At 61.8% G+C, this 113,872-nt stretch carries 102 protein-coding genes, 5 pseudogenes and 1 riboswitch (2 of these 108 cut by a window edge); of the genes and pseudogenes, 51 read left to right on the plus strand and 56 right to left on the minus strand.

The window, feature by feature from the left end:
- On the minus strand, window positions 1–378 hold the 5' portion of the coding sequence (locus ACS4RS_RS17310; RefSeq protein ID WP_439009987.1) for an ABC transporter transmembrane domain-containing protein. Its footprint begins 1,458 nt before the window's first position; the window shows 378 of its 1,836 coding nt (coding positions 1–378); it begins with the start codon at window positions 376–378; the stop codon falls past the left edge of the window.
- A gap of 297 nt (window positions 379–675) precedes the next feature.
- Here ACS4RS_RS17310 and ACS4RS_RS17315 point away from each other — a divergent pair, with 297 nt between their 5' ends.
- Complete coding sequence (locus ACS4RS_RS17315; protein WP_449313751.1) at window positions 676–1,074, plus strand: GFA family protein; 399 nt, start codon at window positions 676–678, stop codon at window positions 1,072–1,074.
- 102 nt (window positions 1,075–1,176) lie between these two features.
- On the opposite strand, the gene ACS4RS_RS17320 is transcribed toward ACS4RS_RS17315, so the two are convergent.
- Complete coding sequence (locus ACS4RS_RS17320) at window positions 1,177–1,707, minus strand: DUF1003 domain-containing protein (RefSeq protein WP_439009985.1); 531 nt, start codon at window positions 1,705–1,707, stop codon at window positions 1,177–1,179.
- Window positions 1,708–1,897: 190 nt separating this feature from the next.
- Between ACS4RS_RS17320 and ACS4RS_RS17325 the strand changes: the two genes are divergently transcribed.
- The 4 genes from ACS4RS_RS17325 to ACS4RS_RS17340 all read left to right on the plus strand — a co-directional run bounded on the left by ACS4RS_RS17325 (window position 1,898) and on the right by ACS4RS_RS17340 (window position 5,389).
- Window positions 1,898–3,577 (plus strand): NAD+ synthase, encoded by a 1,680-nt coding sequence (locus ACS4RS_RS17325; RefSeq protein ID WP_439009984.1) that lies wholly within the window; start codon window positions 1,898–1,900, stop codon window positions 3,575–3,577.
- A 26-nt stretch (window positions 3,578–3,603) separates the two neighbouring features.
- The gene (locus tag ACS4RS_RS17330) at window positions 3,604–4,434 is read left to right on the plus strand and encodes a TolB family protein (protein WP_439009983.1); all 831 of its coding nucleotides are present in this window, start codon (window positions 3,604–3,606) and stop codon (window positions 4,432–4,434) included.
- 238 nt (window positions 4,435–4,672) lie between these two features.
- The gene (locus ACS4RS_RS17335) at window positions 4,673–5,074 is read left to right on the plus strand and encodes a hypothetical protein (RefSeq protein WP_439009982.1); all 402 of its coding nucleotides are present in this window, start codon (window positions 4,673–4,675) and stop codon (window positions 5,072–5,074) included.
- A gap of 108 nt (window positions 5,075–5,182) precedes the next feature.
- Complete coding sequence (locus ACS4RS_RS17340; protein ID WP_449313752.1) at window positions 5,183–5,389, plus strand: hypothetical protein; 207 nt, start codon at window positions 5,183–5,185, stop codon at window positions 5,387–5,389.
- 49 nt (window positions 5,390–5,438) lie between these two features.
- On the opposite strand, the gene ACS4RS_RS17345 is transcribed toward ACS4RS_RS17340, so the two are convergent.
- The 4 genes and pseudogenes from ACS4RS_RS17345 to ACS4RS_RS17360 all read right to left on the minus strand — a co-directional run.
- Entirely contained in the window at window positions 5,439–6,506 is a 1,068-nt protein-coding gene (locus tag ACS4RS_RS17345) for a 3-deoxy-7-phosphoheptulonate synthase (RefSeq protein ID WP_449313753.1), read from the minus strand.
- Window positions 6,507–6,818: 312 nt separating this feature from the next.
- A complete protein-coding gene (locus ACS4RS_RS17350) occupies window positions 6,819–7,400 on the minus strand; it encodes a hypothetical protein (RefSeq protein WP_439009979.1) in 582 nt (193 codons plus the stop codon).
- 62 nt (window positions 7,401–7,462) lie between these two features.
- Window positions 7,463–9,337: a methyl-accepting chemotaxis protein gene (locus tag ACS4RS_RS17355; protein WP_439009978.1), complete on the minus strand. Its 1,875-nt coding sequence runs from the start codon at window positions 9,335–9,337 to the stop codon at window positions 7,463–7,465.
- A gap of 229 nt (window positions 9,338–9,566) precedes the next feature.
- A pseudogene (locus ACS4RS_RS17360) lies at window positions 9,567–9,971 on the minus strand (MFS transporter); the annotation flags it as partial.
- A 120-nt stretch (window positions 9,972–10,091) separates the two neighbouring features.
- A riboswitch (cobalamin riboswitch) is annotated at window positions 10,092–10,278 on the plus strand.
- A gap of 42 nt (window positions 10,279–10,320) precedes the next feature.
- On the opposite strand from ACS4RS_RS17360, the gene bluB reads away from it, so the two are divergent.
- The gene (gene bluB / locus ACS4RS_RS17365; RefSeq protein ID WP_439009977.1) at window positions 10,321–11,010 is read left to right on the plus strand and encodes a 5,6-dimethylbenzimidazole synthase; all 690 of its coding nucleotides are present in this window, start codon (window positions 10,321–10,323) and stop codon (window positions 11,008–11,010) included.
- Between the two features lie 3 nt (window positions 11,011–11,013).
- On the opposite strand, the gene ACS4RS_RS17370 is transcribed toward bluB, so the two are convergent.
- The gene (locus ACS4RS_RS17370; protein WP_439009976.1) at window positions 11,014–12,108 is read right to left on the minus strand and encodes a DUF2865 domain-containing protein; all 1,095 of its coding nucleotides are present in this window, start codon (window positions 12,106–12,108) and stop codon (window positions 11,014–11,016) included.
- Window positions 12,109–12,262: 154 nt separating this feature from the next.
- On the opposite strand from ACS4RS_RS17370, the gene ACS4RS_RS17375 reads away from it, so the two are divergent.
- Window positions 12,263–12,796, plus strand: coding sequence for an RNase H family protein (locus ACS4RS_RS17375; RefSeq protein WP_439011813.1), 534 nt, complete (start codon window positions 12,263–12,265; stop codon window positions 12,794–12,796).
- A 101-nt stretch (window positions 12,797–12,897) separates the two neighbouring features.
- Here the strand turns inward: ACS4RS_RS17375 and ACS4RS_RS17380 are convergent, their stop codons facing one another.
- The gene (locus ACS4RS_RS17380) at window positions 12,898–15,210 is read right to left on the minus strand and encodes an NADP-dependent malic enzyme (protein WP_449313754.1); all 2,313 of its coding nucleotides are present in this window, start codon (window positions 15,208–15,210) and stop codon (window positions 12,898–12,900) included.
- Window positions 15,211–15,426: 216 nt separating this feature from the next.
- On the opposite strand from ACS4RS_RS17380, the gene ACS4RS_RS17385 reads away from it, so the two are divergent.
- The gene (locus ACS4RS_RS17385; RefSeq protein WP_439009974.1) at window positions 15,427–16,866 is read left to right on the plus strand and encodes an FAD-binding protein; all 1,440 of its coding nucleotides are present in this window, start codon (window positions 15,427–15,429) and stop codon (window positions 16,864–16,866) included.
- 155 nt (window positions 16,867–17,021) lie between these two features.
- Here the strand turns inward: ACS4RS_RS17385 and ACS4RS_RS17390 are convergent, their stop codons facing one another.
- A complete protein-coding gene (locus tag ACS4RS_RS17390; protein ID WP_439009973.1) occupies window positions 17,022–17,771 on the minus strand; it encodes a histidine phosphatase family protein in 750 nt (249 codons plus the stop codon).
- A gap of 188 nt (window positions 17,772–17,959) precedes the next feature.
- On the opposite strand from ACS4RS_RS17390, the gene ACS4RS_RS17395 reads away from it, so the two are divergent.
- Both ACS4RS_RS17395 and ACS4RS_RS17400 read left to right on the plus strand, forming a co-directional pair.
- Window positions 17,960–18,802 (plus strand): metallophosphoesterase, encoded by an 843-nt coding sequence (locus ACS4RS_RS17395; RefSeq protein WP_439009972.1) that lies wholly within the window; start codon window positions 17,960–17,962, stop codon window positions 18,800–18,802.
- 241 nt (window positions 18,803–19,043) lie between these two features.
- On the plus strand, window positions 19,044–20,261 hold the full coding sequence (locus ACS4RS_RS17400; RefSeq protein ID WP_439009971.1) for an MFS transporter: 1,218 nt from the start codon (window positions 19,044–19,046) through the stop codon (window positions 20,259–20,261).
- On the opposite strand, the gene dgcA is transcribed toward ACS4RS_RS17400, so the two are convergent.
- Window positions 20,213–21,196, minus strand: coding sequence for an N-acetyl-D-Glu racemase DgcA (dgcA, locus tag ACS4RS_RS17405; protein WP_439009970.1), 984 nt, complete (start codon window positions 21,194–21,196; stop codon window positions 20,213–20,215). The genes ACS4RS_RS17400 and dgcA overlap by 49 nt on opposite strands.
- Before the next feature lie 99 nt (window positions 21,197–21,295).
- Here dgcA and ACS4RS_RS17410 point away from each other — a divergent pair, with 99 nt between their 5' ends.
- From ACS4RS_RS17410 to ACS4RS_RS17430, 5 genes are all read left to right on the plus strand, one after another.
- On the plus strand, window positions 21,296–22,465 hold the full coding sequence (locus ACS4RS_RS17410; RefSeq protein WP_439009969.1) for an MlaE family lipid ABC transporter permease subunit: 1,170 nt from the start codon (window positions 21,296–21,298) through the stop codon (window positions 22,463–22,465).
- Window position 22,466: 1 nt separating this feature from the next.
- On the plus strand, window positions 22,467–23,315 hold the full coding sequence (locus ACS4RS_RS17415; protein ID WP_439009968.1) for an ATP-binding cassette domain-containing protein: 849 nt from the start codon (window positions 22,467–22,469) through the stop codon (window positions 23,313–23,315).
- A gap of 8 nt (window positions 23,316–23,323) precedes the next feature.
- Window positions 23,324–24,694 carry an MlaD family protein gene (locus ACS4RS_RS17420; protein ID WP_439009967.1) on the plus strand — a complete coding sequence of 457 codons (1,371 nt, stop codon included), beginning with the start codon at window positions 23,324–23,326 and terminating at the stop codon, window positions 24,692–24,694.
- Window positions 24,695–24,718: 24 nt separating this feature from the next.
- Window positions 24,719–25,330 carry an ABC-type transport auxiliary lipoprotein family protein gene (locus tag ACS4RS_RS17425; protein ID WP_439009966.1) on the plus strand — a complete coding sequence of 204 codons (612 nt, stop codon included), beginning with the start codon at window positions 24,719–24,721 and terminating at the stop codon, window positions 25,328–25,330.
- Window positions 25,331–25,477: 147 nt separating this feature from the next.
- Window positions 25,478–26,731: a diguanylate cyclase gene (locus tag ACS4RS_RS17430; RefSeq protein ID WP_439009965.1), complete on the plus strand. Its 1,254-nt coding sequence runs from the start codon at window positions 25,478–25,480 to the stop codon at window positions 26,729–26,731.
- Window positions 26,732–26,740: 9 nt separating this feature from the next.
- On the opposite strand, the gene ACS4RS_RS17435 is transcribed toward ACS4RS_RS17430, so the two are convergent.
- Window positions 26,741–27,616 (minus strand): serine hydrolase, encoded by an 876-nt coding sequence (locus ACS4RS_RS17435; RefSeq protein WP_439009964.1) that lies wholly within the window; start codon window positions 27,614–27,616, stop codon window positions 26,741–26,743.
- A gap of 384 nt (window positions 27,617–28,000) precedes the next feature.
- On the opposite strand from ACS4RS_RS17435, the gene ACS4RS_RS17440 reads away from it, so the two are divergent.
- Together ACS4RS_RS17440 and ACS4RS_RS17445 are read left to right on the plus strand one after the other, a co-directional pair.
- Complete coding sequence (locus ACS4RS_RS17440; protein WP_439009963.1) at window positions 28,001–28,750, plus strand: aminoacyl--tRNA ligase-related protein; 750 nt, start codon at window positions 28,001–28,003, stop codon at window positions 28,748–28,750.
- Between the two features lie 193 nt (window positions 28,751–28,943).
- Entirely contained in the window at window positions 28,944–29,465 is a 522-nt protein-coding gene (locus tag ACS4RS_RS17445; protein WP_439009962.1) for an AAA family ATPase, read from the plus strand.
- A gap of 23 nt (window positions 29,466–29,488) precedes the next feature.
- Here ACS4RS_RS17445 and ACS4RS_RS17450 read toward each other — a convergent pair whose 3' ends face one another.
- Together ACS4RS_RS17450 and ACS4RS_RS17455 are read right to left on the minus strand one after the other, a co-directional pair.
- Window positions 29,489–30,049: an isochorismatase family protein gene (locus ACS4RS_RS17450; RefSeq protein WP_439009961.1), complete on the minus strand. Its 561-nt coding sequence runs from the start codon at window positions 30,047–30,049 to the stop codon at window positions 29,489–29,491.
- A gap of 155 nt (window positions 30,050–30,204) precedes the next feature.
- Entirely contained in the window at window positions 30,205–37,227 is a 7,023-nt protein-coding gene (locus ACS4RS_RS17455) for an apolipoprotein A-IV repeat region-like domain-containing protein (protein WP_439009960.1), read from the minus strand.
- Between the two features lie 464 nt (window positions 37,228–37,691).
- On the opposite strand from ACS4RS_RS17455, the gene ACS4RS_RS17460 reads away from it, so the two are divergent.
- Together ACS4RS_RS17460 and ACS4RS_RS17465 are read left to right on the plus strand one after the other, a co-directional pair.
- A complete protein-coding gene (locus ACS4RS_RS17460; RefSeq protein ID WP_003569019.1) occupies window positions 37,692–38,075 on the plus strand; it encodes an Hpt domain-containing protein in 384 nt (127 codons plus the stop codon).
- 200 nt (window positions 38,076–38,275) lie between these two features.
- On the plus strand, window positions 38,276–38,596 hold the full coding sequence (locus ACS4RS_RS17465; RefSeq protein WP_085737415.1) for a 2Fe-2S iron-sulfur cluster-binding protein: 321 nt from the start codon (window positions 38,276–38,278) through the stop codon (window positions 38,594–38,596).
- A 441-nt stretch (window positions 38,597–39,037) separates the two neighbouring features.
- Here ACS4RS_RS17465 and ACS4RS_RS17470 read toward each other — a convergent pair whose 3' ends face one another.
- Window positions 39,038–39,664, minus strand: coding sequence for a DUF922 domain-containing Zn-dependent protease (locus ACS4RS_RS17470; protein WP_449313755.1), 627 nt, complete (start codon window positions 39,662–39,664; stop codon window positions 39,038–39,040).
- 101 nt (window positions 39,665–39,765) lie between these two features.
- Between ACS4RS_RS17470 and folP the strand changes: the two genes are divergently transcribed.
- Genes folP through folK form a run of 3 tightly spaced genes read left to right on the plus strand, consistent with a single transcriptional unit; the run spans window position 39,766 to window position 41,508 of the window.
- Window positions 39,766–40,635 (plus strand): dihydropteroate synthase, encoded by an 870-nt coding sequence (gene folP, locus ACS4RS_RS17475; RefSeq protein WP_439009958.1) that lies wholly within the window; start codon window positions 39,766–39,768, stop codon window positions 40,633–40,635.
- Complete coding sequence (gene folB / locus ACS4RS_RS17480) at window positions 40,632–40,997, plus strand: dihydroneopterin aldolase (RefSeq protein WP_003586182.1); 366 nt, start codon at window positions 40,632–40,634, stop codon at window positions 40,995–40,997. The genes folP and folB overlap by 4 nt, the downstream gene beginning before the upstream one ends.
- On the plus strand, window positions 40,990–41,508 hold the full coding sequence (folK, locus tag ACS4RS_RS17485) for a 2-amino-4-hydroxy-6-hydroxymethyldihydropteridine diphosphokinase (protein ID WP_439011812.1): 519 nt from the start codon (window positions 40,990–40,992) through the stop codon (window positions 41,506–41,508). Before folB ends, folK begins: the two co-directional genes overlap by 8 nt.
- 68 nt (window positions 41,509–41,576) lie before the next feature.
- On the opposite strand, the gene ACS4RS_RS17490 is transcribed toward folK, so the two are convergent.
- The 4 genes from ACS4RS_RS17490 to ACS4RS_RS17505 form a co-directional block, all read right to left on the minus strand.
- Window positions 41,577–42,128 carry a hypothetical protein gene (locus tag ACS4RS_RS17490; RefSeq protein WP_439009957.1) on the minus strand — a complete coding sequence of 184 codons (552 nt, stop codon included), beginning with the start codon at window positions 42,126–42,128 and terminating at the stop codon, window positions 41,577–41,579.
- A 210-nt stretch (window positions 42,129–42,338) separates the two neighbouring features.
- Window positions 42,339–43,418 (minus strand): YcjF family protein, encoded by a 1,080-nt coding sequence (locus tag ACS4RS_RS17495; RefSeq protein ID WP_449313756.1) that lies wholly within the window; start codon window positions 43,416–43,418, stop codon window positions 42,339–42,341.
- Window positions 43,415–44,890, minus strand: coding sequence for a YcjX family protein (locus tag ACS4RS_RS17500; RefSeq protein ID WP_449313757.1), 1,476 nt, complete (start codon window positions 44,888–44,890; stop codon window positions 43,415–43,417). Before ACS4RS_RS17500 ends, ACS4RS_RS17495 begins: the two co-directional genes overlap by 4 nt.
- Window positions 44,891–44,965: 75 nt before the next feature.
- Window positions 44,966–45,460: a histidine phosphatase family protein gene (locus ACS4RS_RS17505; protein WP_439009955.1), complete on the minus strand. Its 495-nt coding sequence runs from the start codon at window positions 45,458–45,460 to the stop codon at window positions 44,966–44,968.
- A 276-nt stretch (window positions 45,461–45,736) separates the two neighbouring features.
- Here ACS4RS_RS17505 and dksA point away from each other — a divergent pair, with 276 nt between their 5' ends.
- The gene (dksA, locus tag ACS4RS_RS17510; protein WP_003569003.1) at window positions 45,737–46,156 is read left to right on the plus strand and encodes an RNA polymerase-binding protein DksA; all 420 of its coding nucleotides are present in this window, start codon (window positions 45,737–45,739) and stop codon (window positions 46,154–46,156) included.
- Window positions 46,157–46,219: 63 nt separating this feature from the next.
- Here the strand turns inward: dksA and ACS4RS_RS17515 are convergent, their stop codons facing one another.
- Both ACS4RS_RS17515 and ACS4RS_RS17520 read right to left on the minus strand, forming a co-directional pair.
- Entirely contained in the window at window positions 46,220–46,984 is a 765-nt protein-coding gene (locus ACS4RS_RS17515) for a DUF1062 domain-containing protein (protein WP_439009954.1), read from the minus strand.
- Window positions 46,985–47,278: 294 nt separating this feature from the next.
- Entirely contained in the window at window positions 47,279–48,346 is a 1,068-nt protein-coding gene (locus ACS4RS_RS17520) for a flagellar biosynthetic protein FliO (protein WP_449313758.1), read from the minus strand.
- 304 nt (window positions 48,347–48,650) lie between these two features.
- Between ACS4RS_RS17520 and cckA the strand changes: the two genes are divergently transcribed.
- Both cckA and ACS4RS_RS17530 read left to right on the plus strand, forming a co-directional pair.
- On the plus strand, window positions 48,651–51,254 hold the full coding sequence (gene cckA / locus ACS4RS_RS17525; protein ID WP_439009952.1) for a cell cycle histidine kinase CckA: 2,604 nt from the start codon (window positions 48,651–48,653) through the stop codon (window positions 51,252–51,254).
- 153 nt (window positions 51,255–51,407) lie between these two features.
- Complete coding sequence (locus ACS4RS_RS17530; protein WP_439009951.1) at window positions 51,408–51,791, plus strand: DUF3592 domain-containing protein; 384 nt, start codon at window positions 51,408–51,410, stop codon at window positions 51,789–51,791.
- Between the two features lie 45 nt (window positions 51,792–51,836).
- On the opposite strand, the gene ACS4RS_RS17535 is transcribed toward ACS4RS_RS17530, so the two are convergent.
- Both ACS4RS_RS17535 and ACS4RS_RS17540 read right to left on the minus strand, forming a co-directional pair.
- Complete coding sequence (locus ACS4RS_RS17535; RefSeq protein WP_439009950.1) at window positions 51,837–52,763, minus strand: pseudouridine-5'-phosphate glycosidase; 927 nt, start codon at window positions 52,761–52,763, stop codon at window positions 51,837–51,839.
- 86 nt (window positions 52,764–52,849) lie between these two features.
- Window positions 52,850–53,794 (minus strand): PfkB family carbohydrate kinase, encoded by a 945-nt coding sequence (locus ACS4RS_RS17540; RefSeq protein WP_439009949.1) that lies wholly within the window; start codon window positions 53,792–53,794, stop codon window positions 52,850–52,852.
- Window positions 53,795–54,023: 229 nt separating this feature from the next.
- Between ACS4RS_RS17540 and recA the strand changes: the two genes are divergently transcribed.
- The 3 genes from recA (at window position 54,024) to ACS4RS_RS17555 (ending at window position 58,926) form a co-directional block, all read left to right on the plus strand.
- Window positions 54,024–55,112, plus strand: a complete 1,089-nt coding sequence (gene recA / locus ACS4RS_RS17545) for a recombinase RecA (protein WP_003586201.1) — start codon at window positions 54,024–54,026, stop codon at window positions 55,110–55,112.
- Between the two features lie 164 nt (window positions 55,113–55,276).
- On the plus strand, window positions 55,277–57,931 hold the full coding sequence (gene alaS, locus ACS4RS_RS17550; RefSeq protein WP_439009948.1) for an alanine--tRNA ligase: 2,655 nt from the start codon (window positions 55,277–55,279) through the stop codon (window positions 57,929–57,931).
- Between the two features lie 143 nt (window positions 57,932–58,074).
- Window positions 58,075–58,926 carry a GyrI-like domain-containing protein gene (locus tag ACS4RS_RS17555; protein WP_439009947.1) on the plus strand — a complete coding sequence of 284 codons (852 nt, stop codon included), beginning with the start codon at window positions 58,075–58,077 and terminating at the stop codon, window positions 58,924–58,926.
- A 46-nt stretch (window positions 58,927–58,972) separates the two neighbouring features.
- On the opposite strand, the gene ACS4RS_RS17560 is transcribed toward ACS4RS_RS17555, so the two are convergent.
- From ACS4RS_RS17560 to ACS4RS_RS17570, 3 genes are all read right to left on the minus strand, one after another.
- Window positions 58,973–59,599, minus strand: a complete 627-nt coding sequence (locus tag ACS4RS_RS17560) for a glutathione S-transferase N-terminal domain-containing protein (RefSeq protein WP_439009946.1) — start codon at window positions 59,597–59,599, stop codon at window positions 58,973–58,975.
- 68 nt (window positions 59,600–59,667) lie between these two features.
- Entirely contained in the window at window positions 59,668–60,114 is a 447-nt protein-coding gene (locus ACS4RS_RS17565) for an N-acetyltransferase family protein (protein ID WP_449313759.1), read from the minus strand.
- A 68-nt stretch (window positions 60,115–60,182) separates the two neighbouring features.
- On the minus strand, window positions 60,183–61,394 hold the full coding sequence (locus tag ACS4RS_RS17570) for an NADP-dependent isocitrate dehydrogenase (RefSeq protein WP_003586206.1): 1,212 nt from the start codon (window positions 61,392–61,394) through the stop codon (window positions 60,183–60,185).
- A 186-nt stretch (window positions 61,395–61,580) separates the two neighbouring features.
- Between ACS4RS_RS17570 and ACS4RS_RS17575 the strand changes: the two genes are divergently transcribed.
- The 10 genes from ACS4RS_RS17575 (at window position 61,581) to ACS4RS_RS17620 (ending at window position 72,553) form a co-directional block, all read left to right on the plus strand.
- Window positions 61,581–62,123 carry a hypothetical protein gene (locus tag ACS4RS_RS17575; RefSeq protein WP_439009945.1) on the plus strand — a complete coding sequence of 181 codons (543 nt, stop codon included), beginning with the start codon at window positions 61,581–61,583 and terminating at the stop codon, window positions 62,121–62,123.
- A 498-nt stretch (window positions 62,124–62,621) separates the two neighbouring features.
- Window positions 62,622–64,658, plus strand: coding sequence for an FUSC family protein (locus tag ACS4RS_RS17580; protein WP_439009944.1), 2,037 nt, complete (start codon window positions 62,622–62,624; stop codon window positions 64,656–64,658).
- A gap of 16 nt (window positions 64,659–64,674) precedes the next feature.
- A complete protein-coding gene (locus tag ACS4RS_RS17585; RefSeq protein WP_439009943.1) occupies window positions 64,675–65,505 on the plus strand; it encodes a TrmJ/YjtD family RNA methyltransferase in 831 nt (276 codons plus the stop codon).
- Window positions 65,486–66,286, plus strand: a complete 801-nt coding sequence (gene murI, locus ACS4RS_RS17590; protein WP_439009942.1) for a glutamate racemase — start codon at window positions 65,486–65,488, stop codon at window positions 66,284–66,286. Before ACS4RS_RS17585 ends, murI begins: the two co-directional genes overlap by 20 nt.
- Window positions 66,287–66,414: 128 nt before the next feature.
- Window positions 66,415–67,926 carry a helicase HerA domain-containing protein gene (locus ACS4RS_RS17595; RefSeq protein ID WP_439009941.1) on the plus strand — a complete coding sequence of 504 codons (1,512 nt, stop codon included), beginning with the start codon at window positions 66,415–66,417 and terminating at the stop codon, window positions 67,924–67,926.
- Between the two features lie 338 nt (window positions 67,927–68,264).
- Complete coding sequence (gene rpsD, locus ACS4RS_RS17600; RefSeq protein WP_004676212.1) at window positions 68,265–68,882, plus strand: 30S ribosomal protein S4; 618 nt, start codon at window positions 68,265–68,267, stop codon at window positions 68,880–68,882.
- A gap of 72 nt (window positions 68,883–68,954) precedes the next feature.
- Window positions 68,955–69,884 (plus strand): glutaminase, encoded by a 930-nt coding sequence (locus ACS4RS_RS17605; RefSeq protein ID WP_439009939.1) that lies wholly within the window; start codon window positions 68,955–68,957, stop codon window positions 69,882–69,884.
- Between the two features lie 57 nt (window positions 69,885–69,941).
- Entirely contained in the window at window positions 69,942–70,814 is an 873-nt protein-coding gene (gene ttcA, locus ACS4RS_RS17610) for a tRNA 2-thiocytidine(32) synthetase TtcA (RefSeq protein ID WP_439009938.1), read from the plus strand.
- A 46-nt stretch (window positions 70,815–70,860) separates the two neighbouring features.
- A complete protein-coding gene (locus tag ACS4RS_RS17615; RefSeq protein ID WP_439009937.1) occupies window positions 70,861–71,688 on the plus strand; it encodes an inositol monophosphatase family protein in 828 nt (275 codons plus the stop codon).
- A gap of 40 nt (window positions 71,689–71,728) precedes the next feature.
- The gene (locus tag ACS4RS_RS17620) at window positions 71,729–72,553 is read left to right on the plus strand and encodes an inositol monophosphatase family protein (protein WP_439009936.1); all 825 of its coding nucleotides are present in this window, start codon (window positions 71,729–71,731) and stop codon (window positions 72,551–72,553) included.
- Between the two features lie 93 nt (window positions 72,554–72,646).
- On the opposite strand, the gene ACS4RS_RS17625 is transcribed toward ACS4RS_RS17620, so the two are convergent.
- From ACS4RS_RS17625 to ACS4RS_RS17655, 7 genes and pseudogenes are all read right to left on the minus strand, one after another.
- Window positions 72,647–73,123, minus strand: a complete 477-nt coding sequence (locus ACS4RS_RS17625) for a GNAT family N-acetyltransferase (RefSeq protein ID WP_439009935.1) — start codon at window positions 73,121–73,123, stop codon at window positions 72,647–72,649.
- 32 nt (window positions 73,124–73,155) lie between these two features.
- The gene (locus tag ACS4RS_RS17630; RefSeq protein WP_439009934.1) at window positions 73,156–73,995 is read right to left on the minus strand and encodes an acyl-CoA thioester hydrolase/BAAT C-terminal domain-containing protein; all 840 of its coding nucleotides are present in this window, start codon (window positions 73,993–73,995) and stop codon (window positions 73,156–73,158) included.
- A 24-nt stretch (window positions 73,996–74,019) separates the two neighbouring features.
- Window positions 74,020–75,300, minus strand: a complete 1,281-nt coding sequence (locus tag ACS4RS_RS17635) for an MFS transporter (RefSeq protein ID WP_439009933.1) — start codon at window positions 75,298–75,300, stop codon at window positions 74,020–74,022.
- 35 nt (window positions 75,301–75,335) lie between these two features.
- Complete coding sequence (locus ACS4RS_RS17640; protein ID WP_439009932.1) at window positions 75,336–76,541, minus strand: Bcr/CflA family efflux MFS transporter; 1,206 nt, start codon at window positions 76,539–76,541, stop codon at window positions 75,336–75,338.
- Between the two features lie 138 nt (window positions 76,542–76,679).
- Window positions 76,680–77,015: a Grx4 family monothiol glutaredoxin gene (gene grxD, locus ACS4RS_RS17645; RefSeq protein ID WP_003586231.1), complete on the minus strand. Its 336-nt coding sequence runs from the start codon at window positions 77,013–77,015 to the stop codon at window positions 76,680–76,682.
- A gap of 143 nt (window positions 77,016–77,158) precedes the next feature.
- The gene (locus ACS4RS_RS17650) at window positions 77,159–77,980 is read right to left on the minus strand and encodes a c-type cytochrome (protein WP_439009931.1); all 822 of its coding nucleotides are present in this window, start codon (window positions 77,978–77,980) and stop codon (window positions 77,159–77,161) included.
- A gap of 156 nt (window positions 77,981–78,136) precedes the next feature.
- A pseudogene (locus ACS4RS_RS17655) lies at window positions 78,137–78,386 on the minus strand (hypothetical protein).
- A 164-nt stretch (window positions 78,387–78,550) separates the two neighbouring features.
- Between ACS4RS_RS17655 and ACS4RS_RS17660 the strand changes: the two are divergent.
- The 3 genes from ACS4RS_RS17660 (at window position 78,551) to ACS4RS_RS17670 (ending at window position 80,808) form a co-directional block, all read left to right on the plus strand.
- A complete protein-coding gene (locus ACS4RS_RS17660; RefSeq protein WP_439009929.1) occupies window positions 78,551–79,732 on the plus strand; it encodes a hypothetical protein in 1,182 nt (393 codons plus the stop codon).
- Window positions 79,733–79,958: 226 nt separating this feature from the next.
- Complete coding sequence (locus ACS4RS_RS17665; protein ID WP_439009928.1) at window positions 79,959–80,321, plus strand: metalloregulator ArsR/SmtB family transcription factor; 363 nt, start codon at window positions 79,959–79,961, stop codon at window positions 80,319–80,321.
- A gap of 1 nt (window position 80,322) precedes the next feature.
- Complete coding sequence (locus ACS4RS_RS17670; protein ID WP_439009927.1) at window positions 80,323–80,808, plus strand: SRPBCC domain-containing protein; 486 nt, start codon at window positions 80,323–80,325, stop codon at window positions 80,806–80,808.
- Window positions 80,809–80,918: 110 nt separating this feature from the next.
- Here the strand turns inward: ACS4RS_RS17670 and ACS4RS_RS17675 are convergent, their stop codons facing one another.
- From ACS4RS_RS17675 to ACS4RS_RS17690, 4 genes are all read right to left on the minus strand, one after another.
- Window positions 80,919–81,152 carry a BolA/IbaG family iron-sulfur metabolism protein gene (locus ACS4RS_RS17675; protein ID WP_003540079.1) on the minus strand — a complete coding sequence of 78 codons (234 nt, stop codon included), beginning with the start codon at window positions 81,150–81,152 and terminating at the stop codon, window positions 80,919–80,921.
- 19 nt (window positions 81,153–81,171) lie between these two features.
- A complete protein-coding gene (gene purL, locus ACS4RS_RS17680) occupies window positions 81,172–83,403 on the minus strand; it encodes a phosphoribosylformylglycinamidine synthase subunit PurL (protein WP_439009926.1) in 2,232 nt (743 codons plus the stop codon).
- A 120-nt stretch (window positions 83,404–83,523) separates the two neighbouring features.
- Complete coding sequence (locus ACS4RS_RS17685) at window positions 83,524–84,102, minus strand: acyloxyacyl hydrolase (RefSeq protein WP_439009925.1); 579 nt, start codon at window positions 84,100–84,102, stop codon at window positions 83,524–83,526.
- Window positions 84,103–84,224: 122 nt separating this feature from the next.
- The gene (locus ACS4RS_RS17690; protein ID WP_449313760.1) at window positions 84,225–85,643 is read right to left on the minus strand and encodes an aminotransferase-like domain-containing protein; all 1,419 of its coding nucleotides are present in this window, start codon (window positions 85,641–85,643) and stop codon (window positions 84,225–84,227) included.
- 81 nt (window positions 85,644–85,724) lie between these two features.
- Between ACS4RS_RS17690 and ACS4RS_RS17695 the strand changes: the two genes are divergently transcribed.
- Complete coding sequence (locus ACS4RS_RS17695) at window positions 85,725–85,982, plus strand: DUF1127 domain-containing protein (RefSeq protein WP_439009923.1); 258 nt, start codon at window positions 85,725–85,727, stop codon at window positions 85,980–85,982.
- A gap of 24 nt (window positions 85,983–86,006) precedes the next feature.
- Here the strand turns inward: ACS4RS_RS17695 and ACS4RS_RS17700 are convergent, their stop codons facing one another.
- The 7 genes and pseudogenes from ACS4RS_RS17700 to ACS4RS_RS17730 all read right to left on the minus strand — a co-directional run bounded on the left by ACS4RS_RS17700 (window position 86,007) and on the right by ACS4RS_RS17730 (window position 91,890).
- A complete protein-coding gene (locus tag ACS4RS_RS17700; RefSeq protein WP_439009922.1) occupies window positions 86,007–86,405 on the minus strand; it encodes a hypothetical protein in 399 nt (132 codons plus the stop codon).
- A 31-nt stretch (window positions 86,406–86,436) separates the two neighbouring features.
- Window positions 86,437–87,108: a phosphoribosylformylglycinamidine synthase subunit PurQ gene (gene purQ, locus ACS4RS_RS17705; protein WP_439009921.1), complete on the minus strand. Its 672-nt coding sequence runs from the start codon at window positions 87,106–87,108 to the stop codon at window positions 86,437–86,439.
- Window positions 87,105–87,659: an RNA 2'-phosphotransferase gene (locus ACS4RS_RS17710; RefSeq protein WP_439009920.1), complete on the minus strand. Its 555-nt coding sequence runs from the start codon at window positions 87,657–87,659 to the stop codon at window positions 87,105–87,107. Before ACS4RS_RS17710 ends, purQ begins: the two co-directional genes overlap by 4 nt.
- Window positions 87,660–87,703: 44 nt before the next feature.
- On the minus strand, window positions 87,704–87,946 hold the full coding sequence (gene purS / locus ACS4RS_RS17715; protein WP_003568928.1) for a phosphoribosylformylglycinamidine synthase subunit PurS: 243 nt from the start codon (window positions 87,944–87,946) through the stop codon (window positions 87,704–87,706).
- 15 nt (window positions 87,947–87,961) lie between these two features.
- On the minus strand, window positions 87,962–88,726 hold the full coding sequence (purC, locus tag ACS4RS_RS17720; RefSeq protein WP_003568927.1) for a phosphoribosylaminoimidazolesuccinocarboxamide synthase: 765 nt from the start codon (window positions 88,724–88,726) through the stop codon (window positions 87,962–87,964).
- 229 nt (window positions 88,727–88,955) lie between these two features.
- A pseudogene (locus tag ACS4RS_RS17725) lies at window positions 88,956–91,239 on the minus strand (putative bifunctional diguanylate cyclase/phosphodiesterase).
- Window positions 91,240–91,335: 96 nt separating this feature from the next.
- Window positions 91,336–91,890, minus strand: a complete 555-nt coding sequence (locus ACS4RS_RS17730) for an alpha/beta hydrolase (RefSeq protein ID WP_439009918.1) — start codon at window positions 91,888–91,890, stop codon at window positions 91,336–91,338.
- 177 nt (window positions 91,891–92,067) lie between these two features.
- Here ACS4RS_RS17730 and ACS4RS_RS17735 point away from each other — a divergent pair, with 177 nt between their 5' ends.
- The 3 genes from ACS4RS_RS17735 to ACS4RS_RS17745 all read left to right on the plus strand — a co-directional run bounded on the left by ACS4RS_RS17735 (window position 92,068) and on the right by ACS4RS_RS17745 (window position 93,994).
- Window positions 92,068–92,871, plus strand: a complete 804-nt coding sequence (locus tag ACS4RS_RS17735; RefSeq protein WP_003586249.1) for a DUF2189 domain-containing protein — start codon at window positions 92,068–92,070, stop codon at window positions 92,869–92,871.
- Between the two features lie 118 nt (window positions 92,872–92,989).
- The gene (locus tag ACS4RS_RS17740) at window positions 92,990–93,469 is read left to right on the plus strand and encodes a low affinity iron permease family protein (RefSeq protein ID WP_439009917.1); all 480 of its coding nucleotides are present in this window, start codon (window positions 92,990–92,992) and stop codon (window positions 93,467–93,469) included.
- Window positions 93,470–93,580: 111 nt separating this feature from the next.
- Window positions 93,581–93,994, plus strand: a complete 414-nt coding sequence (locus ACS4RS_RS17745) for a hypothetical protein (RefSeq protein ID WP_439009916.1) — start codon at window positions 93,581–93,583, stop codon at window positions 93,992–93,994.
- Window positions 93,995–94,242: 248 nt separating this feature from the next.
- On the opposite strand, the gene purB is transcribed toward ACS4RS_RS17745, so the two are convergent.
- The 5 genes from purB to ACS4RS_RS17770 form a co-directional block, all read right to left on the minus strand.
- Entirely contained in the window at window positions 94,243–95,550 is a 1,308-nt protein-coding gene (gene purB / locus ACS4RS_RS17750) for an adenylosuccinate lyase (protein WP_439009915.1), read from the minus strand.
- A 124-nt stretch (window positions 95,551–95,674) separates the two neighbouring features.
- Window positions 95,675–96,160 (minus strand): hypothetical protein, encoded by a 486-nt coding sequence (locus tag ACS4RS_RS17755; protein ID WP_439009914.1) that lies wholly within the window; start codon window positions 96,158–96,160, stop codon window positions 95,675–95,677.
- A 77-nt stretch (window positions 96,161–96,237) separates the two neighbouring features.
- Entirely contained in the window at window positions 96,238–96,954 is a 717-nt protein-coding gene (locus ACS4RS_RS17760; protein WP_439009913.1) for a DUF2259 domain-containing protein, read from the minus strand.
- Window positions 96,951–97,628: a ribulose-phosphate 3-epimerase gene (gene rpe / locus ACS4RS_RS17765; protein ID WP_439009912.1), complete on the minus strand. Its 678-nt coding sequence runs from the start codon at window positions 97,626–97,628 to the stop codon at window positions 96,951–96,953. Before rpe ends, ACS4RS_RS17760 begins: the two co-directional genes overlap by 4 nt.
- Before the next feature lie 66 nt (window positions 97,629–97,694).
- On the minus strand, window positions 97,695–98,777 hold the full coding sequence (locus ACS4RS_RS17770) for an ABC transporter substrate-binding protein (protein WP_449313761.1): 1,083 nt from the start codon (window positions 98,775–98,777) through the stop codon (window positions 97,695–97,697).
- A gap of 183 nt (window positions 98,778–98,960) precedes the next feature.
- Between ACS4RS_RS17770 and ACS4RS_RS17775 the strand changes: the two genes are divergently transcribed.
- Entirely contained in the window at window positions 98,961–99,455 is a 495-nt protein-coding gene (locus tag ACS4RS_RS17775) for a flavin reductase (RefSeq protein WP_439009911.1), read from the plus strand.
- 21 nt (window positions 99,456–99,476) lie between these two features.
- A complete protein-coding gene (locus ACS4RS_RS17780) occupies window positions 99,477–99,797 on the plus strand; it encodes a TfoX/Sxy family protein (RefSeq protein WP_439009910.1) in 321 nt (106 codons plus the stop codon).
- Here ACS4RS_RS17780 and ACS4RS_RS17785 read toward each other — a convergent pair.
- The 5 genes and pseudogenes from ACS4RS_RS17785 to ACS4RS_RS17805 all read right to left on the minus strand — a co-directional run.
- Window positions 99,767–100,216: an NUDIX domain-containing protein gene (locus ACS4RS_RS17785; protein WP_439009909.1), complete on the minus strand. Its 450-nt coding sequence runs from the start codon at window positions 100,214–100,216 to the stop codon at window positions 99,767–99,769. The genes ACS4RS_RS17780 and ACS4RS_RS17785 overlap by 31 nt on opposite strands.
- Window positions 100,217–100,223: 7 nt before the next feature.
- Window positions 100,224–101,741: a DEAD/DEAH box helicase gene (locus tag ACS4RS_RS17790; protein ID WP_439009908.1), complete on the minus strand. Its 1,518-nt coding sequence runs from the start codon at window positions 101,739–101,741 to the stop codon at window positions 100,224–100,226.
- 157 nt (window positions 101,742–101,898) lie between these two features.
- On the minus strand, window positions 101,899–103,218 hold the full coding sequence (locus ACS4RS_RS17795) for a peptidoglycan DD-metalloendopeptidase family protein (protein WP_439009907.1): 1,320 nt from the start codon (window positions 103,216–103,218) through the stop codon (window positions 101,899–101,901).
- A gap of 106 nt (window positions 103,219–103,324) precedes the next feature.
- Entirely contained in the window at window positions 103,325–104,152 is an 828-nt protein-coding gene (locus ACS4RS_RS17800; protein WP_439009906.1) for a ferritin-like domain-containing protein, read from the minus strand.
- Window position 104,153: 1 nt separating this feature from the next.
- Window positions 104,154–104,621 (minus strand): annotated as a pseudogene (locus ACS4RS_RS17805) (peroxiredoxin); the annotation flags it as partial.
- A 125-nt stretch (window positions 104,622–104,746) separates the two neighbouring features.
- Here ACS4RS_RS17805 and ACS4RS_RS17810 point away from each other — a divergent pair.
- The gene (locus tag ACS4RS_RS17810; protein WP_439009904.1) at window positions 104,747–108,148 is read left to right on the plus strand and encodes a hypothetical protein; all 3,402 of its coding nucleotides are present in this window, start codon (window positions 104,747–104,749) and stop codon (window positions 108,146–108,148) included.
- A 13-nt stretch (window positions 108,149–108,161) separates the two neighbouring features.
- On the opposite strand, the gene ACS4RS_RS17815 is transcribed toward ACS4RS_RS17810, so the two are convergent.
- Window positions 108,162–109,823, minus strand: a complete 1,662-nt coding sequence (locus ACS4RS_RS17815) for an alpha-amylase family protein (RefSeq protein ID WP_439009903.1) — start codon at window positions 109,821–109,823, stop codon at window positions 108,162–108,164.
- Window positions 109,824–109,986: 163 nt separating this feature from the next.
- On the opposite strand from ACS4RS_RS17815, the gene ACS4RS_RS17820 reads away from it, so the two are divergent.
- The gene (locus ACS4RS_RS17820; RefSeq protein WP_439009902.1) at window positions 109,987–110,268 is read left to right on the plus strand and encodes a hypothetical protein; all 282 of its coding nucleotides are present in this window, start codon (window positions 109,987–109,989) and stop codon (window positions 110,266–110,268) included.
- An 82-nt stretch (window positions 110,269–110,350) separates the two neighbouring features.
- Here the strand turns inward: ACS4RS_RS17820 and tyrS are convergent, their stop codons facing one another.
- The gene (tyrS, locus tag ACS4RS_RS17825; protein WP_439009901.1) at window positions 110,351–111,607 is read right to left on the minus strand and encodes a tyrosine--tRNA ligase; all 1,257 of its coding nucleotides are present in this window, start codon (window positions 111,605–111,607) and stop codon (window positions 110,351–110,353) included.
- 127 nt (window positions 111,608–111,734) lie between these two features.
- Between tyrS and ACS4RS_RS17830 the strand changes: the two genes are divergently transcribed.
- Window positions 111,735–112,853: an anhydro-N-acetylmuramic acid kinase gene (locus ACS4RS_RS17830; RefSeq protein WP_439009900.1), complete on the plus strand. Its 1,119-nt coding sequence runs from the start codon at window positions 111,735–111,737 to the stop codon at window positions 112,851–112,853.
- Window positions 112,850–113,374 (plus strand): annotated as a pseudogene (locus ACS4RS_RS17835) (GNAT family N-acetyltransferase). Before ACS4RS_RS17830 ends, ACS4RS_RS17835 begins: the two are co-directional and overlap by 4 nt.
- A 99-nt stretch (window positions 113,375–113,473) precedes the next feature.
- On the opposite strand, the gene ACS4RS_RS17840 reads toward ACS4RS_RS17835, so the two are convergent.
- Window positions 113,474–113,872 carry the 3' portion of an acyltransferase family protein gene (locus tag ACS4RS_RS17840; protein ID WP_439009899.1) on the minus strand. Its footprint extends 777 nt past the window's final position, so 399 of the gene's 1,176 nt are visible here — the last part of the coding sequence; its start codon lies off the right edge, out of view; the stop codon is at window positions 113,474–113,476.

Here is a 113,872-nt window from a genome sequence, read left to right on the forward strand (position 1 = left end):
CGCTTCGATACGGGCACCCATGACGTGGCCGCGATAATCGACGAAGAAGATGGCGGCGATCTGGACTGCCAGGACGGCCAGCATGACACCGCCCATCCCGAGGATCTGGGCGAAGGCCTCCGGAGCGTTATGCAGAGCCAGAAGACGGCTGGTGACGATATTGGCGCAGAGCGGCAAGGCGAGCGCCGTACCGGCGACGAGGATGGCGCACAGCAGATCCGCCAGCAGCAAAGGCAGATGGGGGCGATAATAGGATAGAAATTTCATCATGCGCGACCAACGTCGGCCGTGGTCGACGGTGGAATCGTCCAGGAAGAATTTCAGGAAGGCGTTATGGCGTCGCGAGCTTTTCCTCGCGCGGGAGAACCGAATATTCATGAGGCAGAATGTCCCTGTGGGCGATGTTTCCTTTCTGTTTAGACAGGGTCGCTCTCATGTCAGTCTCCCAGAGGTTGAATGAAATTGGAGCTGCAGTATCGCCGACTACAGCGAGTAATTCAATGCCGGGATGGGACGGGATGGGCGGTGTTGTCGACAAGCAACAGCGGCGACGCAGCAGCCGAGCGGCGGCCAGGCCTGCAACCTTCAAGATTTCTGATGATTTTGTTGAGCGGAATGGATTTGACGGCAAGCGCGATCGGCGGCAATTTTCACTCATAAAAGGGGAGAGCGTTCATGACCGAACGGCATACAGGCGGCTGTCTTTGCGGCGCCGTGCGATTTTCAATTGGGGCGAAGCCCGGACCCGTCGTCGGCTGCCATTGTTCGCAATGCCGCCGGCAGACCGGGTACTTTTATGCCGCGGTCAATGTGCCGCGCATGGCCCTGTCGGTCGAAGACGCCGACGCGGTCCGCTGGTATAGGTCAAGTGCGGAAGCCCAGCGCGGCTTCTGCTCGAATTGCGGCTCCGCGCTGTTCTGGCAGGGCGACCAATCGCCGAAGGTTTCCGTCTTGGCCGGTGCCTTCGACGAACCAAGCGGTCTTGCCTTCAGCCACCATATCTACTGCGCCGACAAGGGCGATTTTTACGAGATATCGGATGGGCTGCCGCAATATGACAGGTTTCCTGTCTAAATCCCTCGCGCTTTAGGTCTTTGTTTTTACGCACGTCGTTGCGGCAAAAGCGCTTCGCGCTTCGACTGGGAAAAACCGCTGCGCAGTTTTGCGCGACATGCTTTAGCTCCTGGTGGCAAGATCGGCGCTGAGGCGGGCGACGTCCTCGCGCAGCGCCGTCAGCTCAGTCAGCACCCGCATGTCGATCTTCTGGTGCAGGGAGAGGACCTCGAGTTCGGCCTTCAGATTGACTTCATAATCTTTGGCGGCCTCGAAGCGGTCGCGTTCGGCCTGGCGATTCTGCGACATCATGATGATCGGCGCCTGGATGGCGGCGAGCATCGACAGGATCAGGTTGAGGAAAACAAAGGGGTAGGGGTCGAAAGCACCGGTCGCGAGAATGATGGTGTTGATCAGCGTCCAGACGACGAGGAAGGCCAGAAAGGCGAGGATGAAAGACCAGGAGCCGCCAACGCGGGCGATTCCATCGGCGACACGCTCGCCGAACGAAGCCTCGGCGGAAAGAGCGGCGTTGACGTCGGTCGAAATGACCTTGCGCTCGTGCGCCCTCGCCAGCACGCGTTTTTCGATGTCGCCGAGCTCGTCGGCCGGCTTGTCGAAATGATGGTGCATGAAATTCGAAAGATTAGACATGGCCTGTTTCCGGTGCCCCCTATCGATGCAGTCGCTTTTGGGGGCAGTATTCCGCTCCTCCGGGAAATTGCAATGCGTGTCTGTGCCGCGAGGCCGCGGCGCGTCCGTGCACAAAAATTTCGTCATCGCAAGGTGCGGCTTTCGCCGCGGACATGTTGCCGTTGCGGAAGCTGCAAGCTAAATAAATGACATGACACAGGAAAACGCTCTCTCTGATATCTTCCGCATTGCCATCGGCCAGCTTAACCCGACGGTCGGCGATGTCGCCGGCAATCTCGTCAAGGCACGCGAAGCGCGTGCCGATGCGGCTCGCGAAGGCGCGCATCTGCTCGTTCTGACCGAGCTCTTCATTTCCGGCTACCCGCCTGAAGATCTGGTGCTGAAGCCGGCTTTCATCCGCGCCTGCTGGAAAGCGGTCGAGAGTCTTGCCGCCGACACCGCCGATGGCGGGCCGGGTGTTCTCATCGGTCTTCCCCGGCAGGACCAGACCGGACGCTACAATTCCGTCGCCGTGCTCGACGGCGGCAAGGTGCTCGCGGTGCGCGACAAGATCGATCTGCCGAACTACGGCGAATTCGACGAGAAGCGCGTCTTCAACCAGGGGGCCATGCCGGGGCCGGTGAACTTCCGCGGCGTACGCATTGGCATTCCGATCTGCGAGGACATCTGGGGCGAACTCGGCGTCTGCGAGACGCTGGCCGAAAGCGGGGCGGAAATCCTGCTGTCGCCGAACGGTTCGCCCTATTATCGCGGCAAGGTCGATATCCGCCATCAGGTGGTGCTGAGGCAGGTAATCGAGACCGGTCTGCCGCTGGTCTATGCCGCACAGCTCGGCGGCCAGGACGAACTCGTGTTCGACGGCGCGAGTTTCGCCTTCAACGCCGACAAGTCGCTCGCCTTCCAGATGAGCCAGTTCGAGACCGCGCTTACGGTGACCACATGGAAACGCGGCGAAGCCGGCTGGCACTGCGCCGAAGGGCTGATGGCGCATATTCCTGAAGGCGAGGAGGCCGACTACCGTGCCTGCCTGCTCGGCTTTCGTGACTATGTCAACAAGAACGGCTTCAAGACGGTGGTACTTGGCCTGTCCGGCGGCATCGACTCGGCAATCTGCACGGCAATCGCCGTCGATGCGCTGGGCGAGGAGCGGGTGCGCACGGTCATGCTGCCCTACCGCTACACATCGGAGGATTCGCTGAAGGACGCGGCCGATTGCGCCAAGGCGCTCGGCTGCCGCTACGACATCGTGCCGATCGAGCAACCGGTGACGGGCTTCAGCAGTGCGCTCTCCGATCTCTTCGCCGGCACGGAGAGCGGCATCACCGACGAAAACCTGCAGAGCCGGGCGCGCGGCGTCATCCTGATGGCGATCTCCAACAAATTCGGCGCGATGGTGGTGACGACTGGTAATAAGTCGGAAATGTCGGTCGGCTACGCCACGCTTTACGGTGACATGAACGGCGGCTTCAATCCGATCAAGGACCTCTACAAGATGCAGGTCTATGCTCTGGCACGCTGGCGCAACGAAAATGTACCGCCGAGTGCGCTGGGACCGTCGGGCGAGGTGATCCCGAAAAATATCATCGACAAAGCGCCGTCGGCGGAACTGCGTCCCGACCAGAAAGATCAGGATTCGCTGCCGCCCTATCCCGTCCTCGACGATATTCTCGAATGCCTCGTGGAGAAGGAGATGGCGGTCGAAGAAATCGTCGCGCGCGGCCATGACGTGGTGACCGTCCATCGCATCGAGCACCTGCTCTATCTCGCCGAATACAAGCGCCGGCAGTCGGCGCCGGGCGTGAAGATCACCAAGAAGAATTTCGGCCGCGACCGGCGCTATCCCATCACCAACCGGTTCCGGGATCGCTGACGCGACTGAGATTCAAGGGAGGAAACATGCGCAGCTCGGTCGAGATCTACAATGTCAGGGCGGGCAGAGCTCGCGAGGTTTGGCAGACGGATAAGCTGGTCGAGGCGCCGAACTTCTCGCCCGACGGTTCCTATCTGCTCTTGAACGGCGACGGGCTGCTCTGGCGGCTGCCGCTCGATGGCGGCGAAGTCGTCAAGGTCGATACCGGCTTTGCCGTCAACTGCAACAATGATCACGGCATTTCACCCGATGGCACCGAGATCGTCATCTCTGATAAGACCGAATTCGGCAAGTCGACGATCTATGTCCTGCCGATCGAGGGCGGCACGCCGCGGCTGGTCACCGAGAACCAGCCGTCCTACTGGCACGGCTGGTCGCCCGACGGCCGCCAGCTTGCCTATTGCGGCATCCGCGACGATCTCTTCGACATCTATACGATCTCCGTCGACGGCGGCGCCGAGACGCGGCTGACGCATGGCGAGGGCCGCAACGACGGGCCGGACTATTCGGCCGACGGACAATGGATCTATTTCAATTCCAGCCGCACCGGGCTGATGCAGATCTGGCGCATCCACCCCGATGGCAGCGGGCTGGAGCAGGTGACGTCGGACAATCAGGGCAATTGGTTCGCCCACCCATCGCCCAAGAATGACAAGGTGCTGATCCTATCCTACGACCCCTCGGTTTTCGACCACCCGCGCGACCTCGACGTGCGGCTGCGGCTGATGGACATGGATGGCGGCAATCTGAGGACGCTGTTCGAGCTGTTCGGCGGGCAGGGCACGATCAACGTGCCCTGCTGGTCACCAAATGGTGACGAGTTTGCCTACGTGCGCTATTTCCCGGCGAGATCTTGAGAGCGGCGCATCGCCATTTTTTATGGGGTGGTGGCCGCCTTAAGCCTGACGCAACCCTTCCGGAATAAGCATTGGCCGCGCCCTGGAGAGACGCGAAGATGCCTTCAACATTAGCCACCCGGCCGCCAGATAATGATGGGGCGGTGAGGACAGTATGTTCTCTATAGGGCTTCGCCATCTGATATGGTAATGGGCCTAGATAGGTCCCGCCAATGAGGTTAAAGGAAGTCAATCGATCGTGCGCGCCGTGTTGTTCGGGACATTAGCCATCATAACCTGCTGTCCTATTTTTTTCTTTGCCGCGTTTCCGGTGGAGTATCTGCGGTTGTTCGGAAAATACCAAGAGTCTCAGGCTTTAAATCAGATGGCGGTTCCCATCGCCAAATTCTATATTCAGCACGATATGAGATATGCTTGCGGTAAGGAGACGTACTTCAGGAACTATAATGCCATGAGCTTTTTCGATGACCTGCCGCTTTCGCCGGAAGAGGAGCTTGTGCTCCAGTCACAGGACAAGATTGCGCTCCTGTTTTTAGGTGACGTCGTTTATGACGAGAATGAATATCTCGACTCTATTCGAACTGTGACCGCTTATAATATGGTCGTCGCCTCTAAGTGCCTGCACCGGCGCACGTCGTGAAAAGCCCTCACCGCGATCGAGCCAACATTGATGACGGGGTGGTGGGTGGCGAGATTGTATTAACAATCACCGTCCCAAGTTTTGACCGAGCAGGGAAGCTTAATTTCAATGACACCTGAAGAAAGAGCGATCCTTAAAGCTCTGGCCTCCAAGTGTCTTCAGTATATGGATGATGGACGAAACGGGCTGGTTCACAAGTCCATAAGTGCCGGCGAAGACGCGGTCGAAGTGCTGGCTTCCTTTGGTCTGGTCAAACCGGAGCCAGAGGGCGGATTCTGGACCGATGAGGGCCTGCGTCTTTTGGACGAAGATTGACCTGTGAATGGGCGGCGGGATATCTGCCCGCCGCGCTTGATAGTGCTGCTCAGGCTGCGATGGCTGCCTTGCGCCGCTCGCGGGCAGACTGCGCCAAGTCTTCCAGCGTCGCCACCGACATGTCCCAGTCGATGCAGCCGTCGGTGATGGACTGGCCGTAAACCAGCGGCTTGCCGGGGACGAGATCCTGGCGGCCGGCGATGAGGTTGCTCTCGATCATCATGCCCTTGATGTGATGGTTTCCGGCGGCGATCTGCGCGGCCACGGATTTTACGACGCGCGGCTGGTTCATCGGATCCTTGCTGCTGTTGGCATGGCTGGCATCGATCAGGATGCGCGGGGTGACGCCAAGCTTGATGGCTTCGCCGACCACCGCTTCGACGTCGGCCGCTTCATAGTTCGGCTGTTTGCCGCCGCGCAGGATGATGTGGCAGTCCTCATTGCCCGTGGTCGAAGCGATGGCCGCCTGTCCGTCCTTGGTCACGGCGGGGAAGTGGTGCGGCTGCGAGGCGGCCAGGATCGCATCGTGTGCGACGCGGGCGCTACCATCGGTGCCGTTCTTGAAGCCGATCGGGCAGGAGAGGCCGGAGGCGAGCTGGCGATGGATCTGGCTTTCGGTCGTGCGCGCGCCGATCGCTCCCCAACTGACCAGGTCGGCGATGTATTGCGGCGTGATCGTGTCGAGGAATTCGACCCCGGCGGGAAGCTCCATGGCATTGATGTCGAGCAGCAGGCGCCGAGCGATGCGCAGCCCTTCCTCGATGCGGTAGCTGCCGTCGAGATGCGGATCGTTCATCAGGCCCTTCCAGCCGACGGTGGTGCGGGGTTTTTCGAAATAGACGCGCATGACGATTTCCAGATCGTCGGAGAAACGCCGCCGCTGCTCCTTGAGCCGTGCGGCATATTCCCGGGCGGCAATCGGGTCATGGATGGAGCAGGGGCCGATGACGACAACCAGGCGATCGTCTTCGCCCCGGAGAATCCTATGGATCGCATCACGATTGCTGGTCACGGTTTCGGTAACCACGGCGTCGCGGTGGATTTCCGCAATAATATCGGCGGGTTTGGTCAGGGGTGTGATCTCGAGGATACGGAGATCGTCAATGGTATCAGACACGGTATGCTCCTGTTTGGTCATACCGTGCGGAACAAAAAGCCGCCAGGTAGACTAGCGGCTGTTCGGGTTGTCGTCGCGTCGAATTCAGTTACGCATGGACCCGCATCCGCTGAGAGCAGCGGTACGCATAAAATCGCGAGGCGTAGTTTGAAGTGATCGACATTCGGCCTATGTAACGGCGCGGCAGCATTTTGTCACGCAGAATTTGCGGCTTGAAAATTCCGCCCTACAGGACCCAATCACTCCCCCAGGGCTGAGGAATATATCGCCCAAAAGCGCGCGGCTTCTGGGCGATATGAAGCAGAGCTGAGGTCAGAGAGCGTCGACGTTCACACCGACGGTGATGGCGCCGATCGGTGTTCCCTTGTCGTCGGAAATCGTGACGCTTGCCTGCGATTGCAGCGCCTGGGTCGATTCGTCTTTTTCGATATCGTCGACGAAGACGGCGTCCTTGCCGGCGCCGAAGGATTTCTGGAACTTGCCTTCGTCGCCCTGCCAGTAGTCGGAGGTGGGATCGCTTTGACCGACATTCAGCCCCTTTGCATCCATGACGAACACCTCGGCAATCTTGCCATTGGAGGCAGCCTTCTTTTCCTGAAGGAATTTCGACAGCGCATTGCCGAGCACGCCGTCGATCATCGAATGGTCGGAACCATCGACCTCGGCGCGCCACTTCTTGTCGAGGGCGTCGATATCGGCCTGGCCCAGATTGGCGTTTGCGGCATTCTGCGCCTTGATGGCCTCGATGATGACCGGGTCGTTCAGCCAGGGCTTTATGTCGCTTGCCACGTAGTCGGAGATCGGGGCGAGCTTCGCATCCTGCGCCATGGATACGCCCATGGGCACGGCGACTGCGGTGCAGGCCAAAAGAAATGCGGTCACGACTTTCTTCATAACTGTTCCCTTCCCGATTTTTGGGGTGTTGAGGATTGAAAGCTTATCGAACGAAGTTGGCGTCAGAACTCTTCCCAGGCATCGGGAGAAGCGGCGATAGCGGCGCTGCCCGCATGGCGCTGCGAAAATACTCTCTGTTCCGGGCGAGATTGACGATCTGGTTGAGCTGCTTTGGGCTGGCTGGCGGGAGAGGCTGCGACAGTGAACCTGCCGGCCGAATCCTGCAGAAGGCGTCCCTGTGTGCGCAGTTCCTGGCAGGCAGCGTTGGTCTCTTCGACCATCGCCGCGTTCTGCTGTGTGGCCTGATCCATCTGATTGATGGCGCCGTTGATTTCCTGCAGGCCGGTCGCCTGTTCGCGATAGGACTGGACAATCGAGGCGATGCTGTCGCTTATGCGGTTGATCTGCTCCTCGATCTTCAAGAGTGCATCGCCTGTTTCGTTCACCAGCCCGACGCCGGCTGCCACTTCCTGGCCGGATACCCTGATCAGGTTCTTGATTTCCTTCGCCGCGTTGGCGGACCGCTGGGCGAGTTCCCGCACTTCCTGCGCGACGACCGCAAAACCCTTGCCGGCTTCGCCGGCGCGCGCCGCCTCGACGCCGGCGTTCAGCGCCAGCAAGTTCGTCTGGAACGCGATTTCATCGATGACGCCGATGATGCGGCCGATCTGGCTCGACGAGGTCTGGATCCGGTCCATCGCCCCGATCGCGTCGCGCACCACCGTCGCCGAGACATGAGCGCTACGCTTCGTTTCCTCGACCAGCTTCCCGGCACTCTCGGCCTGCTGCGACGACACTCTGACCGTGGTGGTCACCTCATCCAGTGCCGCGGCGGTCTGTTCCAAGGCTGCCGCCTGCTGTTCGGTCCGCTTGGCGAGCTGATCGGCGGAGGATGCAAGTTCGCTCGACCCGCCCTCAACCGCAACGGAAGCGATCTTGATCTCGGTCAATGCAGCCGCGACCGCTTCGACCATGCGGTTGAAATCCTGCCGCAGTTTGTCGAATTCGGGGCCGAGATCGGCCAGGTGTATCGAGAAGTCGCCGGCGGCGAGCTTTTCCAATTCATTTGCGAGCGCTGTCATGACCAGCCGCTGAGCGTTGCTGGCTTCTTCCGTCAAAGATGCGTTCCGCGCCCGTTCGGCGTCGAATGAGGCGCTCTGCTCGGCCGCGGCCTGCTCTCTTTCGACCTTGGCAATCGCCTCGTTCCGGAAAACTTCCAGGGCGCGTGCGAGGAAACCGATCTCGTCGCCATTTTCCCTATAGGTGACAGGAGAGGCGAGATCGCCTTTCTGCAACGCGCTGATCCGCTCGCTGAGAATTCGGAGGGGGCGGCCGACAAGGCTACGCATGGCGAGAAGGAAGGCGACAACGGCGATTGCGGTGATCAAGAACTGCGTCAGCAGCGAAATCAGCACCTTCTGCTTGACTTCGGCAGCGATTTTTTCGACCGACCAATTGGTGACGACGTAGCCGGTCGCCTTGCCCGATTTATCCAGCGGAAGCGGCGCGATGATCGTCACAACACCGGCAGATATTCCGCTGTCATCGATCGTCGTTTTCTCAGGTTTGGCGCTGAGGCTCTTTGCCAGATCGGCGGGTGCGGGCAAACCGCTGATGCCATCGCGCGTCCACGTATCGACGGCGGCAGGTTCGGCGTTGAAGGCGGCAAACTGCACAAGATCAAGCGAGGGGTCGTCGCGGTAGAGCGAATAGGCCTCGCGAACGGCGTTCGCCTTGCCCCATTTCACACCACCGGCGGCCAGGGACGCAAACTGCTCCGCATCTTTGGACCAGTTCGCCTTGGCGCCATCGATCAACGCCTTGGTTTCGTACATCCAGGTGTAGGTGGCAAAGGCTGAGATGCCGCAAAGGTTGACGGTCACGATAATCGCCGCGAGCTTGGCTGTCAGAGGCATCGTTTTCAAAAACTGGAACATTCCGTGGGGCCTGGAATTGCGGCTCAGTCAGATCTGTTCCGACCGGCGTATCAACACGGGCATCCACGCTGACGGTTGCATCACGAGCGCTCATGCCCATGTCCTGATAGCAACCCAAAACGCGCAGACGCAGTGTGTCTTTGATGTGTGAACAAATCATAAAGTGGAAGGGTAAGCCGGAGAGGACGCGTGTCATTTCGCCGCTGCGCCGGCCGGCAATTTGGGTTGATCAGCTGTTTTCTGCGATCGCCTCTTTGGGCTCGCCTTGGTGGCGCTTGCGGCGGCACGTCGTCAGTTTGGCGCCGGCATCGCGCGGCAGGCGCAGGAAGGTGATGCAGGCCAGCGCCGAAATCATTGAGACACTGAAGAAGGCGGTGTGAAAATCCGAGACTAGCAGCTTGCCGCCGTGGAAGCTGGTCGAAATTTCCAGGATACCACCGGCGATCGGCACGCCCATCGTCATGGAGATACGCTGGGCAATGGCGTTGATCGCGGTCGCCTGGCTGCTGGCAACATGGCCGAAGGCCATGGCGAATGGCTGTGGAATCATCTGTTCCATGAACAGGGCGACCGCAAGGGTCATGGGTGTCTGGCGGGGCGCGGGCAACCGGGCTGCAAAGAGAAAAATTGCGGCGCCACGGGCGTCGGTTGGGATCTGTTCGTTTCTACGGCAGCGATGCGCAGCTGTCCACGCGATCGATGTCACAGGCAGTTGAATGCGGCATGAGGCCGCTTGCCGCAGAGTCAGTTTGCTGAAATAGATGCGCCGTCAGGTGCCCGCTTTTCAAGCGGGAGAATCGGGAATCCGGTGCAAGACCGGAACGTGCCCAACGCTGTAAGGCTGACGTTCGCCGCTTCATCATGCCACTGGCTTTCGCCGGGAAGGCTGCGGCAGACGGATGACGCCGAGTCAGAAGACCGGCCTGGCAAGATAGACCCAACCCGCGCGGACGGCGGGCGGTTGCGTTGTTGGGGATTTGACGATGCGACCCTTTGATGAGGATGCCCTGTCAGTGGCGTCCGGTTTTTCCTTGGCCGAACGCGAGGCCGTTTATCATGCGATCATGACGCGGCGCGACGTTCGCAGCCAGTTCCTGCCTGAGCCCTTGCCCGACGACGTGGTGGAACGGCTGTTGACGGCCGCCCACCACGCACCCTCCGTCGGCTTCATGCAGCCGTGGAATTTCATTCTGGTGAAAAGTCCAACGGTGCGAGCGCGCATCCGGGATGCCTTTGCCAAGGCCAACGAGGAAGCGGCATTGATGTTTGAGGGCGAGCGGCGGCAGGCTTACCGCGCCCTCAAGCTCGAAGGCATCGTGGAGGCGCCGCTCGGCATCTGCGTGACCTGTGACCCCACCCGCAGCGGCAGCGTGGTGCTGGGGCGCACGCACAACCCGCGGATGGACAGCTATTCCACAGTCTGCGCCATTCAGAATCTCTGGCTGGCGGCCCGCGCCGAAGGGGTCGGCATTGGCTGGGTCAGCATCTTTCGCGAAGCCGACCTGAAGACCATTCTCGGCATACCCGAGCATATCGAGGTGGTTGCCTGGCTCTGCGCCGGTTTCGTCGAGCGGCTCTATGACCAGCCGGAACTCTCGGTCAAAGGCTGGCGGCAGCGGCTGCCGCTCGAGGAAACCGTCTTCCACGATGGCTGGGGAAGGAGCGAGAGGTAGCGATCACTGCTGCTGCGGCTGCGGGCCGGGTGCGGCAGGATTGGCAAGGTCGATCGAGCCCTGGTCGCCGGCGAGGAATTGGGGGCCGACCTGGCGGACCTTGTTCTGCGTGGGGTCGTAGGGACGATCCGGAACCGATGGCTGCGGCGCGGCGGCTGCCGCGCTATCCTTCACCGGCGGATTGGTGTGGATGGTGGTGATCGATCCCTGTTGCGGTGGCTGGCTTATCGCTTGATTGCCGCGCATCTCGTCGTAATAGGCGGTGAGATTGCAGGCGCAGGCGTTTTTCTCGCCGGGCGCGCGGCTTTTGTAGGCGAAGGCGTTCTTCATGGCGCTGTAGGGTGTGCCGGTTGCGACCGAGATCATGTTCGAGGCTTCCGTGCTCGTCACGTCGCGATAGAAAAGCTGGGTCTCGATGCCGGGGCACATCTTGGCGCAGGTCTGCGCATCGCGGCCGAAATCGACCGACGTGGCGTTCGAGCTGATCGGGAAGAAGCCGCCGTCGCAGCTGCGCACGCAGATGGTGCTGACCGGCGAGAGCATATCGGCCCGCGGCAGGCCGTAACGCGGATCAGCCTCCTGACCGCCGCCGAGCGGTATGAAGGTATCGGAGCGCATCGCCTGTTCCTCGACGCTTGGGGCGGGGTCGTTGGCGCTGCGTTCGGAGGGTGCGTAGAAATTCTCGCTGTTGCAGCCGTTGCGGTCGAGCGCGGCCATCAGTTCGCGGCGGGCATCATCGGCGCCGTTCCGGCCGGCAAGCTCGTTGCGCCGGTCCTGGAGATAGCCGATATTGTCGATCATCCTGGTTTCGGCCTGCGAGAGCTCGGTGCAATAATCGGCATTCTCGCCGCCGATCACCACCATGCTACCTGAGGTGCAGCCGTAACTGCGCAGGTCGTTGCGAACCTTGCGCAGCTCGAGGTTCTGCTCGGCCATGGCGCTGGCATATTGCCGGGCTTCCGGGCCGTTGCCATTGCCGATCGTTCGCGGCAGGTCGGCGAGACGGCCGCGCAGGTCCTCGCAGATGGCGCTGGTCTGCGCAGCGGCGGGCGCTGCGAAGGCGAGAAGGAGGGCAAGAGACAGGTTTCGGCGTTTCACGGCGTCGTCCCGGAATGAGCAAACGGTCGGTGGGGCGAATGCGACGTCACTCCGCCGCGCGTTTCCTCTTAACGTATTTCTCTTAATAAGCTCGGACAAAATACTAGCGTATTTTCGTGATCTTATCCAGCAATCGCCCGAGACCCCGGTGAAAATGACAGGCTTTCCCGACGAGATCCGATCCTCCGCACCGGCATCAGCCGGACCGGAATCCCAGCAGGGGCTGCACGTCTTCGCGGACGGTTGTTATGAGCCCGGTTCCGGGCGTGGAGGCTGGTCGTTTGTCGCTTATCGCGATGCGGTGGAAATCGCCTCCGGCTTCGGCGGCGCTGAAGACTCCAGCAATAATTCCATGGAATTGACCGCCGTTCTCAGGGCAGCCATGTGGATCAATTGCCAAACAGCTGGCGAAGCCGCGGTCATCTGGTCCGATTCCATCTATGCCGTCAAAGGCTGCAACGGCCGGCGACATATCTGGAAGAACAACGGCTGGAAGAAGAGCAGCCCGAACGGGAATGGGCGAAGGCGAATGATCGACAATGCGGACATCTGGAAAGCCGTCGATCTTCAGCTATCCCTGAATGGCCTGGTGGCCATTGCCTGGTGCAAGGGTCATTTAGGGATTGCCGGCAACGAGCGCGCGGATGCGCTCGCAGATCAAGGACGTCTGTCGATAACCGGTGGCTGATACGGCGCTGGCCGGTTTCAGACTCGTGTCGTTGGTTTGTTGCAACCGGCTTAGAGCGGTTCAGCTTCCCGGAAGCGCAGAACCGCTCTAAGCTTTTGTTCTTACGCCGGCTGCGATGCCTCGACGACGGCGAGGGCGGCCATGTTGACGACGCCTCGGGAGGTGACCGAAGGCGCCAGGATGTGGGCGGGCAGGGCGGCACCGAGCAGGATCGGCCCGACATGCAGGCCGTCCGTCATCGACTTGACGACGCCGAGCGTGATGTTGGCGGCGTCGAGGTTCGGGAAGACCAGCAGGTTCGCCTCGTCGTGCAATGTCGTATCCGGCATGACGCGCTTGCGCAGCGCTTCGGTGATGGCGCTTTCGCCGTGCATTTCGCCGTCGACCTCGAGATCTGGGGCGGTCTCGCGAACCAGATGGAGGGCGTTGCGCATTTTCGTGGCGCTTTCTGATCTGCGCGAGCCGAAGTTGGAGTGCGAGACGAGGGCGGCGCGTGGGGTGATGCCGAAACGGCGGATTTCCTCGGCCGCCAGCACCGTTGCCTCGGCAACTTCCTCGGCGCTCGGATTGAAGGTGACGTAAGTGTCGGTGAAGAAGGTGGCGCCGCGCTGCGAGATCATCAGGCTGAGGGCTGAGAAATCGCGGACATTCTTGCGCTTGCCGATGATCTGGCGGACGTCGCGCAGATGCTTTTCATAGCGGCCTTCCAGACCGCAGATCAGCGCATCGGCCTCGCCGCGCCGCAGCGCCAGCGCGCCGATGACGGTGGTATTGGTACGCACGATGGTGCGGGCGGCTTCCGGGATGACACCGCGGCGGCCGACCAGGGAGAAATAGAGATCGACATATTCGCGGAAGCGCGGATCGTCTTCCGGATTGATGACCTCGAAATCCTGCAGCGGCCGGATGCGCAGGCCGTAGCGCTTGAGGCGCGTCTCGATGACCTGCGGGCGGCCGATGAGGATAGGGTCGGCAAGGCCTTCCTCAAGCAGCACCTGGGCGGCGCGCAGCACGCGCTCATCTTCGCCTTCGGAAAAGATGACGCGCTTGCGCTCGGCGGCCTTTGCCGCGGTGAAGATCGGCTTCATGACGAAGCCGGAGCGGAAGACGAAGCGGTTCAACTGATCGAGATAGGCGTCGAAATCCTGGATCGGCCGGCGCGCCACGCCGCTCTGTTCGGCAGCCTTTGCCACCGCAGGCGCGATGCGCAGGATGAGGCGCGGATCGAAGGGCGAGGGGATCAGGTAATCCGGGCCGAAGACCGGGGTCTCGCCGGAATAGGCACGGGCGGCGACATCGGACGGCTCTTCGCGGGCAAGGGCAGCGATGGCGCGCACGGCGGCCATCTTCATTTCCTCATTGATCGTCTCGGCGCCGCAATCGAGCGCGCCGCGGAAGATATAGGGGAAGCAGAGGACGTTGTTGACCTGGTTGGCGAAATCCGAACGGCCGGTGCAGATCATCGCGTCGGGACGGGCGGCACGGGCGAGATCGGGCATGATCTCAGGCGTCGGATTGGCGAGCGCCATGATCAGCGGCTTGTCGGCCATTTGCGCCAGCAGCTCAGGCTTTAGGACGCCTGCGGCCGACAGGCCGAGGAAGACATCGGCCCCGCCGATATTTTCGGCGAGCGTGCGGGTGTCGCTCTTTTGGGCGTAGACGGATTTCCATTCGTCCATTAGCTCGGTGCGGCCCTCATAGACGAGGCCTTCGAGATCGTGGACCCAGATGTTTTCGCGTTTTGCCCCGAGAATGACCAGCAGGTTGAGGCAGGCAAGGGCGGCGGCGCCGGCGCCTGAGGCGACGATCTTGACGTTTTCGATGGCCTTGCCGGCGAGTTCCAGTCCGTTGAGGATCGCGGCGGCGACGATGATCGCCGTGCCGTGCTGGTCGTCGTGGAAGACCGGGATCTTCATCTTTTCACGCAGGCGCCGCTCGACCTCGAAGCATTCGGGCGCCTTGATGTCTTCGAGGTTGATGCCGCCGAAGGTCGGCTCCAGCGAGGAGACGGTCGAGACCATCTGCTCGACGCTTGCGGCATCGATCTCAATATCGAAGACGTCGATGCCGGCGAATTTCTTGAAGAGCACGGCCTTGCCCTCCATGACCGGTTTTGAGGCCAGCGGGCCGATATTGCCGAGGCCGAGCACGGCGGTGCCGTTGGAGATGACGGCGACGAGATTGGCGCGCGAGGTATATTCGGCTGCCATCTCAGGATTGTCGCGGATCGCGAGGCAGGGAGCGGCAACGCCGGGCGAATAGGCGAGCGCCAGGTCGCGCTGATTGCCGAGCGGCTTGGTTGCCTGGATCTCCAGCTTGCCGGGGCGGGGATAGCGGTGGAAGAACAGCGCCTGCTCGTCGAGATCGCCGCTCGTCAGGTTCTTGTCCGTCTTGGATTTTTCCTGGTGATCCATTGCCGCCTCCGTGCACGTCTTTTTTGAAGTTCCTCCATACATCAATCGGATACGGGCGACAGTATGGAAATGGGGGACGGGAGAAGTTTTCGTGAGGTGGGCTTCCGGTGACTGCAGCGGCAATTGGCTAATCCTTTTGGAAAACTTGTTTGGCAATCACCGCAGGCGCAATATGCCAGCGCGACGGTGCGGGGCGCCGGTCGCATGGAGGAAATCATGGACAATTTGAACCTGACGACCCTGCAAAAGGGGCAGACGATGGTCAATGATGTGGCCATCGATGCATTTGCTGCCGGATTTCGCGGCAAGCTCCTGACCGGCAAGGATATGGATTACAACGAGGCGCGGGCGATCTGGAATGCGATGATCGACCGGCGGCCCGGGCTTATCGCCCGTTGCGCCGGTGCTGCCGATGTCGTGCGCGCGGTGCGGTTTGCTCGCGACAACAATCTTCTCGTTTCGGTGCGCGGCGGCGGGCACGGCATTGCCGGCAACGCCATCTGCGAGGGCGGCGTCGTCATCGACCTGTCGGCGATGAAATCTGTGCGGGTCGACCCGGAGACGCGCCGCGCCTGGATCGAGCCGGGCGCAACACTTGCCGATGTCGACCAGGAAACGCTGGCCTTCGGGCTGGTGCTGCCGACCGGCATCAATTCCACCACCGGCATTGCCGGCTTGACGCTTGGCGGCGGCTTCGGCTGGCTGACCCGCAAATTCGGGCTGACGATCGATAATCTGGTCTCGGTCGATGTGGTGACGGCCGATGGCGAGCTGGTCAAGGCGAGCGAGACGGAAAGGCCGGATCTCTTCTGGGCCTTGCGCGGCGGCGGTGGGAATTTCGGCGTCGTCACCTCCTTTGAGTTCCAGCTCAACCCGCTCCATTCCGATGTTCTTGCCGGACTGGTCGTGCATCCCTTCACGGAGGCGGAGAAAGTGCTGAGGGAATATCGGCAGGCGCTGGAAGCGGCACCCGATGAGCTGACCTGCTGGGTGGTGATGCGCCAGGCGCCGCCGCTGCCGTTCCTTCCGGCCGAATGGCACGGCAAGGAGATCGTGGTGCTCGCCATGTGCTATTGCGGAGACATCGCGGCGGGAGAAAAGGCGACGGAAAGATTGCGGGCGATCGGAAAACCGATTGCCGATGTCGTCGGCCCGGTGCCGTTTACCGGCTGGCAGCAGGCATTCGATCCGTTGCTGACGCCAGGTGCGCGCAATTACTGGAAGAGCCAGGATTTCGCCTCGCTCTCGGATGCAGCGATCGACGTTCTCCTTAACGCCGTGCGCATGCTGCCGGGACCGGAATGCGAGATATTCGTCGGCCATGTCGGTGGTGCGGCCGGCCGTATTGCCACCGAAGCCACCGCATTCCCGCAACGCAGCTCGCATTTCGTCATGAATGTGCATGCACGCTGGCGGGAGGCCGGGATGGATGCAAGCTGCACCGGCTGGGCGCGTGAGCTTTTCGAGGCAACCAAGCCACATGCTGTGGGTACCGCCTATATCAACTTCATGCCTGAGGACGAGGCCGATCGTGTCGAGACGGCTTACGGCGCCAATTACGCCCGACTTGCCGAAATCAAGCGGCGTTACGATCCGGACAACCTGTTCCGCATGAACCAGAATGTGAAGCCCATGGCGGCTGTGCGGGCTGCCTGAGGGGATCGATACGGAACTCGGCAGTTATCAAAACCCCTCTCCACAAGGGGAGGAGTTTTGATGCTGCTCCCGCTGCCTGCATTCGTCGTTTCATCCGCGGGAACGTTTATGTTTGCCGTGGTTGGTGCCGCGCTTTCGTTCCTCCCTTTGTGGGTCTATCCGCCGGGCTTCGGCGTGATCGTCACGTCGGCGCCATAGGCATCGCGCAGTTCATTTTCCTGTCCCGGCTGCCGGTCGGCCGCCTGGTGCAGCAGGATCGACTCGTATCCTTGCAGGCGCGTCCCCTCGATCAGGGTGATATCGGCATTTCCGGGGTTGTCGGAACGCTCGAACCATTCGACGGGGCGGTGCAGGAAATTCATTTCGACGGCCCGGTTGGTGACGCCATGGCCGACGATCACGACGTTGTGGCTGCTATTTTCGGTGTCGCGCATGACGGTCTGGAGGAAGAGGCGCACTCGCTGGGCCACATCCGCCCGGCTCTCGCCATCCGGCGGCCGCGCGTAGAACTTGCCGCTGTTGCTGCGCAGCCTTGCCCATTTTTCGAACTCTTCGGGAAATTTCTGCTTCTGTTCGGCGTGGTCATAGATTTCGGTGAAAAGACCGAAATCCTGCTCGCGCAGCAGGTAATCCTCCCGGATTTCGCCGACGAAGCTTTCCGGCAAGGCTGTGAGCAAGGCATCCTTGCTCTGCCGTGTCCTGAGGAATGGCGAATACCAGATCTGCAGCTTGCCGAAATCCGCGCCCGGTAACGCCTTCAAATAGCCGGCGATGGCGCTACCGGCTTCCACTGCCTGGCGATGGCCCCACTGCGTCAGCGGCACGTTGTGATCGCCGAATTGGCGATAGGCCTGTTCGTTGAGGTTGCCGAGAGATTCGCCGTGGCGAACGAGAAAGAGACGCATCAGCCATCCCGCATTGTCGGATATGGAATCGCCGTCATCATGAACGCGCTCGATGGAGAGGGCAATATTGCCGGGAGGAAGCAGCCGAGGACACGCAACCTGCCTGCGTGGGACCGGTTTTGCGGGGCTTTTCCCCAGCTTGTCATCTTCCTGAAACACGAGTCTGGTTTTGGAAGGCTAGATGAAAGATGGGGCATGAGCGGCAGCTCGTGATAAACATGATGGAACCCAGACATTTCCGCACGCTCTTCATTTCCGATGTCCATCTCGGCTCGAAGGCCGCGAAGGCTGATTTCCTGCTGGATTTCCTGCGCCACCACGAGGCCGATACGATCGTGCTTGTCGGTGACATCGTCGATGGCTGGCGCCTGAAGCGCAGCTGGTATTGGCCGCAGGTCTGCAACGACGTCGTCCAGAAGCTGTTGCGCAAGGCGCGCAAGGGCACACGCGTCGTCTATATTCCCGGCAATCACGACGAATTTCTGCGCGACTTCCCGGGCATGCATTTCGGAGGGATCGAGGTGGTCGAGCGCATGATGCATGACGGTGCCGACGGCAGAAAATATCTGATCCTGCACGGCGACGAATTCGACGTCGTCGTCCGCAACGCCCGCCTGCTCGCCTATCTCGGCGACTGGGCCTACGATACGGCAATCCGCATCAACCTTCTGCTGGCAGCCGTGCGCCGCCGCCTCGGCATGCCCTACTGGTCGTTCTCGGCCTGGGCGAAGCTGCAGGTTAAACATGCCGTCAACTTCATCGGCGAGTTCGAGCGCGTCGTGGCGGAGGAAGCCCGCAAGAACGGCGCCGACGGCGTCATCTGCGGACACATCCATCATGCCATCATCCAGGACATGGACGGCATCCGTTACATCAATACGGGCGATTGGGTGGAGAGCTGCACGGCGGTCGCCGAACATGAGGATGGCACCTTCGAACTGATCACCTGGCGGGCGATCGCCAGCAGCGTGCCGGCGCTTGCCGCCATTGGAATGCACGACGAAGTTGAGCTGGCCCCGCAAGCCGCATGATTTCGGGGCCGCTGATTTTGGGGCCGGATGATTTTGGGGCCGTATGACTTAGGGCCGCCTGATTTAGGGCGGCTGATTTTGGCGCCGGCGCATCCGCGCCCGCGCTCCTAGTGATTTAGCCGTTACCGTCAGGCGACAGGCCCTATTTATTTTCTAAAACGTTTCAGTGTGGCTATTTCTCGCAATAGTCGCCTCAGGGGTGGTGTGTTAGGACAACGAACAGTTTCCTTCAGGTCCACCAATGATTCCCGCTCAAAATTCCCCGGGTGAGGGAGCGCCGCCGCGCTTCCGGCTGCTCAGCGCGCTTTCCTATTGCGCACCGCTGCTCGTCAACGGCATCGTTCTGCCGTTCTTTCCGGTCTGGCTCGCGACCCACAGCTTCAGCGACCACGAGATCGGCATCATCCTTGCCATACCGATGGTGGTGCGCGTGCTGGTGGCGCCCGTCGTCGCGATGATCGCCGACCGTTTGAAGGAGCGCGCCGCCGTGCTGCTCTGGTCAGGCAGCCTGTCGCTGCTGACGGCGATCGCGCTTTTCTGGACGACGAGCTTCTGGCCGGTGACGATCGTCTATGCGCTGCAGGGCGCCACCTTCGCGCCCTATGTCCCCGTCGTCGAATCGATCGTCATTTCGGGCGTGCGCCGCTGGGGGCTCGATTACGGATCGATGCGCGTCTGGGGCTCTATTGCATTCATCGTCTCGACACTGGTCGGTGGCCAGCTGATCAGCCGGTGGGGCGGTGGATTGGTGCTTGATGTCATGGTGTTCGGCTTTGCCATGACCGTTGTCATGGCGATCTTCTGTCCGCGCATCGGGCCGACGCGGCGACGCGGCCAGCCGATCAACATTCCGGCCGCCACCGGCAGCGGGCTGCGCGAGCCGCATTTGCTGCTGCTGCTGATCGGTGTCGCCATCCAGCAGTCGAGCCATGCGGTGCTCAACGCGTTTTCGTCGATCTACTGGCATCATCTCGGCTTTTCCGGCACTGAGGTCGGCATGCTCTGGAGCGCTGGCGTTGCTTCCGAGGTGACGGTGTTCTTCCTGTCGAAGCGTCTCAACCGGCGCTTCGACGCCTGGACGCTGATCCGCTTCGGCTGTGCCGTCAGCGTCTGCCGCTGGATCCTGTTTCCCATGAATGCGGGTTTTGCCGGGTTTTTCCTACTGCAATGTTTGCACGGCTTCACCTATGCCTTTGTCCATACCGGCGTGCAGCGGCGGATCATGGCGACGGTGCAGGAGACGCAAGAATCCTCGGCGCAAGGCGCGTACTTCTTCTATGTCGGCATGGCGATGGCGCTGATGACGCTGGCGTCGGGTTATCTCTACGCCTGGCTTGGCGTCCTCAGCTATTACGTCATGGCGCTGGTCGCGTTCTCCGGCCTCGGCCTCGTCATCTCGGCCTACTACCTTCAGCCCCAGAGCGTGCTTTCGGGCGGAAAGACCAGGGAGGCGGCGTAGCGCAGGCCGGGTTCGCGGTCGCGGGCAAGCAGCAGCGGGCCGTCGAGATCGACGAAATCGGCATTCTGGGCGAGCAGCACTGCCGGCGCCATGGCAAGCGAGGTGCCGACCATACAGCCGATCATGATGGCGAAGCCCAGCCGCTCGGCTTCCGCCTTCATCTCCAGGGCCGCCGTCAGGCCGCCGGTCTTGTCAAGCTTGATGTTGATCGCGTCATAGCGGTCGGCAAGGCTTGCAAGATCGCCGGTATGGTGGACACTTTCGTCGGCGCAGACGAGGAGCGGGCGGCGGATTTCGGCAAGCAGTGCATCGCGGCCGGCCGGCAGCGGCTGCTCGACCAGAGCCACACCCACTTGCGCCGCGATATCGAGATGACGTTCCAGCGCCGCTTCCGGCCAGCCCTCATTGGCGTCAAGAATGATTGTTGCATCGGGCGCGGCGGCGCAGACGGCGCGGATGCGGCTTTCATCGTCACCGGTGCCAACCTTGACCTTGAGCAGCGCGCGGCCGGCATGTTCGCGCGCCTTTGCGGCCATCACCTCCGGTTCGCCGAGCGAAATGGTATAGGCGGTGGTGAGCGGCTTCAGATCGGCAAGGCCGAGACGGGCCGCGACGCTTTCACCCGTCCGTTTCGCCTCAAGGTCCCAAAGGGCGCAATCGACGGCATTGCGGGCAGCGCCAGGCGGCATCGCCGACAACAAGTCGCGGCGCGAGATCCCGGCCTCGACCAGCGGACGCGCGGCTTCGATCTGGGCGAACACGCTCTCCATGGTCTCACCGTAGCGGCGATAGGGCACGCATTCGCCAAGCCCCCGCGCACCGTCTTCGGCGAGCGTGCAGGTAATCACCTCGGCCACGGTCTTGGCGCCGCGCGAGATGGTGAAGGCTCCGGCAATCGGAAAGGAATTCATCTGGATATTGAGGGTGCGCGGCATTATTGCTGTCCTGTGAGCATGGAAATCGCACGTTGCTTCTGTATATTGACGCGCCGGGCGGCGAAGGATCCGCCGAGTCGGCAATGTCGCCCTTAAGCCTTGAAAGACATAAGTATCTTGAACGCCGAGAATCGCAACGTTGCCTCACTTGACGTGGACGACCAATCCGGTGGTTCGGGGCAGCATGTGCGTCTTAAGGGCAACTGGCGCAGCGCCTATGTGCATTTCGTGCTGCGCGACTTCGAGAAGCTGCTGCATCAGAAGGCTGGCGACCTGACAGTCGATCTCTCCGACATTGCCGATATCGATACCGCGGGGATTTGGCTGCTGTGCCGGCTGAAGAAGGAAGAAGAGGCCGCCGGCAGAACCGTCCGCTTCGAAGGCACCAATCCGCATATCGATGAAATGCTGGAGATGTTTTCCGAGGAGCCGGCCAAACCGGAGCCGGAGCAGAAGGAGAAGGTCTCGCTTGCCGCGCGCATCCTCGCGCCGATCGGCAGGATGACCTACGACATCTGGGACAATTTCGCGGCCGCCATGTATATCCTCGGCTCGGCGGTGCGCGGCGCGCAGATGAAGTTCGGCCGCGGCAGCGGCGTTTCGCCGGCCTCGATCGTCAACCAGATCGACCATATGGGCGTTCGCGCCGTTCCGATCATCCTTCTGATGTCGTTTCTGATCGGGGCGATCATTGCTCAGCAGGGCGCCTTCCAGTTGCGCTACTTCGGCGCTGAGGTCTTCGTCGTCGATCTCGTCGGCATCCTGCAATTGCGCGAAATCGGCGTGCTGTTGACCTCGATCATGATCGCCGGCCGTTCGGGCAGCGCGATCACCGCCGAAATCGGCTCGATGAAGATGCGCGAGGAGATCGACGCGCTGAAGGTGATGGGGCTGAACCCGATCGGCGTGCTGATCTTCCCGCGGCTGGTGGCGCTGACCATCGCGCTGCCGCTTTTGACGGTGCTGGCGAATTTCGCCTCGCTCGCTGGCGCGGCTGCCGTCGCCTGGGGCTATTCCGGCATTACCTTCGCCAACTTCCTGTCGCGCCTGCACGAGGCGGTCACGCTGTCGACGGTGCTCTCCGGCATGATCAAGGCGCCGTTCATGGCGCTGGTCATCGGCATCGTCGCCGCCGTCGAAGGGCTCAAGGTCGGCGGCAGCGCGGAATCGCTCGGCCAGCATGTGACGGCCGCGGTGGTAAAGGCGATTTTCGTGGTCATCCTGATGGACGGGCTTTTTGCGATGTTCTATGCAGCGATCGACTTCTAGCATGGCGAATCGCGTGGAAAAACCGATCGATACGGAAGACAACAAGGACAAGGACGAGAGGGACATCGTGCTCTCGGCGCGCGACGTCACCGTCGCGTTCGGATCCAAGGTGGTGCTCGACAATCTCAATCTCAATATCTATCGCGGCGAGATCCTCGGCTTCGTGGGCGCGTCGGGCACCGGCAAATCTGTACTGATGCGCACCGTGCTCCGGTTGCTGCCGCGCCGTTCCGGCACGATCAAGATCCTTGGCCAGGATTTCGACGAACTCGACGAACCGCAGCGCAATGCGCTCGACATGCGGCTCGGCGTGCTGTTCCAGCAGGGGGCGCTGTTTTCTTCGCTGACGGTCAAGGAAAACATTCAGGTGCCGATGCGTGAATATCTCGATTTGCCGCGCTCGCTGATGGACGAACTGGCGCATCTGAAGATCCGCATGGTCGGGCTCGCCGCCGATGCCGCGGACAAATACCCGTCCGAACTGTCCGGCGGCATGATCAAGCGCGCCGCCCTTGCCCGGGCGCTGGCACTCGATCCCGAACTCGTCTTCCTGGATGAGCCGACCTCGGGCCTCGACCCGATCGGCGCTGCCGAATTCGACGAACTGATCGCCAACCTGCGCGATAGTCTGGGACTGACCGTGTATATGGTGACGCATGACCTCGACAGCCTGTTTTCGGTCTGCGACCGTATTGCCGTGCTCGGAAACAAACGGGTAATGGTGGAAGGCACGATCGACGACATGCTGGCCTATGACGATCCGTGGGTGCAGGCCTATTTCAAAGGTAAGCGGGCGCGCTCGATCGTGCCGCAGGATGATGGCGCGCGGCACGGCGTGAGCGGGAAGTGACCGGATAAATGGAAACCAAAGCCAATTACACGATTGTCGGTTTTTTCACGGTGCTGGTGATCGCGGCGGCCTTCGGCTTCGTCTATTGGATGGCCGAATATGGCCGTGGCGGCCCGATGACCGAGCTGATCGTGCGTATTCCGGGTTCGGCCAACGGCCTCAGCGTCGGCTCGCCGGTGCGCTTCAACGGCATTCAGATCGGCTCGGTGCAAACACTGTCGATCGATGCCGACGATCCGCAATATTCGCTAGCGTTCACCCAGGTGCGCACCGATGCGCCGATCTATCCATCGACCAAGGCCGCTCTGGAAATCCAAGGCCTCACGGGGGCCGCCTATATCGAACTGTCGGGCGGCCGCAAGGGCGAGGAAAGCATCCTCCAGCATGCGATCGACAACGGCAAGCGCGCCGTCATCGTCGCCGATCAGTCGAGCGTCACCAATCTCTTGGCGACCGCCGACAAGATTCTCGACCGCGCCAATGACGCGGTCGGCGAACTTCAGGGATTCATCGAAGATTCACGCGCGCCCCTGACCCAGACGTTCAAGAATGCCGAGACCTTCTCGGATGCGCTTGCCAAGAATTCCGGCAATATAGACGCCTTCCTGCAGAGCGTCGGCGAGCTTTCGAATACGGTGAAGGCGGTCTCCGGCCGTGTCGATTCGACGCTTCAAGCGGTGGAATCGCTGGTCAAGGCGGTCGACGCCCAAAAGATCGACAACATCGTTTCCAACGCCGAAAAAATCACCGCCAATGTCGCCGATGCCTCTGGTGACCTGAAGGGGGCGATCCAGAAGTTCGACCAGACGGCCACCACCTTCAACGATTTCGGCAAGCAGGCGCAGGTGACGCTCGACCGCGTCGACACGCTCGTTGCTGAGATCGACCCCGCCAAGGTGAAGGGCTCGGTCGACGACATCGCGCAGGCGACCAAGGATGCGCGTGCTGCCGTTGCCTCGATCCGGGATGTCGCAAACACGGTTTCGTCGCGCCAGAAAGATATCGACCAGACGATCCAGGACGTCTCGCAGCTTGCCAACAAGCTGAATTCGGCCTCGACCCGCATCGACGGCATTCTCATCAAAGTCGATGCGCTGCTCGGTACCGACAATACGCAATCGATGTTCGCTCAAGCGCGCGATACGCTGGAATCCTTCAAGAAGGTCGCCGACAACCTGAATGCGCGCATCGGGCCGATCGCCGACAATCTCCAGAAATTCTCGAGCGGCGGCTTGCGCGACGTGCAGACTCTCGTCAACGACATGCGCGGAACCGTCAACAATCTCAACGACACGATCACCAACTTCGACCGCAATCCGCAACGCCTGATCTTCGGCGGGGACACGGTCAAGCAATATGACGGCCGGACGCGGCGTTAACTGGGAAGTCAGGGGTAGCCTAATATGGTCGCATCGCATCTGTTGTCGCGCCGTTCGTGGATCAGGGGAACGGTGATCGCGCTGCCGCTGACGGCGCTGATCCTTTCGGGGTGCGGCACAGCGGCCAAGAACGATACCTATGATCTCTCTGCTGCGGTCGACGGTGACGGACCCGCGGCCAAATCTCGCCAGATCCTGATCGCTTCGCCAACAGCACTGAATGCGGTCGGCAGCGAGCAGATCGTCATCCGCGTTTCGCCTTCGGAAATTCAGTATCTCTCGCGGGCGCAATGGGGCGACAAGCTGCCGCGCATGGTGCAGTCGAAGCTGGTGGAAGCCTTCGAGAACTCCGGCAAGCTCGGTGGCGTCGGCATACCGGGGCAGGGACTGGCGATCGACTATCAGGTCGTCACCGATATTCGCTCCTTCGAGATCGACGCTTCGAACGGCAATCAGGCGGTGGTCGAAATCTCCGCCAAGATCCTCAACGACCGCAACGGTTCGGTGCGCGCCCAGAAGGTTTTCCGTGCTGTGGCGCCGGCCGGCGGCGATAATGCCGGCTTCGTCAAGGGCCTGGACCGTGCCTTCTCCACGGTTGCCTCCGAGATCGTTAACTGGACGCTGCGCTCAATCTGAGATGGCGTTTGGCGACTGCTGCGTCGACATCGAGGGTTGCCGATTCCGAAAAATATGCGGCCCCCATGTGGTCGGGCTGCCATCGTATTCAATTTCTTCACGAATTTGTGGAACGCATCATGTTATCGCTGTCAGGAGGCATGCTGCATGGTGGTCGCACGAGTATTCGGAAAGTCGTCGTCGGAGGCGATCCAGCGCGATAACGACCGCCTGGCCGCGCTGCAGCAGCTCGATCTTCTCGACACGCCGCGGGACGAAGGTTTTGAGCGGATCGTCCGCCTGATAAAGCAGATCTTTTCCATCGATATCGGCATCGTCTCCCTGATCGATGCGCACCGGCAATGGTACAAGGCCTGCTCCGGCCTCTTAGCCGACGAAGTGTCGCTCGACGACACGTTCTGCCGCTGCGTAGTGGACTGCGACGAGCCCGTTATCGTGCAGGATGCGACCAAGGACGCGCGCTTTTCGAAACATTCTGCGGTGACCGGCGAGGACCATATCCGCTTTTATGCCGGCGTGCCGTTGAGAACGAAGGCCGGCCATATGATCGGAACGGTCTGCGCGATCGACCGCCGGCCGAGATCGTTCGGCAGCAGAGATCTCGACATTCTCCAGGAGCTGGCGGGTGCGGCGATGGACCGCATCGAGCTCGTGCAATCGGCTGCCACCGACAGTCTGACCGAGGCGATGACGCGGCGCGCGTTCAAGCAGGAAGCGGATCAGCTGATATCGCTCGCTTTGCGGCACCAGCATGACCTGTCCTGCATCGCCTTTGATATCGACCATTTCAAGCAGGTGAACGATACCTATGGGCATGCCGCGGGAGATGCGGTTCTCAAGGTGATTGCCTCGATTTGCAAGGCTACCCTTCGCGCCGGCGATCTGTTCGGGCGTATCGGAGGCGAGGAATTTGCCGTCGTCCTGCCGCATGTCGACCGGGAAGGGGCTTTCGCCGTCGCCGAAAAACTTAGAGCCGCCATCGCCGCACAGTCCGTTCGCGGCGATCACGGCTCCTTGAATGTCACTGCGAGCTTCGGAACGTCGGCGCTCTCGATCGTTAGCAAGGAGATCGAGACGCTCTTGGCTCAGGCGGATGCCGCGATGTACCAAGCCAAACATGCGGGACGAAATCGCTGCGTGTCATGGAGTTCCATCCACGGCGATCACGCTATCGGCGCGCGGCGGCGGGTGCTGAAGGCGGGTTCGATCCTATTCAACGATCGACGCTCGACCATCGACTGCACCGTCAAATCCATCGGTTCGGAAAGCGCCGGCATTGCGGTTTCCAGTTCGGCCGGCATTCCTTCCGAGTTCATTCTCGCCATCAAGGGAGAAGGGTTCGAAACGAATTGCCGGGTGATCGCTCAGGACCGGCAGCACCTGGAAGTGGCTTTCAGATAAAATAGCAGCCTATTTCGTCGGCTGCGCATCCGTCATCGTCGCTCCGGGCCGTTTGCCTGGCATCGTGGAGGCTGTGGCGGTCGAGGACGACGGCAGCGCGCTGTCCAGCAGGCCTGCCATCTTGTCGTCGCGCAGGCTCGCTGTCTTCTCGCCCATGACGACGCCGACGACGCGGCGGCCGTCCTTCTGCGCCGATGTCACGACATTATACCCGGATGCATCGGTATAGCCGGTCTTGATGCCGTCGACGCCGTCATAACGATACATGAGGTTGTTGTGACCGCGAAGCTTCATGCCGCGGAACTGAAAGCCGCGCATGGAGAAGAGTTTGAACTCCTCGGGGAAGTCCCGCATCAGCGAAACCCCAAGGGTCGCCATATCCCGCGCGGTGGTGACCTGCTCGGGATCGGGAAGGCCCGAGGGATTCCTGAAGACCGTGTCCTTCATGCCGAGCTGGTGCGCTTTGTCGGTCATCGCCTTGGCGAAGGCCTGTTCGGAACCGCCGAGCTGCTCGGCGATCGCCACAGCCGCATCGTTGGCGGACAGCACCACAATGCCTTCGACCGCTTCGCGCAGCGTCACCTTGCGGCCGGCCCCGACGGCGAGCTTGAACGGCTCCTTGCTTTCGGCATTTTCCGACATGGTGAGCTTCTGGTCCCAGTTGAGGCGTCCCTCATGCAGGGCCTCGAAAGCGAGGTAGAGCGTCATCATCTTGGTCAGCGACGCCGGATAATTCAGATCGTCCTGATTGGAGGCTTCGAGAACCTGACCGGACTGCGCATCGACGACAAAGCTTGCCTGGCCGGCCTCGGCCAGGGTGACCGCGCCCAGCAGAACGGCGGAAGAGAGCGCGGTGGCAAGGAGCCGGGAGGTCGTCTTGGTCATCGATGTTACTGTCTCTGTCGTTTGAAGGTCGGGCGTTGGAAGGTCGGGTCGGCCGTTGGCTAGACGCAAGCGGATCGAGAAAGTTTGTGACGAAATGAAGGACAGGCGGCAATAAAAAAGACCCATCCACAGCTGATTCATTTTGTCTCACCGTCTCGGCTTTTGACAAAGGCGCGGGCGGCACGTAGAAAATTCATCATGAACATGAAGCGCGCGCCTTTCTCCCGCCATTTCGGCACCTGCCTGCAGGTCGCGATTGTGCGCGCATTTGACGGACGAGGTCTCCGCGTCCTGCTGTGACGTTGGGCGCTCCGAGCGTCCGGCGCGCTGCTGGACGTAAAGCCCCTCACCACGTCAATCAAGGCTGCCAGGGAGACAGGCACCGTGCTCAATCTTTATCATGTCAATTCGCTCGTCCATTGGGAGGAGCGCGAGATCCACCTACGCGATCATATGATCGGCTTCTTCTCGCAAGAGGTTGGCCGATTTCTCAGATCGGTCAATCCGGCCTGGGATGTCAAGAGGGTCGAGGCGCCGGCGCTGATGCCGCGGGTGATGGTTTCCAGCGCCTATTCGAACGCTGAGATCTGGGTCCAGGAACAGCTCTCCGCCGGCGATACCATGCTGGTGCTGAGACCTGAGACCACGCCGTCGACCTATGCCTATATGCAGCATATTCTCGGCAATCACTCGAAGACGCGGCTGCCGCTCTGCGTCTGGCAAGCCGGCCGGTCTTATCGCCGCGAGCAGGAGCAGCCGACCAAACACATCCGGCTGAAGGAGTTCTGGCAGTTGGAATTTCAATGCGCCTTTACAGCCGACAGCGGCAACGACTATCACACCGCCTGCCTCGAACCGGTGCGCCGCATGATCGCCTCGCTGATCCATCTGCCGACGCGGGTCGTGCCCTCCGACCGGCGGCCCGCCTATTCCGAGGTGACGATGGATATCGAGGTCGACAATGGCGACAAGTGGATGGAGGTCTGCTCGATCTCGCGACGCACGGACTTCCCGCAGCGCTACCGGGCGCAACCGAAAAAGGGAGCTGCTGTCGATCACGATGTCCTCGTGCTCGAAATCGCCATCGGCCTCGATCGGTGCGTTTACAATTGGGGCATAGCGGCCGATCGGTGAGAAAGGGAACCGGGGTCGCTGCGGCGGTCCCGGCTTTCCATGGCACATGATGCGGTCGGTAGTGAGCTGTCGTCGTTTGCCGGTGTTGAACGTTCGGGTGTCTCGTTGCTATGAATATGATCAGCGACAAGGACACGATTGTTATATCTCCTCGGGCCTGACATGCATTCATCAAACAATGGGATGAGAAGCCATGCTGATTATCTTTGGCGGCTTGCCGGGGAGCGGGAAAACGACTGTTGCCTGCGCGCTCGCGAAGCGGCTGGGATCCGTATACGTGCGGGTGGACACCATCGAGCAGGCCATCAGAACGTCGGGTGGTGACCCTGCAAGAGACGTCGGTCCGGCAGGGTATGTCGTCGCCTATAGGGTTGCCGAGGACAACCTCACCCTCGGAAGCGTGGTGATCGCCGACTCGGTCAATCCGCTTGACATAACCCGCGACGCCTGGCTGGCGGTCGCGGCGCGGTCCGGTGTGATCGCGGTCGAAATCGAGGTGATCTGTTCCGACAAGATCGAGCATCGCCGCCGGGCCGAGACGCGGAAAACGGATGTGGAAGGTCTGGTGAAACCGACGTGGCAGGAAACCGTCGAGCGAGAATATGACGATTGGGGGCGGAGGCCGATCATTGTCGATACGGCTGCGAAGGATGTGCCAGAGATCGTCGAGGCGCTGATCGTCAAGTTGAGGACCGATCGCCTGCTTCCGATTTGATGTCGGCTGTTGCTGCCGGAGCCTTAGGAAAAGCCGATGTCGGCGGCGGGACGGATATCGACGATCGCCTTGCCAGCGTCGAAACCGTCGAGCGTTTCGTTGTGGTGGGCGACAATCTCGGAAAAGGTGAGGGTCGCCGTATCGCCCGTCGTGTGACCGTCGGCTATCAGCGTCACGTCATATCCGAGTGACACGGCGCGCCTGACCGTCGTGTCGACGCAGAATTGCGACATGCAGCCGCCGATGATGAGGTGGGTGACTGAGCGTTCGTCCAGGCGTTCGGCAAGGTCGGTGTCGAAGAACGAGTCGGCGCTTTTCTTGCGCACGACGACCTCGCCTGGTTCCGGCGCAATCTCGTGGCGCAGCGCCCATCCTTCCGTGCCGACGGCCAACCGGTGACCGCTGTCGCCGTCATGTTGGACCAGCACGACCGATGCGCCCGCCTGCCGGGCTTTTTCTTGAAGCGACGCCAGCCGCGCGACGGTCTCGTCGAGTGCGGCATCAATCTCGGGCTGGCGCTCCGGCGAGGCTTTTCCGGAAAGGATCGCATTCTGCACGTCGATGATCAGAAGGGCCTGGGTCATACGGGGAGGTTTTCCGTGGCTGGACAAATGGGGGCTCGGTACTCGCCAATGGCTGCAACGCCAGAGAGGTCGTAGTCACGCCGGCATCTTACGAGAAAAGCCGCCTGACACATGGTCAGGCGGCTTTCCCTCAACGTCAATTCAGATCGGCGACCTCAGCTGAGCCTGCCTGCGGCATGGGCAAGCATGGTGTAGACCTTGCCCGTATCCGAGGTCAGGTAGGACTGCGAGACGATCTGGTTCGGGTCGGTGCGGGCGACGTCGGCGAGCAGCTTTTCGAAATCACCGATATAGCGATCGACTGCGGTGCGGAACTCCGGCTCGCGGTCATATTTGCGCTTGATCTCGTCGAAGGTCTGCTGGCCCTTCAGCGTGTAGAGGCGGCGGGTGAAGACGTCGCGCTCGCCGCGCTGATAGCGGCGCCAGAGATCGACCGAGGCGTCGTGGTCGATGGCGCGGGCGATATCGACCGAGAGCGAGTTCAGCGATTCGACGACGTGGCGCGGATTGCGGATGTCACTGCTGCGCGCGGTCGGTGCGGCGGTTTCCGCCGGGCGGGCCGGGGCACGGGCAGGCGTCTCGTCGGCGGCCTCCTCCCGCGATGCGCCGCGCAGGAGATCGCTGATCCAGCCGCCGCTTTCGGCACGAGCCGGTTCCTGGCGGCCTGGTTCCTGACGGCTTGGTTCCTGACGGGTGGGGGCAGGCTGCGGAGCGGCGCGCTGGGGAGCGGCAGCCGGTGCTGTCGGGGCGATCGTTCCGCGCAGGCCCGTCGCTTCGATTGGCGCGGGCGCTGCCGGCTGTGGCGGCGGGGGTGCCACCGGCTGACTTGCGATTGGCTGACTTGCAATCGGCTGGGCGGCACGCGGGGCCGGCTGCGCCTGGGCGAGCGTGCGGGCGACGGGTTCGGAAATCTCGAGCTGCTGGCTGGAGCGGCCGACGAGCTGGGAGATATCCTGCAGCGCCTTGATCTGCTCGGCGACGGCCCGGCGCATGGCCGAGGCGCTCTCCTTGGCTTCCTCGGGAAGGTCGAAGGCGCCGCGCTTCAGTTCGGCGCGGGTGGCGTCGAGCTCGTTGCGGATGTCGGCGGCGGAGCGGCGGATATCATCGGTGGCGCCGGAGAAGCGGCCGACGGCATCATCGATCGCCTCGCGCAATGCTTCGCGCATGTGCTGGGCGGCACCGTCGGAGGCGCGGCCGGCTTCGCCGAGCATGCGTTCGACTTCCGACAGCGACGCTGTCAGGCCACCGCGAATGCGGTTGGAGAGATCGCCGGAGCGACGCTCGACATTGGCGAATGTGCCGTCGATCGTCGTATTGGCCTCGTCGCCGGCGCGGGTGATCGCCTCGCGCATCGTCTCGGCGGCTTCCTGGGCGCGCTTCTCGGTTTCGGTGAGAATGCGGCCGATATCGGCGAAAGAGGACTGCACGCCCTGGCGCAGATTGCCGGTGACCTGGCTGGAGCGCTGTTCGGCCCGCTCGAACACGGTCTCGATCATGCCGCCGAGGCCGCGCATGGTCTTTTCGATCTCGTCGGAGCGCTGAACCAGGCTGACGGAGAGTGCCTGCAGCGCGCCTTCGCGTTCCTCGAGCGTCGAGGCAAGGTTGGACTGAGCGGCGCCGAGAAGCTGCGAGGCCTGTGTCAGGACCTTGGAGTGTTCGTCGAAACGGCCAATGATGCCGCCGACCTGCGACAGCGTCTGACCCGAAATGTCGGAGAGGCGGTCGACCTTGCCTTCGAGAAGCCGGGTCGAGGCGTTGACCATCTCGGCAGCCTTGGTGGTGGAGTCGGCAAAGCGCGTCGTGGTTTCGCCGAGACGGCTGTCGACGCTGGTCAGCTGCTCGACGGCGCGGTTCATCATCATCGCCATTGCCGCGCTGCTTTCCGACATGCGCTCGACGAGGCCGTTGACGTTGCCGACCAGGCTGTTTTCGATGGCGCTGACAGCGTTGGCGACGTTCTCGGTGCGGGCGGCAACGGCGCTGGCGAGCGCTTCGTTTTCGGCCCGCAGACGGTCGGCGCTGAGGTTCGCTGCTGCGGTGATGCGGGCGGCGGCCTGTTCGCCGGCATCGGTATATCGGTCGATGATCGGACGGGCGGTTTCGTCGAGGATGCGCGTCAATTCGACCGAACGGCCAGCGAGCATCGAGTTGAGGTCGCGGGTGCGCTCGTCGAGTGTTGCGCGGATCGAATTGCCGCGCGCTTCGAGCGCCCGGTCGATGCCCGAGAAGGTCGTATCGATCTCGCGGGCGCGCTCCTCGAGATTGGAGCGGATAGCGTTGCTGCGGGCTTCGAGGGCCCGATCGACATCCGCCATGGTGGCGGAAATCTCGCTGCCGGCTCCCGACAGCGTCGAGCGGATGGCATCGCCGCGCGTCTCCAGAGACTGGCCGGCGTCCGACAGAGCCTTGGAGATGGCATTGACCTGCGTACCGACGATGGTCTCGGCCTCGGCAACCTTGTTGACGATGGCGTTGCCGGCTTCCGAGAAGGTCTGGGCGACGGCAGCGGCCTGGCTTGCCAGCCGGCTCTGGGCCTCGGCGACGCGGGTGACGATCTGCGACGAGCGCTCATCCATGGTGCGGGTGAATTCTTCGCTTTTGGCATTGAGATCGACGGCGAATTGCTGGCCGGTCTTGCCGAGCAGCTCGGTGGTTCTCGTCGCTTCGCCTTCCATTCCCTGGGCCGCCTCGGCAACCGCGCTGCGCAGCGTCGAGGCGAGGCCGGCGGCCTTGCCTTCGATGGTGCGGTTGACGGCATCGAGGCCGACGGTCAACGCACGATCCATGGTGGAGAGACGTTCCGCGATGCGTTCATTGCCGCGGTCGAGGGTTTCGCCAAGGCTTACGGTGCGGCCGTCGATGGCGCCGGTCAGGGTTGTGGCGCGGCTGTCGAGCGTCTCGGCCAGATTGGCGGCGCGGCTGTCGATCGCCTGGGTGAGGTTTGCGGCGCTGCCTTCGAGCGTCGCCGTGATGCGCCGGTTGGCGTCGTCGCTGAGCGCGCCGATACGGGAGATGCCGTCGGCCAGCACGCCGGAGAGCTGGCCGCTGGCGGCTTCGACCTTTTCGGCGACGCCGCCGACGCCGTTGCGGATACGGGTCTCGATCGCCGCAAGACCGGATTCCACACGCGATCCGGTTTCTTCAAAACGGCCCGTCAGGCTTTCCACAGACTGATCGAGTTGAGCGGAGAAATTCTGCGTGGAGCTCGAAATCGCATTTGCCGCCTCCTGGAAGCGACCGGCGATCTGGCCGGCGCCGGCATGCATGCGCTCTTCCAACGTCTGGGCGCTGGCATCGATGGCCTGGCGGATCGAGGCTTCCCGGTCCTCCAGCGACATTTCGAGCATGCTGACGCTCGTCGCCACTGAGGTGCCGATGCTGGTCGCGTGTTCGGTCAGCGTATCGCTAATCAGCGCATGCGCCTGGTTCAGCGACAGGTCGATGGCATTGGCGCGATCTTCAAGCGTCGTGCGGATGCGCTCATGGGCAGAGGTGAGCCCGCCTTCGATACGCGCCGCGGCCTCGTCGGCGAGGCCCCCGATCCGTGCATGGGCATCGCTCAGACGACCTTCGATGCGGCCGGTCAAGCCGCCGACGAGATCCTCGAAGCGGGCGCCGCCGGCATCGAGAACGCCGGAAAGGGCGGCACTATGTTCGGAAAGCGCATTTTCGAGCCGCTGCTGATTGTCGGTATAGGCGGCGCGGATAGCATCGGTCTTGTCGGTGAAGGCACCGGCGACGCGTGACTCGGCGCCGGAGACGGCCTCCATGATGGCGTTGCTGCGCGCTTCGAGCACGCTGTCGAAGCGGCTCTGGTTGTCGTCGAGCGAAATGGCGAGCGCCATGGTCTTTTCGTCCAGCGTGTCGGTCAGCCTGTCGTGCGTTGCCGTTACGGCGCCGATGATCGCGGCGGTGCGGTGCACCAGGGCTTCCTCGAGGCGGGCCTGGCCTTCGTTCAGCGAGGAGGCGATGGCCGCGGCCTTCCGGTCGAGCACGCCGTTCAGGCCGTCATGCGTGCCGGAAACCGCCTGGGTGATGGCATCGGCGCCTGATGTCAGGGTCTCCTCGAGACGGCTCTGGCTCTCGTTCAGCGAAATGGCAAGCGCCATTGCCCGGTCGTCGAGTGTCTCGGACAGGCGGTCGTGGGTGGCGGAGACCGTATTGAGGAAGGATTCCGAGCGGCTATCAAGCGTGTCCTGCAGGCGGCTCTGACCCTCGTTGAGGGAGGCGGCGAGGGCTGCCGACTTTTCATCGAGCGTTTCCGAAAGCCGCTCATGCGTACCGGACACGGCCTTGAGGAAGGCTTCGGAGCGCGCTTCCAGCGTGTCTTCGATCCGCGACTGGCTCTCATTCAGCGAGATGGCGAGCGTCATCGCCTTTTCGTCCAGCGTTTCGGACAGCCGCTCATGGGTGCCGGAGACCGCATTCAACAGGGCCGCGGAGCGGCTTTCGAGCGTCTCTTCGATGCGGGCCTGGCCTTCGCTGAGCGAAGTGGCAAAAGCTTCCACCTTGCCTTCCAGCGTTTCGGACAGGCGATCATGCGTGCCGGAGACAGCATTCAGCAGAGCCGCCGAGCGGGTCTGGAGCGTCTCTTCGATGCGGGCCTGGCTCTCGTTCAAGGCGATGGCGAAGGCGGCCGCCTTTTCGTCGAGGGTCTCGGCAAGACGATCGCGCGTGCCGGACACGGTGTTCAGCAATGCCTCGGCACGCGTTCCCAACGCATTGTCGATGCGGGCATGGCGCTCGTCGAGCGAGGTGGTCAGGGCGGCTGCCTTGCTGTCCAGCGTTTCGGACAGGCGGTCATGGGTGCCGGCGACGGCGTTCAGCAGGGCCGCGGAACGGGTCTCGAGCGTATCTTCAATGCGGGCCTGGTTTTCATTGAGCGATATGGCGAGCGCCATGGCCTTTTCATCGAGTGTCTCGGAGAGGCGGTCATGCGTGCCCGATACCGCGCTCAGCAGCGCTTCGGAGCGGGTCTCGAGCGTATCCTCGATGCGGGTCTGGCTCTCGTTCAGGGTGATGGCGAGCGCCATCGCCTTTTCGTCGAGCGTCTCGGCCAGACGGTCATGGGTGCCGGAGACGGCATCAATGATGGCATCGGCGCGGGTCGTCAGCGCTTCTTCGAAGCGGCCGTGATGGGTGGTGAGTGCATCGACCAGCGCACCGCCGCGCTCGGCCATGACGCTGTCGATGCGGCCGTGGGCCGTACCGAGCGCTTCGCTGATTTCGGCAGCGCGGGCAGTCAGCATGCCGCTCAGCTCCTCGGCGCGGCCGCCGAAGGCTGCGGTGACCTGCTCGGTGCCGGCGGCAACGGCGGTGGTCAGATCGCTGGTGGTGGTGCGCAGCGTGTCGCGGAATTCGGCCGAGCGGGCCTGAAGATTGTTCTGGAGATCGGAGGTGCCGGATGCAAGCGTCAGCGCGATTTCCGAGGTGGCGCTCTGCAGCGCCGAAGTCAATTCACCAGTGCGGCTGGTGAGGGCCGCGGTGATTTCGTCCGCCCGGGTGCTGATCGCGCTTTCCAGCACTTCGTGGCCGGTGGAAAGCGCAGTGGCGAGTGCCAGCGACTGGTCGGTCATCGAGGAGCCCAGCCGGTCGATGCCGGAACTCAGGATGCCGTCGATCGAATCCGTGCCGCCGGTCAGCGTCTCGTTGATGCGGGCGAGGCTCTCCATCAGCTTGGTGTCGAGCGAGCCGGTGCGTTTGTCGAAGGCGCTGGTGAATTCGGCGACGCGTTCGTCGAAGGCGGTGGACAGCTGGGCAACGGTCGTCTGCAGCCGCTCTTCGAAGAAGCCGGAGCGGACGTCGAGGTCCATGACGGCGTCGTCGGCGGTGCTCTGCAGGCTCTGGCGGAAGCTCGCGCCCTTTTCATCGAGGGCGCTGTTCAGCTTCGACAACACGTCGTCGAGCGTGCCGCCGATGGTGCGTTCGCCTGATGTCAGGCTCTCATTGATCTCGCGGGTGCGGGCGATCAGGATCTCGCTGAGCTGCTGCGTGCGCTCGTGCAGCGCGGCATTCAGCTTCTCGGTGCTGCTGTCCATGGTCGAGGCACGCGTCTCGAATTGGCTGAGCAGTTTTTCGCCATGGTCATTGAGGTTGACGGACAGCGCTTCGAGGCGGTTGTCGAATTCGGTGGCGAGCGCGAAACCCGATGCGTTCAGTGTCTGCAGCAGGCTATCGGTCTTGGCGGCGAGCAGGCTGCCGATCGACTGCAGGGCGTTGTCCGATTTTTCCAGAATCGTCGCGGCGCGCGTATCGATCAGCGAGGCAAAGGCTTCGCCCGATGTGGAAAGCCGCACCGCGATCTCTTCGGTCGCAAGCGACAGCTCTTCCTTCAACTGGTCGTGGACGCTGCCGATCGAGGTGCGGATGCGGTCGGCATGGTTGACGATCGCCTCGCGCTCGGAGCCGAGCTCGTGCACGAGGCCGCGGACGCGCAACTCGTTGTCGGCATAGGAACGTTCAAGTGCATTGACTTCGGAATGGACAAGCGTTTCCAGCTCGGACGCACGCGCGATGGTGCGCTCGATGCCTTCATTCATGGCCGAGACCTCACGGCGCACGGCCTGGCCGACAGTCATGATGCGCTCGGAGGCGATGGTTTCCGGCTCCGCCAGGCGCAATGCGACCTCCGCCATCGAACGGGCGGCGTTGCGCATGTCCTGGGCGCGGGCGATCATGATGGCGAAAGCATAGAACATCATGACGGGGATGATGATGCCGACGAGGCCGGCGATGACGCCGGGCAGGGCGACGAGATCGGCGAGCGAACGGATCTGCCAGATCTGCGGCGCATAAAGCAGCGACATCAGGCCGAGGCCGCCCATCACCCAAAGCACTGAGAACAGAGTGGCGGTGCGCACCGCCGAGCGGCTGGAGGCGCCGTCGAAGGATTTCAGGATCGAGGCGGGCGTGTTGCGGCTGGCATCGTTGGCGGGCGTGAAAGCCGGCCCCCTGGAAGCCTGCTCGCCGGCGGCACCGCGGCGGTTGCGGCGCTGCGCTTCTTCCTGGGCCTGCTGGTTACGCGCATTCGATGGATCAGACACATTAGCCTCCGGGGCCTCAGGCGCATCGCCGCGGCGAGACGGCCCGTTATCTTTGCCGAAGTCGATCTGGAGCGCCTCGTCCAATGCCTTGAACGCCTTGTCCTCAATCGACTCGTTATATTTGTTGTTCGCCATTGGTTATGCCTCGTTACTGTCGGCCGGTCCGGCAGCGCAATCCCGGGCTTCCGCCTCACCCGGGGAACAACTTTGCCGTTCCAGCCTTCCATCCCAACGACGGACGGATAAGCATGTCATTTCAGAGTAGATAGCCGCTTTTTCAAACGGAAGGTATCAAAACACTACCATTATCCACTCGCTCGGCAAAGGCGCGTACCATAAACCCGCTCCACCAGTATCGTAGTGACACATCTGGGCTCTTCACACAATTAATGAAGGCTTGAGATTTAAGGCCCGTTAACCCGTTGTTAACATCTTTAAATCCGCGGCACCGCTTAAAAACCAATAATTTAGCGATATTTAACGGATGTTAACCATATGGCGAGATTCCCGCCCGGAATGTGCCGGAATTTAACGTGATGGCCACCCTCCTGTCGCAGAACTGTTGCAACTGCGGACGACACGAAACGGGAGAATTGGCAATGGCAGCTCAGATGGCAGCTTTGAACATCGTATTCGAGGCGCCGGATAATGCAAAGGGACCCTGTCCCTCGAAGGTCCGGCCGATCGATCTCGTCCATCTCGCCAAGCAGACGATGGGCGACAAGTCGCTGGAAATCGAAGTCCTTCAGATGTTTGCGCGCCAGGCTCGCGCATGTCTGCAGGATATTGCGAGCGGCGAAACCATCCGCGTCGGCGCGGCCGCGCACCGCCTGAAGGGCGCGGCAAGCTCGGTCGGCGCGTTTCGCGTGTCGCAGACGGCCGAAGCCGTCGAGGAAACCGGCGGTGACGCCGGGGCGACGGCAGCGCTGGGTGCCGCCGTCATCGACGCCGAGAATTTCATCCTGAAGCTCTGCCGCGGCTGATACCTGTTTGCGATCGTTCGAATGAGGCCCGTTGTTCCATTGCGGAACCGCGGGTCTTTTTGCGACGTCTTCCATGACGCTTTGAAGACGGCGGGCGAAGGCCCGATCTGCGAGGTTATGGCGACTTTCCCGATGTTGACTGAAGCGTCGAATTGTCGGAAGAAAATCCGCCCATCATTTGAAGACCGGAAATAGTCCTGATGCCAAAACTTACCATCGTCGCCTTCGACGGCACGCGCTTCGACCTCGATGTCGACCAAGGCTCCACCGTCATGGAGAATGCCGTGCGCAATTCGGTGCCCGGCATCGAGGCCGAATGCGGCGGCGCCTGCGCCTGCGCGACCTGTCATGTCTATGTCGACGAGGCATGGACCGAGCAGGTCGGTCAGCCGGAAGCGATGGAAGAGGATATGCTCGACTTCGCCTTCGATGTGCGCCCGACCTCACGGCTGTCCTGTCAGATCCGCATGAAGGCTGCCTATGACGGACTCGTGGTGCACGTGCCGGAACGTCAGGCTTAAAGCGCGTCGCGATCTTTCAGATTCGCTGCTTGCGCTTTAGCTCATTGTTTTACGCGTATCGTTGCGGCAAAAGCGCTTTGCGTTTTGGCTGGGAAAACCGCTGCACACTTTTGCGCGACATGCTTTAAGCGCGCCACGCTTCAACTTCGGCGAAATAGGATCCACAAAAAAGACGCCTCGCGCGCTGGTGCGAGCGAGGCGAGGCGGGCGCATTACCTACGGATGAGGGAGGAACATCCGCGGCTTCGGAACGCGCCAGGAGAACCCAGCGATGAAAGGGCAGATGCCGTAGCTGCACTTTCGAATGTGTTCATATTAACGCGTTCCGGTTGAGTCTGCCAGGATGAAAAATGACCATTCAATCACTGGGGAGGGGACAAGTTTCGCACAAGTTTCGTTGTGCAGCTAAGGGTTTCCGCTCGCAACCAGATCGAAAAAGCCTTATTTTGCGCCGGCTCGGCCGTTGATTCGATTGTTCAGCAATCTCAGCATGCGTTTCTGGAAATTGACCGCCTCGACCCGGTCGAATCGCGCCTGCTGCCGATCGTGCTCCTCTATACCGCGAGCCGATTCGCCTGAGACGAGTTCCTGCATGGCCTCGCAGGTGCGCTGCTGCGGCAGGGCGCGGATGGCGCGTTCCATGGCGCGGGCCTGATCACGGGCGATTTCGGCATGGCGCTCCTCGTGGCGCTTGATATCGCTCGACAGGGCATCCCAAATCATCGACAGCTCCTTGCTGACCGCCTTGCGGCTGTTCCAGCGCGGCAGGATGATCTGGGTGTGGACCGTGACCTTGACGTTGCCGACGCGGCAACGGCCATTATCCTGGATGTAGGTGGCCTCACCACCGAAGCGGATCTTCGTTGCGCCGGGATGGCGCGCCGAGGAGCCGCTCGAGGTTGGGCCGCGCCGGCTGAGTTCGCGGTCGAGCTCATCCGCGGTTTTGCCGCGGATGTCGAAATAGGAATAGCTTTTCGATGCGATCACTTCTGCTGCCACTGGGCCGCAAACGGAAAGAGCAATGGAAAAGGCGATAGGAAGGACCATATAACGCACTGCAAGCGGCATTCTGAACGCAACCCGTGTTGAAATCGACCGGAGCTTGGGGCATAGCCACCGCAAGCGCAATATCGGATGGCGCTTTTTTCGCGATCGATGGGATAAGTCTGGTGACAGGGTTCGAAGGCAGTTTATGGCGTGTGGGCCATGGCCGGGAGATCGAACTCGGCCGTCGTTCTCTCATCATGGCGATCATCAACGTGACGCCGGATTCCTTTTCAGATGGCGGACGCTTCGAAACCGTCGATGCGGCCGTCGAACACGCGCTTCGGGCGGTGAGTGAGGGTGCCGGGATTGTCGATATCGGCGGCGAATCGACCCGGCCGAACGCCGCTGCGGTCAGCCCTTCCGAGGAGCAGGCTCGCGTGCTGCCGGTCATCGAGGCGCTGCGCGGACGCACCCAGGCGCTGATCTCGATCGATACCTATCGCGCCGAAACGGCGCGGCTGGCGGTCAGTGCCGGCGCCCATATCGTCAATGATGTGTTCGGGCTGCAGAAGGAGCCGGATATCGCCGACATCGCCGCAGCGACCGGGGCCGGGCTCTGCATCATGCATACCGGCCGCGACAGGGCGAAGCTTCCCGACGTGATCGCCGACCAAGTGCATTTTCTCAAGCGGTCGCTTGAGATCGCTCAGGCAGCCGGCGTCAACAGCGACCGCATCGTGCTCGATCCGGGCTTCGGCTTTGCCAAGGAGACGGCGGAGGAGAACCTTGAACTGATGGCGCGATTTTCCGAACTTTCCCGCTTCGGCCTGCCGCTGCTTGCCGGGACGTCGCGCAAGCGCTTCCTCGGCGCGTTGACGGGGCGCGAGGCGGCAGACAGGGATGCGGCGACGGCCGTCACCAGCGCCCTGCTCAGGCTTCAGGGGGCTGCGGTTTTCCGGGTGCACAATGTCGCAATCAACAGGGATGCGCTCGATATCGCCGATGCTATGCTGAATGCGCGCCAGGAATTCGAGAGGAAGCGGCCGACATGACCACCTACACGATCACGCTGCAGAACTGCGCCTTCTTTGCGCGCCACGGCGTGCATGACGAGGAGGAATTCCTCGGCCAGCGCTTCTTCGTCGATGCTGAGCTCGATGTCGTTGCCGGCGAGGCGCTGAAAAGCGATTCGATCGACGATACCGTCAATTATGGCATCGCCTTCACGGTGATCGAGGGGATCGTCACCGGCAAGCGACGCTACCTGATCGAGGCGCTGGCGCTCGATATCGCCAAGGGGCTCTGCGAGACATTCCCGCAGGTCCGGCGGGCGAAAATCACGGTGCGCAAGCCGAACGCGCCGGTGCCCGGTGTACTCGATTTCGTGCAGGTGAGCGTTGAACACTTTGCCTGAGGCCGCGTTGCAATCGGCCACACTCGGCCTCGGCGGCAATATCGGCGATCCCGTCAAGGCGATGGCCGCCGCGCTGCAGCGGCTGGACGGACGAGATGACTGCCGGGTTACGGCGGTCTCGCGGCTCTATCGCACGCCGCCCTGGGGCAAGACCGACCAATCCTTCTTCTTCAACGCCTGCGCCGCCATCGAAACCCGGCTGGAGCCCGAGGCTTTGCTCGATGTCTGCCTGTCGATCGAGCGGGAGATGAAACGCGAGCGTATCGAGCGCTGGGGTCCGCGCACACTCGATATCGACGTGCTGACCTATGGCGACGTCATCCAGGAGGCGCCGCGGCTGGAACTGCCGCATCCGCGCATGACTGATCGCGGTTTCGTGCTGATGCCGCTTGCCGATATCGCACCGGCCCTGCTCGTCAGGGGCAGGGCGATTAGCGACTGGCTGTCGGATGCGGAGGTGGCGGGCATCGAGGTTGCCGACAGTAGCCGCGACTGGTGGCTCCAAACCTGAGGCGGAGATCCTGAAACGGAAAACGACGGGAAACCCGCCGCTTCAGGAAAATCCGCTGCACGATTGATCTACTGGATCGAACCGACGGCCATTTCGTCGACCTGGCGCGTCAGCGTCAGGCCGATGACCGGGATCATCTGGCTTTCCACCTTGACCGAAACGGTGACGTTCATCGTCTTGTCGTCACGCACGCGGGCGATCATTGCGCCGTTCAGCTTGGCGCGGTTGATGCCGACGACGACGGTATCCTCGCTGACCGCGCCGGAGACGACGTCAAGACCCCTGCCGGCGGCGCCGTCGAGGAACTTGCCCTTGTAGGTGGAGCCCGACTGCGAGATGACGGCGGTCATCGGCTGCTTGAAGACGCCGACGCGGCAGGTGCCGTCGAGCTTGATGCCGGCGCCACTGTCGCCCGTTGGCTCGCCGATCAGGTTGCAGGTGAATTTCGTACCCTTGTATTTGCCGGCGACGATTTCGCCCGGGCCCTTCCAGGAGCCGGTGACGGAATCGAAGAAGGCCTTGTCACGGGTTGCGGCGGTGGCTGCCGGAGCGACATCTGCGACGGGAGACAATGCCGCGGCGGCCAGACCGCATATAATGAGAAACTTGCGCGAATACATGGATTTTCCTTGGCAAACACCACTCACGAACTGGCTGCAAGTTTTGCCTGGGAATGGTTAATCCTTCCTTTCGATTGTGCCGAAATGCAAGGCAATACAGGGGTTTGGCGCAATTCCGATTTCAGTACATCGTCGTTATAGTCTTGAATTTGCTGTAATTTCGCCAACATTCCGTTAGGGATGGCAAAGGCTGCGGAATTGTTCCGTCTCTCAAGGAGTGTTGCCGCGCGGCGACATGGAGGGCGTGAGATCGCCAATGAAATCGCCGATTCCCGGCCGCTTTAGGGCATGGAAGGCGAGCGGGCGGCAGAGATCCATCGCCGCGATTCCAATGCGGGCGGTCATCAAGCCGTTGATGACGCCTTCGCCGAGCCGGGCCGAGAGCTTGGAGGCCAGGCCATGGCCGAGCACCTGCTGGACAAGACTGTCGCCGACGGCGATCGAGCCGGTGACGGCCAGATGCGCCAGCACGTCGCGCAGCAGACGGAACATGCCGAGGGTGCCGGGACGGCCGCCGTAAAGCTCGGCCATAGCGCGGATGAGGCGCACGGCCTCATAGAGCACATAGAGCAGGTCGACCACGGCGCGCGGGCTGACGGCGGTGACGATCGAGACGCGCTTTGAGGCGTTGACGATCAGGGCACGGGCCTTGCGGTCGAGGGGCGTGAGCAATTCCCGTTCGGCGAGCGCAATCAGATGCGGGGGATCGATGACCTCGCCTTCTGTCGCCTTCAGCGTGGCGCGGCCCTTGGATGTCTCGGGATTGCCCGAAAGCAGCGCGACGAGGCGGGCGACTACGGCGCGCGCCTTTGCCGGCCGGGTTTCGACCATCGCGGCTTCCGCTTCGGCCTTGATCGCCTGGACGGCGGCAAGGCGCATCATGCCTGACGTCTCGCGGATGACGAGGGCAAGCACGGCGAGGATGCCGACCGCGAGCACGGCAAGGGCCACATAACCCAACCAGTCGGCGCGGGTGAAGAGATCGCGGATCAGGCTATCGGTCCAGAGGCCGAGGCCAAGCGACAGCAGGATGCCGAAGGCGCCGGCGGCGATCTTGCCGAAGGAGGTTCGGCGTCTCAGCGGCGTTGCCACCGGCACTGCGCTCAGATCCTTGTCGGGATTGAGGAAGGGATCGTCCTCATCAGTCGTCACGACGATGTTTTCGGAGAAGCTTTGCGGCTTGCGCCGCTGCTCTCCTTGGCGGCCGTTGTCATGGCGCTCGGCGGCCTCGTCCTCATAGGTGAAAGCCGCGGGCGGGCGGCGTGGCGGATCGGAGGGGGGCTTGCTCATGCGAGACGATCTCCGAACAGGAACTGCATGGCGCGGTCGAGGCGGATATGCGGCACCGACAGCTTGATGCCGCCGCCGGTTTCCTCAAGCTGCGGCGGGCGGAACCTGACGACATTGACATCGGGCAGCCGCAAGCCGCTCTCGCCCGCGGCGATGCGGTCGAACAGGCTTTCGGGATCCGCCGGCAGGTCGCCGGGGAAGATGGCGGTCTTTCTCTCGCCGTCGAAGCGCTCGCCGGCGATGGTTTCGCCCTCCATCGGGGTGCCGACGATGACAGGCAGGTCATGGCCGTCGCGCTTGACCGATGCCTCGCGGGTGGCGCGCACGGAGGCGAGCGCCATGACGTCGATGCCCGCACCCGCCATGCCGATCCGGTCGATGGCGCGATCGACCAGGCGGCGGGTCAGCGCATCGAGCCGGTCGTGGCTTTCGTGATGGAGATGATCGGCTTTGGTGGCGGCGACCAGCACCCGGTCGATGCGCCGGCCGAGCAGTGAGGAGAGCAGCGAATTGGTGCCGGGGCGGAAACAGGCGAGCACATCGGTCAGCGCGCGTTCCAGATCCTGGACGGCTTCGGGGCCGCGATTCATCGCCTGCAGCGCATCGACTAGCACGATCTGACGGTCGAGCCGGGCGAAATGCTCGCGGAAGAAGGGTTTGACGACGACCGATTTATAGGCCTCGTAGCGCCGCTCCATCATCGTCCAGAGCGAGTTGCGCCCGGGACGGCCGTCCGCCGGCAAGGCCAGCGGTGCGAAGGTCAGCGCCGGCGAGCCGTCGAGATCGCCGGGCAGCAGCAGGCGGCCGGGCGGCAGGGTGGAGAGCGAGCGTTCGTCGGCCTTGCAGGCCTTGAGATAATCGGCAAAGGCGGTGGCGAGGTCGCGGGCGATCATCTCGTCGGCGCTGGCATGGATATCGGCGGCATGCGTCAGCGCCAGCCATCCGCGCGACAGCTCGGAGCGGACGCCGGTTTTCGCCAGCGCGATCGTTTCCTCGCTGAAGGTGCGGTAATCCTTGCCGAGCAGCGGCAGGTCGAGCAGCCATTCGCCGGGATAATCGACGATATCGATCGACAGGCGGCCGGGCGAAAACAGCCGGTTCCAGCCGCTGGCGCTTTGATAATCCAGCGTGATGCGCAGCTCGGAGATGGCGCGGGTCGAATCCGGCCAGATACGGTCCTTCACCAGCGCGCGGATATGATCCTCGTACTGGAAGCGCGGCACGGCATCGTCGGGCTGCGGCTCCAGCCGCACCGCCGAGACACGGCCGGACTGCACCGGCTCGAACAACGGCAGGCGGCCGCCATGCAGGAGATTGTGCACCAGCGATGAGATGAAGACCGTCTTGCCGGAGCGGGAGAGACCGGTAACACCGAGCCGCACGGTCGGATTGACGAGGCCGCTTGCCCGATCGGCGAGATTGTCGAAGGCGATGCGGGCGTCGTCGGCAAAGGATGTGAGGCGTGGCGGCAAGGCGCGATTCCGGTTGGTGACTGCCGGCAATATAGGAAGGGCGCGCCGCCTGCAAAAGACGCGGCGCGAAAGCTTTCAGACGACCACGAAATCGGTGAGACGCCAGCCGCCGGCGGCAGCGTCGTAATCGACGACGGCAAGGCCCGCCGTCGGAAAGCCGCCGGGAAGGGCGCTGACCATCGCCGCGTGGCCGATCAGCACTTCCAGCGTCTGCTCCATGGTGGGGTTGTGGCCGACCAGCATGACGGCCGCCTCTTCCTGCGAATCGATGATTTCGAGATAGTTATCGACCGTGGCGTTATAAAGTGCATCGACATAACGCATGTCGAGCGTGAGGCCCATTGCCCGATGGACCGCATCGGCAGTCCCGCGGCAGCGCAACGCCGTCGAACTGATCAGTAGATCGGGACGATAGCCCTTGTCGGCGGCTTTGTCGGCAATGAGCTCGGCATCGCCGAAGCCTTTTTCGTTGAGCGGCCGGTCGAAATCGCGCTGCCCAGGTTCGGCCCAGGCGGCCTCGGCATGACGCAGGAGATAGATGCGGTTCGGTGGAGGCAGCGGTACGGTCATGGGCAAATCCAGGATCGGGCGGGTCTTTTCAGTAGCGGTTGCGCTTGGCCGCCGTCAATCGCCAGCCGTGCTGCAACCGCCCAAAACGTGGCTGACAACACGGCGTTTTGAAGGCGAAGAAGAAAACGGCGGCCGGAATAACCATGACAAAATAGATCGTTAGCCTAAAATTGTAACAGATTTAAAAATCTGTTTACCTGTCGTATTTGGCTTGAATCGCGGCTAGCGCTTGGGATATACACCCGCCCAGATGAGATGTTCTTCAGGAGAATCGCGTTGAGTGAGAAGATCGATCTTAGCAATTACGTTCCCTCGGAAGAGGAAGAGTTCATGAACGTAAACCAGCGTGCCTACTTCAGGACCAAGCTGGTTGCATGGAGAAATGATATCCTTCGAGAAGCGCGCGAAACCCTCGACCACCTGGCCGAGGAAAGCGCAAACCATCCCGACCTCGCCGACCGGGCGTCGTCGGAAACCGACCGGGCGATCGAACTTCGCGCCCGCGATCGGCAGAGAAAGCTGATTTCCAAGATCGACGCGGCACTGCAGCGCATCGAAGACGGTACTTACGGCTATTGCGAGGAAACCGGCGAACCGATCGGCCTCAAGCGTCTCGACGCCCGCCCGATCGCGACCCTGTCGATCGAGGCGCAGGAGCGCCACGAACGCCGCGAAAAAGTCTATCGCGACGAATAGCGGTTTTCATGCAGAGATGAGAGCAGCAAGCGCCGCGATCGGATCGCGGCGCTTGTTCGTTGATCACTGCTCCACTGCAGGATCGCCTGTCGCCAGAGCTTTCCATGATTGCTCTCGCTCGGCCTCCATGGAGAGGTCGATCGTCACAAGGGTGCCGTTCCTCAGTCGTCGTCGCAGGATGTCTGCTTTCTCAGGATCCGTCCGAACCATGCCTTCACCGTGAAGAGCCTGCAGCCTTGAGCGTGAAAGCTTCAGTTCCGAGGCCAGGAAACGGTCGAGGCGGGTGCTCGTTGGGACCGGGACCGTCAGTTCGATTGCCAATTTCGTCCAATTTGCGGTTTCGTGCCGCATCTCCTTGGTGATTTCAAATTCGGCAAACTCGTCCACACGCAGCGATTTGCGTCGGAGAGCATCGAGGTTGAAGGTCTCGGCCCGGATCCAGTCCGGATCGTTGGACTGCAGCGCGTCAAGGATCGCAGGATCGATGTCGCGGACATTGCGGCGCTCGAAGATCGGCCGGTTCCATGTCCTTTCGCAGGTCAGGCATTTGTAGATAAGCCAGGCATCCAGCTTGCGGCCATTGGCGTTCAGCCTGATCTTGCCGCTGCATGCGAAGGCTCTCGGGCCTCCGCATCCGCCACATGCGATCCAGGGCTGGGGAGCTGTCTTGGGAATAATGGTCCATCGGACCCGAAGCGTCTTGCACATATCGTCTTGGTCTTCCGTTCGGAAGTCCATCGAGATGGTGCATGAGAAAACCCTTGCGGGCGCGGTGTGGCGATGTTGTGGGCGGCTGAAGAGCTGAGACAGCGGAGCTGCACATGGCACATTGGAACGATGCCAAACCGGTCTCTCGCCACCACCCGATGAACATGGTCGCATGCCGCCAGCGTGTCGCTAGGCGGCAGTACGGGTGAAACTGGAGTGAGACCGGTGTTTACTTAGGCAAAATGCAACCTCGGATGCGCCAACGCTCTTCACCCCGATCGATAGCAAATGATCGGCATGATGGGGAGGCCCGAGACATTCGGACACTGAAAAAGCCGCGGTATGCGGCTTTTGTGCAACTTCATGGTGAAGGAGAAGGCGCGGCAACCCGGCGTGAGGCGGGCGTCTTTGCCCTTATTTGTCGCGATTGACGCTCATTTCGCCGAAGATGCGGGCGACTTCCTTCTGCAGTTCGGTATCGGCGCCGGTGATCGGGGCGAGGTCGGGATCGCGGCGCGGCAGGTTGCCCGGCTGCGGCTGCGGTATGGCTTGGCGCGGGGCCTGGTTTGCGGGCGCCGGCACGATGCGTTCGGCCGTCAGATTGTTTGACATCTCCTCTTCCAGCACGCGCTGGAAATCATGGCGGGTCGCCGCTGCCGATTGCGCAGCCGCATCGTCATCGGCTGTGACCGGCGCGGCGCGGGCGGCGGCCGGCATGTCGTGGACCGGCGCGGCGGAGCTCTCGGGTTCGATGCGCTGCTGCGGCAGCACGCGCTGGCGGGCGGCATCGAGGATTTCGGCCGCACTTGCGGTATCGTGGAACGCTGCGGGCGCGACCGGGGGAGCAACGGGGCGCTCCGGCGGGCGCGGCTGGGGCGGGGCAGGCGGAGGAATGTCGCGTTCGGCCGACAGCGGCGCTGTCACCGGGTTTGCCGGAAGAGGGCTCGTTGCCACAGGCGGCGCCACGGCAGGCTGGGCTTGCGGTTCGGGGCGCGGGCGCGGCTCCGGCAAAACCGGTGCGGAGAAGGAAGGCTCGGCGGCCGGCTCGACGCGGGCGGTGACGGGCGGTGCGACCGGAGCTGCAACTGCGGCGCGGGGCGGAGAAACCGGTGGCGTTTCCGGGCGCGCCAGGGGTGATACCGGGCGCTGTTCGACCGGTTGCGGACGGTCGGCGGTTTCCGGCTGTTCGGCCGCAGCGGGCAGGATACGGCTTTCGATGACGATATCGCTCGGGCCGCCGATCATGATCAGATGCTCGACGTCGTCGCGGCGCACCAGCACCAGCCGGCGACGGGCATCGACAGCGGCGGCATCCAGAACCTGCAGACGCGGCTGGCGGTTGCGGCCGCCGCGCACGAAGGGCGAGGGCGCCCGGCTGCGGATCACCCAGAGCACGAGGATGAGCAGGAGAAGCGCCAGACCGACGCCACCGGCGGCAAGCAGAAAACGGCTGCCATAAGCTCCGACAACATCATCCAACATAATCACTTACTCCATTTCATATTCGGCACATATTGACGACTTTTCCGTTCCTTAGGCAAGGGCCGCGGGTGCTGTCCAGTCACGGGAGAACGCGATTTCGTGTTCAATGCTTGGGTGCTCGGCGATCGTACGCAGGGTGGCCGCGACAGGGTTCAGGGGCAGATGGCGCTGTTGCCTGTGAATTCAAGCAGTCTTGCCGGCCGCCGGTGTTTTTGCCGACGCGGCAAATTGCTAAGAAGGAAAGAGTGCCTGATTCCCGCTTCGTGTTCGTGCTACGAAGCTGGAGGGCTTATGTGAGGAATACATGACGAAACCGCGTCAGGCCGACGATTATAACGCACCGCTTGTGGATCGTGGGGGGCGTTCTGGCACGGTTTTGCGCATTCTTCTGCTGGCTCTCGTGCTGATCGCAGCCGCCGGCGGCTTCGTCGTCTTCAAGAGATCGCTCGACAATGAGATCGTGCTCGGCGGTCTTGGCGTGCTTGCCATGGTCGGCATCTTCTTCCTGGTATCCTCGGTCATCGGCTTCATCGAGGTGATGCCGCAGCGCCAGTCCGACAGCCTGGCGCGCGCCTTCCTCAACAGCCATCCGGACGGCACGCTGATCACCGACGAAAAGGGCCGGATCATCTATGCCAATGCCGCCTATGGCGCGCTGACCGGCGCGCGCAAGGCGACCGAGGTGCAGACGCTGGAAACCCTGCTGTCGCGCCACCGCGAATCGAACGAGGCGCTCTACAGGCTGGTCAACGGTCTGCGTGAGGGCAAGGAAGGCCGGGAGGAATTCCGCCTGCTGCGCGCCGTCGGCCCCGGCAGCAACAGCTCCGGCGCCCATTGGTATCGGCTGAAGGCGCGGCTGCTGCAGCCGGAGGAAAACGGCGGCAAGCCGCTGCAGATCTGGCAGATCACCGATATCACCACCGAGCGCGACGACCAGGAGCGCTTCTTCAAGGAATTGCAGAACGCGATCGACTATCTCGATCATGCGCCGGCCGGTTTCTTCTCAGCCGGCAGGAAGGGCGAGATTTTCTATCTCAACGCAACGCTTGCCGAGTGGCTGGGCCTCGATCTCACCAAATTCGTGCCGGGCTCGATGACGATCGGCGACGTGGTGGCGGGCGAGGGGCTGGCGCTGATCCAGTCGGTGCAGGCCGAACCGGGCCTGAAGAAGACGGTGACGCTCGATCTTGACCTGCGCAAGACCAATGGCCAGAGCCTACCGGTGCAGATCATCCACAGCGTCACCTCGATGCGCGACGGGGCGCCTGGCGAAAGCCGGACGATCGTGCTGGGGCGTGAAAAGAGCGAGGCCGGCGGCCAGTCCGCTTCAGCCGCCGCCATGCGTTTCACCCGCTTCTTCAACAACACGCCGATGGCAATTGCCTCGGTGGATGGTGAAGGGCGCATCCTGCGGACCAACGCGCCGTTCCTGAAGCTGTTCTCCGGCGTCGTCTCGCGCGATGACCTCGAAAAGGCGCCGCATCTCGAAACCATCGTGCAGGAAAGCGACCGGCCGCAGCTTGCCGAGGCACTGGCGGCGGCCAAGGACCGGCAGGGCGACATTGCGCCCCTCGATACCCGCACGCCGACCGACGAGGCGCGCTATTTCCGTTTCTACGTCAACGCCGTCATCGACCAGAGCGACGAGGCGCCCGAGGAGGCGGCGATCGTCTATGCCGTCGAGGTGACCGAGCAGAAGGCGCTGGAAGCGCAGATGGCGCAGACGCAGAAGATGAATGCCGTCGGCACGCTCGCTGGCGGCATCGCGCATGATTTCAACAATGTGCTGACGGCGATCCTGCTTTCTTCCGACCATCTGCTGCTGCAGGCGCGGCCGGCCGATGCGAGCTTTGCCGACCTGATGGAAATCAAGCGCAACGCCAACCGCGCCGCGGTGCTGGTGCGCCAGTTGCTCGCTTTCTCGCGCAAGCAGACGATGCGGCCCTCGGTGCTCAACCTCACCGATGTCGTCGGCGACCTGCGCATGCTGGTCGACCGGCTGCTCTCCGGCACCAACGTCAAGCTCGACGTGCAATATGGCCGCGACCTCTGGCCCGTCAAAACCGATCTTTCGCAATTCGAACAGGTGCTGATCAATCTCTGCGTCAATGCGCGCGATGCGATGCCCGAGGGTGGCACGCTGACGCTGCGCACCCGAAACCTGACCGCCACTGAGGTCTCCGCCTTCAACTATTCCTACATGCCGGCCGAAGACATGGTGCTGGTCGAAGTCGCCGATAATGGCACCGGTATCGCGCCTGAGATCATGGACAAGATCTTCGAGCCCTTCTTCACCACCAAGGATGTCGGCAAGGGCACGGGACTTGGCCTTGCCATGGTCTACGGCATCGTCAAGCAATCGGGTGGTTACATCCAGCCGGAATCCGAAGTTGGCAAGGGCACGACCTTCCGGGTCTTCCTGCCGCGCCATATTCCGGAGCCGGCGGTTGCCGCCGAAGCCGGTGCGATCGACAGCGCCGTCGCCGAGATCGGCATGCGGCCGGAGGCGCCAACGGCGCAGCAGCCGGAAGACCTGACGGGATCGGCGGTCATCCTTCTCGTCGAAGACGAGGAGGCGGTGCGCCGCGGCGGCAAGCGCATGCTGGAAACGCGCGGTTATACCGTGCACGAGGCAGGCTCCGGCGTCGAGGCGCTCAGCATCATGGAAGAGCTCGACGGCAAGGTGGACATCGTCGTTTCCGACGTGGTCATGCCGGAGATGGACGGCCCGACGCTGCTGCGCGAGCTGCGCAAGACCTATCCCGATATGAAATTCATCTTCGTCTCCGGCTATGCCGAAGACGCCTTCGCCCGCAACCTGCCGCCGGAGTCGAAATTCGGATTTTTGCCGAAGCCGTTCTCGCTGAAGCAGCTGGCGGTGGTGGTGAAGGAGACGCTGGATAGCTGACGCCCGGTGATTTGCTGGCTGGAGAGGGCTACGTGTGTGGTCCCCTTATGGCCGCAAATCATCTCCCCAAAAGGAGAGTGCTTACGCTTGGCAGGACCATGACCGCGTAATATGGTCTCTGCGATCCGGCAAAAGGAAACTGAGGGGCCGTCCATGTATGAAGCACTATGGGTAGCTTCTATCATTGCCTTCCCGTTGATCCTGTTCGGACTTCGGGTCCGGCAGATATATCTGTCATATCGTTGGCGACCTGCAATAGCGCAAATCACGGCCTGCTACACAGGCACCATCGTCGATGTCGATAGTTTATTCGTGGATGCCGAATTTTCTGTCGACGGCGTGTCCTATCACAAGACGGAAATCAATACGCGCCAAATGCGCCGCGCTGGGTTCGAGCCGGGATCTCTTGTTTCCGTATTTGTTAATCCCGATGACCCCCACGACTTGATCCTCGATAAGCGCGATACCAACCTGCTGGATGCTTTGGCGAGGTCCTTCGTTGTACGCTTTTTGCCGACATCATCTCGAAGCGCGTGACCCATCTCCCGTTCATGGGGCGGGACCAGCCCGCCCCATCAAAAATCACTCGCCGAGCGCCACGGCAATCTCCGCCGCAAGTCTCGCATTATTCTCCACCAGCGCAATATTCGTCTTCAGGCTCTGGCCGTCCGTCAGGTCGAAAATGGTCGAGAGCAGATAGGGCGTCACCGCCTTGCCGGTGATTTCGTCGCGTTCGGCGCTATCAAGCGCCCGTTCGATATAGATCTCCATCTCCTCGCGCGCGATCTCGTCGGCCTCGGGTACCGGGTTAGCGACGAGCATGCCACCGTCGATGCCGAGCTGTTCGCGCACCGTCTGGAAATTGGCGATTGCCGCCGGGCTGTTCAGCGACAGCGGGCTTGGTATGCCGGAGGAGCGCGACCAGAAGGCGGGGAATTCTTCGCTCTCATAGGTGACGACGGGAACGCCACGGGTTTCCAGCACTTCCAGCGTCTTCGGAATGTCGAGGATCGCCTTGGCGCCGGCGCAGACGACGATGACGCCGGTGCGGGCCAGTTCCTCGAGATCGGCGGATATGTCGAAGCTTTCCTCGGCGCCGCGGTGAACGCCGCCGATGCCGCCTGTGGCAAAAACGCGGATGCCGGCGCGGGCGGCGGCGATCATCGTCGCCGCGACCGTGGTGGCGCCGGTGCGGCGCTCGGCGATCGCAAAGGCGAGATCGGCGCGCGACACCTTCATCACGTCGGTCGCCTTGGCAAGCTGCTCCAGTTCGCCGGCTTCAAGGCCGATATGCAGCGTGCCGTGAATGACGGCGATGGTTGCCGGCACCGCGCCCTGTTCGCGAATGATCGTCTCGACGCTGCGGGCCATCTCGATATTGCCGGGATAGGGCATGCCATGGGTGATAATGGTCGATTCCAGCGCCACCAGCGGCGCGCCACGCTGCTTGGCGCTGGCGACCTCCTTCGAATAGGCGATCGGCAGAAGAGGGGAAAGGGGCTTGGTCATGATCTTATCCTGTCGTCGATAGAGCATGATGCCGAAAGTCTCAGCGGTTTTCGGACGACATCATGTTGAACTTCAATTTAGCCGCTTCAATGCAGAATTCTGACCTTGGGAACAAGGGCAAGCGCCGCATTCAAGAGATCCGGCGTCAGATTTTCGTTGACGGCGTGCCGCGACTGCACGGTGAGCGTGGCGGCGGCGGTGCCGTGGCGAACCGCCTCCTCCAGCGGCAGGCCGGCCATCAAGGCGCTGAGTGTGCCGGCCGCAAGAGAATCGCCGGCACCGGTGACATCGGCGACCGTGTCGGCGACCGGCGGCTGCAGCGTCACGGCGCGGCCCTCGCAAAGCGCTACGAGCTCGCGGCGGCCGCGGGTAATGACGGCGTTCCTGATGCCGATTTCGTTCAGAAGCGGTGGCCAGCCGGCAGCGTCTTCGGGCTGTTCACCGGCAAGGGCGGCCGCCTCGGCCTCATTCAGGAACAGGTAGTCGATATCCCCTATACACGGTTTCAGTCTGACGACCTTGGCCGGCGAGATGGCAATCGCCGCGACCGGCTTCGCCAGGGAATGCGCCTTGGCAACGATCGCCGCGATCGTTTCTTCCGGCAGGTTGGCGTCGAAAAGAATGAGGTCATGGGTGGCGAAAGCCTCCCGTACCCAGCGGATGGAGAGACGCCGCGGCACGAAGAAGCGGTAAAGATCCATGTCGGCAAGGGCGATCACCAGATTGCCGTCCTTCTCGATGATCGCCGTATAGCTCGGGGTCTTGCGGTCGAGGAAGACGAAAGGTCGATCGTCGATGCCGGCGAAATCAGCGGCTTCGCCGACCATCTCGCCCATCGGATCGCCGCCGCGCGGCGAGATCATCGTCACTTGAAATCCAAGCCTTGCGAGATTGCGCGCCGCATTGAAGCCGCCGCCGCCTGGCTCCTCGAACCAGGTGCCGGGATTGCTAGCGCCAGGCGTCGTCTCGCCGGAGATGCGGCCGCGTCTATCGATATGGGCACCGCCGAGAACGAGAATCTTTCCGCTCATTGCAGCCGCTCTCTCGATGCCCGAAACGCGAATCGATGCGATGGGTTCTCTTGCGCGGATATCGGCATTGCAGGTCTAAGCCGTTGCTTTGCATCGATAAAACAAAAATAGAACACGGGCCGTTTTACCTTTTTCTTTCAATTGTTTGATCGCCTATTGCGAGAGTAGAACAAATAGGGTACAAACTCGACATTGCTTGGGCGGCTTCAATAACCTAAAGGTGGATCGGATGTCTCAGAATTCATTGCGGCTGGTAGAGGACAAATCGGTGGACAAAAGCAAAGCGCTTGAAGCGGCACTCTCACAGATAGAGCGGTCGTTCGGCAAGGGCTCGATCATGAAACTCGGCTCCAACGAGAATGTTGTTGAGATCGAGACGATTTCGACCGGCTCGCTTGGCCTCGATATCGCACTTGGAGTCGGTGGTCTGCCGAGGGGCCGAATCATCGAAATTTACGGGCCGGAAAGCTCGGGTAAGACGACGCTTGCGCTGCAGACCATTGCCGAAGCGCAGAAGAAGGGCGGCATCTGCGCCTTCGTCGATGCCGAACATGCGCTCGATCCGGTCTATGCCCGCAAGCTTGGCGTCGATCTGCAGAACCTTCTGATCTCGCAGCCCGATACCGGCGAGCAGGCGCTGGAAATCACCGATACGCTGGTGCGCTCCGGGGCCGTCGATGTTCTCGTCGTCGACTCGGTCGCCGCACTGACGCCGCGCGCCGAAATCGAAGGCGAGATGGGCGACAGCCTGCCCGGTCTGCAGGCGCGCCTGATGAGCCAGGCGCTGCGCAAGCTCACGGCTTCGATCTCCAAGTCGAACACCATGGTGATCTTCATCAACCAGATCCGCATGAAGATCGGCGTCATGTTCGGTTCGCCTGAGACAACGACCGGCGGCAATGCGCTGAAGTTCTATGCCTCCGTGCGCCTCGACATCCGCCGCATCGGCGCGGTCAAGGAGCGCGAAGAGGTGATCGGCAACCAGACTCGCGTCAAGGTCGTCAAGAACAAGATGGCGCCGCCCTTCAAGCAGGTCGAATTCGACATCATGTATGGCGAGGGCGTTTCCAAGACCGGCGAACTGGTCGATCTCGGCGTCAAGGCCGGCATCGTCGAGAAATCCGGTGCCTGGTTCTCCTATAACAGCCAGCGTCTCGGCCAAGGCCGCGAAAACGCCAAGACCTTCCTGCGCGACAATCCGGATCTTGCCCGCGAGATCGAACTGTCGCTGCGCCAGAATGCCGGCCTGATCGCCGACCGCTTCCTGCAGAACGGCGGACCGGACCCCGATGACGGTGATGCTGCCGCGGAAATGTGATTTCGCGATCGGTTTTCTGTCAGTCCCTCTGAAAATCCAAGCCGGCTGCGTTCCCTGATCAGAATGCGGCCGGTTTTGTTTGTCTGCTGGACAGTGGCGGAGGCGAACGTTAAAAGCCGATGGATTTAGATTTACCTGCCTCCGGCAGCATTGAAGGGCATAGCATGAGCGGTGTGAACGATATCCGGTCGACATTCCTCGACTATTTCAAGAAGAACGGTCATGAGATCGTCTCGTCGAGCCCGCTTGTGCCGCGCAACGACCCGACGCTGATGTTCACCAATGCCGGCATGGTGCAGTTCAAGAACGTCTTCACCGGCCTGGAGAAACGTCCGTATTCGACGGCGACGACTTCGCAGAAATGTGTGCGCGCCGGCGGCAAGCATAACGACCTAGACAATGTCGGCTATACCGCCCGCCACCTGACCTTCTTCGAAATGCTCGGCAATTTCTCGTTTGGCGACTATTTCAAGGAGAATGCGATCGAGCTTGCCTGGAAGCTCGTCACCGAAGGGTTCGACCTGCCGAAACATCGCCTGCTGGTCACCGTCTATTCCGAAGATGAGGAAGCTGCGACGCTGTGGAAGAAGATCGCCGGCTTCTCCGACGACAAGATCATTCGCATCCCGACCTCCGACAATTTCTGGCAGATGGGCGATACCGGCCCCTGCGGCCCATGCTCTGAAATCTTCATCGACCAGGGCGAGAACGTCTGGGGCGGCCCACCCGGTTCGCCTGAGGAAGATGGCGACCGGTTCCTGGAATTCTGGAATCTGGTTTTCATGCAGTTCGAGCAGACGGAGCCCGGCGTTCGCAACCCGCTGCCGCGTCCGTCGATCGATACCGGCATGGGTCTGGAGCGCATGGCCTGCATTCTGCAAGGCGTTCAGAGCGTCTTCGACACGGACCTGTTCCGCACGCTGATCGGCGCCATCGAAGAGACGATGGGCGCCAAGGCTAAGGGCAGCGCCAGCCACCGCGTCATCGCCGACCATTTGCGCTCCTCGGCCTTCCTGATCGCCGATGGGGTGCTGCCGTCGAATGAAGGCCGCGGCTATGTGCTGCGCCGTATCATGCGCCGCGCCATGCGACACGCCCAGCTTCTCGGCGCCAAGGAGCCGCTGATGTACAAGCTGCTGCCGACGCTGGTGCAGGAGATGGGCCGCGCCTATCCGGAACTCGTGCGCGCCGAAGCGCTGATCTCGGAGACGCTGAAACTCGAAGAAGGCCGCTTCCGCAAGACGCTGGAGCGTGGCCTGTCGCTGCTGTCGGATGCGACCACAGATCTCGGTAAGGGCGACATGCTGGATGGCGAGACCGCCTTCAAGCTCTACGACACCTACGGCTTCCCGCTCGACCTGACGCAGGATGCTTTGCGCGCCCGTGAGATCGGCGTCGATATCTCCGGTTTCACCGACGCTATGCAGCGCCAGAAGGCGGAAGCCCGTTCGCACTGGGCCGGTTCCGGCGAGAAGGCAACCGAAACCATCTGGTTCGAGCTTAAAGAAAAGCACGGGGCAACCGAATTCCTGGGTTACGACACCGAAACCGCTGAAGGCGTCGTGCAGGCGATCGTCAGGGAGGGCGCCGTTGCCGAAGAGGTCAAGGCCGGCGACAAGGTGCAGATCGTCGTCAACCAGACGCCGTTCTACGGCGAGTCCGGCGGTCAGATGGGTGATACCGGCGTCATCTCGTCCGACCACGGCAGAATAGAGATATCGGACACGCAGAAGAAGGGTGAAGGCCTCTTCGTGCATTCCGGCGTCGTTGTCGAAGGTGCATTCAAGACCGGCGATGCGGTTGTCCTGACCGTCGATCACGCCCGCCGTTCGCGCCTGCGCGCCAACCACTCGGCAACACACCTGCTGCATGAGGCGCTGCGCGAGGTGCTCGGCACCCATGTCGCGCAGAAGGGTTCGCTGGTTGCGCCCGAGCGGCTGCGTTTCGACGTGTCGCACCCGAAGCCGATGTCGGCCGAGGAGTTGAAGATCGTCGAAGATATGGCCAACGAGATCGTGCTGCAGAATTCGGCTGTCACGACCCGGTTGATGAGTGTCGACGACGCCATCGAGGAAGGCGCGATGGCTCTCTTCGGCGAGAAGTACGGCGATGAAGTGCGTGTCGTCTCGATGGGCACAGGCGTTCATGGCGCAAAGAGCAACAAGCCTTATTCGGTCGAGCTTTGTGGCGGCACGCATGTGTCGGCCACCGGTCAGATCGGCCTGATCCGCGTTCTCGGCGAAAGTGCTGTCGGCGCCGGGGTTCGCCGCATCGAAGCGGTGACCGGTGAATCGGCGCGCGAATATCTGGCCGAGCAGGACGATCGCGTGAAGACGCTGGCTGCCTCGCTGAAGGTTCAGCCTTCGGAAGTTCTGTCGCGCGTCGAAGCGCTGATGGACGAGCGCCGCAAGCTGGAAAAGGAACTGGCCGACGCCAAGCGCAAACTCGCCATGGGCGGCGGGCAGGGCGGCTCGGCCGATGCCGTGCGCGAAGTCGCCGGCGTCAAGTTCCTCGGCAAGTCGATATCGGGTGTCGATCCCAAGGACCTCAAGGGGCTTGCCGATGACGGCAAGACCAGCATCGGCTCCGGCGTCGTTACGCTGATCGGCGTGTCCGACGATGGCAAGGCGAGCGCCGTCGTCGCGGTGACGCCGGATCTCGTCGATCGTTTCAGTGCTGTCGATCTGGTGCGCGTCGCCTCGGCCGCCCTCGGCGGCAAGGGCGGCGGCGGCCGCCCCGACATGGCCCAGGCCGGCGGCCCCGATGGATCGAAGGCCGATGAAGCGATCGAGGCAGTGGCCGTAGCACTCGCCGGCTGATCGGCTGAACCCATTGCAGAGTTTGGAAAGGCGGAGGCTCGGCTTCCGCCTTTTTTTTTTTCGTTGCGCCTCGGGCAAGTCCGCAGGATTTGTCAAATCGGGATATGGTTCTCTGCAACCGATCGATTTGCATGAGGTTTCACATGAATGGCGAAACGGCATGGGCACTTTATGAAAGCCGTCTGAGACGGGTTTCGGCCTATATTCACGACCACCTCGACGAGGAGCTGGATATGGCGCGTCTTGCCGAGATCGCCTGCCTGTCGAGCTATCACTGGCACAGGATCTACCGGGCGATTTACGGCGAGACGCTGGCGGTCACCGTCAAGCGGCTGCGGCTGCATCGCGCAGCGGGCGCGATCGTCGGCACGGAGCTTGCCGTCAGCGAGATTGCAAGGCGATCAGGTTATCCCAATCTCCAATCCTTCACGCGCATTTTCAAGTCGGTCTACGGCATGCCGCCAGGTCGCTATCGGAAAGAGGGAAGCCACACAGCCTTCCAACCCTCACCTAACGGAAAGACCAAAGCCATGTTCGACGTGACCATACGTGAGATCGCACCGACCGATCTGATCGGTGTCGCCCATACCGGCTCCTATATGGAGATCGGCAAAGCCTTCGAGACATTGTTCGGCACGCTTTACGCGCGCAGTCTCGCCAGGCCCGAGATGCGGATGATCGGCGTCTATCTCGACGATCCCGATATTGTGCTGGCCGAAAAGCTGCGCTCGATCGCCTGCGTCACCGGCTCTGCCGATGTTCCGGCCGAAGCGCCGTTCGAGAAGCGCAGGATCGACGGCGGCGACTACGCGGTGCTGCGCCACAAAGGCCCCTATGCCGACATGCACAAGGCCTATCAGTGGCTTTATGCGGACTGGCTGCCCAAATCGGGACGGCAGCTGAAGGACAGCGTCATGTTCGAGGAATATCTCAACAATCCGCGCGACGTGCCGCCGACCGAGTTGATGACGGATATACATATGCCGCTCGCCTGATGGGTGACATTCCGGCGCGGTCACGTGAGAGCCGCGCCGGCGACGATCAGGCCGCCTGCATCGTCTTGCCGGCCTCGTCATCCAGCGCATTGGCGCGCTTATAGGCTTCGCGTTGGCTGATGCGGCCGAAATAATCGACGAAGGCCTGGCGTTTTTCGATGCTGCCGAAACCGAGGCCCCAGCCGATATGCGAGCCGACATAGACGTCGGCGGCGGTGAAGCGTTCCCCGGCAACATAAGTCGAGGCGGAAACGGCCATTTCAAGCGTGTTCATGACGTCGCCGAAGCCACCGCAGCCGGCCATGCGCAACTTCTCCGTCGGAATGTCGAAGCCGAGAGCCTTCATCGTCACCGCCGATTCCAGCGGACCGGCGGCAAAGAACATCCAGCGGTAATAGGCGGCGCGCTCCTGCGGTTTGGGGGCCAGCCCCTCTTCCGGGAAGGTTTCGGCAAGATAGGCGCAGATCGCCGCGCATTCCGTGACGACGGTGTCGCCGTGGCGGATCGCCGGCACCTTGCCCATCGGGTTGACCCGCAGATATTCCGGTGCCTTCATGGTTTCGCCGAAGGTCAGGAGTTCTGTGCGATAGGGCTGACCGATTTCCTCCAGCATCCAGCGCGCGATGCGGCCGCGTGACATCGGGTTTGTGTAGAATACCAATTCTTCGCTCATGACATCCTCCTCCTGTTGCGTCGCTCGGAATCAATAGTGCGGCGCGGTCTTTGTGCAACCCCCGATCTTCAGAGAGCCTTGCGGTACTGGATGAAACCCGAGCGTTCGGCGATCTTGTCGTAGAGCCGCCGGGCCGTTGCATTCGTTTCGTGCGTCATCCAGTAGAGCCTGCCGGCGCCGTTTGTGCGCGCCAGATCGGCGACGGCATCGATCAGAGCGGCACCGGTGCCGAGGCCGCGTTGGCTGTTTTCGACATAGAGATCCTGCAGGTAGCAGGTCCATTGCGGCAGCCAGCAGGAGCGGTGAAAGATGGCATGGACGATGCCGACCAGCCGGCCGTCTTCGCCGAAGGCGCCGAGCGCGTGCATCGGTTCGTCGGGATCGTGAAAGCGAGCCCAGGTGAGATTCGTGGTTTCGGGCGGGATGACCACTTCGTAGAAGCGCTGATACGCTTCCCATAAGGGTTCCCAGGCGGCGCGGTCGGAGGGTTCAAGCGGTCGCAGGATGGCGGTCATCGGTTCGTTCCCAAATAAAAACGGCGGGGAAATCCCCGCCGTTTCAATGCTATCGCGAAAGGACAGGCTTACGCCATGGCCTTCTGCAGGTTCTGGTCGATCTTGTCGAGGAAGGCAGTGGTGGAGAGCCACGGCTGATCCGGGCCGATCAAGAGCGCCAGGTCCTTGGTCATGAAGCCGGATTCGACGGTATCGACGCAGACCTTTTCGAGCGTCGAAGCGAAGCGGGCCAGCTCGGCATTGTCATCGAGCTTGGCGCGATGGGCGAGGCCGCGGGTCCAGGCGAAGATTGAGGCGATCGAGTTCGTCGAGGTTTCCTGGCCCTTCTGGTGCTGACGGTAGTGGCGGGTAACAGTGCCGTGGGCGGCTTCGGCTTCGACCGTCTTGCCATCCGGCGTCAGCAGAACCGAGGTCATCAGGCCGAGCGAACCGAAGCCCTGGGCAACGGTGTCGGACTGGACGTCGCCGTCATAGTTCTTGCAGGCCCAGACATAACCGCCCGACCACTTGAGCGCCGAGGCGACCATGTCGTCGATCAGGCGATGCTCGTAGGTAATGCCGGCTTCCTTGAACTGATCCTTGAATTCGGTCTCGTAGACTTCCTCGAAGATGTCCTTGAAGCGGCCGTCATAGGCCTTGAGGATGGTGTTCTTGGTCGACAGATAGACCGGCCACTTGCGCATCAGGCCGTACATCATCGAGGCGCGGGCGAATTCGCGGATCGATTCGTCTAGATTGTACATGGCCATGGCGACGCCGGCGCCCGGCGCGTTGAAGACTTCCTTCTCGATGACAGTGCCGTCTTCGCCGACGAACTTGATCGTCAGCTTGCCCTTGCCGGGGAATTTGAAATCGGTTGCGCGGTACTGGTCGCCGAAGGCGTGACGGCCGACAACGATCGGCTGCGTCCAGCCGGGAACCAGGCGCGGCACGTTTTTGCAAATGATCGGCTCGCGGAAGATGACGCCGCCGAGGATGTTGCGGATCGTGCCGTTCGGGCTCTTCCACATTTCCTTGAGGTTGAATTCCTTGACGCGGGCTTCGTCCGGGGTGATCGTCGCGCACTTGATGCCGACGCCGTATTTCTTGATGGCGTTGGCGGCGTCGACGGTCACCTGGTCGTTGGTGGCGTCGCGGTTTTCGACGGAGAGGTCGAAATAGTCAATATCGAGGTCGAGATACGGATGGATCAGCTTATCCTTGATGAGCTGCCAGATGATGCGCGTCATTTCATCGCCGTCGAGATCGGCGACGGGGTTGGCGACCTTGATCTTGTTCATGTATCTGCCTCGTAAGCTTGGAAGGGACGGTTGTCCCGGCTGGGTGATGGAGTCCGGAGCGCTATAGCATTGTGCGCCCGGAACGCAAAGCAGAACGGGCAGGGACCTGTCGTTTTTGCCACCATTGCCAAGCGTCGGAAAAGGGCTAGTCTCGCCGCCACAAGCCCCTGAGTCCCGGACATTTCCATGAAGAAGATCGCCATTCTGTTCGCCGGCCTCGCTGCCGCCCTGTCCGCTCTGCCGGGCCCTTCGCTTGCGGCCGATGCGACCGCGCCGGTCGAGGAGATCATGACGGACACGCAGAAGAACTGGGCGGGGGACAATAGCGACTGGATAGACATTTTTGGCGAGGCGATGCTGAGCCGGCTCTACAGCAAGGATTTCGGCGACAAATACAAGGCGGCGGCCCAGAACCCGGCGGCGGACGAGGACGGCATTTCGCCCTTCGACTACGATGTGATCGTCAACGGTCAGGATGCTTGCCCGCTGCAGGACCTATCCTTCGACCGCGGCCAGCCGGCGAATGGCGCCACCGAGGTGACGGTGAAATTCAAGGCAGCGACCTGCATGGAGGGAACGCCCGACAAGGATGCCTTTACGACAGTGCGTTTCGAGGTGATCGAGGAGAATGGCAGGGCCGTTATCGACGACATCATGGTCCAGGGCGGCGAGGGGCAGGGACCGATCTCGCTCAAGGAGGCCATGGTGCAGATCGCCAAGGGCGAATGAGGCGGCCACCCAGTCAGGCCTTATTAGATTTGGCTGCGGTCATATCTGCTAGGTCGTGTACTTGGTCTTGGGCGGGGACACCTTCGGCCAAGTGGATCGGTGCGACACAATCACATCCGCAGATCGGCTGCACCAATTACACTTGAATATCACCCCGACAGCACTCCCGCCCGGCGGCAGAGCCAGCATATTCAGTTCGTCATGGATGCCGCACGGATCACAATAAAGATCATATCGCAGGCCCATAGCAATTACGTCGGGCCATGTGGCGTTCGAGGCCTTGGGCATCTTTTCCCGCGCTCCGCACAGTTTCATCTTTTATGGTTCCGCATACAGGACATAAAGGGAACATCGTTAGGATTCCAGGGCCTCTCAAACCAATCTTATGCTCTCCCGTACGGTAGCCAGCAATGCCAAGGTGTGATTTGATTTTTGTTGCAGCTGGGGTATCTCGCTCTCCGGTACTGCTACCTCCGGCGCGCATGAGGATTGGCAAGGGTGATTTCCGGCTTTGAGTTTCGAGACTGGCTGCTTGCGAATGACCCGGCGCTTTCGCGCCTGCGCATGGGCTCACGCATCACGCTATCGATCGTTCTGTCCTTCGCGATCCTGCTTGCAATCCATATGCTCATCGTGCCGCTGCCGACGGCATCCTATGGGCTTGGCATCGTGCTGTCGATCGAAGGCGGGGTCGCGGTGCGCGACAAGGGTTCGACGCGCCAGCTTATTACCCGATTGCTCGGCTGCCTTGCGAGCGTCGTTGTCGTCGGCATCGCGGCGGCGCTCGAGTCGCAGCGTGTTCTCTCGGATTTCATTTTTCTCGTAGTGATCTTCCTCGCCTCGTCCGGCCGCGTTTACGGCCCGCGCGGCTTTGCAATCGGCATGTTCGCCTTCACGTCCTATTTCATGGGCTCCTATTTTCAGCCGAAGATTGCGGCGCTGCCGCTCGTGGCGATCGGCCCTGTTGTCTCCGCGCTCGTCAGCCATTGGGTGAGGGCTGTGCTCTTGCCCGACAATTGGCGGCGCGACCTGCTGCGCTCGCTGGAAAGCGTACGGGGCCGCATCAACCAGATTCTCTTCAAGCTTGCTGCCCTTGCCGCGGATGGGAAGATCGAAGAGGCAGACCGGCAGGAATTGCGCCAGCTGGAGGAGCGGCTGAAGGAAGTGGTGCTGATGGCGGAAAGCTTCATTCCCCGCCCGCCGGGCGGCGTCTTCGACGGTGCGTCCGCACCGGCCGCGGAGCTGGCGATCCGGCTGTTCGATGCGCATCTGGCGGCTGAGAGCGCAATCGTACTGAGCTTCCAGAGCCCGCCTTCCTTTGCGCTCGTCCATGCCGTCATCGAGGATGACAAGGTGGTGCTTTCGGATGAGGAGACGGCTGTAGCCGATAAAGAGGGGCAGCCGCAGGCCGAAACGGCGCGCGCATTTCTCTGGCTTGCAGCCGCCCGCCGGCAATTGATGGAAACGATCGATTCAGGGCGCCGGTCCAACTTCTCCGAGATTGCCTCGGTTGAAGAGTCCAGCACGACAGCGGCAGTCGATTTTTCGCTGAAAAATCCCCTCATGCGTTCGGCCCTTCAGATCACCTTGGCAGCAGCGATTGCCATGACGCTCGGTCTGGCGCTGTCCCGCGAGCGCTGGTTCTGGGCGGTGCTGGCATCCTTCCTCGTCTTCACCAATACCAATTCGCGCGGCGACACCGCCATCAAGGCGCTGCAGCGGTCGATCGGCACGCTTTTCGGCATCGCTTTCGGCCTGGTGCTGGCGACGCTGCTCGCGGGACATCCGGCGGTTGCCATTGCCGTTTCGGTCATCTGCATCTTCCTTGCCTTCTTTTTCCTGCAGATTTCCTATGCGACGATGACTTTCTTCATCTCGATCGTTCTTTGTCTCGTCTATGGCGTAATGGGTGTCCTGACTTTCGACCTGCTGAAGTTGCGCCTTGAGGAAACCGTCATCGGCGCTGTCGCGGGAACGCTGGTAGCCTTCCTCGTGCTGCCGACGCGCACGCGCGGCGCCCTCGACACGGCGATCGCCAAATGGTTCGACGCCTTGAAGGAGCTGCTGTCGGCCGTTTCGGAGAAGAGAAGCCAGCCCGAGCTTATCGTCGTCTCGCAGAAGGTCGATGCCTGCTACCGAGACATTACGCTTGCCGCGCGCCCGCTCGGCTCGAGCTGGTCCATTGTCACCAGGCCGGGACAAATTCGCCGGACGCTGGCGATTTTTCTTTCCGTTACCTATTGGTCGCGCATTCTGGCGCGGAACCATATCGCTGATGTGGTGGATGATGATCTGAAGCGGCGGATCGCTGCGGATATCGCCACACTGGAAAAGGTGGCAGCTCGCGGCTCGGAATGTTTCATCATCGCCCGCAAGCAGATAAGACCGACGAGCCGCCACCTGCCGCTCTGGCGGGAGGGCGCGCGGCTGGCTGTCGAAATGATCGGCTCGACGTTGGAGCGGCTTTACCCCACGGAGACGCAGGACTTGCCGTTTGCGGCTGGCAAAGCTATTGCGCCCGTCAACCAGGAATAGGAAACACAAAGGCACCATGGCCGGCACCAATAGCGAGCGTCAACTTCTGGCCGAAGGGCCGGTCATCATTTTGGTCGAGCCGCAGATGGGCGAGAATATCGGCATGGTGGCGCGCGCCATGGCGAATTTCGGCCTTGTCGATCTTCGCCTTGTCAATCCGCGCGACGGCTGGCCGAATGAGAAGGCCCAGGCTGCGGCCTCCAAGGCCGATCATGTGATCGAAGGCACCAAGGTCTTCGCCACGCTGGAAGAGGCGATTGCCGATCTCAACTTCGTCTATGCGACGACGGCGCGCAGCCGTGACAACTACAAGCCGGTGCGCTCGCCGGTTTTTGCCGCAGAGACGCTGCGTACAAGATTCCGGGCGGGTGAGGCGACCGGCATTCTTTTCGGCCGCGAACGCTGGGGCCTGACCAACGAGGAAGTGGCGCTTGCCGACGAGATCGTCACCTTCCCGGTCAATCCCGCCTTCGCCTCGCTGAATATCGCCCAAGCCGTGCTGCTCATGTCCTATGAGTGGATGAAATCGGGCATGGAGGATCTGGAAGCCGTGCCGTTCCAGGCCTTGGGGCAGCGCCCGTCCACCAAGGAGCAGCTCTTCGGCCTGTTCGACCAGCTGGAAGAGGCGCTCGATTCGCGTAACTATTTTCATCCGCCCTCGAAAAAGCCGAAAATGGTCGACAACCTGCGCGCAGTCCTCTCCCGCCGGGCATTCACGGAACAGGAAATCAGCGTGCTGCGCGGCGTCATCTCCTCCCTCGACCGCTTTACGCGCAACAGTCCGCGTAAAGGCGGTTTCACCCGATCCGGCAAGGATGCGCCCACCGATGACAGCGCCGACGAATGAGCTGAAACCTATCCTTCTCTTCGATTCCGGCATAGGCGGGCTGACCGTCTTGCGCGAGGCGCGCGTGCTGATGCCGGAGCGCGGCTTCATCTATGTTGCCGACGATGCCGGCTTTCCCTATGGCGGCTGGGAGGAACAAGCGCTGAAGGAGCGGATCATCGGGCTCTTCCGCAAGCTGCTGACGGAGTATGACCCCGAAGTCTGCATCATCGCCTGCAACACCGCCTTCACGCTCGTCGGCGCCGACCTGCGCGCCGCCTTTCCCCAAATGACCTTTGTCGGCACGGTGCCGGCGATCAAACCGGCGGCGGAGCGCACGCGCTCGGGCCTGGTTTCGGTGCTCGCCACCCCCGGCACGGTGAGACGAGCCTATACGCGCGATCTCATCCAATCCTTCGCGCAGCAATGCCATGTCCGCCTCGTCGGCTCTGAGAACCTGGCGCGCATGGCCGAAGCCTATATTCGCGGCGACGCCGTCTCCGACGACGCCGTGGTTGCGGAAATCGACCAGTGTTTCGTCGAGAAGGACGGTCAAAAGACCGATATCGTCGTGCTGGCCTGCACCCATTATCCTTTCATGGCCAATCTTTTCCGGCGGCTTGCGCCCTGGCCGGTCGACTGGCTTGATCCGGCTGAAGCAATCGCGCGGCGCGCCCGCACGCTGGTGCCAGCGGCGGCCGATGCGGTGCATCCCGATAATTTCGACTTCGCAGTCTTCACGTCGGGCTACCAGGATTTCGCGACACGGCGGCTGATGCAAGGTTTCGGCCTGAGAGCATGAAGGGAATTGTCCTGTGGGTTGGCGAAATCCGGCCCTGAAAATCAGCAGATTCTTTGATAGACGGGGCGATGCCGTTTCGGAAGAATGGCGCTTCACTCATGTGAGTCTCTTCGTCGCGAGGATCAGCATTGCAAGTTGGCATCGATATGGGATTGGCGTCCGGCAGCCCGGCGACGCTCGATATCGAGGAGCTGCTGGCGACCCGTCTGCTCGTCCAGGGCAATTCCGGATCGGGCAAGTCGCATCTTTTGCGCCGCCTGCTCGAGCAATCCGCGCAGTGGGTGCAGCAGGTCATCATCGATCCTGAGGGTGATTTCGTCACCCTCAGCGACAGGTTCGGCCATGTCGTCGTCGATGGCGAGCGCACCGAGGCGGAGCTGGCGGGTATCGCCAACCGCATCCGCCAGCATCGCGTTTCCTGCGTGCTGACGCTTGAAGGCCTCGATATCGAACAGCAGATGCGCGCGGCCGCAGCCTTCCTCAACGGCATGTTCGATGCGGATCGCGAATATTGGTATCCAGTTCTCGTCGTCGTCGACGAGGCGCAGATGTTCGCCCCCTCCGTCGGCGGCGATGTCGCGGAAGATGCGCGCAAGATGTCGCTCGGGGCAATGACCAACCTGATGTGCCGCGGCCGCAAGCGCGGGCTTGCCGGGGTGATTGCGACGCAGCGGCTCGCCAAGCTCGCCAAGAACGTCGCAGCCGAGGCCTCGAACTTCCTGATGGGCCGCACCTTTCTTGATATCGACATGGCGCGCGCCGCCGACCTGCTCGGCATGGACCGCCGCCAGGCCGAGATGTTCCGCGATCTGAAGCGCGGCAATTTCGTCGCCCTCGGACCGGCGCTATCACGCCGGCCGCTGCCGATTCAGATCGGCGCGGTGGAAACTTCGGCGCGCTCCTCCAGCCCGAAGCTGATGCCGCTGCCGGATGCGCCGCAGGATGTCGAGGATCTGATCTTTACGCCCGATCCGGAGGAATTCCAGCGCCCGCTGGTGCGCCGTGCGCCGCCGGCGCCGCGGCCGACCACCGACATTCTGGCGGAGCTCTCACGCTCGACGCCGACGGCGTCGCCCGCACCTGTCGAGGCGAGGGCGAGCCAGGTGGAAATCTCAGCCGAAGAGCGCGAGGAACGCCTCGCCGGCGTGCTTGCAGAAATACTCGACGATCCCACCTCCGCCTTCCGCACCGATTCCGTGCTCTACCAGGATTTTCTCGTGCGGCTGCGCATGCGCCGCGTGCCGGGACCGCCGGTCGCGCTGCCGGATTTCCGCCGGCGCGTGGCGATCTCTCGCTCCGGCGTCGATGCCGCGACAGCCGCGAGCGAAGAGTGGGCAACGGCGCTATCGCTGTCATCAGCTGTCACCGACGACCTGCAGGGTGTCTTCCTGATGCTCGCCAAGGCCGCCGTCTGTGGTGAGCCGTGCCCGCCGGATGCCCGCATTGCCCGCGCCTACGGCACCCATTCGGCGCGGCGCGCCCGCCGCCTGCTCGGTTATTTCGAGGAGCAGGGGATTGTCGTCGTGCACACGGATTTCTCCGGCAAACGCATTGTCGCCTTCCCCGACATGAATTGCCAGACTGCGCCGGGCGACGCGAACGCGCCCGATACGGGCGATCAGCCGCTGGCTGCGGAATAGTGGCGCTTTCGGGCTCTAGAACAGGATGATTTTAGGCCTGCTCGGCCTAAAATCTGAATCCTGTTCTCAATTAAAGAGTTAGAGCATGATGTCGTCCGAAAACCGCATACACTTTTCGGCATCATGCTCTAGCGCAGTTGACATTTTCATGACGGGCCTCTAAAGACCGCGCCAAGCACCGGGCAGCAATGTCCGGTGTTTCATTTGACATGTCCCGTGGATCGTTTCTGTTCGCGTAACCGAAACATCCTGTCAGATTTCGGCAGAGATCAGAGGAGGGCGTGTTTCCTTCGCTCGGTTTGGCAACAAACCGGCATAAACCTTTGAAAGGAAATGCGATGAGCAAGCGCGAATCGTCCAAGTACAAAATTGACCGCCGTATGGGCGAAAACATCTGGGGCCGTCCGAAGTCCCCGGTGAACCGCCGCGAATACGGCCCGGGCCAGCACGGTCAGCGCCGCAAGGGCAAGCTTTCGGACTTCGGTGTGCAGCTGCGCGCCAAGCAGAAGCTCAAGGGCTACTACGGCGACCTGCGCGAAAAGCAGTTCCGCGCGATCTTCGCTGAAGCCGACCGCCGCAAGGGCGACACTTCGGAAAACCTGATCGGCCTGCTGGAATCGCGCCTCGACGCGATCGTCTATCGCGCCAAGTTCGTTCCGACGGTCTTTGCTGCCCGTCAGTTCGTCAACCACGGCCACGTGACCGTCAACGGCGTCCGCGTCAACATCGGTTCTTACCGCTGCAAGGCCGGCGACGTCATCGAAGTTCGCGAGAAGTCGAAGCAGCTTGTGACAGTTTTGGAAGCCGTCAGCCTCGCCGAGCGCGACGTTCCTGATTATATCGAAGTCGATCACAACAAGATGGTCGCCACCTTCGGTCGCGTTCCGACGCTCAGCGACGTTCCGTTCCCGGTCGTCATGGAACCGCATCTGGTCGTCGAATTCTATTCGCGTTAAGAAAAACTAGGCGTTTTCGCTTATGGAAAAGCCGCTCTTTCGGGCGGCTTTTTTGTTATTCGGAGAGAAGCGATGGCGGATCTGCAGGCAATCCTCGATAGTATCCATACCGATATCCTGCCGCGCATCGGCGAGGGCAAGGTCGCTGACTATATTCCCGAGCTTGCCAAGGTGGATCCACGGCAGTTCGGCATGGCGATCGTCACCGTCGACGGCAAGGTCTACCGTGTCGGCGATGCCGACATTGCCTTCTCGATCCAGAGCATCTCCAAGGTCTTCATGCTGACCTTGGCGCTCGGCAAGGTCGGCGAGAGCCTCTGGAAGCGCGTCGGGCGAGAACCATCCGGATCGCCCTTCAATTCCATCGTCCAGCTTGAGCATGAGAGTGGCATCCCGCGCAATCCCTTCATCAATGCCGGCGCGATTGCCGTCAGCGATGTCGTCATGGCCGGCCATGCGCCGCGCGAGGCGATCGGCGAATTGCTGCGCTTCGTGCGTTATCTCGCCGATGACGAATCGATCACCATCGACGACAAGGTGGCGCGCTCGGAAACGCAGACAGGATACCGCAATGTCGCGCTTGCCAACTTCATGCGCGCCTACCGCAATCTGGATCATCCCGTCGACCACGTGCTCGGCGTCTATTTCCATCAATGCGCGCTGTCGATGAGCTGCGAGCAGCTGGCCCGCGCCGGGTTGTTCCTGGCGGCGCGCGGCAGCAATCCGATGACCGGTCATTCGGTGGTCTCACCGAAGCGGGCGCGGCGCATCAATGCGCTGATGCTGACCTGCGGCCACTACGACGGCTCTGGTGACTTTGCCTATCATGTCGGCCTGCCCGGCAAGAGCGGTGTGGGCGGCGGCATCTTCGCGGTTGCGCCTGGCATTGCCTCGATCGCCGTCTGGTCGCCGGGCCTGAACAAGGTCGGTAACTCGCAGCTCGGCGCCGTGGCGCTGGAAATGCTGGCGGCACGCACCGGCTGGTCGGTTTTCGGCGATTGACGCTGTGTTGGCGAACTCGTTTCTGCTAAGGCAGACAGACCTCGATAGGACGACGCAATGAATATCGCAGCCAATATTGCGGATGATCTGGAAAGCGGCGATGCCAACGGCAGCGTCGGCCATGCGCTTTTTGCGGATGCTCCGCGTTCGGTCTCCTTCAACAAGCTGCGCAAACGGCTGCTCAGGCAGGTGCGCCAGGCCTTCGACGATTTCGATATGCTGAAGGGGCAGAAGCGCTGGCTGGTCGGCCTTTCCGGCGGCAAGGATTCCTACGGGCTGCTGGCGCTGCTGCTCGATCTGCAGTGGCGCGGGCTGCTGCCGGTCGAGCTTGTTGCCTGCAATCTCGACCAGGGGCAGCCGAACTTTCCAAAACATGTATTGCCGGATTATCTGACCAAAATCGGGGTGCGGCATCGGATCGAATATCGGGATACCTATTCGATCGTGAAGGAGAAGGTGCCCGAAGGGGCGACCTATTGCTCGCTCTGTTCGCGGCTGCGCCGTGGCAATCTCTACCGCGTCGCCCGGGAAGAGGGCTGCGATGCGCTGGTGCTCGGCCACCACCGCGAGGACATTCTCGAAACCTTCTTCATGAATTTCTTCCACGGCGGGCGGCTTGCCTCCATGCCGGCGAAGCTTCTGAACGACGAGGGTGACCTGATGGTGCTGCGGCCGCTTGCCTATGCCGCCGAGGACGACCTCGCGAAGTTTGCCGCCGCCATGCGCTTCCCGATCATCCCCTGCGATCTCTGCGGCTCGCAGGACGGGCTGCAGCGCAATGCGATGAAGGATATGCTTGCCGATATCGAGCGGCGCATGCCGGGACGCCAGGACACGATGCTGCGGGCGCTTTCGCATGTGAACCCGTCGCATCTGCTTGATCCGAAACTCTTCGACTTTTCCACCCTTGGTGTCACCGATCCTTCATGAAAATCCGGCTAAGCAGCTGGCTATTGTATGAAGCGCAGGAATTCGCATGACCATTTCAGATCAGGATATTCTCTTTCTCGGCGATTGCGTGAAGGAGGCGGCACGCGCGGAAATCATGCCGCGTTTCCGCAATCTCGGCGCCGCCGACGTCTCGGAAAAGACCTCGGCAACCGATCTGGTGACGCAGGCCGATCTGCTCGCCGAACACCGGATCACCGCGGCACTGAAAGAGCGCTTTCCCGTGGCCCTCGTCGTTGGCGAGGAAGCCTATGATGCCGACCGGTCCGTCGTGCCGGCCCTTGCCGATGCCGAGCTTGCCTTCGTCATCGACCCCGTCGACGGCACCTTCAATTTCGCCGCCGGGCTTCCCGTCTTCGGGACGATGCTGGCGGTCACCGTCAGGGGCGAAACGGTCGCCGGCATCATTCACGATCCCGTTCTCGGCGACACCGTGACGGCGATCAAAGGGGCGGGCGCTTTCCTGACGCGGCAGGATGGGCAATCGAGCAGACTGAAGGTGGCTGAGCCCGCCGCCTTGAACCAGATGGTCGGCGGCATCTCGTGGGGTCATATGGATGACCCGGACCGCTCGCGCATTTCAGCCAACATGGCGAAGATCAGGATGACCTTCGCCTTCAACTGCTCGGCCTATGAATATTGGATGGTCGCCTCAGGCAAACTGCATTTCATCGGTCATGCGAAGCTGATGCCCTGGGATCATCTGGCCGGCGTGCTGGCGCATCAGGAGGCCGGCGGCTATACGGCGAAATTCGACGGCTCGCCCTATCGCCCGGGCGAGACGACGGGCGGCATCATCTCCGCACCCGACAAAGAAAGCTGGCAGTTGATCCGGCGGGAGATCATCGGCATCTGATTTGGGCCCTTAGCGAGGGGCCGGACCGAAAGGATTTGACATGACTGCGACTGTCGACGTGACCGTTCTTGCCGATCTCTTGCGCCGTGCCGCGAAAGCGGAGATCCTGCCGCGCTTCCGCCGGCTTGGCGAGAATGACGTGCGCGCCAAGAGCGAGGCGACCGATCTCGTCACCGAGGCCGACGAGCAGGCCGAGCGGATGATCAAGGCGGAAGCAGAGCGGCTTTGGCCGGGGGCGTTGTTCCTCGGCGAAGAATCGGTCGCAGCCGAGCCGGCATTGCTCGGCAGGCTCGCAGATGCCGATCTAGCCATCGTCGTCGACCCGGTCGACGGCACGTTCAATTTCGCCGCCGGCATCCCGGCCTTCGGTGTCATGGCCTCGGTCATTTCAGGCGGCGAGACCATTGCCGGCATCATCTACGATCCGATGGGCGATGACTGGGTGATGGCGGAAAAAGGAGCCGGCGCTTGGCTGCGGCGGCCGGATGGCGAAGCACGGCGGCTGCGCGCGGCCGAGCCTGTCGCGCTCGACCAGATGGTCGGCATGGCCTCGACAGGCTACCTGCCGCAGGAGAAGCGGGCCGAGATTCTCGGCAATCTCGCCAAGGTCCGCTTCCTCACCAACTACCGCTGTGCCGCCCATGAATACCGCACCCTTGCGGGCGGCCACGTGCACTACCTGATCTACAACAAGCTGATGCCCTGGGACCATCTGGCCGGCACGCTGATCTCGCAGGAAGCCGGCGCTTATGCCGCCCGTTTCGACGGCTCGCCCTACCTGCCGCACCATCTCGATGGTGGGCTGCTGGTTGCGCCCGACAAGGCCTCGTGGGATGTGCTGCGCCGTGAGGTCGTCACGGTCTGAACGAATGAAACCAGCCGCAGAACGCTGATTTTGCGGCTGGATTCTGACAGGGGAGGCTGGCTTCGTTCGATAACATGTATCGTCGGTTCGGCCCTACTCCGCGTAGAGCTTTTCCATGAGGAAATTTTCCAGGCTTTGCCCGCGTTTCTCGATGGTTTGCGCTGTTGTCACGCGGAAACCCTTTCGGTCGAAAAACGGGCGCGCGGTTCGGCTGGCTTCCGTATAAATTCGCCTGAATCCGAGCACCCGAGCTTCCTCCTCGACCCTGCTCAACAGCCGGGTTGCGACACCGAGCCCCTGAAATTCAGGGTGGACGAACATCATGTCCAGGCATCCGTCGGTGGTCAGATCGGAAAATCCGACCGGCTCGCCGGCGATTTCAGCGATCCAGGCAGGGCTGCTTCTCCTGCGCTCCGCCCATCGGTCGCGATCTTCCACCTTCGCCCAAGCCTCTATCTGAGCGGCTGAATAGTCTTTCGACGAGATTTCCCTGACGGCGCGCAGAAAAATGTCAATTGTCGCGTCCACGTCGCTTGGCGCGTAGGGTCTGATTAGAATTCGGTCGTCCATCGGAATGCCTTTTGCACACTGCCGCCGCCACGCTACAGAATAGCGAGAATGTGTTCCCACGCCCGTCGCCCCAATTCGGCGTCGGCTTCATCACTTCCACCGTGAGCATGCAGCGATGACCGGGGCGTCGTTTCGCCCGGCAGCAGAACGCGGTGACCTGCATTTTCTCCCAATACTAGCTGCGTGGTTAGGCCCGCATCCGCGCGTCGCCGAACAATCGACGCAGCAAATGTGGCCGATGGCCAAAGCGCGTCATCGCAACCTGCTACGAGCAGAATTTCGGCGTCTGTTTTCTCCGAAGGAATAGCTGCCGCTTGGGTCTCGGATTGGTGCACGTCAAGACTTCGTTCGAACAGGCCCCTATAGGTAACGAGTCCCTCTCTGTATTCCGGCACCCATGCAGGATCCGACGAGACAAAAGGAAGCGGCGTGCCTTGCAACGTCCACGACGAGCGTTCCGGCCAACTGATGCCATCAACACCTCGACCGATATTTCCCCATACGACCGAGGAAGGACTTATCGCGACAGCAGCACTGACGCGCGGGTCGTAAACCGCTGTGAGTAGCGCAGCTTCGGCGCCTTTCGACGTCCCAACGAGCACAATACGTTTGCAGCCGAATTCCACCATATAATCTATGGCAGCAAAAAAGGTTTCCAGCGGCACCTTGCAGATGCCCGGCACCTGGCCTTCGCCGCCGAACCAACGAAGAGCGATGGCCGTTGCCCCTTGGCTCGCAAACAACTTGGCGCGATCCGAATCCACACGGCCACTGGAGCCGGCGAGCACCACGACGCCGGTGCCGATGTCCCGTTCGGGGCGGAATATCTCGCCCTGCAGTCCCGGAGGGAGACGGTGCTGTCCTGTATCCAAAACCCGGCCCTCCGAGGGCTTCCGTCAGAAATGGGCGGCACCCGGATCGAGCTGCGGGCTGTCGCCGGGATGGGTGAAGAGCTTGCCGTTCTCAGCCCAAAGAGTGGCTGCGATTGTCACCAAACCGAAGAGCGCGAAACCGCCGAAGAGCGGCTGCACCGTGCCGTTGAACATCTGGCCGACCAGGCCGCCGAGAATGGCGCCTGCCGTCGTCGAGACGAATCCGGTGACGGCGGTTGCTGTGCCGGCGAGATTGCCCATCGGCTCGAGGCTGATGGCGGTAAAATTGGTGGCGATGACGGCAAACATCATCAGCACGATGGTGAAGATGCTGTAAGCGATGGCGAAATCAGGCTTACCGGCCAACGCGATGACGAAACCTAGAGCCGACAGCGCGGTGAAGATCAGCAAAGCGGCGTGCGAGATGCGGCGCATGCCGAATTTGCGGACGAAGAAACCATTGGCGAAGTTGGCGACGGCGATGCCGCCGGCGGTGGCGGCAAAGGCGATCGGCAGCCAGTCGCCGAGGCCATAGACCTCGCCGAAGACCTGCTGCACCGAGATCACATAGGCGCTGATGACGCCGGTGAACATGGTGAGGCCGATCATGTAGCCGCAGGTGATGCGGTTGGTGAGCACGGTCTTGAAGCCATCCACGACGGAGCCGACCGAGAGCGGCAGGCGCTCTTCCGGCGGCAGCGATTCCTTCAGCCGCAGAAGCGCCCAGACGAACAGGATGGTGGCGGTGACGCCGAGCAGGATGAAGATCCAGTGCCAGTTGGCATACAGGATGATCAGCTGGCCGACGGAAGGGGCGACGATCGGCACGATCATGAAGACGATCATCACATAGGACATGACACGGGCCATCTCGCGTCCGCCGAAGCAGTCGCGAACGATCGCCATGGTGGTGATGCGCACCGCCGCACCGCCCACGCCCTGAACGAAACGCATGATGAGCAGCATTTCGAAGCTGCCGGTTGCCGCGGCGGCAAACATGCCGATCACGTAGCAAACCAGGCCGCCGAGCAGGATGTTGCGGCGGCCGAACGTATCCGACAGGCTGCCGAAGAATATTTGCGAGACGCCGAAGCCGAGAAAAAACACGCCGATGATCAGCTGCGCGTCATTGGTATTGGTGACGCCAAGGGAATGGCCAATATTGGGCAATGCCGGCAGCATGCTGTCGATGGCCATGGCGATGCTGGCGGTCATGATGGCGATGGTGACGACGAACTCGCCGAAACCCATGCCGATGCGGCGGGAGCCCTGGTTTTCCTGGTGCGGTTTATGCGGCGGCGTCATGTGGTGAAATCCTGGATGCGGAGGAGGCCGGCCGTTCAGACGGCCGGGTTCTGCTGTTGGAAGAGGCGGCCCTTTTCGGCGATCAGCACGAAGACCAGCCCGATGATCGACACGATGAAATAACCGGCGACCATCGGAAGCGCAGTGCCGTCGAAAGCCTGGCCGATGCCGGCGCCGATGAGGGCGCCGCCGACCGTGCTCATGAAGCCGAGGACGGAGGAGGCGGTGCCGGCGACGTGGCCGAGGGGCTCCATGGCGAGCGAGTTGAAGTTCGAGCCGATCCAGCCGAACTGGAACATGGCGAGGCCGAAGAAGGAGATGAACAGAGCGAAAGGCATCGGCTCGGAACTCGCCATCTGGACGATCAGCCAGATGGTGTTGATGGTGATGAAACCGATGAGCGAGCCGTGCGACAGGCGGCGCATGCCGAGTTTGCCGACGAAGCGTGAGTTGAAAAAGGACGACAGCGACATGAAGATCGCCACGCCGGCAAAGGCGAAGGGGAAATAGACGCCGAGATCGTAAATGCCGACATAGACCTGCTGGGCGGAATTGATGAAGCCGAACAGCGCGCCGAAGATGAAGGTGCTGGCGATGGTATAGCAAAGCGCGATGCGATTGGTCAGCACCAGCTTGAAGGCGCCGAAAATCGAGCGGGCGGTGAAGGGGCGGACATTCTGTGGATGCAGGGTTTCCGGCAGGCGGATGTAAGCCCAGACGGCGATTGCAATCGCCATGGCGGCGATGAAGAGGAAGATCAGGTGCCAGTTGCCGAAGAACATGACGATCTGGCCGGTGCCTGGTGCAATCACCGGCACGATCATGAAGACCATCATGATCAGCGACATGACTTCGGCCATCTGCCGGCCGCCATAGATGTCGCGGACAATGGAGACGGTGATGACGCGGGTCGCCGCCGAACCGACGCCTTGGACGAAGCGCAGGGCAAGCAAGCCTGCGAAGGAGGGGACGAAGACGATACTGATGGCGGAGAGAATGTAGATGACGAGACCGATCAACAGCGGCGTGCGGCGGCCGAAGCGGTCAGACAGCGGTCCGTAGAATAACTGGGCGCAGCCGAAGCCGAGCAGATAGGTGGAAACGACGAACTGGCGATGATTTTCGCTCTCGACGCCGAGGCTCGCGCCGATCTGCTGCAGGGCCGGCAGCATGATATCGATCGCCAGAGAGTTGACGGCCATCAGGAAGGCGGCGAGCGCGATAAATTCTCGCTTGCCCATGGGCAGGCGGCCCGCGGACACGGCGTGTGATGAATCTGTCACAATGAAATTCCCATAAACAGGCTAAGGCGCTGCTAGCCGCAGCGCCTCGGTCTCAAGATTACAGATTTGGAAACCGGGCGGACGCCCGGTGACCGGTCAGGCGGCGCCGCGCACGGTGATGCCGTTTTCCTGGAGATGCTGCTGCAGCTCACCGGCCTGGAACATTTCCCGGACGATATCGCAGCCGCCGACGAACTCACCCTTGATGTAAAGCTGCGGGATCGTCGGCCAGTTGGAATATTCCTTGATCCCTTGGCGGATCTCCGAATCGGCGAGCACGTTGACGCCTTTGTAGTCGACACCGATGTAATCGAGAATCTGCACGACCTGTCCGGAGAAACCGCACTGCGGAAACTGCGGCGTGCCCTTCATGAAGAGGACGACGTCGTTGCTCTTGATTTCGTTGTCGATGAATTCGTGAATGCCGCTCATAGGACCTGATCCTTTCAACAGGCGGGTTAAAGGCCCGCCGTTTCAATCGTTGCCTTTAGATAGCATGCGACGGCAGGAATTCCAGCCGCCCCAACCAAAAAAAGACAATTTGGTCAGACCACTCAAGGATTGTTGCCATCGCGTTACGGTTGCCGGGTGAGATAGGCCTGAATCTGTTCTATTTCGATATCCGTGAAATAGCGGAAATCCCATTGCGAAACCTGCGTCATCACGCCGAGATCACGGCCTCCGATACCCTTGCCGGTCCGCAGCAGCGTCTTGAAATCCGCAGCCGAATAGGATTGCGCTAGGGGCTTCAGCGCCGGGGCGCGAAAAGCTTCGGACTGCTTTGCCGTATCGAGATTGTGACAATGGCTGCAGTCGGTTCTGAAGGCATATTCACCGATATCGGCCGGGCGCGTGGCGGCGGGGGTGAGACCGGCGGGCACCAGATCGGCCTCGAAGGGAATCTTGTCGAGCGCCAGACCCACTCGGCCGAGCGGTCCCCATTGCGTCCCTCCCGCCACGGCGTCGGGAAGCTGCCTCAGGCTGCGCAGCCAGGCGATGAGTGCCGCCATGTCGTCGTCGGTGATATTGGCGAAATTGCCAGCCGGCATGATGACGGCGCCGGTGCCGTCCTTCTTGACGCCCTGGCGGATGAGGCGCACGAGTTCTGCATCGTTGTACATGGGCACCAGGCGGGTCAGGTTCGGCGCGACGATGCGACCGACGCCTGGCTCGTCGAGCAGGATGTTGCCCGCATCGTGATGACAGCCGCCGCACATCAGCGTGCGGGCGCGCCGTTCGGCTTCGTCAGCGGGCAGCGTCGTCTCGACGGCAAAATCGTCGGTCGCGACGTCATAGGTCCTGGATAGACGCATCTCCGACAAGGCGTAGATGCCGACAACGGCGATAAGACAGATCGCGACCAGCGCCGCGAGGACGATTTTTAGAATGCGTTTCATCGGTCAGGGCCCCCAAAGACCTTGTGCAGGCAGATGTGCCGCGCTCCATCGTGACAATCCGTTTGACATCGGCATAGGCGGGCGCCGGCTTTTGTTGCCGCGGCATCGAGCCGGCGCGGGATATGGGAAATCTGCAAGATCGATGCCGGGCAACCGCTAGCTGCGGCGCTGGCGGCTGCGGCCAGCGGCGGTTCGGCGTTTGCTGACCTGTTTGCGGGCGGGCTTGCGTGTCGCCGCAGCCGTCTTGCGTGCGGTCGAGGCTGGCTTGCGCGCTGCAGCCGGTCGACGAACTGCGCGTTTTACGCTTCTTGCGCTTCGTCGTGGCGCGGCCGGTGGTTTTCTTCAGGATTTCCTTCAGCACGCTGTCGACGACGCCTGATATCAATTCTTTGACTAGGTCGGCCACAAAACCCCTCCGTTCGTGGTGGAAACGACATGCCTGCTATTGAATTCCGGAAGAGTTCGGTTAGCAAGACGGCTTCGAGACCGGAGCTGCTTTTTTGCCGATATTTGCGGTGGAGCAATCGGATCGCAACAACATGCCGGTCATTTGCCCGGCTGGAAGGTGGAATGAAACTGGTCGAGACGCGGGTCGTCGTGCATTTCCCCGGCTTCGAGCCGCTCGACGGCGCAGCCCACAGGGCGCGCTACGAGCGTTCTGCCAAACAGAGCGCTGCTGTCTGGGGCTATTCGCTTGAGGTGGGGGCGGCGCCTGCTGCGGGAAACGATCCGCTCAGTTTTGAGGTCACGACGGGGCGTGGCGAAGCGGCGCCGGCGGCAGCCGGTTTCCCGGGCTGGCAGACGAAGAGCCGGATCCACATGATCGATCACGACGTGTTGGTAAGCCGGTTGCGCAGCGGCAATACGCTGAGCCAGATCATCGCGGGCTTCCGCAGTTGCGCCCAGATCATGCTGGATGGCGGCATGCGCGGATATTTCCGCCACGCCTGGCGCTTCGGCCTGTTTTTCCTCTTCCCGTTCCTGCTGACGGCGCTGGCGATCGCGCTGACGGCGCTGATCGCCAGCTTGCCCTATAGTCTCGGCTTTGCTCCCTGGCATATGCTCTGGAGTTGGCCGTTGGCGCTCTGCTTCTTCATCTTCGCCTTTCTGCCGTTTTCCGAACGCTTTCATACGCTGCATCTCTTCGCCGATTGGAAAATGGCAGTTGCGCTCGGCCGCATGGACCGGGCCGATTTCAACGACTGGCTGGAAGATCGGGCCGCTGTCGTGCGCAAGGCGCTAGCTGAGCAGGCGGACGAACATGTGATCTCCTCGCACAGCATGGGATCGAGCGTTGCCGCCCATGTCATCGGCATATTGCTCGAACGGGAGCCGGAGATCTTCAAGGGCAAGCGCGTGGTGTTCGCCACCCTCGGCAGCGCCATCCTGCAATGTGCGCTGTTGTCATCGGCAGCGCAGCTTCGCGCCCGCGTCGGCCTGATCGCCCGTTGTCCCGAAATTTCCTGGCTCGACGTGCAGTGCCTGACGGATTCGATCAATTTCTACAAGGTGCCGGTGGTTGCCGTTGCCGGCCATGCCGATGCACCTCCGGCGAAGATGATCCAGATTCGCGTCAAGCAGATGCTGACGCGCGAGCGCTACCGCAGGATCCGCAAGGATCAGCTGCGTGTCCACCGGCAATATGTGCTTGGGCCCGATCTGCCGGCGCCGTTTGATTTCACGCTGCTGACATCAGGGCCGATGCCGGCATCGGTCTTTGCCAGCCCCGATCAAAAGCGAATGCCCAACTGAGGGGGCCGGCCCGTAACTCAAATGTAGAATCCCTTCCGTCGCAAATCCCTGTCGCGAAACTGCCACTTTTGCGAGCTTTTTTTGCGACAGGGATTGAAGGGAAAGTGCTGCGCCGGCCGTTTGTCGCGGAAGTTAGAATTCGTGCGACAAACAAAGTGCGAACAAGCTTCTTATCCCTCGCTCAAAGCGTACCAGTCAAAAAAAGGTAGCCGTACGGATATCTATCTTGACCGATCCATTCGCTCCCAGTACATATAGCCATATGGATACCTATGAAGTGAGCTTCCCGAAGATTTTCGGGGCGTTGTCCGACCCGACCCGGCTCGCAGTCGTCGAAAGGCTCTTAGATGGACCTGCCTCGGTGACCGATCTGTCGCGGCCGTTCGATATGGCAGGCCCCTCGTTCCTGAAGCACCTCCGCGTACTCGAAAACGCAGGCGTCATCGCGTCAATCAAGTCCGGGCGCGTCAGGACAGTCAGCCTCGTTCCAGACTCGCTAATGCGGGTGGAGCATTGGGTCCGTCAACACCGCGCCCGGCTTGAGGAACGTTTCGACAGACTTGGCAACTTCCTAGATCTGGAGCAGTAAAGTGACAAAAACGGAACAAGAGCACAGATTAATTACTATCGAGCGCGTTTTTTCTAATTGCGTGGACCACGTCTGGGCGGCGTGGGCGATTCCTGAAAAGAAGAAAGCATGGTTCGGTGAAGGACTGGCGGAATGCGACTTTCGCGAGGGGGGAGCCGAGCGCAGCAGCTTTGTCACGGACATGGGAACCCACACCAACCAGACTTACTATTTCGAGATCAAGGAATCCAAGAGGATCGTGTTTGCCTACTCGATGGCCCTTAACGGTCGTATCCATACGGTGTCGCTGGCGACCGTGCTGTTCTCCGACCATCGCGGCGGGACGAAGCTGACTTATGTGGAACAGTTGTGCGTCATCCCGCCGAGCGACGGGGCTGAAGGGCGGGAACACGGCTGGAGAGCGCTGCTGGATGGGCTGGAAAGCTATTTAGCCGGTGATATCCAAGACGGTTACATCCAAGATAAAGTGCAGCAAACTCCCAATTAAAGCGTAGTTTTGCGACATCGCGAAAACAAGATTCAGCAACAGGGAGTGCACAAATGCTTCAGGCGCGGGGCCAAGCGCCAAACATCGTTTATCAACATAGCGACCAGATTCTACTCCGGCGCCGAGGTCTGTAGCGCCAACGCGTGCAGGACGCCGCCCATATTGCCCTTCAGCGCCTCGTAGACCATCTGGTGCTGCTGCACGCGGCTCTTGCCGCGGAAGGCTTCGGCGACGACTTCCGCGGCGTAGTGATCGCCGTCGCCCGCCAGATCGCGAATCGTCACCTTGGCACCGGGAATCCCAGCCTTGATCATGTCTTCGATATCGCCGGGTTTCATGGCCATGATCATTACTCCTTGCGCATCATTCCGCAGCCAGTTCGCCGCGGCCTTCCATGAAATCAGGGAACCACGATTCATGGGCATCGCGCAATTGCTGAATCGGCAGCGAGATGAGATCGCCGACGGTAAGCGCCGTCCCTCCGACCGTGCCGAGACGGCGGAAGGGAACGCCCGCACCTTCGGCATTGGCGCAGAGGAAATCGGCGACATCGGCCGGGACCGTCAGCACGTAGCGCGCCTGATCCTCACCGAAGAGCAGCGCATGCGGCGCACCCTTGCCTTCGCTGAGATCGATCGCCAGACCCTTGTCCGATGCCATGGCCATTTCGGCAAGCGCGACCGCAAGGCCGCCCGAGGAAATATCGTGGCAGGCGGTGGCCTGGCCGTTGCGGATGACGGAACGGACGAAATCGCCGTTGCGGCGCTCGGCAAACAGATCCACCTCCGGGGCGGGGCCTTCGCGGCTGTCGAGCACATCGCGCAGATAGACCGACTGGCCGAGATGGCTGCCGTCGACGCCGATCATGATCACCTTGTCGCCGTCGTTGGCGGCGCCGATGCGCGCCATCTTGCGCCAATCCGGCAGCAGGCCGACGCCCGCAATCGTCGGGGTCGGCAGGATGGCGACGCCGTTGGTCTCGTTGTAGAGCGAGACATTGCCCGAGACGATCGGGAAATCGAGCGCCCGGCAGGCTTCGCCGATGCCCTTCACCGCCTCGACGAACTGACCCATGATCTCGGGCTTTTCGGGATTGCCGAAGTTCAGATTGTCGGTGGCCGCGAGCGGCTCGGCGCCGGTTGCGGTGATGTTGCGCCAGCATTCGGCGACCGCCTGCTTGCCGCCTTCGAAGGGATCGGCCTCGACATAACGCGGCGTCACGTCGGAGGAGAAGGCAAGCGCCTTGCTCGGATGGCCGTCGACGCGCACGACACCGGCATCGCCGCCCGGGAGCTGCAGCGAGTTGCCCTGGATCAGCGTGTCATATTGCTCATAGACCCAGCGGCGGCTCGACTGGTTGGCGGAGCCGACGAGTTGCAGCAGCGCTTGGCCGTAATCTGCAGGAGCAGCGACGAGATTGGCGGGCAGCGGAGCATGTTTGCCGGACTCGCGCCAGGGCCGATCATATTCCGGCGCCTGGTCGCCCAGATCCTTGATCGGCAGGTTGGCGACTTCCTCGCCCTGATGCATGACGCGGAAGCGCAGGTCATCCGTGGTCTTGCCGACGATGGCGAAATCGAGGCCCCATTTGACGAAGATCGCCTTGGCTTCCTGTTCCTTTTCCGGCTGCAGCACCATGAGCATGCGCTCCTGGCTTTCCGACAGCATCATTTCATAGGCGGTCATGCGCTCTTCGCGCACCGGCACCTTGTCGAGTTCGAGCAGGATGCCGAGATCGCCCTTGGCGCCCATTTCGACGGCCGAGCAGGTGAGGCCAGCCGCACCCATGTCCTGGATGGCGATGACGGCGCCGGTCTGCATCAGCTCGAGGCAGGCTTCGAGCAGGCATTTTTCGGTGAAGGGGTCGCCGACCTGAACGGTCGGGCGCTTTTCCTCGATCGATTCGTCGAATTCGGCCGAGGCCATCGTCGCACCACCAACGCCGTCGCGGCCGGTCTTGGCGCCGAGATAAACGACCGGAAGGCCGACGCCCTTGGCTTCGGAGAGGAAGATGGCGTTGGATTTGGCGATGCCAGCGGCAAACGCGTTGACGAGGATGTTGCCGTTGTAGCGCGCATCGAACTCTACTTCGCCGCCGACCGTCGGCACGCCGAAGGAATTGCCGTAGCCGCCGACGCCGGAGACGACGCCGGAGACGAGGTGACGGGTCTTCGGATGATCCGGCTCGCCGAAGCGCAAGGCGTTCATCGCGGCGATCGGGCGCGCGCCCATGGTGAAGACGTCGCGCAGGATGCCGCCGACGCCGGTCGCAGCCCCCTGGTAAGGCTCGATATAGGAGGGATGGTTGTGGCTTTCCATCTTGAAGACGACGCAATCGCCGTCATCGATATCGACCACGCCGGCATTTTCGCCCGGGCCCTGGATGACGCGCGGCCCCTTGGTCGGCAGCGTCCGCAGCCATTTCTTCGAGGATTTGTAGGAGCAGTGCTCGTTCCACATGGCCGAAAAGATACCGAGCTCGGTAAAAGTCGGTTCGCGGCCGATCAGATCCAGAATGCGCTGATACTCGTCCGGCTTCAGGCCATGGCCCGCAATGAGTTCCGGCGTGATCGGGATGGTGTTTGGAATGGTCATGAGCGGAAAGTCCCTGGCGCGTTTTGCGCTGTCTTTAGCTTATGTAGCGGCGGCGCGCGACAGAAAAAAGCCCACCGTCAACAGAGGGCGGGCAGAAGCTTTTCTCAAAGTGGCAATCGGTCAGAACTTGTAGCCGATCTGCAGCCCGGCGCGTGTCATGCCGTCGTTGGGGCCGTCGCAGAGATTGGCATGCGAGGAGTGGGCGATCTGGGCCATCACGTTCCAATGCGGGGTGAAACGGTAGCCGGCGCCGGCATATTCGTGGAAGAGCACGCGGCAGCCGAGTTCGGGACCGTCATCATCGCCTTCGAGATTGCCGGTATGGATGACGCCGCCGAAGCCGGCTTCGGCAAAAAGCTTCTCGTTGAAATTGACCGTCCAAGTGAAGCCTGTGAAGAATTGGCTGGCCTCGCCGGATCGGCCGATCGAGGTGCCGAGATGAACACGGGGGTGCAACAACTGCTGCTGCAAGCCGGCGGCAGACTCGTAGCCGAAAGGATCGAAAAGCGCGGTGATCTCGGGAAAGACGCCGTCTTCCCTGGAGTGGCCGGATTGCACCGAGGTCGAGAGCCCGAAACGCAGTTCATCGAATATCTGATCGCCGGCATTGGCCGAGCCCGCCGCCAAGGTGCCGGCTATCGCTGCCATTGATGCCGTACTCAAAAAACGCAGCGCGATTCTGGCGAACTCGACCCTCATTTGCTGTCCTTTGATTCGCGTCAGGCGGGAATAACAAAGAGGTAGCATGGGGGTTTGGTCGGTAAAGCGCTGCGAAAAGGCCCCGGCGGTTTTTCCATTTTATGACGTCTATTTGCAACACATCATATTTCACCGTCATAGGCGGAGCCGCCGTTTTCCAACAGTCGGCGCAGGATCATCAGGCCGGAGAGGAGTTCCGGTTCCGACTTGGGCGAGGAGAAGCCGATGCGAACGCGGTGATAGATTTTCTCGCCGCGCGCCGCCTTGAATTCGTCCTCGTCATCGACCAGCACGCCATCGCGGTAAGCGGCGTTCTTGAACGTGCCGGACATCCATGGCTCCGGCAGTTTCAGCCAGAGGAAGGGTGCGTGCGGGTGCGATTCGAAATCGAAGCCCTGCAGTTGCTCGCGGGCGAGCTGGACGCGCCTGGAGAGTTCTTCGACGCTCTGCTTGCGGATTTCGTGCGCCGTGCCGCTTTCGACGAGACGCGCGCAGGTTTCGGCCAGGATGAAGGGCAGGCCGCCGGTGATCATCCTGTGCGTCACCCTGATGCGTTGGGCAAAATGCGGCGGGCAGGCAACCCAGCCGCCGCGCACGCCGGCGGCGACGGATTTCGACAGGCCACTGACGAGGAAGGTGCGATCGGGCGCAAGCGAGGCGATGAGCGGCGTGTCATCGTCGGCCATGCCGCCGTAGAGGTCGTCCTCGATCAGCCAGACGCCGTGCTTCCTGGCGATTGCAGCAATTGCGGCACGCCGTTCATAAGGCATGATCGTCACGGTGGGATTGTGGATGGTCGGCATGAGGAAGGCGAGCTTCGGATGCTGCTGTTGGCAGAGCCGCTCGAAATCTTCCGGGATCACGCCGTCTTCATCGGAATCGACCGTCAGCGTGCGGCGTCCGAGCAGGCGGGCGCTGCGGCTGACCTGCGTGTAGGTGAGGTCCTCGAAGACGATCTTGTCGCCCGGCGCCGAGACGGCGGCGATGACGGCGATCGCCGCCGCGTGGGCGCCGAGTGTCGGCACGATGTTTTCGGCTTCCGGCGTCCAGCCGCTGCGGGCAAGCCAGCGGCGGCCCGCCTCGAACCAGTTGGCCGGGAAACTCCGGGAATAGGAGGAGATTTCGGCAAGATGCTCCTCGCCGATTTCGGAAAGGATGTCCGCTATGATCTTGCCCTGGCCGAGATCGGGAGCGGCGGTTGTGTCGAAACGGATCTTGTTTGCCGGCGCATCCCGCAGGCGCGTGCCGCCGAGTGAAACCGTCAACGGGTCGGCCTGCTCGCCGGGCGGCGTCTCCGAGCGGTTCAGCACATAAGTGCCGCGCCCGACTTCGCCGGCGACCAGACCGCGCTCGTGCACCAGCGCATAGGCGCGGCCGATCGTGCCGATTGTCACGCCGATATCGTAAGCGAGATTGCGTTGTGGCGGCAATTTGCTGCCGACGGGCAGGGCGCCGCTTGAGATAGCGGATTCGATGCTGTCGGCAAGCCGGAGATAGACCGGCCCGGGGCCGCGGGAAAGATCAGGAAGCCAATTTGTCATGGTGACAATTGCCTATATTGTCACATTGTCTCTGTCAAGATTAAGAGTCAATTCCAACGGATAACCGAGAGGATTCCTGGAATGTCTGCCTTGCCTGAGATAAAAATGCCGATTGTACCTATTGTCTCCTACGAGGATAGGAGACAAATCGTCCTTCCCGATGCGCCTGCTGAGGTGACGACGCGCTTGGGCCGGGTCTGGGCGGCGGTGCTTCTCTGGCATCAGAAGCGGGAAGGCCGCCGGGCACTGAGAAACCTCACGGCAAGCGAACTCAAGGATATCGGGGTGTCGCAGTCCGATGCCGCGCGCGAAGTCGGCAAGTCGTTCTTCTGGGACTGACGGTGCGGGAAGCGATTGCCGCGATCAGCTACAGGCCTTGCTGCCGCCGGACCAGCGATTGACGTCGGCGGCGATGCGGCCGGCGATCGGCTCCGACATCATCGGACCGAAGGCCTGGACATGCGACGGGCTTCCCTCGGCCTGCACAACGAGCAGAGGCCGGCTTTCCGGGCTGCCTTTGTGGACGAGCAGGATGCGCGGCCGGCCGGAGAAGGAATTGAGCTCCGGCGCAAGCTTATAGGCGGCAAAAGCCGGATCGCCCGACTTGAACCAGCAGGCATTGGCGCCAAGCGCCACGCGCTCCATCGTCGGCAGCGCGGCGCGGTTCGGACCTGTCGGCGCCGGCGTGGACTGGCAGGCCGCGATCATGGCTGCGAGAGCGGCAGGCAGGGCGGCATTTGCCACGGAAAGGCGAGGGCGCATCGGTCTTGCTCCAGATCCGGATGAGAGGATTTCAGGCGGCAATGACATCGAGCGCCGAGGCGAACAGGCCGCGGCCGTCCGAGCCGCCATGGGCGGCTTCGATCAGGTTTTCGGGATGGGGCATCATGCCGAGCACGTTGCCCTTTTTATTCATTACCGCGGCGATGTCGTTCACCGAACCATTCGGGTTGGTGCCCTCGGCATAGCGGAACACCACCTGTCCATTGCCCTCGATTGCCGCCAGTGTCGCTTCGTCGGCAAAATAATTGCCGTCGTGATGGGCGACCGGGCTGCGGATGATCTGGCCTTGCGCGTAGGCGCGGGTGAAATCCGTCTCGGCATTGACGACTTCGAGCTTGATCTCGCGGCAGACGAATTTCAGCGAGGCATTGCGCATCAGCGCGCCAGGCAGCAGGCCGGCCTCGACGAGGATCTGGAAGCCGTTGCAGACGCCGAGCACCTTCACGCCTTTTTCAGCCTTGTCGATGATCGCCTGCATGACCGGCATACGTGCGGCGATCGCGCCGCAGCGCAGGTAATCGCCATAGGAGAAGCCGCCGGGGATGACGATCAGGTCGACATCGGGGATCTCGGTTTCCGTTTGCCAGATCGTCACAGGTGGCTTGCCGGAAATCTTCGTCAGGGCGGCGATCATATCGCGGTCGCGGTTGAGGCCCGGAAGTTGAACGACGGCTGATTTCATGGGGTCCCCGCGGCTGGCGAAAGGTATTGAACTGGAACGCTTTCGGCGAGCCATACTCCATTGTCGGAGACAAAGAAAGAATGACCCTCTGAAAACATGCGGGCCGCATCCACACGCAGGATGAGATATTCACCCTTGCGGCGCGTTGCGACGATTTTCGCGGTGTCGATATCCGCCGACAGATGAACGTGGTGGCGCTGCATCTTCTTCAAGCCTTCGCGCTCGATCGAATGCCAGTTGGCCGAAGACGTGCCGTGATAAAGAACCGCTGGCGGTTCCACTGGGCTCAACGCGAGATCGACGTCGACGCTATGACCCTGATTGGCGCGAATTCTGTTGTCGGCAAGGATGAAGCGCTTCTTCGGATTGTTTTCGATGATCTCGATAATATCGGCGCGGGAAACGTCGTATTTCGACGTCAGCGCCTTTTCGAGTTCATCGAACGATACCCAGCCTTCGGCATCAAGCGTCAAGCCGGCGGCTTCAGGCGCATGACGCAAAACATAGCTCATATATTTCGAGACTTCCGTCCCCAGCTTTGCCTGCGTCATGACGCCAAATCCTCAAGGTCCGCCGGGCGACGGGTCGGTGATCGTCAGTCGATCGCGATCGCGTAGTTCTCGATGACCGTGTTGGCGAGGAGCTTCTCGCACATGGCTTTGAGGTCGGCCTCGGCCTTGGCCTTGTCGGTGCTTTCCAGTTCCAGGTCGAAGACCTTGCCCTGTCTGATGTGGCCGACGCCCGAGAAGCCGAGGGCGCCGAGCGCGCCTTCGATAGCCTTGCCCTGCGGATCGAGAACGCCGTTTTTCAGCGTGACGGTGACACGAGCCTTGATCACTTTGTCTTTCCTGCCTTACTTGACCAGAACCGGGCCGGTGCCGCGCACAGGCTCGTTTTCATTGATGATGCCGAGACGGCGCGCAACTTCGGAATAGGCTTCGAGCAGCCCGCCGAGATCGCGGCGGAAACGATCCTTGTCCATCTTCTCGTGGGTCTCGATATCCCAGAGCCGGCAGCTGTCCGGTGAGATTTCGTCGGCGAGGATGATGCGCATCAGATCGCCTTCGAAGAGGCGGCCGCATTCGATCTTGAAGTCGACGAGCTGGATACCGACGCCGAGGAAGAGGCCGGTCATGAAGTCGTTGACGCGGATGGCAAGCGCCATGATGTCGTCTAGCTCGGCGGGATTGGCCCAGCCGAAGGCAGTGATGTGCTCTTCGGAGACCATCGGATCGTCGAGCGCGTCTGACTTGTAGTAGAACTCGATGATCGAGCGCGGCAGCACCACGCCTTCATCGATCCCCAGACGCTTGGCAAGCGAACCGGCGGCGACGTTGCGCACGACGATCTCCAGCGGGATCATCTCCACTTCCTTGATCAACTGCTCGCGCATGTTGAGCCGGCGGATGAAATGCGTGGGAATGCCGATCTTGTTCAGATGGCTGAAGATATATTCGGAAATGCGGTTGTTGAGGACGCCCTTGCCGTCGATGACTTCGTGTTTCTTCTTGTTGAAGGCAGTGGCATCGTCCTTGAAGAACTGGATCAAAGTGCCCGGTTCCGGGCCCTCGTACAGAATCTTTGCCTTGCCCTCGTAGATACGGCGGCGACGGTTCATCGTGGTCATTCTCTGTTGTTGGCGCTCTTGGGATAGCGCGAGTGGATCGATCTCGTGGCGTCCCCTTAAAGGAAAAGAGTGAGTTTCACAATCCGCCTATCCCTCCTTCCCCGGTTTCCAGATTTTACGGAATACCGCCAAGAGAATCGAATGAATTCGCAAGACGAGTCTAGCGCCTTTTCCTGTACGGTGAAATGACGGCGAAATGGCGGGCTGCTTATGCAGGTCCTTATTTGGCGGATCTGCTTTGAAGCTCGCGGCGAAGCTGCGTCTGCAGAGCGCGCGCGGCGACCTGGCCGTGGCGCCAGCTGCCGGCGCGGATGAAGGAGGGGATCTGCATGGCCGGCATCGGCCGGGCGAGGGCGTAGCCCTGCAGCGTGTCGCAGTCGAGTTCTTCGAGAATGCGGATATGATCTGAAGTCTCGACACCCTCGGCGATGACAAGGATGTTCAGCGAGCGGCCGATATCGATGATCGAGCCGACGAGTTTGCGCTGCTCGGCCGATTGCGGCAGCAGCCTGATCAGCTCGCGGTCGATCTTCAGCGTCTTCGGGCTCAAGCGCAGGAGGCTGACGATCGAGGCATGTCCGGTACCGAAATCATCGATCTGGATGTCGATGCCGAGCTTGCGCAGCTTTTTCAGGTTGGCGGCGACCGCCTCGTCGCAATCGTCGAGGGAGATCGATTCCAGCAATTCGAAGGCGAAGGTGCCGGGCTGGATCTTCAGGGCGCGGAGCTTTTTGCCGAGATCGGGATCGCCAAGCCGCCGGGCGGAAACGTTGACCGATATCTTCGGGACGGTCAGCCCGTCCTTGATCCAGGCACGGCGATCGGCGATGGCGCGCTCCAGGATCAGGGCGTCGATGGTCGAGACGACGTCGAGATCCTCGGCGATATCGAGGAAACGGCCTGGTGTCAGCAGCCCGTGCACCGGGTGCTGCCAGCGGGCAAGCGTTTCGACGCCGACGACATCAAGCGTGCGGGCATCGAATTGCAGCTGATAGAAGGGCACGAATTCGTTGCGCTCGAGACCGATCAGGATCTCGTCGCCGAGGTGCTTGGCCGAGATGACGTCGCGGCGGGCGGACGCGGAGAAAAATTCGAAACGGTTGCGGCCCAGGCCCTTGGCGCGATAGAGCGCGATATCGGCATCGAGCAGCGTCTGCTTGGCGTCGAGCGTTGGCCCGCTGTCGACGGCGATGCCGATGCTGGCCCCGAAACGGCAGTCGTGCCCCTCATATCTGACCGGTTTGCGCAATTCGCGAATGATACGTTCGGCAAGGCTGGCGATCTTCTTCGACGCGGGATCGACGGTGCAGAGGATGACAAATTCGTCGCCGCCGATGCGGGCGACGAAATCGGCGGCGCGGACGGAATTTCTGAGCACGCTTGCGGCATGCTGCAGCATGGCGTCGCCGGCCCGGTGACCGAGCGTGTCGTTGATCTGCTTGAAGCGGTCGAGATCGATATGCAGGATCGCCAACCCCAGACCCTTGGCCCGGCATTCGGTTGAGCGCTCGTCCAGCATCTTGTCGAGATAGCGGCGGTTCGGCAGGCTGGTGAGATAATCGTGCAGCGCCAGGCGCTCGATGCTTTCCTTGGCGACTTCGAGTTCGCGGTTGTGCGCCTCGGCGAGATCCTTGGCGCGCTGCAGTTCGTTGCGGAGCGCGACCTCCTCGGTGACGTCCCAATTGGCACCGATCAGCTTGCGGTGGCCGTTGCCGTCGACGAAGAAGGCGGAGCGGGCGCGGATGACGCGCTCGGCGCCGTCGCCGCGGATGATGCGGTATTCCTGCTGAAAATCACTGCCGCTTTCGACGCTGCGATCGGACAAGCCCAGCACGCGGTCGCGATCGTCGGGATGCAGGCTTTTCGCCCAGACGTCGCTGGCGATCGGACGCGAGACGCCCTTCAGCCCGTAAATGGCGATGAGACGCTCGTCCCATTCGACGGTATCATTCTCGATATCCGCCTCGAAGACGCCGATGCGGGAAATCTCCAGCGCCAGATCGAGCCGGCGCGACAGGCGCGACAGCGTATCCTCGGCCTCCTTGCGGGCAGTGATATCGGTATCCGTGCCGACGATGCGCGTCGGCACGCCGCTTTCGTCCCATTCCACGCAGGCGCCGCGGCAGTCGATCCACATCCAGTGGCCGTCCCTGTGGCGCTCGCGATATTCGAAGATCTGGAAATCCGGATCGCCGGCATTCTGCCGGTCGATGGCATGGACGACAAAATCGCGATCATCGGGATGGACGAGGGCCAGCCAAGCATCGTAATCGCCGGCGGCCTCCTCGTCGGGCGCCATGCCGCGCATGGTCTTCCACGTCTGCGAATAATACTTCCGGCCGAGACGGTAGTTGTGATCCCAGACGCCGAGGCCGGAGCCGACGAGCGCGTGGTTCCACCGGCTTTCCCGTTCCGCCAGGTCGGTCGTCATCCGCCACGCTGCCGACGCCTGCCTCAGCCGCCGTGGAATCATCGGCCTCTGGATGGGCTTTCTTCACGGGCATTCTCGCTTATTTCATCTCGTCGCAGTTTGCTGTCATTCCATTAAGAAAGACTTAGAAAGCACTTGCTGAATTATCGAGAAGGGCCGGTTTCCTCAATCAGGCAGAGAGCCGGCTGAGGAATTGGGCGAAGACCATGGTGCCCTCGGGCCAGGGACCGTGACCGGAATCGGCATTGATATGCCCTGCCTCGCCGGCATCGACGAGGAAGGAGCCCCAGCTGCTGGCGATATCATCGGCATGTTCGTAGCTGCCGAACGGATCGTTGCGGCTCGCCACGGTGATCGACGGGAAGGGCAGCGGATCTCGCGGGTAGGGGCCGAAGGTCATCAGGTGCTTCGGGCGGATGTCGGGATTGGCGACATCGGGCGGGGCGACGAAGAAGGCGCCGGCCACCGGCTTGCAGAAATGCGGGATGGCGTGGATTGCCGAGGTCACGCCGAGCGAATGGGCGACGAGGATGACCGGGCGAGTCGAGGCGTTTACTTCCTCGGCGATCCGGGCGATCCAGTCCTCGCGGACCGGCTTTGTCCATTCGGCCTGTTCGACGCGCCGCGCCGTGCTGAGCTTTGCCTCCCAGCGGCTCTGCCAGTGGCTCGGGCCGGAATTGGTATAGCCGGGGATGATGAGGATATCTGCGTCTGAGGCTTTCATAGTGCCGCCGATGTGAGAAGGCTCGCTCAGGATGTCAAGAGGGGATGTGAACGGAGAGAGCGACACGGGCGCTTTGGTTTGCTATATTGCTCCAGTGCCGGTTGCGGATTTCGTGTCGGCTTGCCCGCCGATTGCGTGTCCGCCGCCGACCAGGTCTCGGCTGAGGAGGAGAAAGCCATGGCGGCATTTCATGTCATGACGGGTTCTAGCGAAAGTTTCGCGCGACCCGTTGTCAATCGCATCGGTATCGCCGACGTCTTCGACGCGCTGAAGCGCGGTTACGACGATTTCATGGAGAAACCGTCCCACTACGTGTTCCTGTGCCTGATGTACCCGATTGCCGGCGTCTTCCTGACGTTATGGACGTCGGGCGCCAACCTTTTGCCGATGGTCTTTCCGCTGATGGCAGGTTTCGTGCTGATCGGCCCGATCGCAGCGATCGGCCTCTACGAGATCAGCCGCCGGCGCGAAGCCGGCCTCGACAGTTCGTGGACGCATGCGCTCGAGGTACGCCATTCGCCGGCGCTGCCGTCGATCGTCGCAGTCGGCTTGATGCTTTGTGGCATTTTCGTCGTCTGGCTGGTGACGGCGCAGACGCTCTACAGCAATCTGCTGGGCGAAGTGTTTCCGCGCAGCATGGCGGACTTCTTCCGCCAGGTCTTCGGCACGCCCGAGGGCATGCAGCTGATCATCTGGGGTAACCTGATCGGCTTCGTCTTCGCGCTCGTCGTGCTGGCGATATCCGTGATCACCTTTCCGCTGTTGCTCGACCGCGATGTCGGAGCGGTGGCCGCCGTCGTCGCCTCGATCCGCGCGACGATCGCCAATCCGGTGCCGGTGCTGCTCTGGGGCCTGATCGTCGCTGCACTGCTTGTCATCGGCACGATCCCGGTCTTTGCCGGGCTTGCGCTTGTCATTCCCATCCTCGGCCATGCGACCTGGCATCTCTATCGCAAGCTGATTGCGCGGGAGCCCGCGTAATCGAAGGTTTCCGGGGATCGCGAACTCTCGCGATCCCCGGAGGTTAAAGCTTCGCCGATTCCCGGAACCTCGGGACCTCTCGCCGCGTTATTCAGCACCGGCTTGTGGGAGGATTTCGATGAAGCATCTGTTCGCCCGCTTCGCAACCAAGATCTCGGAATGGGCGGGCAAACCCGTCATCTTCATCCTGGCGCTGACAGCCGTCATCATCTGGGCGGCACTCGGCCCCTTCTTCGACTATTCGGAAACCTGGCAGTTGGTCATCAACACCGGCACGACGATCATCACCTTCCTGATGGTCTTCGTGTTGCAAAACGCCCAGACGCGCGACACCAGGGCGATCCAAGCCAAGCTCAACGAAATGATCTTGACGAGCCACGCCGAGAACCGCTTCATCGGCATCGAAAATCTCGACGAGGAGGAGCTGAAGCATCTCGACCAGCTCGTCGCCAAAGCTGCCAAGGGCAGGGGCGAGACGGAGGCTTGCAAGACAACGGAGGCCGCGGAAGCTGCTGTGCCGAAAAAGACGGAGACGCGGAAGCGCCCCGGGGGCGCCAAAACCTCGAAGATGAAACAACGGCCGCTTGAGAAGAGCTGAATTATTAAATAGGATTCGTACGGTAGGCGGGCATTTGAAAGTCTTCGCCCTTTGCTTTTTTCAAAAGACATACATAGCGCTGTAAATCCAGAGTCGTGTTCGGAGGGGAGAATGAGCGAGTCCTTCCTCAGGGAGCCCCAGGTCGAATTGTTTTTTCAGGCCTATTTCGTGGGATTGGCGATTGGGCATCTGCCATTTTGCTTCGAGTTTGGTCTTATTGGGCTGTTCTGGAGGTTTATCTTTTCGCTGCCATTCGTTTTTGTATTGTTTATTTTCTATCGCGTTAAGTATGCCGAAATAAATTCACGGCCAGTTTTGTGGTCCACCATCGTTTTTATTGGAATTTCAGCGTTGATTGCGGTGGCCCTATTTCTGCTGTCGGATATTAGCGTCCAGGATATCACGGTGAGGGAGCTGACATTATTGTCCTTTTTGTTGGTGATTTCCCTGCCTTCGGTTCTGGTTTCATGCATTTACTTCGTGGTGATGATCACGCTGGAATCCAGGAAGCGAAGCGTCGGATAGATCGTCAAGGGAGCAGTCAGGTCGCCAGCAGCCATTGAGACTTGTCGGCTTCTGAGAAGCAGAAAGGTTGGCCACAATGAGATGATGGTAACCATCTCAGATGACCGATTTTTTCCGATCGCACAGTAGTCGCCCTAATCTACTGCACAGCGTCGCTCCAGAAATGCCTGCACGTTCATCGACGACAGAGCATGAACGGCAACGTCTTCCTGGCCGCCGCTTCCATTCTCAGTAGCGCCCCAGACCTCTCACGCTGCCCCAAACACCCGCCGGAAAATCGTATCCACATGTTTGGTATGATAGCCCAGATCGAACTTCTCCCGAATATCCTCTTCGGACAGGGCGGCCCGCACTTCCGCATCCGCCAGCAACTCCTCCAGAAAATCCTTGCCCTGTTCCCAGACCTTCATGGCGTTGCGCTGCACGAGGCGGTAGGCATCCTCGCGGGAGGCGCCGGCCTGGGTCAGCGCCAACAGCACGCGCTGGGAGTGGACGAGGCCACGGAATTTGTTGAGGTTCTTCTCCATGTTCTCGGGGTAGACCAGCAGCTTTTCGATGACGCCGGCGAGACGGGAGAGGGCGAAATCGAGAGTCACGGTGGCGTCGGGGCCGATCATGCGTTCGACGGAGGAGTGGGAGATATCGCGCTCGTGCCAGAGGGCGACGTTTTCCATCGCCGGCATGGCGTAGGAGCGGACCATGCGGGCGAGGCCGGTGAGGTTTTCGGTCAGCACCGGGTTGCGCTTGTGGGGCATGGCCGAGGAGCCCTTCTGGCCGGGCGAGAAATATTCTTCCGCTTCCAGAACCTCGGTGCGCTGCAGGTGGCGGATCTCGGTCGCCAGGCGCTCGATCGACGAGGCGACGACGCCGAGGGTGGCGAAGTACATAGCGTGGCGGTCGCGCGGGATGACCTGGGTCGAGACCGGCTCGGCCTTCAGGCCAAGGGCCTCGGCGACATGTTCCTCGACGCGCGGATCGATATTGGCGAAGGTGCCGACGGCGCCCGAGATGGCGCAGGTCGCGACTTCCTCGCGGGCGGCGACGAGGCGCTGGCGGCAGCGCTCGAATTCGGCATAGGCAAGCGCCAGCTTGACGCCGAAGGTGGTGGGCTCGGCGTGAATGCCGTGCGAACGGCCGATGGTGACGGTGTCCTTATGTTCGAAGGCGCGGATTTTGAGCGCCGCGAGCAGGCGGTCGATATCGGCAATCAGGATATCGGTGGCGCGCACCAGCTGGACGTTGAAGCAGGTGTCGAGCACGTCCGATGAGGTCATGCCCTGGTGGACGAAACGTGCATCGGGGCCGACGATCTCGGCGAGGTGGGTGAGGAAGGCGATGACGTCATGCTTGGTGACCGCCTCGATCTCGTCGATGCGGTCGACGTCGAAGGTGGCCGCACCACCTTTTTCCCAGATCGTCTTTGCCGCCGACTTCGGGATGACGCCGAGTTCGGCCAGCGCGTCGCAGGCATGGGCCTCGATCTCGAACCAGATGCGGAACTTGGTTTCGGGAGACCAGATGGCGACCATTTCGGGCCGGGAATAACGCGGGATCATGGGCGGCTGCCTTCACTTCGAGAGGTTTACTTCGATTTGTCTTTGCGCAATTGCTGACGCAAAACCGCTGCGCACTTTTGCTAGAATTGCTTCAGCGCCCCTGTAGCAAAGACGGGCGGCAATCTCAACGCATGCGTTTGGCAAGATAATAGCTGCTGACGACAAGGCAGACGAGACCGAGCGGCAGGAAAAGGCGCAGGCCGATCACCAGGAACTGGTAGACGGCGCTGATGCTGGTGAAGACGAACTGAAAAACCCAGACGACGCTGCCGAAAGGTGCGTGCCAGCGCGAATAGAAGAGCCGGTATTCCATGGCGAAGAGGAAGGCGGTCATTGCGATCGTCGCCGCCGTCAGCGTCACGAAGAAGGCGGCAAACCGCGCTTCCGGCGGCCTGTCATAGGCAAAGAAGCGGGCGACCGGCAGGGCGAAGGGCCAGGCAAACAGGCCGCCGGCGAAATAGAGCATGGCGACTTCGGCAAGCCGGCTCGTCTGCAGTCCGTTGCGCAGATAAAGGCCGAGCATGGCGGAGGCGAGCATCTGCGTGCCCCAGAACAATGCGCCGGCAATCAGATCGGGGTAGGGCGGCTGCGCGGCTCTGAGACGATCCATCTTCGGGCGATCTGTCTTAGAGCGATCCGTCCTGGGGCGATCCGGGCTCGGGCCATCCATCCTTGGGCGATCCGGCTTCAGGGATGAACCGGAACGGCGATCCAGCGTCCGTTCCTGTCCGCGTCGAAAGCCAGGACAAGGGCGATGTGAACCTGGTTTCCGGCCTCCGGCTGATAGACCACCGCGCCGCCGATCCGGTATTCCACAGAACAGGCGCGCTCGGCCGGAACCGTCGTCGCTTGCCGCGCCGCCTGGCGGTTCGGAGCACCTTGTTTCTCGATCATCTGCAGGCTGAAGCCGAGCACCCGCTTGTCGACTGCTGCGCAATCCTTCGGCGTCGGCACCGGTATCTCACCGAGCGACAGCGTATAGGGCGATTTCGCCGGGCCATCGGTCGCAAGCGTGGTGTAGCGAATGGTCTTTGCGGGAGAACCGAGTTCGGTCGGCGGATTGAAGGCGGCTATCAGGCCCGGATTTGTGAGCAGATCGTATTTGTCCATCTGGCTGCGCGCCGCCGTCAGGTTCTGCCGCCGCGCCTTGGAAAGATTAGCGTCCTTCTCAGTCATCTCCGTGCGGAAGGGCGTGCCCTCGAGATACCGGCCGTTTTCGGTATCGATGAAATAGGTGTTGGAGTAGGGGGCGCCGGCTTCCTCCTTGATGCCGAATTCCTGAAATCCGAACACCTTGCCATCGGCGGAAAAGCCGATCGGCTGAATATTGGCGATGTCGCCTGCCAGTGACAGACCGGGCAATGCGGCGGCAAGCATGCCGCCGATGAGTAGACGCTTCATCATGATCGTGCCCCTTCGGCTGCCTGACGCAGATCGGCGATGGTCCGGCGGTAATCCTCGACCGTCGCGCCTTTGAAAATCGCCGAGCCGGCGACGAGGACATTTCCGCCGGCGCGCGCGATTGCCGGCACCGTTTCCACCGTGACGCCGCCATCGACTTCGAGTTCGATCGGCCGGTCACCGATCAGCGACTTCGCGGCCGCGATCTTGGCAGCCATCGCCGGAATGAACTTCTGCCCGCCAAAGCCGGGGTTGACCGACATGATCAGGATGAGATCGACATCGTCGAGCACGTTTTCAATGACGCTCAGCGGTGTGGCAGGATTGAGCGTCACCCCGACCTTCTTGCCGAGATTGCGGATGGTCTGCAGCGAGCGGTGCAGATGCGGCCCCGCTTCCGCATGGACGGTGATGCGGTCGCAGCCGGCCTTGGCGAAGGCTTCGAGATAGTCGTCGACCGGCGAGATCATTAGGTGGCAGTCGAAGGTGGCGGTGGTGTAGGAGCGCAGCGATCTGATGACATCGGGACCGAAGGAGATGTTCGGCACGAAGTGCCCGTCCATCACGTCGAGATGGATCCAGTCGGCGCCGGCGGTCGTGACGTTGCGCACCTCCTCGCCGAGCCTGGCGAAATCCGCCGCGAGGATCGAGGGGGCAATGCGAATGGGCAGCGTCATCAAGTTTTACTCCCTGTGGGCCGCCGTTTGAGCGCGGCGCCCGATTTCAAGACTGGCGGCCGCCGCTTATTGCGTCGGCGCACCAGGTGGAAAAAAGCCATTGCCCCGCCATTCGAGCAGGCGGTAGGGATTTTGGGCAAGTTCGTGCGCGGCAGTAAAGGCGATGGCGCCGACCGGCGTCTGGAATGTCGTGCCGACAAGCGTCTCCTCCAGCGGCTTGCCCGCTGCGGCCGCGGCTTCCGCCGCTTGGCCGGCGATTAGCGCTGCCGCGAGCGACGGCAGGACATAGCCTTCCGGCTCGATGCCTTTGGCGCTGAGCGCCTCGGCTGCCGCCGTGCCTTCCGGCAGAACGGCATATTCCGGCAGGGCGACGGCGCGCACGCCGGGGTCAAGCGGCAGCGGCTGGTCGGCAGCGCGCATGGCATCGCCGCCCAGGATGGAAAGCGGAATGTTTTCCGCCTTGGCATCGCGGGCGATGACGGCGACATCGTTGCGGTCGCCGCCGACGAAGACCCTGGTTGCGCCGGCGCGTTTCAGGCGGCGGACCAGGGCAATCTGCTGCTCCTGTCCCGGCCGGTAAATATCGGTAAAGACCGGCTTCAGGCCGTTCTGTTCCAGCGCGTTGCGCACCGCTTCGGTCAGTTCGCGGCCATGGATGGTGCCGTCCTCGATCAGCGCGATCGGATCGGCGGCCCAGTCCTTCAGGATCACTTCGTTGATCTTTGCCGCTTCGGCGCCCTCGGCGGGTGCCAGACGAAAGAGCGGCCAGCCGTTCTTCAGCGCATCCTCCATCAGGATGCGGGAGCGCGCCGAGATGGTCATCGCGGGAATGCCCGCGTCTTTCATCTTCGGCAGCGCGCCTTCCAGCGTCTCGCTGCAGAGAAAGCCGACCGCGACCTGCACCTTGGCAGCGACCAGCGCATCGGCAACCGCAGCTCCGCTATTGTCCTCGCAGGTCTCGTTGATGGCGACGAGGGTGTTTCCGGATTGCTGGATTTCGAAACCGGCGCCGGCGGCAATCTGAGCGCCAAGCAAAGCGAGTGCACCGTTCTGAGGGGCGACGACGCCGATCGTCACGCCGGCCGCATGGCCTTGCGCCGCCGCTCCCAGCAGCACCAGACAGGCTGCTATGCCACGCAGGTTGATCATGAAAGGCGGAGATCCCCTAGCCATCGTCCATGCCCTTTTATCCGCAAGGCTGCGATCGTCAAAGAAAAACACGCGTGAAGCAGTGCTTTTCACCGGTCCTATTGTAGAAAAGGTAACCGATGCTCGCCATATTGGCGCGATAACAAGTCGAACCATGGATCAAAGCGCGTACGGGAGAAGCAGGTGTTGAACAGGCAGCATATCGACCCCGGCCTTTATCGAGACGCCATGAGCCGTTATGCGGGCCATGTGCAGCTCGTGACGACGGCGATGGGCGAGTTGCGCCGCGGCGTCACCATCACCGCCGCCTGCTCGGTCTCGGACAATCCGGCCTCGGTGCTGATTTGCCTCAACAACAACAATCCGAAGAACGAGATCTTTTTCCGCAGCGGCGTCTTCGTGCTGAACACGCTCGGCGCTCATCATCAGGGCATTGCCGACGCCTTTTCCGGACGGACGGCGCTTGCCGATAGCGAGCGTTTCGCAAGCGCCCGTTTCGAGACGCTGGTCACCGGCGCGCCTGTGATGGCCGATGCGCTGGCTGCTTTCGATTGCCGAGTGACCGACATCAAGGAAATGCCGACGCACAATGTCATCTTCGGCGAGGTCGCGGCTGTGCGTTTCAGCGAAAAGCATCCGGCGCTCATCTATATGAACCGGGATTATCACGCGCTATGATGGATCTCGAGGGAATAGCGAATGGACAATGCCGGCATCGAGGAAATGTTTCAGGGGCTCGGCCCGGTCACGGTCAAGCGCATGTTCGGCGGCAAGGGCATCTATCATCTCGGGCGCATCATCGCGCTCGAAGTGCGCGACGAGATGCTTTTGAAGGCCGATGAGACAAGCGCCCCGGAATTTGCCGCCGCCGGCGCCACGCAATGGAGCTACGAGGGCAAGAAGGGCAAACCGGTGAAGATGCCCTACTGGTCTATCCCCGATGAGGCTTATGACGATCCCGATCTGATGGCGAAGTGGGTGCGGCTTGCCTATGAGGCGTCGCTGAGGGCCGATAGCTGACTTGATTCGGCTGAGGGCAGGGCTGCTATCGCCGCCTTGGTGAAGGCCGAGAGCGGTTCCGGCAAATCCGTGAGCGGAAACCAGCCGAAATCGGAAAGCTTGTCCGGTTCGGTCAGTTGCGGCTCGCCGTCGACGTCGCGGGCGAGATAGAGAAGTGAAATCCAGTGCTGGCGGTCGGTATCGATGATCTGTTCGGTCACGGCGATCCGCTCGATCCGGCCGATCTTCAGGCCGGTTTCTTCCTCGGCCTCGCGGCGCGCGGCTTGCTCGGCCGGTTCCATATGATCGACCTTGCCGCCGACGATATTCCAGTAGCCGGCTTCCGGTGGGCGCACGCGTTTATAAAGAAGAATTTTGGCGTCGCGCAGAATGACCAGACCGACGCCGAAGCCCGGAAAATCGAGACCGGGCCTGCCCATTGGCTGCTCAGGCCTTGGCGCTGCCAGCGATCAGCATGAAGGCGGGGATATCGTCGCCGAAGCCGATCGGGGTCGGGCCGTCATCATGGTCGCGATGGCGTCGGCGGTCGCGGCTGTCATCGTTTGCCGGATAAGGCCGGCTGTTGCGCGCATTGTTTTGCGGCTTCTGCTCTGCTTTGCGCTCGTTCTTCACGATGTCGGCCTTTACTGGTGCTGCCTGGATCACTTGGACGTCATTATCCTGTATGTCGTTATCAGATTTATGAACCGACGCGCTACGGTTGCCGCGTCCGCGACCACGGTCCCGCTCGCCGCGTTCACCCTTTGCGCCACGCTCCCGGCTGTTGCGCCGCGGGCGCTCGCTGTCGGCACTTTCTTCTGCCGGCGGCAGGGAATTCACATCGCCGCTCAGCCATTCGACCTTTTCGCCGATCAGCTTTTCGATCGCATCGACGAATTTGCCGTCGCGCTTGGTGACGAGCGTGAAGGAGGCACCTGAGCGGCCGGCACGGCCGGTGCGGCCGATGCGGTGGACGTAATCCTCGGAATGGATCGGCACGTCGAAATTGAAGACGTGGCTGACATCGGGAATGTCGAGGCCGCGGGCTGCGACGTCTGAGGCAACGAGCAGTTGCAGATTGCCGTCACGGAAGCTCTGCAGCGTCATCGTGCGGGAGCGCTGATCCATGTCGCCATGCAGCGCGCCGACGGAGAAGCCGTGGCGCTCCAGCGACCGGAAGAGATCGGCAACATCCTTCTTGCGATTGCAGAAGATGATGGCGTTCTTGAGCTCCGTCTGGGCGCGGACGAGTTCACGCAGAACCGCGCGCTTCTCGTAGTCCTTGCTGTGGGAAGCGACGAAGCGCTGCGTCACGGTCTTCGCGGCCGATGCCGGCTTCGCCACTTCGATGCGCTCGGGATTTTGCAGGAAGCGGTCGGCGAGCTTCTGGATCTCAGGCGGCATGGTTGCAGAAAAGAATAGCGTCTGGCGGGTGAACGGGATCATCTTGGCGATGCGCTCGATATCGGGAATGAAGCCCATGTCGAGCATGCGGTCGGCCTCGTCGATGACGAGGATCTCGACGCCGCTCATCAACAGCTTGCCGCGCTCGAAATGATCGAGCAGGCGACCGGGCGTGCAAATCAGCACGTCTGCGCCGCGCTCGAGCTTGCGATCCTGGTCTTCAAAGGAAACGCCGCCAATCAAAAGGGCGACGTTGAGACGATGGTTCTTGCCGTATTTTTCGAAATTCTCGGCAACCTGAGCGGCGAGTTCGCGCGTCGGCTCGAGAATCAGCGTGCGGGGCATGCGGGCGCGGGCGCGGCCCTTTTCCAGAAGCGAAAGCATCGGCAGAACGAAGGATGCCGTCTTGCCGGTGCCAGTCTGCGCGATGCCGCAAATATCGCGACGCTCGAGCGCAAAGGGAATGGCTCCCGCCTGAATAGGCGTGGGTATCGTGTAGCCCGCGTCGGTAACAGCGGATAGCACTTTTTGGCTCAAGCCAAGGTCAGCGAATGTCGTCAAAGGGAAAACTGTTTCCGTTCCGGTTCGGCCGAGCTCTGAACGAGTCGGCGGGATTGCATGCCGCAATGCAGCGCGACATAGCCCCGAATGGCCGGCAAGTCAAGAAATAGAGAGGCCGCACCCCCTATAGAGTGAAGCGATGGTTACCTGACGGCTGTTACTTGAGATAGGTGGCGAGTTTAAGGCCGGCATTCATGAAATATACTGGATCGACCGCGTGGCCGTCCTGGCGCACTTCATAATGCAGATGCGTCCCCGTCGAGCGGCCGGTGCTGCCGGCAAGGCCGATGACGTCGTTGCGGCTGACCGTATCACCGACCTTGACCAGCACCTGGGACATATGGCCGTAGCGGGTCGAGATGCCGTTGCCGTGATCGACTTCGACCATATTGCCATAACCGCCGGTCCAGCCGGCGGCAATGACTTTGCCCGGCGCCGACGGGCGGATCTTTTCACCCGGCGAGAAGCGGAAATCGATGCCGGAATGGAGCGCGAGGCGGCCGAGGAAAGGGTCGCGGCGATTGCCGAACGGGCTGGTCACGTCCTTGCCGATGGCGGGATTCCGGAAAGGCAGAGATTCGGCGGTGCTGCGCACGGCCTCCAGCCGGGTCAGCGCGCCGTCGAGCGCTGCCAGTGAATTGTTGAAATCATCGTTGCTTTCAGGCTCGACATAGGGGCCGCCGACGGCATCGTCGTCCTGTCTCGCCGCAGTCTCCTCAGGCACCGGAATTTTGAAGCGGGTCAGCACATTGCCGATGGCATTGGCGGCATTGCCGGCGTCGCTCGTCAGCTGTTCGACACGGTTGCGCTGGTCCTGTTCGACACCCTTCAGCGACAGCGTCACATTGGAGAAGATGCGGTCGGCGCGGTCGCCGACCGTCTCGGCGGACGGCACATAGGCAAGTGTCGAATTGTCGGGTGTCGCATCGGCGGGCGCGCCGCTTGCCAGCTGTTTTTCGATCGCCTCGATGCCGCCACCGGTCAGCGAAGCGCGCTTGTCCTTGCCGTCGGGGGCATAGGACTGGGCGGGCGAAGACGGAGCGGGCAGGGCGCCGTCCTTTCCCGTCAGGCCGGAGCTTTCGGCCCGGTCGAGCAGATTGTCGAGCTTGCCATGGCGGGAGGTGAGCGCCATCTGCTGCTCCATCAGCTTGTCGACCTTATCCTCGACCACCTGCTGATCGAGAAGCTGGCGGGAGGTGATGCGGTCGACCTGGGCGCGAAGGGCGGCGATGCGGTCTTCATAATCATGCTGCATGCGGGCTTGCCGCGCCATTGTGGCGCCGATCAGGTCGTCGCGCAACACGAGATAGGAGGTGGCGAGGAGATAGCCGATCGAAAAGACGCCGATGAAGCAGAAGGCGAGAGCGGCCATCCACGGCCGGACCGTCATATGGCGGACCTTGTCGCCGCTTGCTAGGATCAGGATATGTTCCTGCGCCCGCCTGCCGAATACCCGGTGCTGATGTCCGCTGTTCACGCAGGCTCTCCCGATTGATGCACTACGCCTCTTTCGGAAAATTAGACACGTTTATGGTTAACGAATGCTTTCTTTGCCGCTGTCCGTGTAGAAAATGTCAGCGATTTCAGGCATGGCTGATCGATGCCAGCACGCGATAGAAGGACGGTGTCAGCCCGGCCTCGGCTCGGGCGAGATCGTTGAAGGGCGGCTTCAGCGGCCCGCGGAAATTGGCGCGCACCAGCTCCTGGAACGCTCTTGCCGGGTCGCGTTTCTCCCGGGCGCAGAGGAAGCGAAACCATTTGGCGCCGACGGCGACATGGCCTTTCTCATCATTGTAGATGACGTCGAGAACCGCAGCACTTTCGAGATCGCCGGTCTGGCGCATCTTCGCCTGCAGCGACGGCGTGACGTCAAGGCCGCGGGCTTCAAGAATCAGCGGCACGACGGCGAGCCTCGCCGTCAGGTCGTTGCGCGTCGAATGGGCCGCCTGCCAAAGCCCGTCATGGGCGGGAAGATCGCCGTAGTCGGCGCCGAGATCGTTGAGGCGGGCGCGTACCATGCGGAAATGCTTGGCCTCCTCGAAGGCAACCTGCATCCAGCCGTCGAAAAAGGAGATCGGTACCTGTTCGGTGGCGAATCTCGCAACAATATCAAGCGCCAGATCGACGGCATTGAGCTCAATGTGGGCGATAGCATGGAGCAGGGCGATGCGCCCTTTCAGCGTATGCAGCGAGCGCTTTTGCACCTGGGTCGGCGGCGTCAGCAGCGGCCTGTCGGGACGACCGGGCTTCTCCGGCAGGGCCGCATCGAGCGGCGAGCGCAGCGACACCCGGCGGGCGAACCAGCGGGTGGCACTTTCCTGCTCAAGCGCCGTCTTGCGGTCGAGATCGGCGGAGCAGACGGCATCGATTGCGCCTCCGCGCAACGAGGTTATCGCGAGGTCCCCGGTCACGCGACAGATTCCGCACGGCCTCGAGCACGGTTTCGGCATGGCCCTGCACCTTCACCTTCTGCCAGATGGTGGCGATCGTGCCGTCCTGGCGGATGAGGAAGGTGGTGCGCTCGACGCCCATGAAGTTGCGGCCGTACATGCTCTTTTCCTTCCAGACACCGTAGGCCTGCAGCGTCGTCTTTTCCTCGTCCGAGGCCAACGCTACCGAAAGACGGTGCTTCCTGATGAACTTGTCATGGCAGGCGGCCGAATCGGGCGACATGCCGATGACGGCCGCACCCGCGGCATCGAACTCGCTTGCCAGCGCGGTGAAGGCCAACGATTCGGCGGTGCAGCCTGTCGTATCGTCCTTGGGATAAAAGAACAGGACAAGCGGCCTGCCCTGGAATTCGGCCAGCGAAACGCGGCCGCCGCCGTCGCGGGGAAGGTTGAAATCAGGAGCCGTGGCGCCGATGCCGGGAACCGCCATTGGGAAAACCTTTCTTTTGCCGGGTTTGTGGATGACACTTTCTCTTCCCGAATTATATAGTGGACGGAAACCCGTCCAGCATGGCCGGGTTCAATTCTTCACCTAAAGGGAGAGCCCGAAGGCGCATGTCAGCCATCCGCGGCGAAAAGGTCACATTTCGCAAGAAGGATATCGTTGCGCTGGACCGCTTGCCGTCCGCTCAGGCCGAGGATCCGATCATCGTCCATTGCCCGCCGCCGCGTTCGCCGGTGCGGCGAACGGCGAAGCTGACGGCAGGATTTCTGGGCGTGATTCTGCTTGTTCTCGCCGCGATCGTCTTCACCGTCGAGAGCGGTATGTTCGACAAGCCGCTGTCGCAGCAGGCGCAGGCGGCTTTAAACGGCGTGGCCGGACCGCGCTACCGCGCCGAGGTCGGCTCCGCCGTCATCCGCTTCACCTCGCATTTCCGTCTGGCGCTGGAGGCGCGCAACGTCAACATGATCGATGAGCAGAGCGGCCAGCACCTGTCGACGACGGGTTCTGTGCGGCTGGGGCTCGATCCGCTGCAGCTTTTCCGCGGCCGCATCGCCGTCACCGACATCGAAGCCGACGATATCGCGCTCGATACCGCGCTGTTGCCCTCCGGCAATCCTGTTACGCTCGACGATCTGCGCATCGACGCCATGCCCGCAGCGATGGAGAAGATCTTCTCGCAGTTCGACATGTTCGACAGTGTCGTCACGCGCGGCTCGACCAGTTCCGTGCGCATCTCCGGCATCGATATCAAGCTTGCCGACACCGCCAACGGCCCGCTGTCTCTGGTCGTCGACGATCTCGTCTTTGCCCATGCCGGCCCATCCTCGCTGCAGTTGACCGGCGAGGTGGCGCTGAACGGCGAGGTGGCCGAGCTCGAGGTGCTGGCCGAGAAGGAAGCCGGCCACGTGTCGAAGGTGGTGGCGACGCTCAAGCATGCCGACCTCACGCCCTTTGCGCTGAAACGCAATGATCAGGGCGTGATCCGGCAGGGGCTCAACGCCTTTGCCGACCTGACGGTATCGGCCACCAGGGCTAAGGACGGCGTTTCGCCGGCGCTTGCGGCGACGATCGATATCGATCCCGGCTTGATCTATGCGGACGGTGATCCGCAGGAAATGTCGGGCGGGCAGATCAACCTCGTTTATGATTTCGCCAAGCAGACGCTCGAAATCGCCCGATCGAACGCCCGGTTCGGCGCGACTACGGTCCCGATCAACGGCGCGCTGATCGATCTCGACAAGCTCGACCCGCAGGCCGGCAAGGGTTTCGGCATCGACCTTCTGGTCAGCGGCGGCTCGGCAGCACCCGGCGGCTCCGGCGAGCAGCCGCTCTCTTTCGATATCCAGGCGACCGGGCGCTACTTGGTCGCCGGGCGGGAATTCCTGTTTCCCAACATGACCGTCTCCAGCCCGCTCGGCGCGCTATATGGGGCACTGCACGTCAAGCTCGGCGGCAAATCGCCGGAGATCAGCTTTGCCGGCCAGTCGGCACAGTTGCAGACGCCGGCGATAAAGCAAATGTGGCCGTTCTGGATGGCGCCCAAGGTGCGCACCTGGGTGCACGGCAACCTCTTCGGCGGCACCGTCACCAACGCCTCCATCTCGGTCTTCATTCCCTTCGGCAGGCTGGACGAGGCAGCTGGTGGCAAGGGGTTGAAGCTCGACGCTAACCAGATCCGTATCGGCTTTGACATCGCGAATGCGCGGATGAACGTTGCCGGCGACATTCCGCCGGTTCGCGACATGGCGGCCCATTTCGACCTGACCGGCCCGGTTGCGACGATCGCGATCAAGAGCGGCACGTCGTTTTTCCCCTCCGGCCGGTCTGTTGGCCTCGGGCAGGGGACGTTTATCCTACCCGCCACCTACGACAAGCCGCTAATGGCCGATATCGATCTTGCGATCTCCGGGACTGCGGATGCCGTCGGCGAGCTTCTGACCTACCGGCCGATCCGAGTGCTGCAGCGCGCCGGCTTCACGCCCGACGATCTCAAGGGGCGGATCGAGGCGAATGTGAAGGCGCATTTTGGCCTGCTCTCCTCGCAGAACCCGCCGCCGGCCGAATGGACGGCGGCGATGAAGCTCACCGATGTCGATCTTGCCAAGCCGTTTTCCGGCCGCACGATCAGCAATCTCGACGGGAAGCTGAACGGAAATCCGAGGCAGATCACCCTGGATGCCAAGGCCCAGATCGACGGCGTCCCAGCCGATATCAATCTTGCCGAACCGGTCGAGGCATCCGACATCGCGAAGCGGCAGCGGGTGATCACCGCGACACTTTCCGAGGAGCAGCGCAACAAGCTGATACCCGGACTTTCCGGCATCATCGGCGGCAGCCTGAAGATGGTGCTGACGCGGATCGACGACGACCGGCAGGATGTGCAGCTCGATCTCACCAAGTCGCAGCTCGACCTGCCATGGATCGGCTGGTCGAAAGGCAGCGGCATTGCCGCGACGGCCGAATTCGAAACATCCGGCCCGGCTGACAATACCCAGATCAAGAACTTCCGGCTGAAGGGCGACGGTTTCGGCGCCAATGGCTCGATGAACATCGGGAAAGGCGGGCTGATCTCTGCCGATTTCGACAGCGTCAAACTCTCCTCGCTTGACGATTTCGCCCTGTCGGTGAAGCGCAGCAAGGGCAATTTCGACGTCTCGGTCTCCGGCGACAGCGCCGACGCGCGGCCTGTGATCGCGCGGTTGAAATCGGGCTCGGGCGATGGCGATGATGCCGGCGATGCCGGCGACACGGGCGTATCGGTGCGCGCCAGGCTGAAAAACGTCATCGGCTTCAACGATGAGAAGATCGGCAATTTCCAGGCGCAGGTGTCACTGCGCGGAGACAAGTTGCAGGCGCTGAACTTTTCCGCTGTGACCGACAGCGGCGAGGCCGTGGTCAGCCAGATGAAGGATGGCGGCGTCATCAACATTACCAGCGGCGATGCCGGCGCGGTGTCGCGTTTCGCCGATCTCTACCAGCATATGCAGGGCGGCCTGCTCAATCTGGCGATCCGGCTTTCGGCACAGGGCGGCTGGGACGGCTCGCTCGACGTGCGCCGCTTCTCGATCGTCAACGAACAACGGCTGCGTTCGATCGTCTCGACGCCTGTTGGAAGTGAGCAGCGCAGCCTGAACGAAGCCGTCAAGCGCGACATCGATACCTCTTCGCAGCGCTTCCAGCGGGGCTTTGCACGCGTGGTCTCGCGAGATGGCATGGTCGGCATCGAGAATGGCGTGCTGCGCGGCGACCAGATCGGCGCGACATTCCAGGGCGTGGTGCGCGACCGCAAGGGCAATATGGACATGACCGGCACCTTCATGCCTGCCTACGGCCTCAACCGGCTGTTTGCCGAACTGCCGCTGATCGGCGTCATCCTCGGAAATGGCAGCGACCGCGGCCTGATCGGCATCACCTTCAAACTCACCGGCAAGTTCGACCAGCCGAACCTGCAGATCAATCCGCTGTCGATCATCGCGCCGGGTGTCTTCCGGCAGATCTTCGAATTCCAATAGGCAGGGCCGAGAACTAAATCTCCTTGCGCCTGAGGAGATAGTCGAGGCCGCCGACGCGATACCAGCGGTAGCCGTAGGCATCGAGCCTGACGGTGTGAAAGCCTTTCTCGTCCGCGTCGCTGCTGCCGCCATCGGCGATATCGATCAGCTGTTGCCCGTCTTCGCCAACATCGGGATCGAAGGTCACTTCTGCCGGCTGCGCATGCAGATTGTGCAGGATCAACACGGAATTGCCGCGCCAGTCGTAACGAAGCGCCAGCACGCCGTCGTCACCCGTGTCGACCACCGAGAAATCGCCCCAACCGATCTCCGGGGCCTCCTTGCGCATCCGGATCATCCGTTCGGTCCAGTTCAGCAGCGAATTGGGATCGCGCCGCTGATCGGCGACGTTGATATGCTGGAAACCGTAGGGGCCGTCCTTGATGACAGGCGAGACAGGCTTTCTACTCTTGGTGAAACCGCCCTCCGGTTCCGTCGACCACTGCATCGGCGTGCGGGCGCAGTTGCGCTCCGGCAAGGCCAGATCGTCGCCCATGCCGATCTCGTCGCCGTAGCGGATGACAGGCGTTCCGGGCAGCGAAAACAGCAGGCTGTAGGCCATCTCGATCCTGCGGCGGTCACCGCCAAGCATCGGCGCCAGCCGACGGCGAATGCCCCTGTCATAAAGCTGCATGTCCTTTTCGGGTCCGAAGGCGGCAAAGACTGCGCCGCGCTGCTTTTCCGACAGCCGGCCGAGATCCAGTTCGTCGTGATTGCGCAGAAACAGACCCCATTGGGCGGTCGCCGGGCGCGGTTTCGTCGTCTCCATCGCCTTCTTCAGCGGCCGCGTATCGGCGCTGGCGAGAGCATAAAACAGCGCCTGATTGACCTGGAAATTGAACATCATCTGCATGCGGTCGCCGTCGTCGCCGAAATATTCGAAATTGTCCTTCGGCAGGATATTGGCCTCGGCGAGAATGATGGAATCGCCCAGGCGCCACTGCAGGAATTCCCGAAACTTCCTCAGCATGTCGAACTGCTCGACCGGCTTGGATACCTCTGCGCCTTTCGTCGCGATGATGAAGGGGGCGGCATCCATCCGGAAGCCGGAGACGCCAAGCTGGATCCAGAAGCCCATGATTTTCAGGATCTCGGCCTGCACCTCGGGATTGGAAGTGTTGAGATCGGGCTGGTGGTCGTAGAAGCGGTGAAAATAGTAGGCCCTGGCCTTTTCGTCATGGGTCCAGGTGGTCTTCTGGACGCCGGGGAAAACCATGCCCTGATCGGCATTCGCAGGTCTTTTGTCAGACCAGACGTACCAGTCGCGATAGCGTGAGTGCGGATCGCTCCTGGCGTCTTGAAACCAGGGATGATCCTTGGATGTGTGATTGATCACCAAATCGATCAGCACGCGGATACCGCGCTGCTTGGCACCGTGGGTGAATTCGACGAAATCGCCGAGCGAACCGTAGCGCGGGTCGACATTGTAATAATCGGAAACATCATAGCCGTCGTCGCGGCCGGGCGACGTCTGGAAGGGCATAAGCCAGATCGCCGTCACGCCAAGGCCGGAGAGATAATCGAGGCGCCGCATCAGCCCCTGAAAATCACCGACGCCGTCACCGTTCGCATCCATGAAGGTCTCGACCGAGAGGCAGTAGATGACAGCGTTCTTATACCAGAGGTCGTTGATCATGCCGGCACTCCAATCCAATCTGGTCGCAAATCCCGGCGGGCGGAAAAGGTTCCGATAAAGGGTTAATTGTCGTGCGGCTTGATGCTTTGCCTATTTTAGGCAATTCTGATGTAATGCGGCTCCCGGCCAGCAAATAAAGGTCGGCGCGATGTCGGAGGATGCCATGCAGTGCGCTCGGACAGTCTCTTTCCTATCGGTCGCGGTGATCGCCGCCGCAACTGGCGAGGCTTCGCATTCTGCAGAAAAGAGCAACCGGCTGAGGCCGCCGGAGTTCATCCGTTCCGGCCATGTGCTGACGGTTCCTCTCGACGCGACTGTGACGCCGCCGACCTTCTCGATCAGTTGGTGGTCACGCGTGACCCGCGCGCCAGGCGTCAATCCGCCTCCCTATGTCTTCCAGGAGGCAGAACGAATGGATGCGATTTCTCGGCCCGGCGTTGAGTGAGGGTTGTGCGCCTATTCAGGAGTTGGACAAAGAAAAGCCGGCGCGGACGCCGGCTTTGATATCCGTTCGAAACTGAATTCGCTTACGCGGCACGGCGGATCAGGATGTGCTTCTTTTTACCGAGCGAGAGCTTGATGACGCCATCGGCGGTGATTTCGTTGCTGCCGATTAGACGACGTTCGTCGCTGACCGCCTCGTCGTTGATGCGCACCGCGCCGCCCTGGACGTGGCGGCGAGCTTCGCCGTTCGAGCCGGCAAGGCCGGCGCGGACCATCAGCGACAGCAAGCCGATGCCACCATCGAGTTCGGTGGCAGGGATATCGACCGACGGCAGGTTTTCGGCGACGCGGCCTTCCTCGAAGGTGGTGCGCGCCGTCTCTGCAGACGCCTCGGCCGCCTGGCGGCCGTGAACGATCGCGGTCGCTTCAGTGGCAAGGATTTTCTTCGCCTCGTTGACTTCAGCGCCTCCGAGCGCTTCAAGCCTGGCGATCTCGGAAAGCGGCAGGCGGGTGAAGATTTTCAGGAAACGGCCGACATCGGCATCCTCGGTGTTGCGCCAATACTGCCAAAAATCATAGGGGCTGAAGACGTCTTCGTTCAGCCAGACGGCGCCGGTGGCGGACTTGCCCATCTTGGCTCCCGAGCTTGTCGTCAAAAGCGGCGTCGTCAGCGCGTAGAGCTGCTGGGTGCCCATGCGGTGGCCGAGATCGACGCCGTTGATGATGTTGCCCCACTGATCCGAGCCGCCCATCTGCAGGCGGCAGTCGTAACGTCGGCTGAGCTCGACGAAGTCGTAGCCCTGCATGATCATGTAGTTGAATTCGAGGAAGGAGAGCGATTGCTCCCGATCGAGGCGCAGCTTGACGCTGTCGAAGGAAAGCATCCGGTTGACTGAGAAATGCCGGCCGACGTCGCGGAGGAATTCGACATAGTTGAGCTTCATCAGCCAGTCGGCATTGTTGACCATCAAAGCATCGGTTGGACCATCTCCGAAACGCAGGATGCGTGAGAAGATCTTCTTGATACCCTCGATATTGCTGTTGATGGCGTCCGGCGTCAAAAGCTTGCGCTGCTCATCACGGAAGGAGGGGTCGCCAACCATCGAGGTGCCGCCGCCCATCAGCGCGATTGGCCGATGACCGGTCTCTTGCAGCCAATGCAGCATGGTTGCCGAGATGAGGTTGCCGATATGCAGGCTGGTCGCGGTGGCGTCGTAGCCGACATAAGCCGTCACGACCTCCTTGGCGAACAGGTCGTCGAGGCCGCGTTCATCGGAGACCTGATGAATGAAGCCGCGCTCTTTCAGCGTGCGGAGGAAATCGGACTTGAACTCGGACATGGTTTGCGTCTCTTGGTGTCTGCGCTTGACCCGGCCTCGCGCAAGTTCGTTGTTGTTGATCTGTCGCGGCGCGTTTAGCACTGTTTTTATAAAAGTGCATCCGGGAATCGCATGGGAGGCAAGCCTCATGGACGTCATCAGAACCGCGATCGGCCTGATGAGCGGCACGTCGATGGACGGAATCGACGTGGCGCTGATCAGGACCGACGGCCGCGGCTTCATCGAGCGCGGGCCGTTCCTGGGCGTGCCCTATGAGGCCGATTTCCGTGGGCGGCTGAAACGGGCGCTCGAACTGGCGCGGCCGCTGACCGACAGGAACGGCCGCCCCGCTGAACTTCGCGACATCGAGCTCGATTTGACCCTACGGCATGCAATTGCCGTTACGGCATTCCTGGAGCGTTTCGGGCTTGCTGCCGATGCCGTCGATGTTCTCGGCTTTCATGGCCAGACGGTGCTTCACCGGCCCGACGAGGGGCTGACGATCCAGATCGGCGACGGCCAAGAATTGGCGCGCCGAACCGGCATACCGGTGGTCTATGACATGCGCGCCAACGATATGGTTCATGGCGGCCAGGGCGCGCCGCTGGTGCCGGCCTATCATGCTGCACTGGCCGGAAAATTCCAGCAGGCCGGGCAGGCTGTCTGTTTCGTCAATATCGGCGGCATCTCCAATCTGACCTTCATCGGCACGGACGGGCGGATATCGGCCTTCGACAGCGGCCCGGGCAATACGCTGATCGACCAGTGGGTGGAGATGCAGACCGGCAGAACCTACGATCCCGGCGGCGAGATCGCCGGACGCGGCAAGGTCGTGGCCGCCCTGGCGGCGCGTTATCTTGATAACCCATTCTTCCACGGCAATGTCCGCCGCTCGCTCGATCGCGGCGATTTTACGCCGCTCCGGGACGGCGAGGCGAGCCTCGAAGACGGCACCCGGACGCTCGCGCATGTCGCGGCCGCCTCGATCGTCAAATCCGCCGGTTTTCTCCCCGAGAGCCCGTCGACCTATATCGTCTGCGGCGGCGGGCGGCTGAACGCCACTGTGATGGCGGAGTTTTCGGCCATGGCCGAAGCACTGGGATCGCGTGTGTTGACCGCCGAGCAGGCCGGCTTCGATGGCGACGCGATGGAGGCCGAGGCCTGGGCCTATCTCGCCGTCCGCTCGCTGGACGGGCTGCCGTTGACGTTTCCCGGCACGACGGGGGTCACCGCCCCCGTGAGCGGCGGGATACTGGCAAAGCCATGAGCGAGAGGGTCATCCTGAAGACGCCGCGCCTCAGCTTCGTCATGTGGGATGAAGGCGATGCACCCCTGGTGCAGTAACTGCATTCGACGATGGCGACGACCCGATACCTTCCCGGGAAGGCGCCGTGGAGTCACGAGAAGGCCGAGGAGCGGCTGCGGGGCTGGTTCGAGGAGCAGGCACGCGATAGCACGACAAAATACAAGCTCCTTGCCGAAGACGGCAGCTTCATCGGCCGCGCCGGCATTTCGCGGTTCAGGAGCGAACAATTCGAACTCGGTTATTCCCTGCGCGAGGCGGCCTGGGGCAAGGGCCTGGCGACCGAGGCTGCAAGCGCGCTGGCCGGCTGGTTCTTCGAACGGCAGTTTGCAGCAGGTTTCATCGCCTTCACCCATCCTCAAAACCTCGCCTCGCAGCGCGTCCTCACGAAAATCGGCATGCGCGAACGCGCGCGGATCCTGATCGATGGAGTGCTTGATACGGCTTTCGAACTCACCGCCGATATGCGGTCGGCAAAGTCCTAAAGCGCGTCGCATCAAACTTTATTGATGCGACGCGCTTTAATCCCTTGTTTGATACATGTGGTTATCCCGGCACCGCTGCACACTTGCGGGCCACATGCATTAGCTCTTTACGGCGACTGGCCGGACATTGGATCCGCGCCCAGCCTGATTGCCATCCTCGACGCCTCTGACCTGGGCGATGAACGAGAACTTCTTGCGAAGGCCGAGGATCGGCTTCTCGATGAAATGCCAGGATAGGACCGCGACGGCGAGGGCCGAGGGCAGGCCGACGAGATAGAGCGCCAGCGCACCATATTTCGGATAGAGGAAGACCGTGGGGAAAGAGCTGATCCAGATCTGCAAGAACGGATCGTGGTAGAGATAGACACCGTAGGAATAGTCGCCTTTCCTGAAAAAGGCTGGGATGGGCACTTCCGACAGACCGATGAAGACGGTGATATACACAAGGGAAGTGATGACGATCGGCCGGTTGATCACCGACTCCACTGCGCGGCTGTC

The sequence above is a fragment of the Rhizobium sp. F40D2 genome, assembly GCF_051810745.2.
Lineage (GTDB): Bacteria > Pseudomonadota > Alphaproteobacteria > Rhizobiales > Rhizobiaceae > Rhizobium.

Excerpts from the sequence above, each read along its gene's own strand:
- ACS4RS_RS17315 (WP_449313751.1), top strand. The coding sequence starts at position 676 with ATGACCGAACGGCATACAGGCGGCTGTCTTTGCGGCGCCGTGCGATTT.
- ACS4RS_RS17320 (WP_439009985.1), bottom strand. The coding sequence starts at position 1,707 with ATGTCTAATCTTTCGAATTTCATGCACCATCATTTCGACAAGCCGGCC.
- ACS4RS_RS17325 (WP_439009984.1), top strand. The coding sequence starts at position 1,898 with ATGACACAGGAAAACGCTCTCTCTGATATCTTCCGCATTGCCATCGGC.
- ACS4RS_RS17330 (WP_439009983.1), top strand. The coding sequence starts at position 3,604 with ATGCGCAGCTCGGTCGAGATCTACAATGTCAGGGCGGGCAGAGCTCGC.
- ACS4RS_RS17340 (WP_449313752.1), top strand. The coding sequence starts at position 5,183 with ATGACACCTGAAGAAAGAGCGATCCTTAAAGCTCTGGCCTCCAAGTGT.
- ACS4RS_RS17350 (WP_439009979.1), bottom strand. The coding sequence starts at position 7,400 with ATGAAGAAAGTCGTGACCGCATTTCTTTTGGCCTGCACCGCAGTCGCC.
- ACS4RS_RS17355 (WP_439009978.1), bottom strand. The coding sequence starts at position 9,337 with ATGTTCCAGTTTTTGAAAACGATGCCTCTGACAGCCAAGCTCGCGGCG.
- bluB (WP_439009977.1), top strand. The coding sequence starts at position 10,321 with ATGCGACCCTTTGATGAGGATGCCCTGTCAGTGGCGTCCGGTTTTTCC.
- ACS4RS_RS17375 (WP_439011813.1), top strand. The coding sequence starts at position 12,263 with ATGACAGGCTTTCCCGACGAGATCCGATCCTCCGCACCGGCATCAGCC.
- ACS4RS_RS17380 (WP_449313754.1), bottom strand. The coding sequence starts at position 15,210 with ATGGATCACCAGGAAAAATCCAAGACGGACAAGAACCTGACGAGCGGC.
- ACS4RS_RS17385 (WP_439009974.1), top strand. The coding sequence starts at position 15,427 with ATGGACAATTTGAACCTGACGACCCTGCAAAAGGGGCAGACGATGGTC.
- ACS4RS_RS17390 (WP_439009973.1), bottom strand. The coding sequence starts at position 17,771 with ATGCGTCTCTTTCTCGTTCGCCACGGCGAATCTCTCGGCAACCTCAAC.
- ACS4RS_RS17395 (WP_439009972.1), top strand. The coding sequence starts at position 17,960 with ATGGGGCATGAGCGGCAGCTCGTGATAAACATGATGGAACCCAGACAT.
- ACS4RS_RS17400 (WP_439009971.1), top strand. The coding sequence starts at position 19,044 with ATGATTCCCGCTCAAAATTCCCCGGGTGAGGGAGCGCCGCCGCGCTTC.
- dgcA (WP_439009970.1), bottom strand. The coding sequence starts at position 21,196 with ATGCCGCGCACCCTCAATATCCAGATGAATTCCTTTCCGATTGCCGGA.
- ACS4RS_RS17415 (WP_439009968.1), top strand. The coding sequence starts at position 22,467 with ATGGCGAATCGCGTGGAAAAACCGATCGATACGGAAGACAACAAGGAC.
- ACS4RS_RS17420 (WP_439009967.1), top strand. The coding sequence starts at position 23,324 with ATGGAAACCAAAGCCAATTACACGATTGTCGGTTTTTTCACGGTGCTG.
- ACS4RS_RS17425 (WP_439009966.1), top strand. The coding sequence starts at position 24,719 with ATGGTCGCATCGCATCTGTTGTCGCGCCGTTCGTGGATCAGGGGAACG.
- ACS4RS_RS17430 (WP_439009965.1), top strand. The coding sequence starts at position 25,478 with ATGGTGGTCGCACGAGTATTCGGAAAGTCGTCGTCGGAGGCGATCCAG.
- ACS4RS_RS17435 (WP_439009964.1), bottom strand. The coding sequence starts at position 27,616 with ATGACCAAGACGACCTCCCGGCTCCTTGCCACCGCGCTCTCTTCCGCC.
- ACS4RS_RS17445 (WP_439009962.1), top strand. The coding sequence starts at position 28,944 with ATGCTGATTATCTTTGGCGGCTTGCCGGGGAGCGGGAAAACGACTGTT.
- ACS4RS_RS17450 (WP_439009961.1), bottom strand. The coding sequence starts at position 30,049 with ATGACCCAGGCCCTTCTGATCATCGACGTGCAGAATGCGATCCTTTCC.
- ACS4RS_RS17455 (WP_439009960.1), bottom strand. The coding sequence starts at position 37,227 with ATGGCGAACAACAAATATAACGAGTCGATTGAGGACAAGGCGTTCAAG.
- ACS4RS_RS17460 (WP_003569019.1), top strand. The coding sequence starts at position 37,692 with ATGGCAGCTCAGATGGCAGCTTTGAACATCGTATTCGAGGCGCCGGAT.
- ACS4RS_RS17465 (WP_085737415.1), top strand. The coding sequence starts at position 38,276 with ATGCCAAAACTTACCATCGTCGCCTTCGACGGCACGCGCTTCGACCTC.
- ACS4RS_RS17470 (WP_449313755.1), bottom strand. The coding sequence starts at position 39,664 with ATGCCGCTTGCAGTGCGTTATATGGTCCTTCCTATCGCCTTTTCCATT.
- folB (WP_003586182.1), top strand. The coding sequence starts at position 40,632 with ATGACCACCTACACGATCACGCTGCAGAACTGCGCCTTCTTTGCGCGC.
- ACS4RS_RS17490 (WP_439009957.1), bottom strand. The coding sequence starts at position 42,128 with ATGTATTCGCGCAAGTTTCTCATTATATGCGGTCTGGCCGCCGCGGCA.
- ACS4RS_RS17495 (WP_449313756.1), bottom strand. The coding sequence starts at position 43,418 with ATGAGCAAGCCCCCCTCCGATCCGCCACGCCGCCCGCCCGCGGCTTTC.
- ACS4RS_RS17505 (WP_439009955.1), bottom strand. The coding sequence starts at position 45,460 with ATGACCGTACCGCTGCCTCCACCGAACCGCATCTATCTCCTGCGTCAT.
- ACS4RS_RS17520 (WP_449313758.1), bottom strand. The coding sequence starts at position 48,346 with ATGTTGGATGATGTTGTCGGAGCTTATGGCAGCCGTTTTCTGCTTGCC.
- cckA (WP_439009952.1), top strand. The coding sequence starts at position 48,651 with ATGACGAAACCGCGTCAGGCCGACGATTATAACGCACCGCTTGTGGAT.
- ACS4RS_RS17530 (WP_439009951.1), top strand. The coding sequence starts at position 51,408 with ATGTATGAAGCACTATGGGTAGCTTCTATCATTGCCTTCCCGTTGATC.
- ACS4RS_RS17535 (WP_439009950.1), bottom strand. The coding sequence starts at position 52,763 with ATGACCAAGCCCCTTTCCCCTCTTCTGCCGATCGCCTATTCGAAGGAG.
- ACS4RS_RS17540 (WP_439009949.1), bottom strand. The coding sequence starts at position 53,794 with ATGAGCGGAAAGATTCTCGTTCTCGGCGGTGCCCATATCGATAGACGC.
- recA (WP_003586201.1), top strand. The coding sequence starts at position 54,024 with ATGTCTCAGAATTCATTGCGGCTGGTAGAGGACAAATCGGTGGACAAA.
- alaS (WP_439009948.1), top strand. The coding sequence starts at position 55,277 with ATGAGCGGTGTGAACGATATCCGGTCGACATTCCTCGACTATTTCAAG.
- ACS4RS_RS17555 (WP_439009947.1), top strand. The coding sequence starts at position 58,075 with ATGAATGGCGAAACGGCATGGGCACTTTATGAAAGCCGTCTGAGACGG.
- ACS4RS_RS17560 (WP_439009946.1), bottom strand. The coding sequence starts at position 59,599 with ATGAGCGAAGAATTGGTATTCTACACAAACCCGATGTCACGCGGCCGC.
- ACS4RS_RS17565 (WP_449313759.1), bottom strand. The coding sequence starts at position 60,114 with ATGACCGCCATCCTGCGACCGCTTGAACCCTCCGACCGCGCCGCCTGG.
- ACS4RS_RS17570 (WP_003586206.1), bottom strand. The coding sequence starts at position 61,394 with ATGAACAAGATCAAGGTCGCCAACCCCGTCGCCGATCTCGACGGCGAT.
- ACS4RS_RS17575 (WP_439009945.1), top strand. The coding sequence starts at position 61,581 with ATGAAGAAGATCGCCATTCTGTTCGCCGGCCTCGCTGCCGCCCTGTCC.
- ACS4RS_RS17585 (WP_439009943.1), top strand. The coding sequence starts at position 64,675 with ATGGCCGGCACCAATAGCGAGCGTCAACTTCTGGCCGAAGGGCCGGTC.
- murI (WP_439009942.1), top strand. The coding sequence starts at position 65,486 with ATGACAGCGCCGACGAATGAGCTGAAACCTATCCTTCTCTTCGATTCC.
- rpsD (WP_004676212.1), top strand. The coding sequence starts at position 68,265 with ATGAGCAAGCGCGAATCGTCCAAGTACAAAATTGACCGCCGTATGGGC.
- ACS4RS_RS17605 (WP_439009939.1), top strand. The coding sequence starts at position 68,955 with ATGGCGGATCTGCAGGCAATCCTCGATAGTATCCATACCGATATCCTG.
- ttcA (WP_439009938.1), top strand. The coding sequence starts at position 69,942 with ATGAATATCGCAGCCAATATTGCGGATGATCTGGAAAGCGGCGATGCC.
- ACS4RS_RS17615 (WP_439009937.1), top strand. The coding sequence starts at position 70,861 with ATGACCATTTCAGATCAGGATATTCTCTTTCTCGGCGATTGCGTGAAG.
- ACS4RS_RS17620 (WP_439009936.1), top strand. The coding sequence starts at position 71,729 with ATGACTGCGACTGTCGACGTGACCGTTCTTGCCGATCTCTTGCGCCGT.
- ACS4RS_RS17625 (WP_439009935.1), bottom strand. The coding sequence starts at position 73,123 with ATGGACGACCGAATTCTAATCAGACCCTACGCGCCAAGCGACGTGGAC.
- ACS4RS_RS17635 (WP_439009933.1), bottom strand. The coding sequence starts at position 75,300 with ATGACGCCGCCGCATAAACCGCACCAGGAAAACCAGGGCTCCCGCCGC.
- ACS4RS_RS17640 (WP_439009932.1), bottom strand. The coding sequence starts at position 76,541 with ATGGGCAAGCGAGAATTTATCGCGCTCGCCGCCTTCCTGATGGCCGTC.
- grxD (WP_003586231.1), bottom strand. The coding sequence starts at position 77,015 with ATGAGCGGCATTCACGAATTCATCGACAACGAAATCAAGAGCAACGAC.
- ACS4RS_RS17650 (WP_439009931.1), bottom strand. The coding sequence starts at position 77,980 with ATGAAACGCATTCTAAAAATCGTCCTCGCGGCGCTGGTCGCGATCTGT.
- ACS4RS_RS17660 (WP_439009929.1), top strand. The coding sequence starts at position 78,551 with ATGAAACTGGTCGAGACGCGGGTCGTCGTGCATTTCCCCGGCTTCGAG.
- ACS4RS_RS17675 (WP_003540079.1), bottom strand. The coding sequence starts at position 81,152 with ATGGCCATGAAACCCGGCGATATCGAAGACATGATCAAGGCTGGGATT.
- purL (WP_439009926.1), bottom strand. The coding sequence starts at position 83,403 with ATGACCATTCCAAACACCATCCCGATCACGCCGGAACTCATTGCGGGC.
- ACS4RS_RS17685 (WP_439009925.1), bottom strand. The coding sequence starts at position 84,102 with ATGAGGGTCGAGTTCGCCAGAATCGCGCTGCGTTTTTTGAGTACGGCA.
- ACS4RS_RS17690 (WP_449313760.1), bottom strand. The coding sequence starts at position 85,643 with ATGACAAATTGGCTTCCTGATCTTTCCCGCGGCCCCGGGCCGGTCTAT.
- ACS4RS_RS17695 (WP_439009923.1), top strand. The coding sequence starts at position 85,725 with ATGTCTGCCTTGCCTGAGATAAAAATGCCGATTGTACCTATTGTCTCC.
- ACS4RS_RS17700 (WP_439009922.1), bottom strand. The coding sequence starts at position 86,405 with ATGCGCCCTCGCCTTTCCGTGGCAAATGCCGCCCTGCCTGCCGCTCTC.
- purQ (WP_439009921.1), bottom strand. The coding sequence starts at position 87,108 with ATGAAATCAGCCGTCGTTCAACTTCCGGGCCTCAACCGCGACCGCGAT.
- ACS4RS_RS17710 (WP_439009920.1), bottom strand. The coding sequence starts at position 87,659 with ATGACGCAGGCAAAGCTGGGGACGGAAGTCTCGAAATATATGAGCTAT.
- purC (WP_003568927.1), bottom strand. The coding sequence starts at position 88,726 with ATGAACCGTCGCCGCCGTATCTACGAGGGCAAGGCAAAGATTCTGTAC.
- ACS4RS_RS17730 (WP_439009918.1), bottom strand. The coding sequence starts at position 91,890 with ATGAAAGCCTCAGACGCAGATATCCTCATCATCCCCGGCTATACCAAT.
- ACS4RS_RS17735 (WP_003586249.1), top strand. The coding sequence starts at position 92,068 with ATGGCGGCATTTCATGTCATGACGGGTTCTAGCGAAAGTTTCGCGCGA.
- ACS4RS_RS17740 (WP_439009917.1), top strand. The coding sequence starts at position 92,990 with ATGAAGCATCTGTTCGCCCGCTTCGCAACCAAGATCTCGGAATGGGCG.
- ACS4RS_RS17745 (WP_439009916.1), top strand. The coding sequence starts at position 93,581 with ATGAGCGAGTCCTTCCTCAGGGAGCCCCAGGTCGAATTGTTTTTTCAG.
- purB (WP_439009915.1), bottom strand. The coding sequence starts at position 95,550 with ATGATCCCGCGTTATTCCCGGCCCGAAATGGTCGCCATCTGGTCTCCC.
- ACS4RS_RS17755 (WP_439009914.1), bottom strand. The coding sequence starts at position 96,160 with ATGGATCGTCTCAGAGCCGCGCAGCCGCCCTACCCCGATCTGATTGCC.
- ACS4RS_RS17760 (WP_439009913.1), bottom strand. The coding sequence starts at position 96,954 with ATGATGAAGCGTCTACTCATCGGCGGCATGCTTGCCGCCGCATTGCCC.
- rpe (WP_439009912.1), bottom strand. The coding sequence starts at position 97,628 with ATGACGCTGCCCATTCGCATTGCCCCCTCGATCCTCGCGGCGGATTTC.
- ACS4RS_RS17770 (WP_449313761.1), bottom strand. The coding sequence starts at position 98,777 with ATGATCAACCTGCGTGGCATAGCAGCCTGTCTGGTGCTGCTGGGAGCG.
- ACS4RS_RS17780 (WP_439009910.1), top strand. The coding sequence starts at position 99,477 with ATGGACAATGCCGGCATCGAGGAAATGTTTCAGGGGCTCGGCCCGGTC.
- ACS4RS_RS17785 (WP_439009909.1), bottom strand. The coding sequence starts at position 100,216 with ATGGGCAGGCCCGGTCTCGATTTTCCGGGCTTCGGCGTCGGTCTGGTC.
- ACS4RS_RS17810 (WP_439009904.1), top strand. The coding sequence starts at position 104,747 with ATGTCAGCCATCCGCGGCGAAAAGGTCACATTTCGCAAGAAGGATATC.
- ACS4RS_RS17815 (WP_439009903.1), bottom strand. The coding sequence starts at position 109,823 with ATGATCAACGACCTCTGGTATAAGAACGCTGTCATCTACTGCCTCTCG.
- ACS4RS_RS17820 (WP_439009902.1), top strand. The coding sequence starts at position 109,987 with ATGCAGTGCGCTCGGACAGTCTCTTTCCTATCGGTCGCGGTGATCGCC.
- tyrS (WP_439009901.1), bottom strand. The coding sequence starts at position 111,607 with ATGTCCGAGTTCAAGTCCGATTTCCTCCGCACGCTGAAAGAGCGCGGC.
- ACS4RS_RS17830 (WP_439009900.1), top strand. The coding sequence starts at position 111,735 with ATGGACGTCATCAGAACCGCGATCGGCCTGATGAGCGGCACGTCGATG.